Origin of the sequence: Mycobacterium simulans (genome assembly GCF_900232995.1) — a bacterium.
Lineage (GTDB): Bacteria > Actinomycetota > Actinomycetes > Mycobacteriales > Mycobacteriaceae > Mycobacterium > Mycobacterium simulans.
Genome location: NZ_OCVX01000003.1, coordinates 9186 through 103680, shown reverse-complemented (window position 1 = coordinate 103680; position 94495 = coordinate 9186). Strand labels below are relative to the sequence as shown.

The 94495-nt window shown below is 66.4% G+C and carries 86 protein-coding genes and 3 pseudogenes; 53 read left to right on the top strand and 36 right to left on the bottom strand.

Going from position 1 to position 94495, the window contains the following annotated elements; translation table 11 throughout:
* Together MSIMFI_RS01100 and MSIMFI_RS01095 are read right to left on the bottom strand one after the other, a co-directional pair.
* Positions 1-460, bottom strand: a 460-nt coding sequence (locus MSIMFI_RS01100; RefSeq protein ID WP_191495827.1) for a cutinase family protein, incomplete at its 3' end; no start/stop codon positions are given.
* Between the two features lie 31 nt (positions 461-491).
* The gene (locus tag MSIMFI_RS01095) at positions 492-1268 is read right to left on the bottom strand and encodes a cutinase family protein (RefSeq protein WP_191495826.1); all 777 of its coding nucleotides are present in this window, start codon (positions 1266-1268) and stop codon (positions 492-494) included.
* Between the two features lie 130 nt (positions 1269-1398).
* Here MSIMFI_RS01095 and eccB point away from each other — a divergent pair, with 130 nt between their 5' ends.
* On the top strand, positions 1399-2766 hold the full coding sequence (eccB, locus tag MSIMFI_RS01090; RefSeq protein WP_191495825.1) for a type VII secretion protein EccB: 1368 nt from the start codon (positions 1399-1401) through the stop codon (positions 2764-2766).
* On the opposite strand, the gene mycP is transcribed toward eccB, so the two are convergent.
* Together mycP and eccD are read right to left on the bottom strand one after the other, a co-directional pair.
* Positions 2737-4101, bottom strand: a complete 1365-nt coding sequence (gene mycP / locus MSIMFI_RS01085) for a type VII secretion-associated serine protease mycosin (RefSeq protein ID WP_191495824.1) — start codon at positions 4099-4101, stop codon at positions 2737-2739. The genes eccB and mycP overlap by 30 nt on opposite strands.
* Complete coding sequence (gene eccD / locus MSIMFI_RS01080) at positions 4098-5444, bottom strand: type VII secretion integral membrane protein EccD (RefSeq protein ID WP_191495823.1); 1347 nt, start codon at positions 5442-5444, stop codon at positions 4098-4100. Before eccD ends, mycP begins: the two co-directional genes overlap by 4 nt.
* Positions 5445-5539: 95 nt before the next feature.
* Between eccD and eccCb the strand changes: the two genes are divergently transcribed.
* From eccCb to MSIMFI_RS01035, 9 genes are all read left to right on the top strand, one after another.
* The gene (eccCb, locus tag MSIMFI_RS01075) at positions 5540-9067 is read left to right on the top strand and encodes a type VII secretion protein EccCb (RefSeq protein ID WP_191495822.1); all 3528 of its coding nucleotides are present in this window, start codon (positions 5540-5542) and stop codon (positions 9065-9067) included.
* Entirely contained in the window at positions 9064-10278 is a 1215-nt protein-coding gene (locus MSIMFI_RS01070) for a type VII secretion-associated protein (protein ID WP_191495821.1), read from the top strand. The genes eccCb and MSIMFI_RS01070 overlap by 4 nt, the downstream gene beginning before the upstream one ends.
* Before the next feature lie 50 nt (positions 10279-10328).
* Positions 10329-10637, top strand: coding sequence for a WXG100 family type VII secretion target (locus MSIMFI_RS01065; RefSeq protein ID WP_191495820.1), 309 nt, complete (start codon positions 10329-10331; stop codon positions 10635-10637).
* Between the two features lie 8 nt (positions 10638-10645).
* On the top strand, positions 10646-10948 hold the full coding sequence (locus MSIMFI_RS01060) for a WXG100 family type VII secretion target (RefSeq protein ID WP_191497960.1): 303 nt from the start codon (positions 10646-10648) through the stop codon (positions 10946-10948).
* A 233-nt stretch (positions 10949-11181) separates the two neighbouring features.
* Complete coding sequence (gene rplM / locus MSIMFI_RS01055; protein WP_085249883.1) at positions 11182-11625, top strand: 50S ribosomal protein L13; 444 nt, start codon at positions 11182-11184, stop codon at positions 11623-11625.
* A 49-nt stretch (positions 11626-11674) separates the two neighbouring features.
* Positions 11675-12142, top strand: coding sequence for a 30S ribosomal protein S9 (rpsI, locus tag MSIMFI_RS01050; protein ID WP_191495819.1), 468 nt, complete (start codon positions 11675-11677; stop codon positions 12140-12142).
* A gap of 136 nt (positions 12143-12278) precedes the next feature.
* Positions 12279-13616, top strand: coding sequence for a phosphoglucosamine mutase (glmM, locus tag MSIMFI_RS01045; protein ID WP_191495818.1), 1338 nt, complete (start codon positions 12279-12281; stop codon positions 13614-13616).
* A 48-nt stretch (positions 13617-13664) separates the two neighbouring features.
* Complete coding sequence (locus tag MSIMFI_RS01040; protein ID WP_186241772.1) at positions 13665-13967, top strand: type VII secretion target; 303 nt, start codon at positions 13665-13667, stop codon at positions 13965-13967.
* Between the two features lie 2 nt (positions 13968-13969).
* Positions 13970-15259, top strand: coding sequence for a hypothetical protein (locus tag MSIMFI_RS01035; RefSeq protein WP_191495817.1), 1290 nt, complete (start codon positions 13970-13972; stop codon positions 15257-15259).
* A gap of 10 nt (positions 15260-15269) precedes the next feature.
* Here MSIMFI_RS01035 and MSIMFI_RS01030 read toward each other — a convergent pair whose 3' ends face one another.
* From MSIMFI_RS01030 to MSIMFI_RS01015, 4 genes are read right to left on the bottom strand one after another with little or no spacing between them, the layout of a single operon-like run.
* Positions 15270-16685 (bottom strand): flavin monoamine oxidase family protein, encoded by a 1416-nt coding sequence (locus MSIMFI_RS01030; protein WP_191495816.1) that lies wholly within the window; start codon positions 16683-16685, stop codon positions 15270-15272.
* Entirely contained in the window at positions 16682-17722 is a 1041-nt protein-coding gene (locus MSIMFI_RS01025; RefSeq protein ID WP_191495815.1) for an LLM class F420-dependent oxidoreductase, read from the bottom strand. The genes MSIMFI_RS01030 and MSIMFI_RS01025 overlap by 4 nt, the downstream gene beginning before the upstream one ends.
* Positions 17722-18561 (bottom strand): dienelactone hydrolase family protein, encoded by an 840-nt coding sequence (locus MSIMFI_RS01020; protein ID WP_191495814.1) that lies wholly within the window; start codon positions 18559-18561, stop codon positions 17722-17724. The genes MSIMFI_RS01025 and MSIMFI_RS01020 overlap by 1 nt, the downstream gene beginning before the upstream one ends.
* Positions 18562-18570: 9 nt before the next feature.
* Complete coding sequence (locus MSIMFI_RS01015; RefSeq protein WP_224770027.1) at positions 18571-18960, bottom strand: DUF2510 domain-containing protein; 390 nt, start codon at positions 18958-18960, stop codon at positions 18571-18573.
* An 82-nt stretch (positions 18961-19042) separates the two neighbouring features.
* On the opposite strand from MSIMFI_RS01015, the gene glmS reads away from it, so the two are divergent.
* Genes glmS through MSIMFI_RS00995 form a run of 4 tightly spaced genes read left to right on the top strand, consistent with a single transcriptional unit; the run spans position 19043 to position 23180 of the window.
* Complete coding sequence (gene glmS, locus MSIMFI_RS01010; protein ID WP_191495813.1) at positions 19043-20911, top strand: glutamine--fructose-6-phosphate transaminase (isomerizing); 1869 nt, start codon at positions 19043-19045, stop codon at positions 20909-20911.
* Between the two features lie 18 nt (positions 20912-20929).
* Positions 20930-21766 (top strand): DUF4436 domain-containing protein, encoded by an 837-nt coding sequence (locus tag MSIMFI_RS01005; RefSeq protein WP_191495812.1) that lies wholly within the window; start codon positions 20930-20932, stop codon positions 21764-21766.
* A gap of 3 nt (positions 21767-21769) precedes the next feature.
* Positions 21770-22477 carry a rhomboid-like protein gene (locus tag MSIMFI_RS01000; protein WP_191495811.1) on the top strand — a complete coding sequence of 236 codons (708 nt, stop codon included), beginning with the start codon at positions 21770-21772 and terminating at the stop codon, positions 22475-22477.
* Positions 22478-22523: 46 nt separating this feature from the next.
* A complete protein-coding gene (locus MSIMFI_RS00995) occupies positions 22524-23180 on the top strand; it encodes a rhomboid-like protein (RefSeq protein ID WP_191495810.1) in 657 nt (218 codons plus the stop codon).
* Here MSIMFI_RS00995 and MSIMFI_RS00990 read toward each other — a convergent pair.
* Positions 23161-24084: a class I SAM-dependent methyltransferase gene (locus MSIMFI_RS00990; protein ID WP_191495809.1), complete on the bottom strand. Its 924-nt coding sequence runs from the start codon at positions 24082-24084 to the stop codon at positions 23161-23163. The two genes, MSIMFI_RS00995 and MSIMFI_RS00990, sit on opposite strands and share 20 nt — an antisense overlap.
* An 86-nt stretch (positions 24085-24170) precedes the next feature.
* On the opposite strand from MSIMFI_RS00990, the gene MSIMFI_RS00985 reads away from it, so the two are divergent.
* From MSIMFI_RS00985 to groL, 11 genes and pseudogenes are all read left to right on the top strand, one after another.
* Positions 24171-25601: an NAD(P)H-hydrate dehydratase gene (locus MSIMFI_RS00985; protein WP_191495808.1), complete on the top strand. Its 1431-nt coding sequence runs from the start codon at positions 24171-24173 to the stop codon at positions 25599-25601.
* Positions 25602-25616: 15 nt separating this feature from the next.
* Positions 25617-27002, top strand: a complete 1386-nt coding sequence (locus MSIMFI_RS00980) for a glutamate decarboxylase (protein WP_191495807.1) — start codon at positions 25617-25619, stop codon at positions 27000-27002.
* Between the two features lie 466 nt (positions 27003-27468).
* Positions 27469-28871: pseudogene (locus tag MSIMFI_RS29495) on the top strand (PE family protein).
* A 71-nt stretch (positions 28872-28942) separates the two neighbouring features.
* Positions 28943-30112, top strand: a complete 1170-nt coding sequence (alr, locus tag MSIMFI_RS00970; protein WP_191495805.1) for an alanine racemase — start codon at positions 28943-28945, stop codon at positions 30110-30112.
* A 53-nt stretch (positions 30113-30165) separates the two neighbouring features.
* A complete protein-coding gene (locus MSIMFI_RS00965) occupies positions 30166-31218 on the top strand; it encodes an alpha/beta fold hydrolase (RefSeq protein ID WP_191497958.1) in 1053 nt (350 codons plus the stop codon).
* A complete protein-coding gene (tsaE, locus tag MSIMFI_RS00960; RefSeq protein WP_191495804.1) occupies positions 31211-31669 on the top strand; it encodes a tRNA (adenosine(37)-N6)-threonylcarbamoyltransferase complex ATPase subunit type 1 TsaE in 459 nt (152 codons plus the stop codon). Before MSIMFI_RS00965 ends, tsaE begins: the two co-directional genes overlap by 8 nt.
* Positions 31666-32292, top strand: a complete 627-nt coding sequence (gene tsaB, locus MSIMFI_RS00955) for a tRNA (adenosine(37)-N6)-threonylcarbamoyltransferase complex dimerization subunit type 1 TsaB (RefSeq protein WP_191495803.1) — start codon at positions 31666-31668, stop codon at positions 32290-32292. The genes tsaE and tsaB overlap by 4 nt, the downstream gene beginning before the upstream one ends.
* A complete protein-coding gene (gene rimI, locus MSIMFI_RS00950) occupies positions 32289-32765 on the top strand; it encodes a ribosomal protein S18-alanine N-acetyltransferase (RefSeq protein WP_191495802.1) in 477 nt (158 codons plus the stop codon). The genes tsaB and rimI overlap by 4 nt, the downstream gene beginning before the upstream one ends.
* Positions 32762-33805, top strand: coding sequence for a tRNA (adenosine(37)-N6)-threonylcarbamoyltransferase complex transferase subunit TsaD (gene tsaD, locus MSIMFI_RS00945; protein ID WP_191495801.1), 1044 nt, complete (start codon positions 32762-32764; stop codon positions 33803-33805). Before rimI ends, tsaD begins: the two co-directional genes overlap by 4 nt.
* 279 nt (positions 33806-34084) lie before the next feature.
* A complete protein-coding gene (gene groES, locus MSIMFI_RS00940) occupies positions 34085-34387 on the top strand; it encodes a co-chaperone GroES (protein WP_011739140.1) in 303 nt (100 codons plus the stop codon).
* Between the two features lie 95 nt (positions 34388-34482).
* The gene (gene groL / locus MSIMFI_RS00935; protein WP_191495800.1) at positions 34483-36096 is read left to right on the top strand and encodes a chaperonin GroEL; all 1614 of its coding nucleotides are present in this window, start codon (positions 34483-34485) and stop codon (positions 36094-36096) included.
* A 79-nt stretch (positions 36097-36175) separates the two neighbouring features.
* On the opposite strand, the gene sodC is transcribed toward groL, so the two are convergent.
* The 3 genes from sodC to MSIMFI_RS00920 all read right to left on the bottom strand — a co-directional run bounded on the left by sodC (position 36176) and on the right by MSIMFI_RS00920 (position 39402).
* Complete coding sequence (gene sodC, locus MSIMFI_RS00930) at positions 36176-37000, bottom strand: superoxide dismutase[Cu-Zn] (protein ID WP_396820111.1); 825 nt, start codon at positions 36998-37000, stop codon at positions 36176-36178.
* Positions 37001-37353: 353 nt separating this feature from the next.
* Positions 37354-37662, bottom strand: a complete 309-nt coding sequence (locus tag MSIMFI_RS00925) for a WhiB family transcriptional regulator (RefSeq protein ID WP_186241805.1) — start codon at positions 37660-37662, stop codon at positions 37354-37356.
* A 453-nt stretch (positions 37663-38115) separates the two neighbouring features.
* Positions 38116-39402 carry a PPE family protein gene (locus tag MSIMFI_RS00920; RefSeq protein WP_191495798.1) on the bottom strand — a complete coding sequence of 429 codons (1287 nt, stop codon included), beginning with the start codon at positions 39400-39402 and terminating at the stop codon, positions 38116-38118.
* A 678-nt stretch (positions 39403-40080) separates the two neighbouring features.
* On the opposite strand from MSIMFI_RS00920, the gene MSIMFI_RS00915 reads away from it, so the two are divergent.
* The 3 genes from MSIMFI_RS00915 (at position 40081) to MSIMFI_RS00905 (ending at position 42456) form a co-directional block, all read left to right on the top strand.
* A complete protein-coding gene (locus MSIMFI_RS00915; protein WP_191495797.1) occupies positions 40081-40896 on the top strand; it encodes a hypothetical protein in 816 nt (271 codons plus the stop codon).
* A gap of 80 nt (positions 40897-40976) precedes the next feature.
* Entirely contained in the window at positions 40977-41552 is a 576-nt protein-coding gene (gene sigD, locus MSIMFI_RS00910; protein WP_191495796.1) for an ECF RNA polymerase sigma factor SigD, read from the top strand.
* A complete protein-coding gene (locus MSIMFI_RS00905; protein WP_191495795.1) occupies positions 41545-42456 on the top strand; it encodes an anti-sigma-D factor RsdA in 912 nt (303 codons plus the stop codon). The genes sigD and MSIMFI_RS00905 overlap by 8 nt, the downstream gene beginning before the upstream one ends.
* A gap of 6 nt (positions 42457-42462) precedes the next feature.
* Here MSIMFI_RS00905 and MSIMFI_RS00900 read toward each other — a convergent pair whose 3' ends face one another.
* Entirely contained in the window at positions 42463-42876 is a 414-nt protein-coding gene (locus MSIMFI_RS00900; protein WP_186241810.1) for a DUF5319 domain-containing protein, read from the bottom strand.
* A gap of 135 nt (positions 42877-43011) precedes the next feature.
* Between MSIMFI_RS00900 and guaB the strand changes: the two genes are divergently transcribed.
* From guaB to MSIMFI_RS00885, 3 genes are all read left to right on the top strand, one after another.
* Positions 43012-44622 (top strand): IMP dehydrogenase, encoded by a 1611-nt coding sequence (gene guaB / locus MSIMFI_RS00895; RefSeq protein ID WP_191495794.1) that lies wholly within the window; start codon positions 43012-43014, stop codon positions 44620-44622.
* Between the two features lie 8 nt (positions 44623-44630).
* Positions 44631-45758: a GuaB3 family IMP dehydrogenase-related protein gene (locus MSIMFI_RS00890; RefSeq protein ID WP_191497957.1), complete on the top strand. Its 1128-nt coding sequence runs from the start codon at positions 44631-44633 to the stop codon at positions 45756-45758.
* A gap of 89 nt (positions 45759-45847) precedes the next feature.
* Complete coding sequence (locus tag MSIMFI_RS00885; protein ID WP_191495793.1) at positions 45848-47593, top strand: GMC oxidoreductase; 1746 nt, start codon at positions 45848-45850, stop codon at positions 47591-47593.
* Here the strand turns inward: MSIMFI_RS00885 and MSIMFI_RS00880 are convergent, their stop codons facing one another.
* Positions 47594-48481 carry a TauD/TfdA dioxygenase family protein gene (locus MSIMFI_RS00880; protein ID WP_191495792.1) on the bottom strand — a complete coding sequence of 296 codons (888 nt, stop codon included), beginning with the start codon at positions 48479-48481 and terminating at the stop codon, positions 47594-47596.
* 61 nt (positions 48482-48542) lie between these two features.
* Between MSIMFI_RS00880 and MSIMFI_RS00875 the strand changes: the two genes are divergently transcribed.
* The 4 genes from MSIMFI_RS00875 to MSIMFI_RS00860 all read left to right on the top strand — a co-directional run bounded on the left by MSIMFI_RS00875 (position 48543) and on the right by MSIMFI_RS00860 (position 52499).
* Entirely contained in the window at positions 48543-49109 is a 567-nt protein-coding gene (locus MSIMFI_RS00875; protein ID WP_191495791.1) for a TetR/AcrR family transcriptional regulator, read from the top strand.
* A gap of 158 nt (positions 49110-49267) precedes the next feature.
* Positions 49268-49963: a dTDP-4-amino-4,6-dideoxyglucose formyltransferase gene (locus MSIMFI_RS00870; RefSeq protein ID WP_191497956.1), complete on the top strand. Its 696-nt coding sequence runs from the start codon at positions 49268-49270 to the stop codon at positions 49961-49963.
* Between the two features lie 152 nt (positions 49964-50115).
* Entirely contained in the window at positions 50116-51711 is a 1596-nt protein-coding gene (locus MSIMFI_RS00865) for an FAD/NAD(P)-binding protein (RefSeq protein WP_191495790.1), read from the top strand.
* Positions 51712-51821: 110 nt separating this feature from the next.
* Entirely contained in the window at positions 51822-52499 is a 678-nt protein-coding gene (locus MSIMFI_RS00860; RefSeq protein ID WP_191495789.1) for a class I SAM-dependent methyltransferase, read from the top strand.
* Here the strand turns inward: MSIMFI_RS00860 and MSIMFI_RS00855 are convergent.
* The 5 genes from MSIMFI_RS00855 to MSIMFI_RS00835 form a co-directional block, all read right to left on the bottom strand.
* Positions 52496-53497: a glycosyltransferase gene (locus MSIMFI_RS00855; RefSeq protein ID WP_191497955.1), complete on the bottom strand. Its 1002-nt coding sequence runs from the start codon at positions 53495-53497 to the stop codon at positions 52496-52498. The two genes, MSIMFI_RS00860 and MSIMFI_RS00855, sit on opposite strands and share 4 nt — an antisense overlap.
* Before the next feature lie 25 nt (positions 53498-53522).
* Positions 53523-54761, bottom strand: a complete 1239-nt coding sequence (locus MSIMFI_RS00850) for a DegT/DnrJ/EryC1/StrS family aminotransferase (protein ID WP_191495788.1) — start codon at positions 54759-54761, stop codon at positions 53523-53525.
* A gap of 219 nt (positions 54762-54980) precedes the next feature.
* Positions 54981-57374 carry a glycoside hydrolase family 65 protein gene (locus tag MSIMFI_RS00845; protein ID WP_191495787.1) on the bottom strand — a complete coding sequence of 798 codons (2394 nt, stop codon included), beginning with the start codon at positions 57372-57374 and terminating at the stop codon, positions 54981-54983.
* Positions 57371-58132, bottom strand: a complete 762-nt coding sequence (locus MSIMFI_RS00840) for a beta-phosphoglucomutase family hydrolase (protein WP_224770215.1) — start codon at positions 58130-58132, stop codon at positions 57371-57373. Before MSIMFI_RS00840 ends, MSIMFI_RS00845 begins: the two co-directional genes overlap by 4 nt.
* Complete coding sequence (locus MSIMFI_RS00835) at positions 58125-58541, bottom strand: cold shock domain-containing protein (protein WP_191495785.1); 417 nt, start codon at positions 58539-58541, stop codon at positions 58125-58127. The genes MSIMFI_RS00840 and MSIMFI_RS00835 overlap by 8 nt, the downstream gene beginning before the upstream one ends.
* Before the next feature lie 90 nt (positions 58542-58631).
* Here MSIMFI_RS00835 and guaA point away from each other — a divergent pair, with 90 nt between their 5' ends.
* Positions 58632-60215: a glutamine-hydrolyzing GMP synthase gene (gene guaA / locus MSIMFI_RS00830; protein ID WP_191495784.1), complete on the top strand. Its 1584-nt coding sequence runs from the start codon at positions 58632-58634 to the stop codon at positions 60213-60215.
* A 54-nt stretch (positions 60216-60269) separates the two neighbouring features.
* Here guaA and MSIMFI_RS00825 read toward each other — a convergent pair whose 3' ends face one another.
* Complete coding sequence (locus MSIMFI_RS00825) at positions 60270-61190, bottom strand: class I SAM-dependent methyltransferase (RefSeq protein ID WP_191495783.1); 921 nt, start codon at positions 61188-61190, stop codon at positions 60270-60272.
* 201 nt (positions 61191-61391) lie between these two features.
* Here MSIMFI_RS00825 and hpnD point away from each other — a divergent pair, with 201 nt between their 5' ends.
* Positions 61392-62285 (top strand): presqualene diphosphate synthase HpnD, encoded by an 894-nt coding sequence (gene hpnD, locus MSIMFI_RS00820; protein ID WP_191495782.1) that lies wholly within the window; start codon positions 61392-61394, stop codon positions 62283-62285.
* Positions 62286-62304: 19 nt separating this feature from the next.
* Here the strand turns inward: hpnD and MSIMFI_RS27650 are convergent, their stop codons facing one another.
* Positions 62305-62682: a hypothetical protein gene (locus MSIMFI_RS27650; protein ID WP_224770025.1), complete on the bottom strand. Its 378-nt coding sequence runs from the start codon at positions 62680-62682 to the stop codon at positions 62305-62307.
* 335 nt (positions 62683-63017) lie between these two features.
* Between MSIMFI_RS27650 and MSIMFI_RS00810 the strand changes: the two genes are divergently transcribed.
* Together MSIMFI_RS00810 and MSIMFI_RS00805 are read left to right on the top strand one after the other, a co-directional pair.
* Positions 63018-63620, top strand: coding sequence for a hypothetical protein (locus MSIMFI_RS00810; protein ID WP_191495781.1), 603 nt, complete (start codon positions 63018-63020; stop codon positions 63618-63620).
* A gap of 38 nt (positions 63621-63658) precedes the next feature.
* Complete coding sequence (locus MSIMFI_RS00805) at positions 63659-65209, top strand: DNA polymerase Y family protein (RefSeq protein ID WP_191497954.1); 1551 nt, start codon at positions 63659-63661, stop codon at positions 65207-65209.
* 12 nt (positions 65210-65221) lie between these two features.
* Here the strand turns inward: MSIMFI_RS00805 and MSIMFI_RS00800 are convergent, their stop codons facing one another.
* The 3 genes from MSIMFI_RS00800 to MSIMFI_RS00790 form a co-directional block, all read right to left on the bottom strand.
* Complete coding sequence (locus MSIMFI_RS00800; protein WP_191495780.1) at positions 65222-66160, bottom strand: esterase family protein; 939 nt, start codon at positions 66158-66160, stop codon at positions 65222-65224.
* 9 nt (positions 66161-66169) lie between these two features.
* Entirely contained in the window at positions 66170-66856 is a 687-nt protein-coding gene (locus MSIMFI_RS00795) for a phosphate signaling complex PhoU family protein (RefSeq protein ID WP_191495779.1), read from the bottom strand.
* Between the two features lie 265 nt (positions 66857-67121).
* Complete coding sequence (locus MSIMFI_RS00790; RefSeq protein ID WP_191495778.1) at positions 67122-68057, bottom strand: nucleoside hydrolase; 936 nt, start codon at positions 68055-68057, stop codon at positions 67122-67124.
* Between the two features lie 33 nt (positions 68058-68090).
* On the opposite strand from MSIMFI_RS00790, the gene cmaA1 reads away from it, so the two are divergent.
* Complete coding sequence (cmaA1, locus tag MSIMFI_RS00785) at positions 68091-68954, top strand: cyclopropane mycolic acid synthase CmaA1 (RefSeq protein WP_191495777.1); 864 nt, start codon at positions 68091-68093, stop codon at positions 68952-68954.
* On the opposite strand, the gene MSIMFI_RS00780 is transcribed toward cmaA1, so the two are convergent.
* Positions 68955-70889 (bottom strand): SDR family oxidoreductase, encoded by a 1935-nt coding sequence (locus MSIMFI_RS00780; RefSeq protein ID WP_191495776.1) that lies wholly within the window; start codon positions 70887-70889, stop codon positions 68955-68957. It lies immediately after the preceding gene.
* Positions 70890-70944: 55 nt separating this feature from the next.
* A complete protein-coding gene (locus MSIMFI_RS00775) occupies positions 70945-71658 on the bottom strand; it encodes a histidine phosphatase family protein (protein WP_191495775.1) in 714 nt (237 codons plus the stop codon).
* A gap of 94 nt (positions 71659-71752) precedes the next feature.
* Here MSIMFI_RS00775 and MSIMFI_RS00770 point away from each other — a divergent pair, with 94 nt between their 5' ends.
* The 3 genes from MSIMFI_RS00770 to MSIMFI_RS00760 all read left to right on the top strand — a co-directional run bounded on the left by MSIMFI_RS00770 (position 71753) and on the right by MSIMFI_RS00760 (position 73434).
* Positions 71753-72625, top strand: coding sequence for a MaoC family dehydratase (locus MSIMFI_RS00770; protein ID WP_191495774.1), 873 nt, complete (start codon positions 71753-71755; stop codon positions 72623-72625).
* Between the two features lie 141 nt (positions 72626-72766).
* Positions 72767-73042: a type II toxin-antitoxin system Phd/YefM family antitoxin gene (locus MSIMFI_RS00765; RefSeq protein WP_191495773.1), complete on the top strand. Its 276-nt coding sequence runs from the start codon at positions 72767-72769 to the stop codon at positions 73040-73042.
* Complete coding sequence (locus MSIMFI_RS00760) at positions 73042-73434, top strand: type II toxin-antitoxin system VapC family toxin (RefSeq protein WP_186241835.1); 393 nt, start codon at positions 73042-73044, stop codon at positions 73432-73434. The genes MSIMFI_RS00765 and MSIMFI_RS00760 overlap by 1 nt, the downstream gene beginning before the upstream one ends.
* A 105-nt stretch (positions 73435-73539) precedes the next feature.
* Here MSIMFI_RS00760 and MSIMFI_RS29175 read toward each other — a convergent pair whose 3' ends face one another.
* From MSIMFI_RS29175 to MSIMFI_RS00745, 3 genes are all read right to left on the bottom strand, one after another.
* Positions 73540-75684 (bottom strand): PE family protein, encoded by a 2145-nt coding sequence (locus MSIMFI_RS29175; protein ID WP_191495772.1) that lies wholly within the window; start codon positions 75682-75684, stop codon positions 73540-73542.
* Between the two features lie 135 nt (positions 75685-75819).
* Positions 75820-77031 (bottom strand): trehalose-phosphatase, encoded by a 1212-nt coding sequence (gene otsB, locus MSIMFI_RS00750; RefSeq protein ID WP_191495771.1) that lies wholly within the window; start codon positions 77029-77031, stop codon positions 75820-75822.
* Positions 77032-77071: 40 nt separating this feature from the next.
* On the bottom strand, positions 77072-78361 hold the full coding sequence (locus tag MSIMFI_RS00745) for a wax ester/triacylglycerol synthase domain-containing protein (RefSeq protein WP_191495770.1): 1290 nt from the start codon (positions 78359-78361) through the stop codon (positions 77072-77074).
* Positions 78362-78562: 201 nt separating this feature from the next.
* On the opposite strand from MSIMFI_RS00745, the gene MSIMFI_RS00740 reads away from it, so the two are divergent.
* Together MSIMFI_RS00740 and MSIMFI_RS00735 are read left to right on the top strand one after the other, a co-directional pair.
* Positions 78563-81868, top strand: coding sequence for an error-prone DNA polymerase (locus tag MSIMFI_RS00740; protein ID WP_191495769.1), 3306 nt, complete (start codon positions 78563-78565; stop codon positions 81866-81868).
* Between the two features lie 82 nt (positions 81869-81950).
* Positions 81951-82784, top strand: a complete 834-nt coding sequence (locus MSIMFI_RS00735; RefSeq protein ID WP_191495768.1) for an oxidoreductase — start codon at positions 81951-81953, stop codon at positions 82782-82784.
* Positions 82785-82857: 73 nt separating this feature from the next.
* Here MSIMFI_RS00735 and MSIMFI_RS00730 read toward each other — a convergent pair whose 3' ends face one another.
* The gene (locus MSIMFI_RS00730; RefSeq protein WP_191495767.1) at positions 82858-83268 is read right to left on the bottom strand and encodes a TIGR03667 family PPOX class F420-dependent oxidoreductase; all 411 of its coding nucleotides are present in this window, start codon (positions 83266-83268) and stop codon (positions 82858-82860) included.
* A 23-nt stretch (positions 83269-83291) separates the two neighbouring features.
* On the opposite strand from MSIMFI_RS00730, the gene MSIMFI_RS00725 reads away from it, so the two are divergent.
* A complete protein-coding gene (locus MSIMFI_RS00725; protein WP_191495766.1) occupies positions 83292-83936 on the top strand; it encodes a nitroreductase family protein in 645 nt (214 codons plus the stop codon).
* Here MSIMFI_RS00725 and MSIMFI_RS29940 read toward each other — a convergent pair.
* The 3 genes and pseudogenes from MSIMFI_RS29940 to MSIMFI_RS00710 all read right to left on the bottom strand — a co-directional run bounded on the left by MSIMFI_RS29940 (position 83861) and on the right by MSIMFI_RS00710 (position 86259).
* Entirely contained in the window at positions 83861-85648 is a 1788-nt protein-coding gene (locus tag MSIMFI_RS29940; protein ID WP_449870699.1) for a PGRS repeat-containing protein, read from the bottom strand. The two genes, MSIMFI_RS00725 and MSIMFI_RS29940, sit on opposite strands and share 76 nt — an antisense overlap.
* A gap of 15 nt (positions 85649-85663) precedes the next feature.
* Positions 85664-85885, bottom strand: a pseudogene (locus tag MSIMFI_RS29935) (PE family protein); the annotation flags it as partial.
* 149 nt (positions 85886-86034) lie between these two features.
* Positions 86035-86259: a hypothetical protein gene (locus tag MSIMFI_RS00710; protein ID WP_191495764.1), complete on the bottom strand. Its 225-nt coding sequence runs from the start codon at positions 86257-86259 to the stop codon at positions 86035-86037.
* 140 nt (positions 86260-86399) lie between these two features.
* Here MSIMFI_RS00710 and MSIMFI_RS00705 point away from each other — a divergent pair, with 140 nt between their 5' ends.
* On the top strand, positions 86400-86555 hold the full coding sequence (locus MSIMFI_RS00705) for a hypothetical protein (protein ID WP_224770024.1): 156 nt from the start codon (positions 86400-86402) through the stop codon (positions 86553-86555).
* Positions 86556-86565: 10 nt separating this feature from the next.
* Positions 86566-86757 carry a hypothetical protein gene (locus MSIMFI_RS00700; RefSeq protein WP_191495763.1) on the top strand — a complete coding sequence of 64 codons (192 nt, stop codon included), beginning with the start codon at positions 86566-86568 and terminating at the stop codon, positions 86755-86757.
* Here the strand turns inward: MSIMFI_RS00700 and MSIMFI_RS00695 are convergent.
* Positions 86754-87218, bottom strand: a complete 465-nt coding sequence (locus tag MSIMFI_RS00695) for a tRNA (cytidine(34)-2'-O)-methyltransferase (RefSeq protein WP_191495762.1) — start codon at positions 87216-87218, stop codon at positions 86754-86756. The genes MSIMFI_RS00700 and MSIMFI_RS00695 overlap by 4 nt on opposite strands.
* A 250-nt stretch (positions 87219-87468) precedes the next feature.
* Between MSIMFI_RS00695 and MSIMFI_RS00690 the strand changes: the two are divergent.
* The 5 genes and pseudogenes from MSIMFI_RS00690 to MSIMFI_RS00670 form a co-directional block, all read left to right on the top strand.
* Positions 87469-90066, top strand: a pseudogene (locus tag MSIMFI_RS00690) (ATP-binding protein); the annotation flags it as partial.
* Positions 90066-90458 (top strand): serine protease inhibitor, encoded by a 393-nt coding sequence (locus tag MSIMFI_RS00685; RefSeq protein ID WP_186241849.1) that lies wholly within the window; start codon positions 90066-90068, stop codon positions 90456-90458. The pseudogene MSIMFI_RS00690 and the gene MSIMFI_RS00685, both read left to right, overlap by 1 nt.
* Positions 90436-90807: a DUF742 domain-containing protein gene (locus tag MSIMFI_RS00680; RefSeq protein ID WP_224770023.1), complete on the top strand. Its 372-nt coding sequence runs from the start codon at positions 90436-90438 to the stop codon at positions 90805-90807. The genes MSIMFI_RS00685 and MSIMFI_RS00680 overlap by 23 nt, the downstream gene beginning before the upstream one ends.
* Positions 90788-91396, top strand: coding sequence for a GTP-binding protein (locus tag MSIMFI_RS00675; protein WP_186241851.1), 609 nt, complete (start codon positions 90788-90790; stop codon positions 91394-91396). Before MSIMFI_RS00680 ends, MSIMFI_RS00675 begins: the two co-directional genes overlap by 20 nt.
* Positions 91397-91401: 5 nt before the next feature.
* Complete coding sequence (locus MSIMFI_RS00670; RefSeq protein WP_191495759.1) at positions 91402-91950, top strand: pentapeptide repeat-containing protein; 549 nt, start codon at positions 91402-91404, stop codon at positions 91948-91950.
* Between the two features lie 21 nt (positions 91951-91971).
* Here the strand turns inward: MSIMFI_RS00670 and MSIMFI_RS00665 are convergent, their stop codons facing one another.
* Together MSIMFI_RS00665 and MSIMFI_RS00660 are read right to left on the bottom strand one after the other, a co-directional pair.
* Positions 91972-92310: an FHA domain-containing protein gene (locus MSIMFI_RS00665; RefSeq protein WP_191495758.1), complete on the bottom strand. Its 339-nt coding sequence runs from the start codon at positions 92308-92310 to the stop codon at positions 91972-91974.
* Positions 92311-92334: 24 nt separating this feature from the next.
* Positions 92335-94495: ATP-binding cassette domain-containing protein (locus MSIMFI_RS00660; RefSeq protein WP_224770022.1), on the bottom strand; the 2161-nt coding region annotated here is incomplete at its 5' end.

The following is a 94495-nucleotide window of genomic DNA, read 5'->3' as shown; positions in this document are numbered from 1 at the left end:
GCCCTGACGGATTGCCGAAAAGAGTTACCGCAGCGACGTGGTCGGCGGCTTCGGCCGGTAACGGCTGACTGAAGCCCAGACCGGGTAATGGTGCGGCAGTGACGATGTCGATCACCGCGGCCCCCTGCGAGTACCCGCCGAGCACCAGCTTGGTGTCAGGGCATGTGTTAGCCATTTGCTGAACATGGTCGCTGGCGTCGTTTGCGCCTTCCGTGGCGGCCAGGAAGTCGTCGTTCGCCGGGTAGTTCACCCCGTATGCCGCAATGGCTCTGCCCGTTTGTTGGTGCAGCGAGTTGACCAGGGCCTGGCCTACCCGACCGATGCCTGGCGGCTCACCGGTTCCCCGCGCGAAGACCACCTGGACGTCCGGGCAGGCCGCCGATGCCTTGGGCGCCAGTGGAGGTGCAAGCAATGCGGCCGCCGCGATTGCGGCGGCCGCGATAAGCCCGATTAGCCTCATGCGGCAATGTTACGGGCTTGTTGACACAGCGTCAGTGAATGGATCCGGGGCCGGGGACGGGCACCTGAGAGCTGGGCCCGGGCACCGGCTGGGGCCCGGGTGCCTGCGGGATCGAACCGGGTATTTGCATGACCGGGGACGACATCAGTTTCGTCGCAACGAAGCTCGCCGCCTGCGTGGTGTACACGGGGACATAGCCGTCGGTGTGCCCGCTCCATTCATTGCCCGGTCCGGCGTGACAAATCGGGTCGCTGGGGTTGCACAAGTCAATCGCCTTCGATCCCAACAATGCACTCTGCGTGGTCAGCGACCCGCCGCTGCGATTGGCCACGTTGCCGAATACCGCTACCGCCGCGATGTTGTCCACGTATTCGGCCGGTAGCGGGCTGCCGAAAGTGATGCCGCCCAAAGGAACTCCGGCCACGATGTCGATCACGTCCGCGCCCTGTGAGTAGCCCCCCAAAACCAGCTTGGTGTTGGGGCAGGACGAGGCCATCGACTTGATGTGTGCAATGGTGTCGTTGGCGCCGTCACCTCCGTGCAGTTGGAGGCGGCTGGCGGCATAGTTCACCGCGTAAACCCCGATGTTCTTGCCGGTCTGCTGGCGCAGCGAGTCGACGAAGGCTTCGCCGACGCGGCCGATACCGGGCGGCTCACTGGTGCCGCGGGCGAAGGTGACTTCGGCGTCCGGGCAGTTGTCGGCGGAAGCGACCGGGATGGTGTTGGCGCTACCAATGGTGGGCGCGACTGATAAAACGCCCGCGGCGGCAATGGTGAGGGCACCGCGGCGCAATCGGCGATTATTCACCCCGAAATTTTACCCGTGGCCGGGTGCGGTGAAACCTCGCAACCTGTGGATGAACGGCGCGAAGCGGTTGGCTGGCGGCCTACCGTAAGCCAGAACGATCGGGCTGTTGGGGGACGTTCGGGGGGTGAAGATGACTACTTGGCTAGATGTCAGTGGCCATCGATTTCTGGTGCGGCGTATCGAGTGCGCATTGCTGCGCAGGGATATCCGCACGGCCAACGAACCCCTGCGGAGACACCCGGCGTCATTGATGGTGGGGTGCTTACTGACGGCGATCGCCGTGGCGGGGTGCGCGTTCGTTGGTTTGCTGAGTCCGCAGGCCGGTCTCGGCGATGCGCGAATCGTGATGAGTCGGGAATCCGGAGCGCTTTACGTACGAGTCGGCGATACCTGGCACCCGGTACTGAACCTGGCGTCGGCGCGGCTGATCGCGGCGACGGACGCTAACCCGCGCCCGGTGCGCGAGTCCGAACTGCGCCGCACCAAGCGCGGTCCCCTGCTGGGCATTCCGGGCGCGCCGCAGTTCGTTGCGCCGCCGTTGTCCGGCGCCGAATCGATCTGGACGATCTGTGATTCCGACATGGGTGGGGCAACGACGGTCATCGTCGCGACCGCTGCGAACTCGTCGGTCCGCCCGCTGGCTGCTGACCAGACCGTCCTGGTTTCGCCCGGCCACGATTCGCCGGCCTACCTGCTCTACCGCGGACAACGGGCGATGGTGGATCTGTCTGACCCCGCGGTTCAGCGTGCGCTCAAGCTGGAGGGACGGGTGCCGCGGGTCGTCTCACCGTCTTTGCTCAACGCCGTGCCGGAGGCGCCGTCGATCGCGTCTCCCCGGATCGGGGGTGTGGGTGGGCCGGCGCCGGCAGGCCCACCCGGATTTGCGGTCGGCAGTGTGCTGAGGATCACACGCGCCGAGGGTGACGAGTATTACGTGGTGTTGCGCGGCGGGGTGCAACGAATCGGCCAGGTCGCGGCCGATCTGTTGCGGTTCAGCAACTCGCAGGGCACCGCCACCGTCATCGCGGTCGCGCCCGATGTGATCGGGACGACGCCGATCGTCAATAGCTTGCGGGTGTCCACCTTTCCAGACCGGGCACCGACGCCAGTGGACGGTGCCACGGTGTGCGCGACCTGGTCGTCCGCGCAATCGGGTCGTCCCGACATCACGTTCTCTGCTGGCAGCGGCGTGCCGGTGCCGGCCGGGCAGGTGCCGGTGCGGCTGGCGCAAGCCGATGGCCGCGGCCCCGCGCTGGATGCGGTTTACCTTCCGCCGGGCCGCAGCGCCTACGTGGCGGACAGCACGCGGGCTGGCACGCGCTATCTCGTCACCGACAGCGGCGTGCGGTTCGCGGTCCACGACGACGACGCGGCGCATGACCTCGGATTGCCGCCGGCAGCGGTTCCGGCCCCGTGGCCGGTGTTGGCAACACTGCCGTCGGGTCCGGAGCTGAGCAGACAGCGGGCGTCAGTCGCCCGCGACGCTATCGTGCCTTAGCCGAGCTCCCCGCCGTGACAGGGCACCGATGCCGAGCGCGGCCACCAGGCCAACCAGGCATATCGCGGCGCCACCAAATGCGGTGTCTCGGGCCCGGTTGTCCGAAGGCTCGCGCATCGGCGGCTGGGTAACCGGCGCAGCTACATCAGCGGGATTGGGCGATTGCGGGGTTGTGCCGGTGCTGACCGCGGTCAGCGCATCGACGGTGCCGTTGCCGACGAGCGGGTTCCATCCGGAGGGCGGGTGGTGCGCGGTCGCCTCGATGCGCGCCATTACCTGCCGGGCGCTCAATGACGGGAACCGGGCCCGTATCAGGGCGGCCAGCCCGCTGACCACGGGCGCGGCGTAACTGGTACCCGACACCAGCGCCGAACCATGCTGTCCGTCAATGCCATTCACGAGCCCGTCACCCACTGGGCTAAGCGAGGTCACGCCCTCGCCGGTCGCGGCGACATCCACCCACGGGCCGGCCAGAGTGAATGCCGACGGTTCCCCTTTGACGTTCACCGAACCTACGGTCAGTACGTAGTCGTCGTACCAGGCCGGGCTGACCGCGACCGTAACGGTGTCCCGGGTCGCATCGGAGCGCTGAGCCGGACACTGCGCGCCGCCGCCGGAGTTACCGGCAGCGGCCACGACGACGGTGTTCTTGACATCGACCGCGTAGGCCAGTGCGGCGCCCAGCGCGCGGTCGTCGAGCGCTTCCGCCGCGGGAACGCAGGCAACGGACGAAATGTTAATCACCGACGCGCCGAGATCGGCGGCCGTCCGGACGGCTTTTGCCATGGTGTCCACGTCGCCCACCCCCGAGCCGGACCGGTCGCCGACCGGAGCGAACTTGGCACTGGACTGGCGGATGCTGATCAGGGTGACGTCAGGCGCCATGCCGCTGAACCGGTCGGTGGTGGAACTGGGTGCAGCGGCGATGATTCCGGCCACCAACGTGCCGTGCGCATCGCAATCCTGGGTGCCGTCGCCGTTGGAGACGTAGTCGCCGCCGGCCACCAGATCGGGTAGTCGTCGGTGCCGTGACACGCCGGTGTCGATGACCGCCACCCGTTGGCCTGCACCGCGGGTGAGTTGCCAGATCTGTGCCAGGTCGAGATCGGCGAGCTGAGCGTCGACGTCAGGTCTATCCGATGCTGCCTTCACCACCGTACAGACTTCGCGTTGCACGGTGGGCTGTTGGGGTGCTGGCAATGCCGGTGCAGGCAGCCGCTTTTCGTCGATCGGCGGCGGCGAAACCGCGCGCGCCGGCGGTGCGGTGCACTGGGAAAGCACCGTCAGCGCCGCGATCACCAGCAGACGCATGAAGCGTGCCGTCTTCGTCCTCATATCAGGTCGACGCCGCGAACCGCGCTGAACACACCGCAAATCCAACAGGTCAGAGGCACCATCGTGACCAGCATCAGGCACTCCAGCACTTGGACGCTTCGGCGTGCCACCGGTGAGAGCGGCGTCGTGGGAGCCATGAAGCCCAGATACATGGCCACCGCTGCCAGGGTCGCGGCCAGCGCCGCTATCCATGGCCCGTGCCGCGGTGCGCCGGCCGCGGCGACAGCGAAGGTTGTTGTTGCGGTGGTAATTCCACTGATAACAAACACCAGCGTTCTTTTCCACACGACTGAACGTGCACGTAGCAGCAACAGCGCGGCAATGACCGCGGCCAACGGGACGGCTTTACGGGCGCTGATCGCGGCGGCGATGGCACCGATGGCGGCCGACGATGCGAAGGCGGCAAGCAGGCTAGTCAACCAGACGTCGGCGCGGATGGCCTTGGCGGCCACTAGATCTGCTGCCGGTAAGTCATCGTCTCTTGGCGACAGCCCGGCTAGCTGGATCGCAATCCGCGGAGATAGCTCCAGTAGCCCAAGCGAAGCCAGCGCAAGTGCCGAACCGATCGTGCACGGTGGGGCCGCGACGAGTACACCCGCCAGCGCAGCGATGGCGGTGACGACCGCACTGCACGCCACGGCAGTCAATGTGACTACACCACAACCCGTTACGCGCATCGCCAGCACCGCGGTGACAGCCGCCGCCATCGCGGCCAGCAGTACGCTTGCGGCACCGGGAACACCGGGCACCGCCAGCAGGCCGGCAACCGCGGCGAACATGATGGCGATCAGGCCAAGCGAGAGACCAGCACCCGGATCGCGATATGTCCGGTGTGCAATCGCCGCACAGAGCAGTGCGATCGCGGCGGCCCCCGCCGCCATAGCCGCCGTTGTGCCGGCATGCCGAGCGGCGGTGCTGTTGAGCGCGTTTCGCGCTAGAACCAGAGCGCCGGTAGCGGTCAGGCAGATCGCCGCGACCGCGCCAGTGAGCCGGGTCGCTTTCCGGGACCGCGGTCCGGTCGAGGAATCGAGCGTCGCCGAAACCGACTCGGCAACATCGTCACAACGTGTGACGGGCGGCTCGAGAGGGGACTGGCTCAAGACCAGTACCGTGCCGTCTCGGATATCGTTTTGCGCCAATGTCGTCGACCCCGGAAGCGCCGACGCGCCGACACGGGACAGCTGATAGCGCATCGCCGCCGAATCGGCGGTTCGGGTGCCGACCATGTCGATGATCGATGGAATGAGCGTGGCAACCGGCACTGCGGCAGGCAGTGACAGGTCGACGGTGGCGGTGCCGGCGTGCACAGCGACGCGGCGCAGGCCGGGATCGGATGCAGACATATCGCGGGACGCTAGCCAGTTCCGGGTGATCCGGTATTCGGTTGTGCACAGGCGACTTGCGGTCCAATGACTGCGCTGCCTAACGTCGCCCAACCGTGACCGCCGACATCGAGGTTGCCGCGCCACCCGAGGTGCCGCGAACTGCAGCGCCCGGCTTGCTGTTAAGGCTGTTGCCGGTGGTCATCTCCGTCGCTACCGTGGGCGTCGTTGCGGCGGCCTCGTTCTCGGGGGCGCCGCTGGTGCGCAACCCCACATTCGTGGCCTTCCCGATGATGATGCTGGTCTCGTTAGTGGTGACCACGGTAACCGGGCCTGGCCGTCGGCGGGGCGCCGAGATCGGTACTGCTCGCGTCGACTACCTCGGATATCTGAGCGGCTTGCGCAGTACTGTCGCCGAAACCGCTGCGGCACAACGTGTGGCACTGAACCGGGCACATCCTGATCCCGATGCCTTATGGACCTTGGTGGGCGGCTCGCGGATGTGGGAACGCCGGCCGGACGATCCCGAATTCTGCTGCGTTCGTGTTGGCCGTGGAAATCAGCCGCTCGCCCGGCGTCTGGTGGCCCCGCAGATTCCCTCCCCACCACGGTCGGATCCGGTAACCGTCACAGCGCTACGCCGCTTTCTGAGGGCGCACTCGACGATTGCGGATGTGCCCGTCGCGATCCAACTGCGTGGGGCTATCACGATCGACGGCGAGGCGACGCCGGTGCGTGCGTTGCTACGCGCGATGATCTGCCAGCTGGCAGTGCTGCATGCTCCGGACCAACTGTTGATCGCGGCAGTGGTCAGCGACCGCACGGCTGACGAGTGGGATTGGCTGAAATGGTTGCCGCACAGTCGGCATCCGAGTGATGTTGATGCGGCGGCGCCCGTCCGACTGGTGATGATTGTCGACACGGAGACGGGTGTCGACGGCGGCATTGCAGATGCGGTCACGCTGCGGGTGGGCAGTGACCGCGGCGACGGGTCTTTGGTGGTCACGTGCGGCGGCGAAGTGTCAACGTTAGTGTGCCCGGACCAGATGGATCCCGTTGACGCGGTGGTCTGCGCGCGCCGCCTGGCCGCCTGCCGGGTTGCGCGTCGTGGCGGTGGTTCGGACTGGCCCCGCCTGCTCGGCATCGGTGAGGTCGCGGGCCTCGACGCGACCACGTTGTGGCGCCGCCAAAGCCATGGTGACCGGCTCTGTGCACCGATCGGAGCCACACTCGATGGCGCAGCGGTGGAGTTGGACATCAAGGAGCCCGCGGAGGGGGGTATGGGTCCGCACGGGCTGTGTGTCGGCGCGACCGGGTCGGGCAAGTCGGAGCTGCTCCGCACCGTCGCATTGGGCATGATGGTACGAAACTCTCCCGAAGTGCTCAACTTGTTGCTGGTCGACTTCAAGGGTGGGGCAACATTTCTCGCCCTTGGGCGAGCGCCGCACGTGGCCGCCGTCCTCCCCAACCTCGCCGATGAAGCTCCGCTGGTTTCGCGGATGCGCGAAGCGTTGGCCGGCGAAATGAACCGCCGGCAGCAGCTGCTGCGCACGGCCGGGAACTTCGTCAGCATCGCGGCCTACGAACAAGCGCGCCGTGGCGGCGCGCGATTGATCGCGCTGCCAACGCTATTCGTCATCGTCGACGAGTTTTCCGAACTGCATAGTCAGCATCCCGATTTCGCGGAAACGTTCGTTGCGATTGGCCGGCTCGGCCGGTCGCTGGGTATGCACCTGTTGCTGGCCAGCCAGCGCCTCGACGAGGGCCGGCTGCGTGGACTGGAGGCTCATCTCTCCTATCGCGTGTGTTTGAAAACTCTGTCTGCCAGCGACTCACGGACTGTCCTGGGCACACTCGACGCCTATGAGTTGCCGAACACGCCCGGCGCGGGATTCCTGCGTACGCCCACCGGCGAGCTGACCAGGTTCCAGGCGGCCCTCGTTTCGGGACCGCTCGCGACGCGGCGTCCGGGGGGTGTCGGCACCGAAGTGCGGCCGTTCACCGCGCAAGCCATCGGGCCGGTCGCTCATGTCGGTGAAGAGCCCGTGGGTAGCGTCTTGCATGCGGTGTTGGACCGGCTGTCGGGTCTGGGACCGCCCGCGCACCAAGTCTGGCTGCCGCCATTGGAGGCGGCGCCGACGCTGGACACGTTGTTGGGCGAAGCTCGGGGTGAGCTAGTGGTGCCGATCGGTATCGTCGACCGACCGTTTGACCAGTCAAGAACGCCGCTGACGGTCGACTTGTCCGGAGCTGCAGGCAATGTCGCGGTTGTCGGGTCACCGCGATCGGGCAAGTCGACCGCACTGCGGACCCTGATCGCGGCCTTGGCCGCTACCCACAGTCCGGCCCAGGTGCAGTTCTACTGCCTGGATTTCGGCGGTGGGGCCCTGGCTTCGATGCGTGAATTGCCACATGTGGGCGACGTCGCCGGCAGAGCCGAGCCCGAGCTTGTCCGGCGCATGGTCGCCGAATTGGAGTCCATCCTGCGATCTCGGGAGGCCGCTCTTCGCGGCCGCAGCCTCGACTCGGTTGCGCATGTGTTTCTCGTCATCGATGGCTGGGCGAGCCTGCGCCATGAGTTCGAGGCGCTTGAGCAGTCGATCACTGCGATTGCGGCCCAAGGACTTTCGTTTGCGGTCCATGTGGTCTTGTCGGCGTCGCGCTGGGCGGAAATCAGACCTGCGCTGAAAGACCAGATCGGCACCCGCATCGAGTTGCGGCTGGGTGATCCCGTGGATTCCGAAGTGGACCGCAGGCAGGCGCAGCAGGTACCCCGCGACAAGGCGGGCCGTGGCCTGTGCCACGACGGGCTGCACATGGTAATCGCCCTGCCCAGGCTCGAACGCGTCGAGATGCAACGACACGGTGCAGCGGCGCCGCCGATACCCCTGCTGCCGGCATGCGTGGACTATGACACCGTTATCCAGCAAGCGGGCGACGACCCGGATGGGCGGATCCTGCTCGGCCTGGAGGAGCGCCGGCTGCGCCCGGTCGCAGTCGACTTCGAGCGTCACCCGCACCTGTTGGTTCTTGGCGACAACGAATGCGGTAAGACAGCCACACTGCGAACCCTGTGCCGCGGGATCGTTCGGGCCAAAACCGCCGGACAAGCCCGGCTGCTGATCGTCGACTTCCGGCGCGCGCTGCTCGACCTCATGGATCCGGAACATGTTGGCGGCTACGCGATGTCGCCCGCGGCGCTGGGCGAACTGCTGCCTCCGCTGGTGGACTTGCTGCGGGCGCGGATGCTTCCCTCCGAGGTGACTCCGGCACAGCTGCGAACCAGGTCTTGGTGGTCCGGGCCGGACATCTATGTTGTGGTAGACGATTACGACCTGGTCGCCACGTGCGCGGGCCACCCGTTGCTGGTCCTACTCGAATATCTGCCCCATGCAAGGGATCTCGGCTTGCACGTCATCGTGGCCCGGCGCAGCGGAGGCGCGGCGCGGGCCATGTTCGAGCCAATGCTCGCGGGCCTGCGCGACTTCGGTTGCATGGCACTGATAATGAGCGGACGACCGGACGAGGGCGCGCTGTTCGGGTCGTGCGTTCCGGTGCCGCTGCCGGCGGGCCGTGGCATCCTGATCACCCGTCCTGGCGACGAGCGGGTGGTGCAGGTGGCCTGGAGTCCACCGGCGCCGTGAGTCCACACCAGGCGGTCATCGAGGCCGGCCCCGGCGCGATCCGCCGATTGTGTTGCGCCGGAGGCGGTATCGCCGACGCGCAGTTGGTTGCGGCCGCGCTGGGTGCTATAGACGATTCGGTGGTGCTGGTGGACGATCGGCCGGTCGATGTCTCATCGGTCTGGTCCGGCGCACTGCGCTCCGTGCTGTGCAGTCATCCCGACGGCGTGATCGTCGTGCATCCATCGTGGTGGTCGGCAGCGCGGGTCGGCGTGGTGGCCGCGGCCACACAGACATTGGCCGATGAAGCGGTGGTGCGGCCGCGGTCCTGGCTGCTGGCGCGGGCGTCGGCCCAACCGGCGGTGGTGGTGGAGATCGCCGAACGGTTGGTCATGGTCGCTGCCGACGAGGTGGTCGGCGTGGCGCGCCGTAGCGATCCTCAGCCGGTTGCCGACGAGGTCGCGGGTGTTGTCGCCGATACGGCCCCCTACGCGACGGCGGCGGTGCTGATCGACGCACCGAATTCGGTCACAGGGGCGCCCCAGCTTGGGACGCTGATCGCCGGTGCATTGCGCCGTGCGGGGCGGGCGGCGGTGGAAATCGGTGATGCGCGGCTGGCGCGGCTGGCCGGGGACGCGCCACGTGAGCCGTCCCCGTGGCAACCGGGTGCCGCAGGCCGATCCCGGGTCCGGGCGGTTGTCTGGCTTGCGGTCGCCGGGGTCGTCCTGGCAGTGCCGACGCTGTCGGCGGTGCCCATCCCGTCGCAGCCGGGCCATCGCGGCGTATCGCCGGTACCGGTAGCGGCAACCACATCTCTGGTCGAGGGCCGGGTGGTGGTGACAATTCCGGCGACCTGGTCCACGCAGCGGGTGGTCGCCGGGCCGGGCTCGGCGCGGGTGCAGGTCACGTCGCCGTCAGATCCCGAGGTGGCGTTGCACGTGACGCAATCGCCGGTGGCCGGCGAGACGCTGACCGGCACCGCGCAGCGCCTAAAGCTGGCCATCGACGCGGAGCCCACCGGAGTGTTCGTCGACTTCAACCCCTCAGGCAGCAGCGCCGGCCGGCCCGCGGTGACATACCGCGAGGTGCGCGCCGGACATGACGTGCGATGGACGGTACTGCTCGACCGCGCGGTCCGGATCAGCATTGGATGTCAGAGCAGGCCGGGCGCGCCCGACGCCGTTCGCGATGCGTGCGAGCAGGCCGTGCGGTCGGCGCACGCGCTGGGGTGAGCCTGAAAATGGGTGGAACCTAACGGCACCGATCCGGCGTCGTATTCGGTATGAGCACATTGAGCACCGACTTTGATCTGATGCGCTCGGTCGCGAGCACCACCGACACCCGCAACGAGGAAATCCGGGTGATGTTGCAGTCATTCATCGGCCGGATGAGCACTGTGCCGGCATCGGTGTGGGGTGGGCCTGCCGCCGCCCGGTTCAAGGATGTGGTGGATCGGTGGAACGTCGAGTCGATGCGGCTGTACCACGTCCTGCATGCGATTGCCGAGACCATCCGACATAACGAGGCCGCGCTGCGGGAAGCCGGTCAGGACCATGCACACCACATCGCCGCGGCCGGCGGACACCTGTAATCGGAGGGATCAGCGTGGATCGAGTGTTGTCGTACAACTTTGATGCAATCGAATACTCCGTTCGCCAGGAGATCCACACCACGGCGGCCCGGCTCAACGCCGCACTCGACGAACTGAGGTCACAAATCGCGCCGCTGCAGCAGCTGTGGACCCGGCAAGCGGCCGCCGCCTACCAGGTTGAGCAGCTCAAATGGCACCAGGCGGCCACCGCGCTCAACGAAATCCTGGTCGACCTGGGAAATGCGGTTCGCGACGGCGCCGCCACCGTGGCCGACGCCGACCGCCGTGCGGCTGGCGTCTGGGCGCGATAGCTGCACCCCAGAAAGACTCTGTGTGGTCCCGACGGAAGGAGAGCCGTCGGGACCACACAGTCGTTTTGACCTGCGGGGATGCTCGTCGGTAAGCTGCTCGGTTGGCGTGCGGTACGCCGGGGCCTCGGGTCAATGTCGGTCGCCGAGAGCTAGCCCCCTTGGACCCACCCGGTCCACCTGACTGGCACCCGGTCCACGCCGGGATCCACCCGAGAGAAAGTGTGGTAAGCGCTGTGCCTACATACGCGCCCAAGGCGGGTGACACCACGAGGTCGTGGTACGTCATCGACGCCACGGACGTGGTGCTTGGCCGCCTTGCCGTCGCAGCGGCCAATCTGCTGCGCGGCAAGCACAAGCCGACGTTCGCGCCCAATGTCGATGGCGGTGACTTCGTCATCGTCATCAACGCCGACAAGGTCGCCATCAGCGGCGACAAACTGCGAAGCAAGATGGCTTACAGCCACTCGGGTTATCCCGGCGGCCTGCACAAGCGCACGATCGGCGAGCTGATGCAAAAGCACCCCGACCGTGTGGTGGAGAAGGCGATTGTCGGCATGTTGCCCAAGAACAAGCTCAGCCGCCAGATCCAGCGCAAGCTTCGCGTCTACGCCGGCCCGGAGCATCCACACACTGCCCAACAGCCGGTGCCGTTCGAGATCAAGCAGGTGGCGCAATGACCGCGTCGGCGACGATGCAGAGCGAAGCGATGAGGAGGAGCGGCGCCGAATGACCGAGATCCAAGAGACCCTGGAAACCCCTGCCGCCGCAGCAGCGCCGGCCGCGACACACAGCGAGTCGTTTGTGCTGGAGCGGCCAATCCAGACCGTCGGCCGCCGCAAGGAGGCCGTGGTGCGGGTGCGGTTGGTGCCGGGCACCGGCAAGTTCGACCTCAATGGCCGCAGCCTAGAGGACTACTTCCCCAACAAGGTGCACCAGCAGCTGATCAAGGCCCCGCTGGTTACCGTCGAGCGGACGGAAAGCTTCGACATCTTCGCTCACCTGCACGGTGGCGGGCCGTCGGGTCAGGCCGGCGCGTTGCGCCTGGGTATCGCCCGGGCGTTAATTCTGGCGCAGCCCGAGGACCGGCCCGCGCTGAAGAAGGCCGGCTTCCTCACCCGTGATCCGCGCGCCACCGAGCGCAAGAAGTATGGCCTGAAGAAGGCCCGCAAGGCGCCGCAGTACAGCAAGCGCTGATATCACTTTTGGGCCGCGAGCGTGCATATTTGTACGCGTTCATCGGCGTGTCGGCGAACAGACATGCACGCTCGCGGCTCAGAGTGGGCCAAAAGTGGGTATATCCACGGCCGTCAACTGTGAAAGGTTTGTCCGTATGGGTCGACTATTCGGCACCGACGGCGTTCGCGGGGTCGCCAATCGCGAGCTGACCGCAGAGTTGGCCCTGGCGCTGGGCGCCGCATCCGCGCGGCACCTGGCGGGTTCGGGCGGACCGGGGCGGCGAGTCGCCGTGATCGGTCGTGACCCGCGGGCCAGCGGCGAACTGCTGGAGGCCGCTGTGATCGCCGGCCTGACGAGTGAGGGCGTCGACGCGCTACGGGTCGGGGTGCTTCCGACACCCGCGGTTGCCTACCTGACCGGTGCCTACGACGCCGACTTCGGGGTAATGATCTCGGCTTCGCATAACCCGATGCCCGACAACGGCATCAAGATCTTTGGTCCCGGCGGCCACAAACTGGACGACGACACCGAGGACCAGATCGAGGACCTGGTCGCGGCGGGACCCGGCCTGCGTCCGGTCGGCGCGGGTATCGGCCGCGTCGTCGACGCCGAGGATGCGCCGGAGCGCTACCTGCGCCATGTGGGCAAGGCAAGCACCAATCGGCTTGAGGGCCTGACCGTGGTCGTCGACTGCGCGCACGGGGCAGCCTCGTCGGTAGCGCCGCGCGCCTACCGCGCGGCCGGTGCCCGGGTCATCGCGATTAACGCCGAACCCAATGGGCTCAACATCAACGACGGCTGCGGATCGACCCACCTGGACCCGCTTCGGGCGGCGGTCCTCGCCCACCGCGCCGACCTGGGTCTGGCCCATGACGGAGATGCCGATCGGTGCCTGGCCGTGGACGCCAACGGTGAACTCGTCGACGGCGACGCCATCATGGTGGTGCTGGCGCTTGCCATGCGCGACGCCGGGGAACTGACTTCCAACACGTTGGTGACCACCGTGATGAGCAACCTTGGGCTGCACCTGGCCATGCGCTCTGCTGGCATCGCGGTGCGCACCACCGACGTCGGCGACCGCTATGTCCTCGAAGAACTGCGGGCCGGTGACTACAGCCTCGGCGGCGAGCAATCCGGCCATGTCGTGATGCCGATGCTGGGCTCCACCGGCGACGGGATCGTCACCGGGCTGCGATTGATGATGCGCATGGTGCAAACCAATTCGTCGCTGGCCACCTTGGCGTCGGCGATGCGGACCTTGCCGCAGGTGCTGATCAACGTTGAGGTTGCCGACAAGGCCACCGCCGCCGTCGCGCCCGCGGTCCAGGCGGCGGTCGACGAGGCCCAGGCCGAGCTGGGAGACACCGGTCGAATCCTGTTGCGTCCCTCCGGAACTGAGCCGATGATTCGGGTGATGGTGGAGGCGGCCGACGAAGACGTCGCCCAGCGGCTGGCCACCAGTGTCGCGGACGTGGTGAGCGCTGCGGGCTGACCCGCGAAATACTGGAACCCCGACGCGGTGCGGGGAGTCGAACTATGTATGGGACTCGTTAGTGCCGGTATCGATGTCGAGATGGTGCATGCCGTTGCCGAGCGGTTCAGCGCTGCAGCCGAACTCATTGATAACGCCGTAACCGATCACCTCGCCACGCTGGCTTTCCACGGAGCCTGTGCCGGGCGGGCGCACACCGCCCGCGGTGACGCGTTGCGTGCCGGGCTGGACCGGTTGGCGATTGAGTTGTCGCAGTGGTCACGAGCGGCTGTTGAGGTCGCGGTCGCGCTGCGGACGACCGCCGACCGCTACGCCGACGCCGACCGGTATGCCGCGGCGCGGATCGCTTGATCGTGGCAGATCGATTGGACGTCGCCGGCCGGCTCGCTGAGGGCCGACCCGCCGTCGAGCACACGCGGAGCTACGTGCGCGCTTGCCAACAGGTGGGGTGCGCAAGTCCTGACCTGGAGATCCGCGACTACTACGACGGCGAGGACGGACTCGATCTGCACATCCTCGACGGCGACTGCGCGCAGCTGCGGGCAGCGGGTGTCGCGGTCACCGAAGCGCTGCGGATGCAGCGCGCTCAGATTAGCGAGCTGACCGCGGCGTGGACGGGATCGGGCGCGCAAGCCGCGGTTCGCTTTCTGCAGCGTCATTGCGACGCCGCAAACGAGGTGGTCACCGAAATCCGTGCGGCGGCCCAGCGGTGCGAGTCGCTGCGCGACAACTTGTGGCAGCTGGTCGACGCGAAGGTCGCGACGGCCATCGCCATCGACGACCGCACAGTGGCGCAGCGGCCGGTGTGGTTGGCCGCTGCCGATGCGGTGACAACCGGGGTAGGGGATCGGCCAACGGCTGAGCAATTGGTTCGCCAACAGATAACGCCCCACGTGGACAACGACATTCGCCACGACTGGCGCACCGCGATGCAGGCGACTCGGGCCGGGGTTGCGGCGGCCTACGACATGGTCACCGACCGGTTGGCCGCCGCTCCCCGAACGTACTTCGAGATTCCTGGTGATCTCGGGCCCCTACCCGATGCGACCACGCCGGCACCGCCGAACGTTGTGCCCGCGACGGTCGCGCCCGCCGCAACGTTGCCCGCCCGCCCGCCGGATGCCGCACCGGCCATGGCTCCGGTGAGCTCCATGCCCCCCGATCTGGGAGCTGGGATCGGCGATGGTCCAGCAATTCCCACAGTTAGTGGTGGTTTGGCTGATTTTGGGGGGCTTGGCGGGCTTGCCGGTCGGATCGTTCAGGCGATGGATGGCCTGCTGGGCTCGGCCGCCGATCAGCTTATCGGCTCATCCTTCGGCGAAGGCATGCCCGACGACGACGCCGACGACGTGCGTGACGCCGAGCTGGAAAAGCCGCAAACGGCGGAGCAGACCGACGAGATCCAAGAGCACGAGCAAACCGAAGAGGACGAGCAGCCCGGGGAACCACAACGCGGCGAGCAGATCGACGGCGTTGCAGCGAAGACCGCCACACCCGTGATCGCGCCACCGGTCGCGCCACCGGCCGCCGAACCGCCACCGGCCGCCGAACCGCCACCGGCCGCCGAACCGCCGCAACCGGCGTCGGCGGGATCGACACCCTGTGAGATCGCCGCGGACGAGCTTCCGAAGGCAGGGCGGTGACGGTCAAGCCTCAAGGCGACCTCATCGCGTCGAGAACCTCAGCGGCGGCCCGCCCACCCGCTTCCACCGCGCCGTTCATCCAACCTGCCCAGCGTCGAGCGGATTCGACACCCGCCCAATGGATCCCGCCGACGGGCGTCGCCATGGTCGTCCGCGCTGTCGTCAGCACGCCCGGTCGGAGTCCGCCTTCGCAGCCGCCTTGAAAAGGTACGTCAGCCCAGTTCGTCTCGTGATACGCCTCGAAATCGCGCGCCTGCGGTCCGAACTGTTGCTCCAGGGCGCTAAGAACGGCTTCCTTACGCGTTGTCGAATCGGTGTAGTAGGTCGGCTCGTTTCCGAGCGGTGTATCGGGCGGCGCCACGACCACATAGCTCGACAACACACCTTTGCCGTCGCCTGGTGATGTGTCGATCACGGCTGGCGCTGCGCGTAGGTCGGAAACGGCCCCGGCGAGCTTCTGGCGTCGCCAGAAGGGTTCCGCGTAGACGACGTTGATCTTCAGCGCGGAGACCGATTCCCAGCCGTCAAGCAAGAGCCTTCGCCCGTCGGGCAACTCCGGTCGGAATTCGATCGCGTTCCTCGGCGGTACCGCGACCACCACATGGTTTGCCCGGAATTCGTCGGTCTGCGTTTGAACGGAGTACCCCGTGTCAATTTCGGCAACGACCCGGACGGCCGAGCCCAACCGCACACGCTCGCCGAGCCGCTCCGCCAGTGCCAGCGAAAGCGATTGCGCACCACCATCAAATCGCAACGTGTTCGATTGCGCCGCGAACAACCCGACCAGACCGCCCCACGTATTGAGCACATGTAACGCGTAGAGCAGCGAAACGCATGCCGGCTTCGGCGAGAAGTAGCTGGCGAACAGGTACTCGAGCAGCTGCCTGCCCCGGCCCGCGGCGGTTTCCCGGTTGATCCACTCCTGCAGCGATTGGGCGTCGAGGTGCGTTGCGTCCGGGGCGAGCCAAGGTTCAAGTGGCGGAACGGTTCGGCGAAGGCGCTCGAGCTTCGTTACCGAGCCCACGATTTCCATGACAGGTGTCTGCCATCGGGTGAGTTTGGCTGCGCCGGACAACAATCTCATCCACGGTCCGGCGACCGCGGGCGTCGTTGCCCATTGCGGCACCCCGCGCATGATGCGTCGTTCGCCCTGCCAGAGGTAGACGTAGCGGTTGTGATGGGATCGAGTCATCCGGGTGCCGAGTTCATCCGCCAACGCCAGGATGTCTTGCTGGGTAGGGGAAATGATTGTGGCACCGGCGTCAAGGATGGTTCCGTTTACTTTGGTGGTGAGGGTCCGACCGCCCACGCGATCTTTTGCTTCGAGAACCACGATCTTGTCGATGCCGTTGCGTACCAGGCGATAGCCCGTCGTCAGCCCGGAAAGGCCCGCGCCGACGACGGCGACATCAACGTCGTAAGTCATGGCCGCAGATCCAGCAATTCCCTCACATAACGCACTGCCTCGCCGGGGTTTGCAGTCAGCGACCTTACCAATAGCGTGGTCACACCGGCATCGACGTAGGCGCCCAACCTTTCGCTAATGAACCCGCGGGGGCCCACCAGCGATATCCCGCGTACCAAATCATCGGGTACCGCGGCGATGGCCTCGGTCTTGCGCCCGGCCAGGTACAGCTCCTGAATCCGGTCCGCGACCTCGCCGAACCCGTAACGAGTCGCCAGGTTGTGGTAGAAGTTGCGGCCGATGGCGCCCATTCCGCCGATGTACAGGGCCAGTTGCGGTTTGGTCCATGCCAGCCGGTCATCGACGTCGTCGCCGATGGCTAGCGACGTTCCGACCATGATGTCCAGCGGGCCGAGCGCGGGATCGCGTTTGGCTGCGCCGGCCGCCAGCGCCTCACCCCAGACCAGCCCGGCCTTGTCCGGATAGAAGAAAGCCGGCTGCCAGCCCTCGGCGATCTCGGCGGTCAGCTCGACATTCTTCGGCCCTAGTGCCGCGATCGATATCGGAATACGTTCGCGCACAGGGTGATTGATGATTTTTAGTGGCTTACCCAAGCCCGTCCCGCGGCCCGGGGCCAGCGGGATCTGGTAGTGCTTGCCGGTGTAGTTAACACGTTCACGGCGCCACACCTGTCGGCAGATTTCCACGACTTCGCGGGTTCGGCCCAACGGGGCGTCGAACTCTACGCCGTGGAATCCCTCCATCACCTGCGGGCCGGATGTTCCGATTCCGAGGTTGAATCTTCCGTCGGAGACGAAATCCAGTCCCGCTGCGGTCATCGCCAGCAATGACGGCGTGCGGATATAAATCGGAAGCACCCCCGAGGCCAGTTCGACCGAGGTTGTCTTCGCGGCGAGGTACCCCAGCTGGCTGATGGCGTCATAGGAATAGGCCTCGGCCACGACGGCGACGTCGATACCGGACTTTTCGAGTTCGACGACGCGGTCGACCGCTTCGTGAAAGCCACCCGAATAGTCCAGCGCGATCCCGATTCGCATCACTTGAGCAGCGCGACGATCTTCTCTTCAGGCGTCACTGGCGGCGCTTCAGGGTCTATCGCATCCGTCTTGGGAAGCTGCACCTGCGGATCGGCGAAGTCGCGATAGGTCTTGTCGCCGCCGAGGGCGTAGAGGAGGTAGCCGGTCAACAGCGCCCGTACCGCGCGCTGTGTCTTGCGGTGCGGTCCGGGCAACCCAACCGCCCGTGTCAGTCGCCGGCCCTCCACCAGTCCACCGGCTTCGGCTTTGCTGACAATGCGCAGCGTGGCCGTATCCCAAGCGTGCGAGAGCCCAAGGGCATTGGATGTCAGCGTCTTCGGATCCTCCGGCGCGCTCAGGATCAGACCGGGCACGCTGAGGGTCGCGGCCGGATGCTCCGCCGGCGGCGTGGTCACCGTCGGGAAGATCGCTGCCACCGCCGACGGCTTGGCGGGCATACCGGCAGCAGCGAACACCGCGGCCGAGCCGCCGAACCCGTGACCCGCCAGCCCGAGTTTGGCGGGATGCACGCTGATATTGCCCGGCCCGAGGCGCACACCCGCCACGATGTCGAGGGCAACACCAAGATCGAACGCCAGGTGAAGCACCGAAGGTGCCAGCCCGCGTTGGGTGTCGGGAGCCCCGGCCACGATGCCCCACGACGCCAGGTGCTCGAGCAGACCCGCGTAACGGGCGGTGCCGGTGAGCCAGTCATGAGCAAAGGCGACGCCCGGAAGGTTTAGGCCGGCCTCCGGGGTGTACACCACCCCGGGTAAGCCGGCAAAGGCCAGGTCACCGCGCAGAACACGGTGTGGGCCACGGTGACTGAGAGCGGCGACGAGCTTGCGGATGCGGGCCACCCGTCGACGTTAGCGGGGATGCGTCCACTGCGTCCACGTGACACCGTCCCAATAGCGGTGCCCGGGTCCGGACGGGTCGTGATACCAGCCCGCGGGCGAGGGTGCCGGTAGGGCCGCTTCTGGCGGCTGCTGGGCCAAGGCGCGCAGCTTGCGGATTGCGCTCAAGTTTGAGAACAGGGCAATCCAGTTCATGACCAGAAGCGATGCCAGGCTCCACCAGCCGACGGCCAAGTTCTGGGTTTGCGCGCGGCGATACGCCGCTTCGCATTGCTCGATCGTCCCGGTGAACGTATAGGTGCGCTGATGCCAGAAAATCACTGCGCCGATGTGCTCGACCAGCCTCAGATGAAAGAGGTCTGGCTGTCTCGGATGTCCGGGCTGGTGAAACGGGTAGGACACGGCGGGCCTTTCGCGCAGGTGAGCAGCTAAACGATACCGTCGGACACGAACCTGAAGGGTCGGCTGCACTACCCTGGTCAGAATGTGCGGAATTGTCGGCTACGTCGGGCAGCGCCCTGCCTGCGACGTCGTCATGGACGCACTGCGCCGCATGGAGTACCGCGGCTACGACTCATCGGGCATCGCACTGGTCGACGGTGCCAACAATCTCACCGTGCGTCGCCGGGCCGGCCGGCTATCCAATCTGGAGGCGGCGGTGGCCGGCATGACGCTGTCGGAGCTGGCGGGCAGCACCGGGCTGGGCCATACCCGCTGGGCCACCCATGGGCGCCCCACCGATCGCAACGCGCACCCGCACCGCGACGCCGCCGGCAAGATCGCCGTCGTCCACAACGGCATCATCGAGAACTTCGCCGCGCTGCGCCACGAGCTGGAGATGGACGGCGTGGAGTTTGCCAGCGACACCGACACCGAGGTCGCGGTGCACCTGGTGGCCCGGGAGTACCGCGAAGGCGCGGGGGCGGGTGATTTCGCGGCCTCGGTGCTATCCGTGCTGCGCCGGCTCGAGGGCCATTTCACCCTGGTGTTCGCCAACGCCGACGAGCCCGGCACGATCGTCGCCGCCCGCCGCTCGACACCGCTGGTGGTGGGTATCGGCGACGGCGAGATGTTCGTCGGCTCCGACGTGGCCGCCTTCATTGAACACACCCGCGATGCGGTCGAACTGGGCCAAGATCAGGCGGTGGTGATCACCGCCGACAGTTACCGGATCACCGACTTCCACGGCAATGCTGACGCGGCAACTGCCCGCGAATTTCACATTGACTGGGACCTGGCCGCCGCCGAAAAGGGTGGCTACGAGTTCTTCATGCTCAAGGAGATCGCCGAACAGCCCACCGCGGTCGCCGACACGCTGCTCGGGCATTTCGTGGGCAACCGGATCGTGCTCGACGAACAGCGGCTGTCCGATCAGGAACTACGCGAGATCGACAAGGTCTTCGTGGTGGCCTGCGGTACCGCGTACCACTCTGGGCTGCTCGCCAAGTACGCGATCGAGCACTGGACAAGGTTGCCGGTGGAGGTAGAACTGGCGAGCGAGTTTCGTTATCGCGACCCGGTACTGGACCGCAGCACGCTGGTGGTGGCCATCTCCCAGTCCGGCGAAACCGCCGACACCCTGGAGGCGGTCCGGCACGCCAAAGAGCAGAAGGCCAAGGTGCTGGCAATCTGCAACACCAACGGCTCCCAGATCCCGCGCGAGTGCGATGCGGTGCTCTATACCCGCGCCGGCCCGGAGATTGGCGTGGCCTCGACGAAAACCTTTCTCGCGCAGATCGCCGCCAACTACCTCCTCGGCCTGGCGTTGGCGCAGGCCCGCGGCACCAAATACCCCGACGAGGTGCGGCGCGACTACCGCGAGCTGGAAGCGATGCCAGACCTGGTGGCCCGGGTCATCGCCGGGGTCAAGCCGGTTGCCGACCTTGCGTACCGGTTCGCTCAGTCGTCGACGGTGCTGTTCCTCGGTCGTCACGTCGGTTACCCGGTGGCGCTGGAAGGTGCGCTCAAACTCAAGGAATTGGCCTACATGCACGCCGAGGGGTTCGCGGCCGGCGAGCTCAAGCACGGCCCGATCGCGCTGATCGAAGACGACCTACCGGTCATCGTCGTGATGCCTTCCCCCAAGGGCTCGGCCACGCTGCACGCCAAGCTGCTGTCCAACATCCGCGAGATCCAGACCCGCGGCGCGGTGACCATCGTGATCGCCGAGGAGGGCGACGAAACGGTGCGCCCCTACGCCGATCATCTGATCGAAATCCCCGCGGTATCAACGCTTTTGCAGCCGTTGCTGTCGACAATCCCGCTGCAGGTGTTCGCCGCTTCGGTGGCCCGCGCCCGCGGTTACGACGTCGACAAGCCGCGCAATCTGGCCAAGTCCGTCACCGTCGAATAGCGGGGTATAGCGGGGCTGATGAGACTCGGCATCGTTGGTCTCTTGGTTTTCATTGCGGCATATGTCGGCTCGATTGTGCTCTACGTCGATAGCGGTATGGGCCACGCACACCAAATTTCTGACAGTCCCCCGGCGAGCGACGGGACCACGGTGACCGTCGATATCGAAGATATCCAGTCCAACAGTGGCGTGCTCATCGCAAACCTCACCGTCACGCCGGGACCCGCGCTGATCGACCCGCAAACCGGCAATCTCAAGGACGACCTCAGCATGCTGGCCACCTCGGTGGTACTGGCGAGCAAACGCACCTGGCCGAAGGGCACGTTGCCCGATGTTTTTCGGGCTTCGATCAGCCTGTCCGGTGACGTCGCGAACTGGCCCTTCGATCGCTACCAGTCGGGGCCGATCAACGTCCAACTCTTCTCCGGATCGTCGCAAATACCCCAACCCGCGACGGTGACATTGGTCGACCGTCTGCTCGGCTGGAAAATTGATGTGGCCCGCGTCAACAAAGCCGATCGCCACGCGCCCTACCGACTCGAGTTGTACCGATCGCAAAGCACCGCGGCGTTCGCCGTCCTCATCCTCGGTGTTCTCGTCACGCTCGCCGGCCTAGCATTTTTCGTTGCGATTCAGACGGTACGTGGCCGCCGAAAATTCCAGCCGCCGATGACAACGTGGTATGCGGCGATGCTGTTCGCGGTGATGCCGCTGCGAAATGCGCTGCCCGACTCGCCTCCATTCGGAAGCTGGATGGACGTCACGATCGTGCTCTGGGTGATCGTGGTGTTGGCGATCTCGCTGGTGCTCTACATCTCTTGCTGGTGGCGGCATCTGGCACCTGATAAAAGTTAGGTCGTGGCGGACGCATCGGTGCGGGCGCGGCTGCGAACCTGGGCGCTCGCGGTGTGGCATTTCGTCAGTAGCGCGCCGTTGACGTACACCTGGCTGCTCGCGCTGGTGGTCACAACGATCGTTCAGAACGTGCTGACCGGGAGACAGTTGCACGCGGTGCTCCTGCACCGGTTTACCAATATCCACGCACTGGCGACCGACCCGCTTGGCGTGCTGTTCTCCAGCCTGCTGTGGATCGACGGCAAGAGCCTGGAACCATACCTGCTGTTGTTCACCCTGTTTCTCGCGCCGGCCGAGCAATGGCTGGGCCAGCTGCGTTGGCTCACTGTGGGTTTGAGCTCCCATATCGTCGCCACATACATCAGTGAAGGTCTGCTTTACCTGGCGATCGAACTGCACGACGCGTCGGAAAGGTATGTGCGAGCTCACGATATCGGGGTCAGCTACTTTCTCGTCGGCGTGATGGCTGTCCTCGCGTATCACATCGCGCGGCCGTGGCGTTGGGGCTATCTTGCCGTGCTGCTCATCATTTTTGGATTTCCGGTGGCCACGATGGACCGTATCGAGCTGAGCTTCACCGCGATCGGCCATTTCGCTGCGCTCCTGATCGGTCTCGCTTTTTATCCGATGGCCCGAGAGCGCAAGGCCCCGTCGTTGAGTCCCGCGAAACTGAAAGCCGCATTCCGGCGATCATCCGACGCCTCGGCCTGAAGAGTCCTCCGCGCGGCACACTCGCATCCGTGCGATTGTGGACGCCGTGGGAAAGTCCCTCAGCTACGTACGTCCGAAGGCCTGGCCTAACGCGGTATGGCGATTCATCGCTAGCGCCCCGCTGACCTACCTGTGGGTGACGGTCCTACTGATCACTACGATCATCGCCCGCCACCTGACCAGGCGGCAGTACCACACCGTCGTCGTCGACGGTTCCACCAACATCTACGAATTGAGCACCGATCCGCTCGACGTGCTGTTCTACAGCTTGCTCTGGATCGACGGCAGATACTGGACACCCTATCTTGTGCTGTTCACTCTGTTTCTTGCGCCCGCCGAGCGTTGGCTGGGCCAAGCGCGTTGGCTCACAGTGGGATTGACCGCCCACATCGCTGCTACCTACATCAGCGAAGGGCTGCTGTATTTGGCGATCCTGCATCATTTGGAACCGCAACGGCTGGTCCATGCCCGCGATATCGGAGTCAGCTACTTCCTCGTCGGCGTGACGGCTGTGCTCGCCTACCGCGTGGCGCCGCCCTGGCGGTGGGTTTACCTCGCCGTACTGATCACGATCTTTGCCGTCCCGCTGATTGGCAATCTGAACTTCACTGGCATCGGTCACTTCTCGGCGATATTCATCGGGCTGTGCTTCTTTCCGTTAACCCGAGATCGCCCGCCGGCGCCTAGCTCCGGGTTGCGGTGACGTAGCCCAACGAGGCGAACGTAGCCTCCGTATCGTCAACAGTCTGGATCGAAATACCGTGAGCGGCAAGCAATTCCGTAACTTCGATGGACGTTGCCAGCCAGCCGTGGGTGTTCAGATAATCGACGACGTCGTTGCGGTCGCCGGCGTACCACAGGTCGGTCATCTCCACATCGAATCCGTGTTCGCGCCAGCGGTCGGCGGCCTCGCGGATCCGGTCGGCCATCATCGGCACCGACCGGCTTGCGTCCGGCAGGTTCTCGGTGGCCAGCCGACTGCCCGCTGCACTGAGTTCGGAGATGTTTTCCAGCAGTGCATCCTGGGCGTCCGGAGGCAGGAAAGGTAGCAATCCCTCTGCGCTCCAAGCGGTGGGTTGGTTAGGGTCCAGGCCGGCCGCGCGCAACCCACCCACCCAGTCGTGGCGTAGATCTACGGCCACCGTCTTGCGTTCGGCGGTGGGGATGGCGCCCAGCTCGGCCAGCGTCGCGGTCTTGAATTCGATGACCTGGGGCTGGTCGATCTCGTAGACGGTGGTCCCGGCCGGCCATGGCAACCGATAGGCGCGGGCATCCAGGCCGGACGCCAGAATCACCGCCTGCCGGATTCCGGCGTTGGCGGCCTCGACGAAAAAGTCGTCGAAGAAGCGGGTGCGCACGCCCATCATGTCTCGCATCCGAGCCATGCCGAATTCGGAGCCGCCGTCGACGTCAGCGGGATCCAACTCGCCGCTGGCGAGTCGGGTGAAGAAGTCCACGCCCACCGCGCGAACCAGCGGCTCGGCGAATGGGTCGTTAATCAGCGGGTCGGGTCCCCGGCTTGCCAGCGCACGCCCCACCGCGACGCCGGTGGCGGTGGCGCCCACGCTGGTCGCCAGGTCCCAGGTGTCGTTATCGGTGCGTGCCATCGCCGCCGACTGTACGCCTCGATCGGGACACGTAATGTTGGTGAACGCGGGCAGGTTCGACTGCGAGCGAAGGGGTATGCGGGCTCATGCGCCACTACTACTCGGCCGAGGCGATCCGCGAGGCCGAGGCGCCGCTGCTGGCCAGCCTGCCCGACGGCGCATTGATGAGGCGAGCAGCCTTTGGTCTGGCGACCGAGCTCATTGGTGAGCTGACGGCCCGAACGGGCGGCGTTGCCGGCCGCCGGGTGTGCGCGGTCGTCGGCTCGGGTGACAACGGCGGCGACGCGCTGTGGGCGGCCACCTTCCTGCGCCGCCGCGGCGCGGCGGCCGACGCGATCCTGCTCAAACCGGAGCGGACCCATGCCAAGGGGCTGACCGCCTTCCGGAAGGCCGGTGGCCGCATTGTCGAAAAGGTTTCTGCGACAACCGATCTCGTTATCGATGGGGTGGTGGGTATTTCCGGCTCCGGACCGTTGCGGCCGGCGGCTGCCGAGGTGTTCGCCGCCGTCGATGACGCGGGAATTCCGGTAGCCGCCGTGGACATCCCCAGCGGCATTGACGCGGCGACCGGGGCGATCACCGGCCCCGCGGTGCGCGCCGCGGTGACCGTCACCTTCGGCGGGCTCAAGCCGGTGCACGCGCTGGCCGACTGCGGGCGGGTCAAGCTGGTCGATATCGGGCTCGACCTACCGGACACCGACATGCTGGGTTTGGAGGCGGCCGATGTGGCCGCGCGCTGGCCGGTGCCCGGTGCGCGCGACGACAAGTACACCCAGGGTGTGACCGGCATTCTGGCCGGCTCGGCGACGTACCCGGGCGCCGCGGTGTTGTGCACGGGCGCCGCCGTTACGGCCACCTCGGGCATGGTCCGCTACGCCGGCAGCGCCCATGCCGAGGTCCTGTCGCATTGGCCGGAAGTGATCGCCTCGCCTACCCCGGCTGCGGCCGGGCGGGTGCAGGCCTGGGTCGTCGGCCCGGGGCTAGGTACCGGGGACGCTGAAGCAACCGGGGCGGCCGCATTGTGGTTCGCGTTGGAAACCGATCTGCCCGTGCTGGTTGACGCCGACGGGCTGACCATGCTGGCGGCCCACCCTGACCTGGTGGCCAACCGCAACGCCCCGACGGTGCTGACGCCGCACGCCGGCGAGTTCGCCCGGCTGGCCGGGGAGCCGCCCGGCGACGATCGCGTCGGCGCCGCGCGCAAGCTCGCCGACGCGTTCGGCGCCACCGTGCTGCTCAAAGGCAACGTCACGATCGTCGCCGACCCCGGTGGGCCGGTCTACCTGAGTCCCGCCGGGCAATCGTGGGCGGCGACCGCCGGCTCCGGTGATGTGCTCTCCGGGATGATCGGCGCGCTCCTAGCATCCGGGTTGCCGGCCGGCGAGGCCGCGGCGACTGCCGCCTTCGTGCACGCGCGCGCCGCGGCGCTGTCGGCCGCGGATCCGGGACCCGGTGAGGCGCCGACGTCGGCGTCGCGAATCTTGCACCACATCCGGGCCGCCCTGGCCGCCATATAGCTGAGAGGATCCGTTGTGCCGCAACATCATCCGTCGGTGCCCGCGCATTCGATCGCGCCCGCCTACACCGGTCGCCTATTCACCGCGCCGGTGCCGGCGTTGCGGCTGCCCGAGGAGTCGATGGATCCGGAGGCCGCTTACCGCTTCATCCACGACGAGCTGATGCTCGACGGCAGCTCACGGCTGAACCTGGCCACGTTCGTCACCACCTGGATGGATCCCGAGGCCGGGCGGTTGATGGCCGAGACGTTCGACAAGAACATGATCGACAAGGACGAATACCCAGCGACCGCGGCCATCGAGCAGCGCTGCGTGTGCATGGTGGCCGATCTCTTCCACGCCGAAAACCTGCGCGACGACGACCCAGCCAGTGCCATCGGCGTATCGACTATCGGCTCGAGCGAGGCGGTCATGCTTGGTGGGCTGGCGCTCAAATGGCGGTGGCGGCAGAAGGTCGGTACGGGCTGGGAGAAGCGCACCCCCAACCTGGTGATGGGCTCCAACGTCCAGGTTGTCTGGGAGAAGTTCTGCCGCTACTTCGACGTCGAACCCCGTTACCTCCCAATGGAAGAGGGCCGTTACGTCATTACCCCCGAGCAGGTGGTGGACGCCGTTGACGAGAACACCATCGGCGTGGTGGCGATCCTTGGCACCACGTACACCGGTGAACTCGAACCCATCGCCGAGATTTGCGCGGCGTTGGACAAACTGGCGGCCGGTGGGGGTGTGGACGTCCCCGTGCATGTCGATGCCGCCAGCGGGGGGTTCGTGGTGCCGTTCTTGCACCCCGAGCTGGTGTGGGATTTCCGGCTGCCTCGGGTGGTGTCGATCAATGTCAGCGGCCACAAGTATGGGCTGACCTACCCGGGCGTTGGGTTCGTCGTGTGGCGCAGCGCCGAGCATCTGCCTGAGGAGCTGGTCTTCCGGGTCAACTATCTGGGCGGCGATATGCCAACGTTCACGTTGAACTTCTCGCGCCCGGGCAATCAGGTCGTGGGCCAGTACTACAACTTCCTCCGGCTGGGCCGCGACGGCTACACCAAGGTCATGCAGGCCCTGTCGCAAACAGCGCGCTGGTTGGGTGAACAGTTGCGCACCGGTGAGCATTGCCAACTGATTTCGGACGGTTCGGCGATCCCGGTGGTCAGCTTCCGGCTTGCCAAAGACCGGGGATACACCGAGTTCGACGTCTCCCACGAACTGCGGACCTTCGGCTGGCAAGTCCCCGCCTACACCATGCCCGACAACGCCACCCACGTCTCGGTGCTGCGCATCGTGGTGCGCGAAGGGTTGTCCGCCGACCTGGCCCGGGCATTGCACGACGACGCCGTCACCGCGCTGGCCGCGCTGGACAAGGTCAAGCCGGGTGGGCATTACGAAGCCCAGCACTTCGCTCACTAACGCCGCAGCCCGAGTTCACGCAAAGCCGCAACACCGCGCGCCCTAATGGTGATACTTGTCACTATTCACACCTTGACGCCCACGCTGGCCGAGTCGGGAGGCAGCGATGTCGTACGTACTGGCGGATCTCGACATGTTGGCCGCCGTCACCTGCCAGGAACCGGGGCCTCGCACCCGTGAGGATCTAGCCCCGGGTTTCTTGTTCGTTGTGTACGCATCGATAGCGTCGGGGTGCGGGCCGCGCGGCAGTTACGCCGATATCGCTGAGCCAAGGCGCGCTTACCGCCTTGCACATTCCGTCGCCGACGAAGCGATCCGGCTCGGGCGGGCGTTACGACGCGCAACATTTTCGCACCGGGATCTGGGCGCCGGAGTTTGGTCAAAACCGCAAATTGTGTGACCACGTCGTGATACTCATGACCATCTTCACAATTTGACACCAGTCAAACCGAACCTGGGAGACCACATGTCGTTCGTACTGGCAGATCTGGAGATGTTGGCGGCCGCTGCGGGTGATGTGGCTGGTGTGGCCTCGTCGGTGAGTGCGGCCAATGCGGCAGCCGCGGCCTCGACCACGGGGCTAGTGGCGGCCGCGGGTGATGAGGTGTCGGCGGCCATTGCCGCGCTGTTTTCCAGCCATGGTCAGCAGTATCAAACGCTCAGTGCCGAGGCGGCGGCATTTCATGCTCGGTTCGTGCAGGCATTGGCCAACGCTGGCGGCTCGTATGCGGCCGCCGAGGCGGCGAACCTCTCGCCGTTGCAAACCCTCATCGACGAGGTGCTGGCGGTGATCAATGCGCCCACCAATCTGTTGTTGGGGCGCCCGCTGATCGGTGACGGCACCAAAGGGGCGGAGGGGACCGGCGCGGCCGGTGGCGCGGGGGGGATTTTGTGGGGCAATGGCGGGAATGGGGGGTCGGGGGGGGCCGGGCGGGGGGGCGGGGGCGGGGGGGGGGCGCCGCCGCCGCGGGCAGTGGCGGGGCGGGCGCCTCGGGCGCGCGGTGGGGGGGGAGGGGGGGGGCCGGGGGTAAGGCGTCCCCCCGGGGACCCGGAATCGTCACCGCCGGTGACGGGGGCGCGGGCGGCGCCGGCGCCGGCGGCAGTGGCGGCAGGGGCGGCGCGGGCGGCTCGGCGGGCGCCGACAATGACGTCTATGCCCATGACATTGTCGGCGGCAAAGGCGGAGCGGGCGGCACCGGCATCGACGACGTTGATCCCCTGAACGGGAACGGCGGTGCCGGCGGTGCCGGCGGTTACGCGTCCCTGACCGCCACGGGATCGACTTCTAACGCCTTCGGCGGCGCCGGCGGTGCCGGCGGCACCGCCACCGGCACCGCCGGCAGCGGCGGCGCTGGCGGGCAGGCGATTAACTGGGGCACCGGAAATGCCACCGGCGGCGCCGCCGGAGACGGCGGCGACGGCTTTGCTGGCGGTGACGGCGGCCAAGGCGGCGCTTCCTACACCCACCAATGGGGAACCGCCACCGGTGGCAGTGGCGGCGCCGGTGGCGACGGCTCCCAGGTAGGCGGAACCGGCGGCACCGGCGGTGAGGCCCACACGATTTACCGCGGAAACGCCATTGGCGGGCACGCTGGGGCTGGCGGCGACGGCGGCACCGGCGGGAGTGGTGGCCAAGGCGGCGCTTCCTACGCCCACGAAAGGGGAACCGCCACCGGCGGCGGTGGTGGCGCTGGTGGCGACAGCTCCCAGGAGGGCATCAACGGCGGTGACGGCGGCACCGGCGGCGACGCCTACGCATTTGTTTATCCGGATAACGCCGTCGCCGGGTCCGGCGGTTCCGGTGGGTCCGGCGGACCCGGCGCTTCGACCGGTGCCACCGGTGCAGGCGGTACCACCGGGCCCATGTAGTGGCGGGCACCTGAGACCGAGGCACGCCCGTCTCCGAACGGTTCTGGGGCCACTCTGGGACAATGGCGGCCGTGACCGCTACGCCCACATCGTTGACGCCGGGCGTCCTTGCCGAGGCCGTGGTTGACCTGGGTGCTATTGAGCACAACGTGCGGGTGCTGCGGGAGCACGCCGGCAGCGCACAGGTTATGGCCGTCGTCAAGGCCGACGGTTATGGCCATGGCGCGATCCGGGTCGCCCGCGCCGCACTGGGTGCGGGTGCGGCCGAACTCGGTGTCGCCACCGTCGACGAGGCGCTCGCATTGCGCGCCGACGGCATCACCGCCCCAGTGCTGGCCTGGCTGCATCCACCCGGCATCGACTTCGGCCCCGCGCTGCTGCGCGATGTGGAGCTCGCCGTGTCCTCGGTGCGCCAGCTCGACGAGCTGCTGGACGCGGTGCGGCGCACCGGCCGGACGGCCACCGTGACCGTCAAGGTCGATACCGGGCTCAACCGCAACGGCGTTAGCCCGGCAGAGTATCCGGCGATGCTGACCGCGTTGCGCCGGGCGGTCGCCGAGGAAGCGATCCGGCTGCGGGGGCTGATGTCGCACATGGTTTACGCCGACGCGCCGGACCAGTCCATCAATGACGTTCAAGGCGGGCGGTTCCGCGACATGCTGGCCCAAGCCCGCGACCAAGGGGTGCGGTTCGAGGTGGCGCACCTGTCGAACTCGTCGGCAACCATGGCTCGTCCCGACCTCACCTTTGACCTGGTGCGCCCCGGGATTGCGGTGTACGGGCTGAGCCCAGTCCCCAAGCTGGGCGACATGGGCCTGGTGCCGGCAATGACCGTCAAATGCGCTGTTGCGCTGGTGAAGTCGATTCGTGCGGGGGAAAGCGTGTCGTATGGACACACGTGGACCGCGCCGCGTGACACCAACTTGGCGCTCATGCCGATCGGCTACGCCGACGGCGTGTTCCGCGCGCTGGGCGGTCGCCTGGACGTGCTGATCAACGGCCGACGGCGGCCCGGCGTCGGCCGCATCTGCATGGACCAGTTCGTCGTCGATCTGGGGCCCGCGCCCGTCGACGTGGCCGAAGGTGACGAGGCGATCCTCTTCGGGCCCGGTACCCGCGGTGAGCCCACCGCGCAGGACTGGGCCGATCTGATCGGTACGATCCACTACGAAGTGGTCACCAGCCCGCGAGGACGCGTCACCCGAACCTATCGCGAGGCTGAAGGGCCCGAGCGATCTTGAGCGACAACGAGATCCGCAAGCGTCAAAAGGCCTGGCTTGCGGGCGGTGCGGGACTGACCGCGGTCGCCACGATGGTCGGAGCCTCGGCCCGGCGGTCGATGGCCGAACGCGCCATCATGCTTGACGACCCCTGGGCCGACGAGGATTTCGAGCGTCTGGACAGCGACCGAAGCCGGCTGGTGACCACGCCCGACGGTGTCTTGTTGGCGGTGCGCGAGGCCGGGCCGGTCGACGCCCCGCTGACCGTCGTCTTCGCCCACGGATTCTGTCTACGCATGGGCGCCTTCCACTTTCAGCGAAAATGGCTCGGCGAGCATTGGGGTCCGAGCGTGCGGATGGTCTTCTACGACCAGCGCGGGCACGGTCAGTCCGGTGAAGGCGAGCCCGAGTCCTACACGCTGACCCAGCTAGGCCAGGACTTGGAAACCGTCTTGCGGGCGACCGCGCCGAGTGGGCCGATCGTGTTGGTCGGCCACTCGATGGGCGGCATGACTGTGCTGTCGCATGCCCGGCAATTCCCCGAGCTGTATGGCCGCAGGATCATTGGCGCCGCGCTGATTTCCTCAGCCGCGGAAGGCGTTACGCGCTCACCGCTGGGTGAGTTCCTGAAAAACCCGGCACTAGACGCCGTCCGGTTTGCTGCCAGGTCCGCGCCCAAGCTGGTGCACCGTGGCCGCAACGTATCCCGGTCACTGATCGGCCCGATCCTGCGGGCCGCGTCCTACAGCGACCTAGAGGTCAGCCGAAGCCTGGACGCGTTCTCCCAGCGGATGATGAACGCCACCCCGATCGCGACCCTGCTGGGCTTCCTGAGCGCACTGGAAAACCACGACGAAACCGCCGGGCTGTGGACGCTGCTGCGGATCCCGACCCTGATCGCCTGCGGCAACCACGACCTGCTCACTCCCGACGAATACTCCAGAAAGATGGCCGCGTCGCTGCCGCTGTCCGAATTGGTGATCGTCGAGGGGGCCAGTCACCTTGCGCTGCTGGACAAGCCCGAGGCCATCAACGACGGGCTGATCCGGCTCGTCGAGCGGGCTCTTCCGGGCAAGATGACGCTGCGATACCGGCGATTCCGGGAACGGTTCCGGCGCCGTGGGTAAGGGAGGCAGCGCGACTCTCGAACGCGTCGAGGACACCGTGGCGCTGGGGTCCCGGCTGGGTGAGCAATTGCGCGCCGGCGATGTGGTGGTGCTCTCCGGCCCGCTCGGCGCCGGAAAAACGGTGCTGGCCAAGGGAATTGCCGCAGCGATGGATGTCGATGGCCCGGTCACATCGCCAACGTACGTGCTGGCGCGGGTGCATCCGCCGCGCCGGCCGGGCTCCCCGGCGATGATTCACGTCGACGTCTACCGACTCTTGGACCATCAACGAGCCGATCTGCTCGGCGAGCTGGATTCGCTGGACCTCGACACGGATCTGCAAGACGCGGTCGTCGTGGTGGAGTGGGGCGAGGGGTTAGCCGAACGCCTCTCCGAGCGGCACCTCGACATCCGACTAGAGCGAATCAGCCACTCCGACACCAGGATCGCCAGCTGGGAGTGGGGCACATGAGCGTGCGCATTGTTCTGGCCCTCGACACCTCGACTCCGGCAGTCACGGCCGGCATCGTTGGTGATGATCTCGACGTACTGGCGCAGCGCGTCACCATCGACGCCCGAGCACATGCCGAAAGGCTGACACCCAATGTGCTTGCCGCGCTTGCCGATGCCGACTTGGAGATGGCCGACCTAGCCGCGGTCGTGGTGGGCTGCGGCCCTGGCCCGTTCACCGGTCTGCGGGCCGGCATGGCTACCGCCGCAGCGTACGGGCATGCATTGGGCATCCCGGTGTACGGCGTCTGCAGCCTGGACGCCATCGGTGGGCAAACCTCAGGTGACACGCTGGTGGTCACCGACGCGCGCCGGCGTGAGATCTATTGGGCGCGTTACCGCGACGGTGTCCGCACCGACGGGCCGGCGGTCAATGCCCCGGGCGACGTCGACCCCGGCCCGGCGCGAGCGGTTGCCGGTTCCCCCGAGCACGCGGCGCTGTTCGACCTGCCGCACATCGAGCCGGTTTACCCGACACCAGGCGGCTTGGTAGCCGCGGTCTCGGACTGGTCTGAGGAGCCGGCGCCACTGGTGGCGCTGTATCTGCGTCGGCCCGATGCCAAGCCATTGGCGGCTCGCGCATGACCGCCCATACCGAACCGGGCACCATCGGCGCCTTGACGCGCGCGGACGCCGACCGGTGTGCCCAGCTGGAGGCCCAGCTGTTCGACGGCGACGACCCGTGGCCCGCGGTCGCGTTCAAACGCGAGTTGGCCAGCGCCCGCAACCACTACGTGGGCGCACGCTGCGCCGGTCAGCTCGTCGGCTACGCCGGCATCTCGCGACTGGGCCGCACGCCGCCGTTCGAGTACGAGGTGCACACCATTGGCGTCGACGCGGAATACCAGGGCCAGGGCATCGGGCGCCGGCTGCTCACCGAACTGTTGGACTTCGCCGACGGCGGTGCCGTCTTTCTGGAGGTCCGCACCGACAACGAAGCCGCGATCGCGCTGTACCGCAGCATGGGATTCGAGCAAATAGGCCTGCGCAAGCGCTACTACCGGATCAGCGGCGCCGACGCCTACACCATGCGACGGGATCCGGGGGGCGCGACATGACGACCATCCTGGCCATCGAAACCTCTTGCGACGAAACGGGAGTCGGCATCGCGCGCCTGGACGGCACCGGTGTCGGGGCCACGGTGACATTGTTGGCGGACGAGGTGGCGTCCAGCGTCGACGAACATACGCGGTTCGGCGGTGTGGTGCCCGAGATAGCCTCCCGGGCGCATCTGGAGGCGCTGGGCCCCGCGATGCGGCGTGCGCTCGCGGCGGCCGGCCTGCAGCGGCCCGACGTTGTCGCGGCCACTATCGGGCCTGGGCTTGCCGGCGCCCTGCTGGTGGGAGTGGCTGCGGCCAAGGCGTATTCGGCCGCCTGGGGGGTGCCGTTCTACGCCGTCAACCACTTGGGTGGCCATCTGGCCGCCGACGTGTACGAACACGGACCGCTGCCCGAGTGTGTGGCGCTATTGGTGTCGGGCGGGCACACGCATCTGCTACACGTACGTTCGCTCGGCGAGCCGATCGTGGAGCTGGGCAGCACCGTTGACGACGCCGCCGGCGAGGCCTACGACAAGGTGGCGCGGCTGCTGGGCCTGGGCTACCCCGGCGGCAAGGTGCTCGACGACCTGGCCCGCACCTGCGGCCGGGAGGCCGCAGAGATCCCAGTGTTTCCGCGCGGCATGACCGGTCCGGCCGATGACCCCTATGCCTTCAGCTTCTCGGGCCTGAAGACCGCCGTCGCGCGCTATGTGGAAAGTCATCCGGACTTCCGGCCTTCCGATGTCGCGGCCGGGTTCCAGGAGGCCGTCGCCGACGTGTTGACCATGAAGGCGGTGCGCGCGGCCACCGCACTCGGGGTGTCAACCCTGCTGATCGCGGGGGGAGTGGCCGCCAACTCGCGGCTGCGCGAACTGGCAACCCAACGGTGCGCCGCGGCCGGCCTAACGCTGCGCATTCCCCGGCCCCGGCTCTGCACCGACAACGGGGCGATGATCGCCGCATTCGCCGCACATCTGGTGGCCGCAGCGGCGCCGCCGTCTCCGTTGGACGTGCCCAGCGACCCGGGCCTGCCGGTGGTGCAGGGGCAGGTCGGGTAGCTCCACCCACCGCCGCGAGCGTGCGTGTCTGCGCGCGACACGCCGCAACTATGCGTGCAACTGTGCACATTCGCGGAAGCAGCACGGGAAGCAGCGGGGTGCCCTTGAGTGCTAGCACTCTCATGTATAGAGTGCTAGGTGGCAATCGGACGACCCTTGTGTCGGCACCCGCGACGACGGCGCGAGGGCACGGAAGAATGCCGAATCACCTGGTAATTCGGACGGTTCGGGGCAAGCCCCGGACCGACCGCCAACTCTAACTAGTGGAGGCTCCAAATCGTGGCGAAGGTGAACATCAAGCCACTCGAGGACAAGATTCTCGTGCAGGCCAACGAGGCCGAGACCACGACCGCGTCCGGTCTGGTCATTCCTGACACCGCCAAGGAGAAGCCCCAGGAGGGCACCGTCGTCGCAGTCGGCCCCGGCCGGTGGGACGAGGACGGCGAGAAGCGGATCCCGCTGGACGTGGCCGAGGGTGACACCGTCATCTACAGCAAGTACGGCGGCACCGAGATCAAGTACGGCGGTGAGGAATACCTGATCCTGTCGGCACGCGACGTGCTGGCTGTCGTTTCCAAGTAACCCGTGTTCCGCCCCGGCGATCCCCGCGTTTCACCGCGGGTGATTTCCGGGGCGGCTCGCGTTTATACCCGGGCTGGCCCGGTTGGAGGAGCCTGATGAGCAAACTTATTGAGTACGACGAAACCGCGCGTCGCGCCATGGAGGCGGGCATGGACAAGCTCGCCGACACGGTGCGAGTGACGCTGGGGCCGCGCGGTCGGCATGTGGTGCTGGCCAAGTCGTTCGGCGGGCCCACGGTGACCAACGACGGCGTCACCGTCGCTCGGGAGATTGACCTGGAAGACCCGTTTGAGAACCTGGGTGCCCAGCTGGTGAAATCGGTGGCCACCAAGACCAACGACGTCGCCGGTGACGGCACCACCACCGCGACCGTACTGGCGCAAGCGCTGGTCAAGGGCGGTCTGCGCCTGTTGGCTGCCGGCGCCAATCCCATCGCGCTCGGCTCGGGGATCGGCAAGGCCGCCGACGCCGTGTCCGAGGCGCTGCTGGCCTCGGCCACACCGGTGTCCGGCAAGGAAGCCATCGCGCAGGTGGCGACGGTATCTTCGCGCGACGAGCAGATCGGCGAGCTCGTCGGCGAGGCGATGAGCAAGGTCGGCCACGATGGCGTGGTCAGCGTCGAAGAGTCCTCGACGCTGAGCACGGAGCTGGAGTTCACCGAGGGCGTCGGCTTCGACAAGGGGTTCCTGTCGGCATATTTCGTGACCGATTTCGACTCCCAGGAAGCCGTCCTCGAGGATCCGTTGATCCTGTTGCATCAAGACAAGATCAGCTCACTGCCGGACCTGCTGCCCTTGCTCGAGAAGGTCGCCGAAGCGGGCAAGCCGTTGGTGATCATCGCCGAAGACGTCGAGGGCGAGGCGCTGGCGACGCTGGTCGTCAACTCCATCCGCAAGACGCTGAAAGCGGTCGCGGTCAAGTCGCCGTACTTCGGCGACCGGCGCAAGGCATTCCTTCAGGACCTGGCGGTGGTCACCGGCGGCGAGGTGGTCAGTCCCGACGCCGGTCACCTGCTGCGGGAGGTCGGCCTTGAGGTCATGGGATCGGCCCGGCGCGTGGTGGTCACCAAGGACGACACCATCATCGTCGACGGTGGCGGCCCCGCGGATGCCGTCGCCAACCGCATCAAGCACCTGCGGGCCGAGATCGAGGCTAGCGACTCGGACTGGGATCGCGAAAAGCTCGGCGAACGGCTGGCCAAGCTCGCCGGCGGGGTAGCCGTAATCAAGGTGGGCGCGGCCACCGAGACCGCGCTGAAAGAGCGCAAGGAAAGCGTCGAGGATGCCGTGGCTGCCGCCAAGGCCGCGGTCGAGGAGGGCATCGTCGCCGGCGGTGGATCCGCGCTGATCCAGGCCCGCAAGGTGCTCAAGGACCTGCGTGGGTCGCTGACGGGTGACGAGGCGCTCGGGGTCGACGTCTTCGTCGACGCCCTGGCCGCGCCGCTGTACTGGATCGCTGTCAACGCGGGGCTGGACGGATCGGTCGTGGTCAACAAGGTCAGCGAGCTACCCGCCGGTCACGGCCTGAACGCGAGCAGCTTGAGGTACGGCGACTTGGCCGCCGACGGTATCGTCGACCCGGTCAAGGTGACCAGGTCAGCGGTGCTCAACGCCTCGTCGGTGGCGCGTATGGTTCTCACCACCGAGACGGCCGTTGTCGACAAGCCCGCCAAGGCAGAAGACGATCACCACCACGGGCACGCTCACTAGCTGGTTGGCGCGAGCAGCTGCTAAAGCCCCCGAAATCGGCAGATTTCGGGGGCTTTAGCAGCTCCTGCCGAGGCAGGCGTCAGCTGCCGGGCGGAAGGCTGGGCGTCGTTACGGTCTTGGTCGGCGTGGTCGTCGTGGTCGGGACGCTGGTGACCGTGACGGTGCTCGTGCTCGTGCTCGTGGACGGCGGTGGCACGGCGGTCGTTGTGGTGATCGTGGTGCCGGTGGGTGTCTCAGTGGTGGGCGAGGTCGTCGTCGTGGTCGCCGCGGCAATCACACCGCAGGCCATCCGCTTACCCGAATCACCAGTGGCTAGCGTCTCTTCATCCGGTCCCGGTGCGCCGTTCTTTTGGGTGTAGCGGGCGGTGGGTATGTTGCCGAAGTTATCCGGGTCCTGGTGAATGATCAGTGCGGTACCCGAGCTATTTCTCAGGTCCGCGGCGGTGAACGAGTTTGTCGTAGTGACGAGTTTCGCCGAGCCGTCGGAACGCACTTCCAATGAAGTCAGGTCGCCACTGGATGGATAGCCAGTGTGACCCGGCACCTGGAAATGGCCTCCGGCGGAGTTGAAGTCCCCGGCCGTGCCTCCTGTCGGGGCAACCGAATTGGCCTCGCATTTGCCCACCGAGTGGATATGGAGCCCGTGGAAACCGGGGGTCAGGATCTGGTTGGGGACCGTTTCCAAGGTCAGCGTCGCGTAGCCGTTCGCGAAATCGATGGTGGCGTTGGCGACTAGGGTCCCGTTGGCGCTCTTCAACTGCGTGGTCATCCTCTCCGTGCCGGGCGGGGCTCCGGCGGCGGGTGGTGACGTGGCGGGCTGACTGCTGCGCTGGTTTGTGCATGCGGCTAATGGCGAGACGGTCACGATAAGTGCCGCCACCGCAAAGGCTAATTCCCTTTTCAAGCCCTTTTCCATGGGCTGGGCCTACCCTAATTGGCCAATGTCAAACGAGCGGAACGCGCATCCGTCGGACTGGGCCAGTTAAGGCGAGGCGACACGCGGCCGCACTTCGACGCCAAAGCCGCGTAATGGTTCGGTATTGGGTCGTCGACGCCGATGAGCCTGCGTGAAGCCGTCCTGTCACATCGGCCTCATTGGCGTCGCCGCCGGCATGGATGTTCGTTGACTGACCGAAAAATGCCCGCCTACGCGCGACAACATGAGTTTGTAGGGCTGGGTGTCGCCAAGTTGTCCGCGAAGGTGGGCAATTTGCGTGGCTGCCAGGAGAGGGGCCTATGTGACTGATGGTGCGCCACCTAAGCCGAGCGAGGGATACCCCGGGTGCGGCCGATGCTGCCCTTCAGTAGCAAGTCGCGCTCGGATTCGGACAGGCCACCCCACACGCCGTACGGCTCGGCGACGTCCAGCGCGTGGGAACGGCACGCGTCGATCACCGGGCAGCGGCGGCACATCTCCTTGGCGCGCTGTTCGCGTTGCATGCGGGCGCGGCCGCGTTCACCGTCGGGATGGAAGAACATCGATGAGTCGACGCCGCGGCACAGGCCCTGCAATTGCCAGTTCCAGATATCGGCGTTGGGGCCAGGCAGCTGCTCCGGCTGTGGCATTGCTGATTCCCTCTCTACGCGGCACACCCAAGTGGAGGTCAAGCTCGCGAACGCGCGAGTGGTGCTACTGAAATGGAGTGGGGTCACCGATGACTACCCGTCAACGGTAGACGCTAGGGCCGACGCCGAATTTCCGTCAATAGGCGTCAGATCGAGCAAACTACAGGACCGTTGTTTGAGAATTAACTCTGCGTTCATCTGTCGCGCATTTGACGAACGCAAAACATGCTAGCGGGAGCGGTTCCTTATCGAGTTTTCCCAGCTCAGGTCGGTACTGTGAAGAACTTGTAATTTGCACACAGATGGCTGTGAGTAATATTCCGGTAACGCAGAAACCACAAAGTTTTTACTACCTTAGGCGCAGCTATCACCGTGATTGAAACTCGTCACACGTGCGGCCGATCCCGCAGGATCTGGCAGATTGAAGTTCCCAGGAAGGGAGACTACCCGGCGTTAGGCCGCCGGGACGATCCCAAGCTGGTCCGCCAATTGCGTTGCCATATCCACCAACTGGGCCGCCAACGCCGGGTTGCTGGCCTGCAGCTGAGCGAACACCGCGATCAACTGGGCCGCCAGCGCCGGATTGTTCTGCACCTGCGCCACCAGGCTGGTCACCAACTGCGGATTGCTGGCCAACAACCCAAACAAGCTGGTCGCCAGGGCGGGATTGCTCGCCAACACCGGCACGACGCTGCTCAGCAGCGCGGGATTGTTCAAAGCCGCTGAGCCCGCGCCGTTCAACACCCCCGGATTGCCCGCTACCGCCGCAACCTGTTGGGCCAGCGCGGCAGTCTGAACCGCATCTAGGGTGGCGCCCACCTGGGCGGTCGCAGCCGTGGCCACCTGCTGAACGGTTGCGGCCGCGCTATCGGCCGCTCCGCTCACCGCGGCTACAACCTGGTTGGCCACGGGTGCGATGGCCGCGGTCGCGGCGGCCACGATTGGGGTTTCCGCAATAGCGTTGACCACAGGCGCAACGGCGGCCGCCGCGCTCGCAATCGCCTGAGCCACAGGCGCAAGGACGGCGGGCACGGCGGTAAACGTCGCGCCCATCTCGGTGGCCATAGGCCCAACGGTAGCTATGACGCCCACCGGCAGCATGGCCGCGATCAGGCCGTACTCAATCGCCGTGGCCGCCGGGTTGGGCATAGCCGCGGCCGGCGCCGGTAGGGCTCCCGCCGGGCTGGCCCCGACCGCGGCAGCAACCTGGCCGGGCAGGGCGCGCAGCGCCTGGCCCCAGGGCATTAGCTGCTCGGCCACCGCCGACGCCCCGCCGTGATAGCCCAGCATCGCTGCCACATCTTGGGCCCACATTTCCTCGTATTCGGCTTCGTTGACCGCGATCGCCGGAGCGTTAAACCCGAACAGATTTGAGATCACCAGCGACACCAGCCGAGTCCGGTTGGAGGCGATTGCTAACGGATGCACCACTGCGGCCCGCGCCGCGTCAAAGACGGCTGCCACCGCTTTGGCCCCAACCGCCGCGCCTCCCGCCTGGGTCGCCGCCGCTTCGAGCCATTGTGCGTACGGGGCGGCCACGGCCACCATCGCCGCCGACGCCGGACCTTGCCACGCGGAAGTCACCAAGCCGTTGACCATCGATGAAAATGAGCTCGCCGCCGACCCCAGCTCGTCGGCCAAACCCTCCCAAGCCGCCGCGGCCGCCAACATCGGCGCCGAGCCCGCACCGGCATACATCTGCGCCGAAACGACCTCCGGCGCCGACACCAAGAAACTCATCACAGCCACCTTCCTGCCGGCTTCCCGGCCCGACTGCCGCCACAATGACGGCCTCGAGGATTACCTACACAAACCCCCGTTCACGCCGATCCACCGCACGAATTTCACCCAAAGCGGGCGCGTCACACGATGCCGACTATTCATCGGTAGCCGCCCCCTCGATCGGCGCGGAATGCCAAGCAGGACCGCGGCGCGCACCAACGGCCGCCGCCATTAGTGCTCGCGTTGCTACCACCACGCACCACGCCCTTTCCATCGAAGCGTTCGGCGATCGACCGGTCACTCAAGAACCGTGACGGTAGAGAACTTTATGGTTATTCGCGACCAACTGGTGGTCGTTTTCACTAAATCCCTGTCAGTAAATTTCCGGTGCTCAACACCGCGATCCGGTGGGCGTAATCCGCAGTGCGCAAACCAGGTGACTACGGCGTGGCGAAAGGCCAGGTCGCGATCGCGCATGCGTGGTGGTCACCTTGATCCTGGGGATCAGCCCGCGGCGGGGCGCCCTGGCATCGGTATTCGCCGCACCGTGCCATAATCGCGCTTAAGGAGTGCCCTTTCCTCGGAATTGTCGAAACATCAGCAACCCCGGCAATTCCGTGGTAAAAGGGCGCTCCTGTCGCTACGACGCACGCGGCAATTGCAACAGCGGAATCAGGCTAGAACGCAGCTATCACTGTGGGTGAAACTCGAAACACTGTGGCCCTCGAGACACGTTTAGCGGATGCCGCCTTCGGCAACCAACCAGGCACCTGGCCGCTGCCCGCCGCCGCCACGTCACACCAGCTGTGGCTGCGGGCCGTGGCCGCTGGCGGGCAGGGTCGTTATGGCTGCGCGTACAGCGATCTGGCGTTGTTGCGACGTCGCGTTGCGGCCGGCCCGTTGGCCTCGCTAGCGCACAGCACGCAAGGATCGTTCCTGCGCCAGCTCGGTTGGCACACGCTGGCGCGGGGCTGGGACGGTCGTGCACTGGCGTTGGCCGGGGCCGATCCCGAGGCACGCGCCGATGCCCTGATCGGGCTGGCGGCCGACGCGCTTGGCGTCGGCCGCCTCGCGGCAGCAAGCACATTGCTGACTAGCGCGGAGCCCCTGCCGGTGTCCGAGCGGTTGGCGGTGCGCAGGCGCTGGGTGGCCGCGGAGCTGGCGATGGCCGCCGGCGACGGGGCAACCGCCGTGCGCCACGCCGAGAAGGCGGTCGAGCTGACCGGCGCCATGACCGTCGCGTCGGTGCGACATCAGGTGAAGAGTCACGTCGTGCTGGCCGCCGCGCTGTGCAGCGCCGGGGTCATCGCGCGGGCCCGCGCCGTGGGCCACGAAGCGCTGGACGCCACCGGCCAATTCGGGCTGATACCGCTGCGTTGGGCGGTGGCTTGCTTGCTGATCGATACCGGAAGCATCACGGTTGAGGCAAAACAGGTGCGCGAACACACCGAAATTCGGGATATTTGCGCAGGCCAGGTGCGGCGCGCCGGTGGAACCTGGCGTACCGCTTGAAACGCACAGCCGCCGTTATTGTCTAGCTGTGTCTTAGCCCGGGATGTGTCCGGACCGTAACGTTGGAGAGACCGCCGTCGATGACAATTGAAGGGGAACGTCTCGACGCTGTGGTTGCGGAAGCCGTGGCTGGGGACCGGAACGCGCTTCGGGAGGTGCTGGAGACCATCCGCCCAATTGTCGTGCGATATTGCCGAGCCCGAGTCGGCACGGTCGAGCGGAGTGGCCTGTCAGCAGATGACGTGGCACAGGAGGTGTGCTTGGCCACCATAACGGCGTTGCCGCGCTACCGGGACCGAGGACGCCCATTCCTGGCCTTCCTGTACGGCATTGCAGCACACAAGGTCGCCGACGCCCATCGCGCCGCCGGCCGTGACCTTGCCTATCCCGCCGAGTCGGTTCCCGAGCGCCGTTCGGCCGACGCTGGCCCGGAACAGATGGCCATCGAGGCCGACTCGGTCACCAGGATGAACGAACTGCTCGAGATCTTGCCGGCCAAGCAGCGCGAGATCCTCATCCTGCGCGTCGTCGTCGGCCTGTCCGCCGAGGAGACCGCGGCCGCCGTCGGCAGCACCACGGGGGCGGTCCGGGTGGCGCAACACCGCGCACTTCAGCGACTCAAAGACGAACTCGTTGCGGCAGGTGACTATGCGTGAATTTGGTTATGCCTTCGGCGATCAGCCGGGTTTGGACGATGTGACCCGCACTGATCTGCTCCTCGACGCGCTCGCGAAGCGTGACGACTTTGATCTCGACAATGCACACGACCTGCATGATCACGCGCTGGCCGCGCTGCTAGGGGAGTGGCGCGATGACTTGCGGTGGCCGCCAGCCAGCGCGCTGGTATCCCAGGACGAGGCGGTCGAGGCGCTGATCGCCGGCATCGACGAGCGCCGACGTGCTCGTCGCGCACTGGCCGCCGTCGGGTCGGTGGCTGCGACACTCTTGGCGCTGAGCGGATTTGGGGCCCTGGTGGCCGACGCCCGCCCGGGAGACGCGTTGTATGGCCTGCACGCGATGATCTTCAACGAACCCCGGGTCAATGATGACCAGATTCTGTTGTCCGCCAAGGCCGATCTGGCGAAGGTCGAGCAGATGATCGCCCAAGGCCAGTGGGTCCAGGCTCAGACGCAGTTAGCCGAGGTCAGCAGCACCCTGCAGGCCGTGAACGACGGCAATCGCCGGCAGAACCTGCTGGCAGAGGTGAATCAGCTGAACACGAAGGTGGAGAAGCGCGATCCCAACGCGACTCTGCCCCCCAGCTCGCCACCGCAATCGGGGCTGGTAGCTCCGGCCAATTCCCCGGCGAACTCGGTGACCCCGATGGCTCCCGAAACCGAGTCGCCGACGGCGCCGTCTCCGTCGGTATCCGACTCGCCTACCGCATCGGTTGCGCCGGAATCGACATCGCCCACGGTCAGTCCGAGCGCGACCTCTCCGGCGCCAACCACCGGATCGCCAGAACCGAAGCCGGGGCGGGCACCTGGTCCCTCATCTACTCCGTCAACGGGAGTGTCGGCGGAGGCGACGTCGCCGACAACGACCAGTCCTACCGCGTAAATCGCGTCAGAGGTGGCGGCGGAATCCGTCCGCGTCTGATGTCGCTTCGTTCAGCGACGCGTCGGCGTAACCCCGGCAGTAATCCCACGTGACGTAGGAGTCCGGCTCGGGGTCGTAGGCCGGCTCATGCGGGCGGACGGTGCCGTCGATCAGCAGTTGCAGCAGGTTGGCACGCAACATGTCCCAATCGTGATAGTGGTCTTGCTGGCACTCGTCGCAGCACACCACGAGCCCGCGAATTCCCTTGTGCGCCAAAAGGGACTCGTAGACGGCAAGATCGGCTAGATCGGCTTCGACGGCCATCCGCTCTTGCTGATCTAGGGGTTGGCCCGGTTCGACGGCCTCCAACGCCGCCGACGGGTCACAGGGGTCGTCGGCGAACGGATCGGGCGGCAAACCCGGCGGGAGGTGGTCGCGCACGCCTCTACACTACGCAAGCGGGCATGGATAATGCCAGAAATTGAGATCCCGCCCCGTGCCGAGTTTCATGCCCGCGATGGGTGAGCCGATAGGATGGGGTTTCTCACTGACGCATGCGTATGGAGGGCTTCACCGATGTCCCGTGGCATGTCCCGCCTGGAAGACAGCTCCGACTTGGTCGGCAGCCCGTACGTGCATGACTCCCCTATTTCCGGCCTCACGGGTGACCCGGTGCCGACCGGCGGCGACGATCCGCACAAGATCGCGATGCTCGGGCTGACGTTCGACGACGTGCTGTTGTTGCCCGCCGCTTCCGACGTGGTGCCGGCGAGTGCGGACACCTCTAGCCAGCTCACCAAGAAGATCCGGCTCAAGGTGCCGTTGGTCAGCTCGGCGATGGACACCGTCACCGAATCGCGGATGGCCATCGCGATGGCCCGCGCCGGCGGTATGGGGGTGCTGCACCGCAACCTGCCCGTTGCCGAACAAGCCGGCCAGGTCGAGATGGTGAAGCGATCCGAGGCCGGCATGGTCACCGATCCGGTCACGTGCCGTCCGGACAACACCCTGGCGCAGGTCGATGCGCTGTGCGCCCGGTTCCGGATCTCCGGTCTGCCCGTCGTCGACGACGACGGCGCGCTGGTGGGCATCATCACCAACCGCGACATGCGATTCGAGGTCGACCAGTCCAAGCAGGTCTCCGAGGTGATGACCAAAGCCCCGCTGATCACCGCCCAGGAGGGGGTCAGCGCGTCGGCGGCGCTGGGCCTGTTGCGCCGCAACAAGATCGAGAAGCTGCCCGTCGTCGACGGCCGGGGCCGGCTGACCGGGCTGATCACCGTCAAAGACTTCGTCAAGACCGAACAACACCCATTGGCCACCAAGGACAGCGACGGTCGGCTGTTGGTGGGTGCGGCCGTCGGCGTCGGCGGTGACGCCTGGGTCCGCGCGATGATGCTGGTCGATGCCGGGGTTGACGTGCTGGTCGTCGACACCGCGCACGCACACAACCGACTGGTGCTCGACATGGTCAACAAGCTCAAGCTCGAAGTCGGCGACCGGGTCGAGGTGGTCGGCGGCAACGTCGCTACCAGGTCCGCGGCCGCCGCCCTGGTCGATGCAGGGGCCGACGCCGTGAAGGTCGGCGTGGGGCCGGGGTCGATCTGCACTACCCGGGTGGTGGCCGGCGTCGGCGCGCCGCAGATCACCGCGATCTTGGAAGCTGTAGCGGTGTGTGGGCCCGCGGGCGTGCCGGTGATTGCCGACGGGGGACTGCAGTACTCCGGTGACATCGCCAAGGCGCTGGCCGCCGGTGCGTCGACCACCATGCTGGGCTCGCTGCTGGCCGGCACCGCCGAGGCGCCCGGCGACCTGATCTTCGTCAACGGCAAGCAGTACAAGAGCTATCGCGGCATGGGATCGCTGGGCGCGATGCAGGGCCGGGGTGGTTCTGGAGGCGCGGGAAAGTCGTACTCCAAGGACCGCTACTTCGCCGACGACGCGCTCTCCGAAGACAAGTTGGTCCCCGAGGGCATCGAGGGCCGGGTGCCGTTCCGGGGTCCGCTTTCGTCGGTGATCCACCAACTGACGGGTGGCCTGCGTGCGGCGATGGGTTACACGGGCTCGCCCACCATTGAAGTGCTGCAGCAGGCGCAGTTTGTCCGGATCACGCCGGCGGGCCTCAAAGAGAGTCACCCGCACGACGTAGCGATGACCGTCGAAGCGCCCAACTACTACGCGCGCTGACGATGACCATGGTCGAGATCGGCATGGGCCGCAGCGCCCGTCGCACCTACGAACTCAGCGAAATCAATATCGTGCCGTCGCGGCGCACCCGCTCCTCGAAGGACGTGTCCACCGCGTGGCAGCTTGACGCTTACCGGTTCGAGATCCCGGTGCTGGCACACCCGACCGACGCGCTGGTGTCCCCGGAGTTCGCCATCGAGCTCGGCCGGCTCGGCGGGCTGGCGGTGCTCAACGGCGAAGGCCTGATCGGCCGGCATGCCGACGTGCAGGCCAAGATAGCCCAACTGGTCGAGGCAGCCGAGAAGGAGCCCGAGCCGTCGGCGGCCATCCGGCTGCTGCAGGAGCTGCACGCCGCGCCGCTGAATCCCGACCTGCTGGGTGCCGCGGTGGCACGCATCCGCGAGGCCGGCGTGACCACCGCGGTGCGGGTCAGCCCGCAAAACACCCAGGCGCTGACGCCGGTGCTGCTGCAGGCCGGCATCGACCTGCTCGTCATCCAGGGCACCATCGTCTCGGCCGAGCGCGTGGCCAGCGATGGCGAACCGCTCAACCTGAAAACCTTCATCGCCGAGCTCGACGTTCCGGTGGTGGCGGGCGGGGCGCTCGACCATCGGACGGCGCTGCACCTGATGCGCACCGGCGCCGCCGGGGTAATCGTCGGCTATGGCTCTACCCGGGGGGTGACCACCACCGACGAAGTGCTGGGCATCAGCGTGCCGATGGCTACCGCGATCGCCGACGCCGCCGCGGCGCGACGCGAATACCTCGACGAGACGGGCGGCCGTTACGTGCATGTGCTGGCCGACGGCGATATCCATACCTCCGGCGAGCTGGCCAAGGCCATTGCTTGCGGCGCCGACGCGGTGGTGCTGGGCACGCCGCTGGCCGAGGCCGCCGAGGCGCTCGGCGACGGGTGGTTCTGGCCAGCCGCGGCGGCGCACCCGTCGCTGCCGCGCGGGGCGCTGCTGCAGATCGCCGTTGGCGAGCGGCCGCCGCTGGAGCGTGTCCTCAACGGGCCCTCCGACGACCCGTTCGGCGCCCTAAATCTGGTCGGTGGTCTGCGCCGATCGATGGCCAAGGCGGGTTACTGCGATCTCAAGGAGTTCCAGAAGGTCGGCCTGACCGTAGGTGGCTAATTTTCCCTCGCGAGCAGACACAAAATCGCATTGCCGCGACGCGATTTGTGCGATTTTGCGTCTGCTGGGCCGGCAACGATACTGGTCGGGTGAAACCGGATTACGACGTCCTGATTATCGGTTCGGGTTTCGGGGGCAGCGTCAGCGCACTGCGGTTGACCGAAAAGGGCTACCGGGTAGGCGTGTTGGAGGCCGGCCGCCGGTACGCCGACGAGGATTTTGCCAAGACGTCCTGGGATCTGCGCAAGTTCCTGTGGGCCCCGAAGCTGGGCTGCTACGGCATCCAACGGATCCACCCACTGCGCAACGTGATGATCCTCGCCGGCGCCGGAGTTGGCGGCGGCTCGCTGAACTACGCCAACACCTTGTACATCCCGCCGGATCCGTTCTTTGCCGACCAACAATGGCAGCACATCACCGACTGGCGTTCGGAGCTGATGCCGCACTACGAGCAGGCGAAACGAATGCTGGGCGTGGTGTACAACCCGACCTTCACCGACGCCGACCGGATCGTCAAAGAAGTCGCCGACGAGATGGGGTTTGGCGACACGTTCGTGCCGACTCCGGTCGGGGTGTTCTTCGGGCCCGACGGCACCAAGACGCCGGGTAAGACCGTGCCCGACCCGTTCTTCGGCGGCGCCGGGCCGGCGCGCACCGGCTGCCTGGAATGCGGCTGCTGTATGACGGGCTGCCGCCACGGCGCCAAGAACACCCTGCTGAAAAACTACCTTGGCCTCGCGGAATCAGCTGGCGCACAAGTGATTCCGATGACGACGGTGAAGGGGTTCGCGCAGCGGGCCGACGGGTTGTGGGAGGTCCGCACGGTGCGTACCGGCAGCTGGGTGCGCCGGGACCGGCGTACGTTTACCGCCAGCAATCTGATTCTGGCCGCGGGCACCTGGGGAACCCAGCACCTGCTTTTCAGGATGCGAGATGCCGGCAAGCTGCCCAGACTGTCCAAGCGATTGGGCGTGTTGACGCGGACCAACTCCGAGTCGATCGTCGGCGCGGCCCGACTGACGGTCTCGCCGGAGCTGGACCTGACCCACGGGGTGGCCATCACGTCGTCGATTCACCCGACGTCGGACACCCACATCGAACCGGTCCGGTACGGCAAGGGCTCCAACGCGATGGGGTTGTTGCAGACCTTGATGACCGACGGCCCAGGGCCCGAGGGGCCCAATGAGACCTACGTGCCGCGGTGGAAGCAGTTGGTGAACCAGGCCCGCGAGAATCCGCGCCACCTGCTGCGGCTGCTCAACCCCAGCCAGTGGAGCGAGCGCACCATGATCGCCCTGGTCATGCAGCACCTGGACAACTCGATCACCACGTTCACCAAGCGCGGCAAGCTGGGCATCCGCTGGTACTCCAGCAAGCAGGGGCACGGCGAGCCGAACCCGACGTGGATCCCGATCGGCAACGAGGTGACCCGCCGGATCGCCGAAAAGATCGACGGCGTGGCCGGCGGCACCTGGGGTGAGCTGTTCAACATCCCGCTGACCGCGCACTTCCTCGGCGGCGCGGTGATCGGCGACAGTCCCGAGCACGGGGTGATCGACCCCTATCACCGCGTCTACGGCTATCCGACGATGTTCGTGGTGGACGGCGCCGCGATCTCGGCGAACCTGGGCGTCAACCCCTCGTTGTCTATTGCCGCTCAGGCCGAGCGGGCCGCCTCGTTGTGGCCGAACAAGGGCGAAAACGACCAGCGGCCGTTGCAGGGCGACGCGTACCGGCGGATGGACCCGATCGAACCCGAGCACCCGGTGGTGCCTGCCGACGCTCCGGGTGCGCTGCGGTGGCTGCCGGTCGATCCGGTCAGCAACGCGGGTTAGTCAGCTTGCGATCGCCAGTGGTGCGCCGCTGATCATGCGGCTGCGCTGTCCGTGCACGTTGACCGGCACGTCGCCCATCAGGGTGACCCGGTGCATGAGCCGGTACTGGTCGTCATAGTCGTCGATGGCCCGGTGCTGGGTCGCGCGGTTGTCCCAGATGGCGACATCGCCCGGCTCCCAGTTCCAGCGAACGGTGTTCTCGGGCGTCGTGATTCGCCGTTGTAGCAACTCGAGCAGCACGCTTGACTCGTGGCTGTCAAGGCCGACGAAGCCTTGCACGAAAGCACCCGCCAGCAGCGCGCACTCACCGGTCTCGGGGTGCACCCGCACCACGGGGTGCTCGGTCTGGAAGGCGAGATCCTCAATCGCGTGTCGATACGTCTGTTGCGCGTCGGTCAATGATTCGGTGGGCACGTAGTCGAAACGGCTGGTATGAACCGCCCACAAGTTCTTGGTGAGGCACATGAGCGGTTCAGGCAGGTCCGCATAGGCTGCCGCGGTGTTGGCCCACAGCGTCGACCCGCCATAACTGGGCAGGGCGACCGCGCGCAGTACCGATGCCGCGGGGTAATTGGTGGCGAACGTGACGTCGGCGTGCCAGCGCGTCGCCTTGCCGTGTTCGGAATCGATCGGCGTAATGATCGGCGTGTCCGGCACGGCCGCGATCGCGGCGGGGTGGCTGATCGGGGTACCCAGTAACCCGGCGAACGCAAGCTGCTTGTCGTTGTCGAGGTGGTGTTGGCCGCGGAAGAAGATCACCTTGTGGGCCAGTAACGCCACACGAATCTCGTCGACCGCGTCCGGGTCAAGATCCCCTCCGAGGCGCACCCCCCTGATTTCGGCCCCGATACGGCTACCCAGCTTCTTAACGGCTATCAAATGCGGCATTGCTGTCGTCCTTTGGAGAAAGGTGGTGTAGTCAACTGACTACATCGGCTAGCGTAGTCATGTGACTACACGCGCGTCAACGGTGTACCGGGAGATGCCTACGGGCCGCGAAGAGGTCGCGGCGGCGATATTGGAGGCCGCCGCCGACCTGATCGCCGAACGGGGTCCCGCGGCGACGTCGATCCGCGACATCGCCGCGCGATCGAAGGTCAATCACGGACTGGTGTTTCGGCACTTCGGCACCAAAGACCAGCTAGTTGGCGCCCTGCTCGACTATCTGGGCGAGAAGTTGGCCGGTCTACTGCACAGCGGGGCCTCGCCTGAAGTCATCGAACGATCCCTGGACCGCCACATGCGGGTTATGGCCAGGTCACTGCTCGACGGCTATCCGGCTGGTCAGCTGCAAAAGCGCTTTCCCAACGTCGCGGAGATGCTCGACGAGGTGCGCCCACGCCACGACAGTGACTCCAGCGCTCGGCTAGCGGTCGCCAATGCCCTTGCGCTGCAATTCGGTTGGCGGTTGTTTGCGCCCATCCTGCGCTCAGCGACCGGCCTTGACGAGCTGCCGGACGACGAACTGAAAGCGTCGGTACGGGCAGAACTGGCCCGAATCGTCGAACCGCACTGATTGTTATGCCCGTGTGCCTTCGCGTGACCGTCCAGTGTGCGGTCGGTCCTGAAGTAGGGTGAGCGCGTGCGCCGGATTGCCAGCAGACGAACGGCTGATGCTCGCCGTAGCAGGCCGTTCATGGCGCCGGGCAGTGCGCGGGCTGGCGGGGCAGACACATCAAAGTACTGATCCTGACCGACAACTTCCATGCCCATGCCCTGGCGATCGAACTGCAGGCCAGGTATGGCGATATCGACGTCTATCAGTCCCCGATCGGCCAGCTGCCCGACGTCCCGCGATTTGACGTCAAGGAGCACGTCGCGGAAATCGTTTCGCGGTATGATCTCGTCTTTTCCCTCCACTGCAAACAGAAGTTTCCGGCCGCTTTAATCGATGGCGTCAGATGTGTGAATGTTCATCCGGGTTTCAATCCGTACAACCGCGGCTGGTTTCCACAGGTCTTCTCGATCATCGACGGGCAAAAAGTCGGGGTGACGATCCATGAGATCGACGACCAATTGGACCACGGCCCGATCATCGCTCAGCAGGAATGTGCGATCGAATCTTGGGATTCCTCGGGAAGTGTTTATGCCAGGCTGATGGATATCGAGCGCGAGTTGGTGCTCGAACATTTCGCCGCGATCCGCGACGGCAGCTACACGACTAGATCGCCGGCCATCGAGGGCAATCTCAACCTGAAAAAGGATTTCGAACAACTCCGCCAGCTGGACCTCAACGAGCAAGGGACGTTTGGGCATTTCTTGAATCGCCTACGCGCGTTGACGCACGATGATTTCCGCAATGCCTGGTTCGTCGATGCGTCCGGCCGCAAGGTATTTGTCCGCGTCGTGCTCGAACCGGAAAAGACTTGAAGCCCGTAACGAGACCGACCCAACCACGCCGCTAGATTATGTTAGCCTTCGCTAACTTGATGGCTCTTGCCGCTGTCAGGCGACAGAAGCGTGACCCGATCCAGGTGCCGAGAGAGGGAGTGGATGCCGGTCGACGGACAAGCGGGTTCGCCATGACCGCTCCACCCGCCTTCGACATTGCGTTCATCGGTAGCGGGGTCGCGTGCTCCATGACGCTGCTGGAAATGGCCGATGCTTTGCTGAGCGGCCCAACGGCGCCGCCCAAGCTGCGCATCGCGGTTGTGGAGCGGGACGAGCAGTTCTGGTGCGGAATCGCCTATGGCCGACGCTCCAGCATCGAATCGCTCGCCATTCAGAAGCTCGACGATTTCGCCGACGAGCCCGAAAAGTCCGCCTACAGCGCCTGGCTGGAGCGCAACAAGCAGCGCTGGCTGGCTTTCTTGCAGGAGGCCGGGGGCGACGCCGCGGTGCGCTGGATCTACGACAACCGCGAAGCGCTGGACGGCAACCAGTGGGGCGAGCTCTACCTGCCGCGCTTTCTCTTCGGTGCGTTTATCTCGGAGCAGGTGAATGCCGCGATCCTCGCGCTGGGCATGCGCGACCTGGCCGAAATCGTGACTATCCGCGCCGACGCCGTTAGCGCCCATTCCGCGGACGGTGGGGACGGTGGCTACGTGATCGGACTGAGCCCGTCCGGAGACGGCCCAACGGCGATCGCCGCAGGCAAAGTGGTTGTTTCCATCGGCAGCCCCCCGACCAAAGCGATCGTTGCGGGCGATTCCGAACCCGCGTTCACGTATATCAACGATCTCTATGCCCCTGGTGGGGAGAGCAACCTGGAGCGGCTGCGCCAGTCGCTCGACCGGGTCGAGCCGCGCGAGAAGCGCAACGTGCTGGTCGTGGGTTCCAACGCCACCTCCCTCGAAGCGCTCTACCTGATGCGTCACGACGCGCGCATCCGCGAACGAGTCCACTCCATCACCGTCATCTCACGGTCCGGCATCCTGCCTTACCAGATCTGCGACGAGCCAACGGAATTCGAATTTCCGCGGCTGCGCACGTTGCTCTCCGCGGAAGCGGAAGCGGAAGCGGTAGCGGCAGCGGATCTGATGTCTGCGATCCGCGACGATCTCGCCACGGCCAAAGCACGCTCGTTGAACCTGGCCGATTTGTACGACTCCGTTGGCGCCCTGCTGAGGCAGGCGTTGCACAAGATGGATCTGGCGCAGCAGGAAGAGTTCTTCTGCGTGCACGGCATGAACTTCACGAAGTTGGTGCGGCGCGCGGGACGCGATTGCCGCCAGGCATCGCAGGAGTTGGCCGCGAACGGCACGCTGCGCCTGCTCGCCGGGGAAGTATTGCGCCTGGATGCCTGCGCGTCCGGCCAGCCGTTCGCCACCATGACCTACCGAGCCGCGGGCGCCGAGCATAGCCACCCCGTCCCCTTCGCGGCGGTGCTGAACTGTGGCGGTTTCGAAGAGCTAGATGCGTGTTCGTCGCCGTTCCTCGTCGCCGCAATGCAGAACGGGCTTTGCCGCCCCAACCGCACCAACCGTGGCCTCCTGGTGAACGACGATTTCGAAGCCAGCCCGAATTTTTGCGTCATCGGGCCCCTGGTGGGCGGGAATTTCAATCCCAAGATCCGCTTTTGGCACGTCGAGAGCGCGCCCCGGATCCGCTCGCTGGCGAAATCGCTGGCCGCCAGCCTGCTCGCATCGCTGAAGCCCGCGACCGCGGTCTGTTGCTGAGCCGGATGCAGCTCGTGGATGCCGGTCGCTTCATCCGACGCCTGTGTTACGTGGGACCAGGTCAATGCAACCTGTGCGGGAGTCGGGTCCGATTCAGGAGCGTCAGTCGCATGCTGGGCCGCACGCTGGCCAAGCACAATTTTCCTTACTCCCTCGACGACTTCGAGACCTTGAACCATCGCCGATACCTTTGTCCGGTGTGCGGTTCCACGGATCGGGACCGGCTCTACAAGCTATATATCGACCGCTTCCTGGAGCCCGATGGGCCGCGACGGGTGGTCGATTTTGCCCCTACGGCAGCCCTAGCGGCATCCTTGCGGATCCGCGGCGACCTCCAATACCGAACCGCAGACCTGATGATGCCCGGTGTGGATGACGTCGTCGACATCACGGACATGCCGAACTATGCGGACGGTGCGTTCGACTTCTTCATCTGCTCCCACGTTCTCGAGCACGTCTCGGATGACGGCCGCGCGCTGAACGAGCTCTACCGGATACTGGCGCCCGGTGGGCGCGGCATCGTCATGACCCCGGTGACGCCGAACGGTAGCTTCGACGAGGATCCCGCGGTGACCGACGAAGGGGAGCGGTGGCGCCGTTTTGCCCAGGGCGACCATCTGCGGCTCTACGATCGCGCCACTCTCTGCTCGCGAATCCGACAGCACGGGTTTGAGCTTTTCACGGTTGACCAACTCACCTTCAGCCAAGAGGCGTTCCCTCGGCACGGTATTGCACCCGGTTCGGTTCTTTACGTCGTCCAGAAGCCGGAGGCGGACAGCGCGCCCTAGTGGTCGAACGCGCGGCGCCGAGCCGCAGTCATCGGGCGCCTGACCCGGGCGGAGTAAGTGCGCGCATTCTTGCGCCAAGTCTTCAGATTGGTGGAGAGCCTGTGCTCAAGTCGCCGCCAGGGCGTTTGCGTCCACCGGTGCTGAAGGGACAGCATTGTCATCCGCGGATGGGCGGCGATGGATTCCAGCAGGACAGCGCGACCCTTGGGGCCCGGCACCTTTGCCATCTCGCCGAGGAACATGTCGGACACCCGACCGATGATCTTCTCGCGGGCATGGTCGCCGGGAAACAGGTCCAGCATCGCCTCGAGCATCGCCGTCACCCCGTGGCCGTGCACCTCCCAGAACTTCTGGCGGTCGCGATCGGAGTCATACCAAATGCCTTGCGGGTGGCGGCGGTAGACCGCCATTGTCTCGGGCAGCATGGCTATCCCGCCGTTTACCGCATGCCGAACATGCAGGTACCAATCGATCGGCATGATGTTGGGCGGGATGTCGTCGTAGCTTTGCTGGCGGCGGTAAACGACCGAGTTGGTCTGGATGAAGTTCCGCGCAATGAGGGCATCCAAGCTCATGTCGCGGCGCCACGCGATCGGCGGGAACTCTACGGCAGGTGTCCCGTCGTCATGAATCACTCGCACGGGATGGAAGCACACGGCTGTTTCGGGGTGCTGGTCCAAGAATTCCACCTGCTTGGCCAGCTTCAGCGGATCGGTCCAGTAATCGTCTCCCTCGCACAGCGCTACGTACTCGCCTCGAGCGGTCGACAGGGTGTCCACGAAATTCGCGTAAACGCCAATATTCTTGGGCCGAAGGATCGGCCGAAACAGGTGGGGGTGGCGATCGGCGTACTCCCGGATAATCGCCGGCGTACCGTCAGTGGAGGCATCGTCGGCGACGATCATCTCCACGGGGAAATCGGTCTTCTGAGCGACGAAGCTGTCCAGAGCGTCGCGGATGAACGCCTCGTGGTTGTAAGTGATCGAAACCACACTCACTTTGGGTGAGTGGCCAGCAAATGTCTCAGTCACCGCGAACCGCCCCGCCCTGCACGGCGGCAACGACCCGGGCGACGTCAACCGAGGCCATGTGGTCGTGGACCGGCAGCGACACGATTCGCGAGCAAATGTCGGTTGTGACGGGTAGATCGGTCGACTCTGCCAACTCAGGGTTCGTCACAAAGTACGGATGCAGGTGTTGTGGTGGGTTGTAGTAGTCACGCGCTTCGATCGCGTGCATTTGCAGGCTAGCCATAATCGCGGCTTTGTGGTCAGCGGACTGGCAGCAAGCGCTCGCGAAGCAGAGCGACGAAGCGCCGGCATTGTTCTGGAAACGCACACCCACGCCCGCGAGCCCGGCGCGATAGTACTCGAGGACCTTGCGGCGACTTGCCAGTCGGCGATCGAGCCCGGCCAGCTGGCGCAGGCCGATAGCGGCGCTGATCTCCTGCAGCTTCCCGTTCATCCCGAGCTGGATGGCCTCACGCGTCTTCACCAAGCCGAAGTTCTGGAATTTGTACGCCTGCTCGATGAGCCGTGGGTCGCGAGAAACCAAAGCGCCGCCCTCGCCGACCGCGAACGGCTTGGTCGCATGGAAGGAAAAGACCTCGCAAGCGCCACGTCCACCAAGGCGCTCGCCGTCGGCGTACGCGGAACCGAAGCCAGCCGCCGAGTCGAGCACAATCGGCAGCTCCCATTCGGCGGCTAGATCCTCCCAAGCACGGATCTGGGGGTTGCCGACGCCGAACACGTTGGCAAGCCGGATGCCTGCAATCCGGTCGCGGCTGCGTTCGAGGACGGCGCGGGCGGAGAGGGCGCATGGCTGCCAGGTGTCGGCGTCGATGTCGATAAACCACGGGCGGTACCCCGTCCAGAGCGCGGCTTGGGCAACGCCGACGAAGGTGAACGAGGGCATCAGCAGATAGCGGTCCCGCATTCCGGGACCATAAGTAACCTGGAGCGCCGCGATAAGTGCCATGGTGCCGTTCGCAAGGGTGGCAACGTGCCGATCCGGTCCCAGGTAGTCGCCCAGGGCGCGGGCGAACTTCCGCTCCTTGGGACCGAAGTTCGTGTACCAGTTGGCATGAGTGATCTCGGCGAAGTCCTCAGCCAGCTCGGCGGGCCCGGGAAAACTCGGGCGGATGAACGGGATCTTAGAGATCAACGCGCCAGGCGTCTGGGATCTGGACCCGGAGTCGGCGGGTGCCGCGTGTGCCACGGACAGCGGCCGCAGCGCCGAGCCGTCAAGCGTTCGAGTGTTCATATATGCAGGGGTCAACGTCTGTCTACTCGGGTGTCGGGGCGGTTGTCGCAAAGCAGGTCGTCGCACCACCATTTGAACCGGCGCCCCGACCTAGCTACCGCGAGAACAGCATGAGGGGTGCGCATAAGGTTAGCCTTACCTCTTGGCAAATGTCACGCCGGGCGCGGTGGCGCGTGTCAAGCGTTGATTGTGCGGCAGTGGCAGGCGGTCGGTGGGAAGTTACCTCTGGTGCGCAGGCGATGCCGTGACGGCGGACTTGGCCATGGCCCGCCGGTGAAACGGCTCCCGGCCGGGCGGCTGTGGCGGGGCCGGCAGCAGCGGGTCCCGGGGCCGTACGGTAAGCGTTGTCGGCGAATCGGTATCCAGCGTGAGATCTTTGCCGGCGTGCCGGATGGGCAACTTGCCGCCCGGCCCGTCGCGCAGGGTGTAGGTCACGTCGGCGTGTTTGACGTCGACGGTCAGCCGGTACCCTTGCCAGCGCAGCCGGAACCGCAGGCATGAGATCCCGTCGGGGAGTTGCGGATCGATCGACAGGATGCCCTCGTCGTCACGCAGGCCACCGAAGCCGGCAACCAGCGCCGTCCAGGCACCGGCCAGCGAAGCCATGTGCAAGCCGTCGCGGGTGTTCTGGTGCAGATCGCGCAGGTCGATCAGCGCGGCCTCGTAGGCGTAGTCATGGGCCAGCTCCAGGTGGCCGACGTCGGCGCACATCACCGCTTGGGTGCAGGCCGACAGCGATGAGTCGCGCACCATGCGCCGCTCGTAGTAGTCGACGTTGCGCGCCTTCTGTTCGGGGGTGAAGGCGTGGCTCTGCCACTGCATCGCCAGCACCAGATCGGCCTGCTTGATCACCTGCGTGGGGTACAGCCGCACGTAGGCCTCGTGCAACAGCAACGGGTAGGTGGTGTTGGTTTCGAAGTCCCACTCCGCGAACGTGGTGAATCCTTCGCATTGCTGATGCACACCCAGCTCCTCGTCGTAGGGGATGTGGGTGGCTGCGGCCGCGTCACGCCAGGCGGCCATTTCCTCTGTGGTGACACCGAATTCAGCTGCCTTGTCGGGGTGACGGGTGCTGGCGTCGGCGGCGGTGAGCAGATTGTGGGCGGCCATCAAGTTGGTGAACACGTTGTCGCGGACGATCGCCGTGTACTCGTCGGGACCGGTGACACCGTCGAGGTGCCAGACGCCGTGCCGATCGTGGTGGCCCAGCGACATCCACAACCGAGCGGTCTCGATGAGTACCTCAAGGCCACACTCGGCTTCCAGCGAGTGGTCACCGGTGACGGTGCGGTAGCGCTCGAACGCCATCGCGATGTCGGCGTTGATGTGCCAGGCCGCGGTGCCCGCCGGCCAGTAGGCCGAGCACTCCTGGCCGCGAATCGTTCGCCAGGGGAATGCGGCGCCGTTGAGGCCGAGTTCGGCCGCTCTTTCCCGGGCCAGGTTCAAGGTTGATGCCCGCCAGCGCAGGGCATCGGCGACCGCGTGCGGCAATGTGTAGGTCAGCACCGGCAGCACGAAACCCTCGGTGTCCCAAAAGGCGTGGCCGTCATAGCCGGTGCCGGTGAGGCCCTTGCTGGGGATGGCACGGCGTTCGGCGCGCGCGCTGGCCTGCAACAGGTGGAAGAGCCCGAATCGCACCGCCTGCTGGGATTCCGGGTCACCTTCGACCTCCACGTCCGCGGAGTCCCAGAAGTCGTCGAGGTAGGCCCGCTGCCCGTCGACCAGTCCCTGCCATCCGCTGTAGCGGGCGCTGTGCAGCGCCGCAGCGGCCTGGTCACGCAGCGCGGGACGCGAGCGCAGGCTGGACCACCCGTATGCCAGGTATTTGACGATGCGCAGCTTCTGTCCCGGGCGCAGCCCGCAGATCACGGTGGTGCGGGCCAAGTCCGCCCGTGCGTCGGTGGCGATCTCGACCCGCCCCGGGACTTCTACCTCATGATCCATCGTGGCGGCCATCATCAAGGCGCTGGCCCGAGTCCGGTGCATGAGAAGCGCTCCGCTGCCGCTGCTTTCGTGCTCGACGGCCTCGAGCGGGTGTTCCAGAATGGCCGAAACCCGTGGGTCGTCGGAGGTCTCCGGTTGGTCTTCGTTGGTGACCAATTCGGACTGCACGGTTACTCGGGCGAATTCGCCGACGGCTTCCACCACGTACTCGATGGCCGCGACGCTGCGCTGGACCAGCGACACCATCCTGGTGGACACCACTTTGACCTGCTTGCCGGTGGGGGAGCACCAGTGTGCGCGGCGGGTCATCGTTCCCGCGCGCAGGTCGAGAATCCGCTCGTGGTCAATCAATTCGCCGTAGCGGACGTCGAACGGCTCGTCGTCGACCATCAGGCGAATGATCTTGCCGTTGGTGACGTCGACGACGGTTTGGCCGGCCTCCGGATAGCCATATCCGGCCTCTGCGTATGGCAGCGGCCGGATTTCGTAAAAGGAGTTCAAATAGGTGCCCGGCAGGCCGTAGGGTTCGCCTTCGTCGAGGTTGCCGCGCAACCCGATGTGCCCGTTGGACAACGCGAATAGCGACTCGGACTGGGCCAACAGGTTCAGGTTCAGCCGGGTCTCCCGGACCTGCCACGGCTCTACCGGAAATGCTTCTTCGGTGATCATGACTGCAGCAGTTCGCCGAGATCGGTAACAACTAGGTCAGCGCCACTGCGGCGCAATTCCTCGGCCTGGCCCACTCTGTCGACGCCCACTACGAAACCGAAGCTACCGGCACGGCCGGCGGCCACGCCGGACAGAGCGTCCTCGAAAACGGCCGCGGCGTCGGGCGCGACGTCGAGCAACTGTGCTCCGCGCAGGAACGAGTCGGGGGCGGGCTTGCCGGCGATGTGTTCTTCGCGCAGCGTGACGCCGTCAACCCGCTGCTGGACGAACCGGTCCAAACCGGTGATTTTCAGCACGTCGCGGGTGTTGGCGCTGGAGGACACCACGGCGATACCCAGACCCGCGTCCGAGGCCGCCTCTAGATAGCGTCGCGACCCGTCGAACACTTCGACGCCATCTTCCCGCAGGACCTTCTGGAACATTTCATTCTTGCGGTTGCCCAGGCCGTGCACTGTCTCGGCGTCGCCGGGGTCGTCGGGATTGCCTTCGGGCACTTCGATTTTGCGACTGCTCAGAAATGACCGGACCCCGTCTTCGCGTTTCTTGCCGTCCACGTATTGCCGATAGTCGGAGGCCGGATCGAACGGAACGAACGCATCGCCGGTGCGTTCGGCGCGTTGCGATAAGTACGCGTCGAACATGGCCTTCCACGCCTTCGTGTGCACGCTCGCGGTATCGGTGAGCACACCATCGAGGTCGAACAGGCAGGCGCGCACATTCTCTGGCAGACCCAGCACGGGGAACCTCACATTACGAATCGATCAGACCTTGTTGCCGGGCAAGCTGCTCAAAGCTACTGCGCACGGCCAGAATCTGCTGGGCAGTCAGTGGCGGAGTTATTTGTAACAGTTTTTCGGTTACGACGTGACGGAATTCTTCGGACGAAAGTACGTCGAAGTAATCGTCGTTCGCCGCGTTCAGGTCCTCGACATCGGAGACCGGGGCGCGTACCGGCGCAACGTCGGTTGACATGCGGACCTCCGTCGCAAACTTGCCCCGGTCACCTTCTTCGATTTCAAAGGAGACCCGAGCGCCCCGGGTCGCGAGGCGCTTTTCCATTTCGAGGTCGTTGACGTGTAGAAAGACATCGTCCCCGCCAATATCTGGCGTAATGAAGCCGTATCCGCGCATCTCGTCAAAACGAACAATTTTCCCTGTAACCCGCACCCTAGAACCCCTTCAGCCCTTAACCCAACAAACGGCGATCGTACCGGACCGGTCTGCGTAAGCGTGCGGTGTTCGCACCAGCCACTAGACTTGCTGCCCGTGGATTCAGCGTCGCCGCGGCCCGTGTTGGTGGTCGACTTCGGTGCCCAGTATGCGCAGTTGATCGCCCGCCGGGTCCGAGAAGCCCGGGTTTTCTCGGAGGTTATCCCGCACTCTGCCTCGATCGAGGAGATCAGGGCCCGTGACCCGCTGGCGCTGGTGCTTTCCGGCGGACCGGCCAGTGTGTACGCCGAGGGTGCTCCGCAGCTCGATCCGGCGCTGTTCGACTTGGGCGTCCCGGTGTTCGGCATCTGCTACGGGTTTCAGGCTATGGCCCGCGCGCTCGGTGGGACCGTCGCCCACACCGGCACCAGTGAGTACGGCCGGACAGAACTGAAAGTCCTTGGCGGCGAACTGCATTCGAATCTACCCGGGGTCCAGCCGGTGTGGATGAGTCACGGTGACGCGGTCACGGTCGCGCCGGAGGGCTTCGACGTGGTGGCCAGCAGCCCGGGAACCCCGGTGGCCGCGTTCGAGTCTCGGGCCCGGCGCCTGGCGGGGGTGCAGTATCACCCTGAGGTGCTGCACACCCCGCACGGGCAACAGGTGCTCAGCCGGTTTCTGCACGACTTCGCCGGGCTCGCTGCGGATTGGACGCCCGCCCACATCGCCAATGCGCTGATCGAGCGGGTGCGGCGACAGATCGGCGACGGCCACGCGATCTGCGGGCTGTCCGGCGGGGTGGATTCGGCGGTGGCCGCGGCGCTGGTGCAGCGCGCCATCGGCGACCGGCTGACGTGTGTCTTCGTCGACCACGGGCTGTTGCGAGCGGGCGAGCGTGAACAGGTGCAGCGCGATTTCGTGGCCGCAACCGGGGCCAACCTGGTTACCGTCGACGCGGCGCAGACCTTCCTCGAGGCGCTGTCGGGTGTGAGCAACCCAGAGGGCAAGCGCAAGATCATCGGCCGCCAGTTCATCCGGGCCTTCGAAGGAGCGGTGCGCGATGTTATAGGCGGGCCTAGCCGGCCTAGCCCCGGAAAAGACATTGAGTTTCTGGTGCAGGGCACGCTGTATCCGGACGTGGTGGAATCCGGTGGCGGCAGCGGCACCGCGAACATCAAGAGCCATCACAATGTTGGCGGTCTGCCGGGCGACCTGAAGTTCAAACTCGTCGAGCCGCTGCGGCTGCTGTTCAAAGACGAGGTGCGCGCGGTGGGACGGGAGTTGGGCCTGCCGGAGGAAATCGTTGCGCGCCAGCCGTTTCCGGGACCGGGTCTAGGTATCCGGATCGTCGGCGAAGTCACGGTTAAGCGGCTGGACACGTTACGGCGCGCCGACTCGATCGCGCGCGAGGAGCTTACCGCGGCCGGCCTGGACAACCAGATCTGGCAGTGTCCGATTGTGCTGCTGGCCGACGTCCGCTCGGTCGGGGTGCAGGGCGACAACCGCACCTACGGGCACCCGATCGTGCTGCGTCCGGTGTCCAGTGAAGACGCCATGACGGCCGACTGGACTCGGGTGCCTTACGAAGTGCTAGAACGCATCTCGACTCGCATCACCAACGAGGTCGCCGAGGTCAACCGTGTGGTGCTGGACATCACCAGCAAGCCTCCCGGCACCATCGAGTGGGAGTAGCTCGGCGACGCTTCGTCAGCTGCCACATTGCTAGCTGTGGGACGGGAGGGGGTCCTATTGCAACGTGGCGCTGATGTAATGGCGGCCGGCGAACCGGCTCGTGTCGTCGTCGTCGAAGGGCGGCAGCCCGTGGGCCGCAAAGAGTTCCTGTGTGGTGCTGCCCGTGACCTGCCAGCCGTGGCTGACGAGGTAGCTGTGGGCGTCGTTGCGTTCATCGAAGTAGATCAGCTCGGTCAGGTCGAGATCGAAGCCGCGCGAACGCCACGTTTCGGCGGCGCTTTGCATACGCTTCTGCTTCCTTTGCTCGTCAACCGGGTCGAGCACGAGCGCGCTTTGAGTGGCCAGGCGGCCGCCGGGGGCGCTCAGCGCGGTGATCGTGTCGAGCAAGCGGTCCTGCGCTTGCGGTGACAGATAACTGAGCAACCCCTCGGCGCTCCAGGCCGTCGGCCTGGTCGGGTCGAAGCCGGCATCCTTCAAGGCGGTCGGCCAGTCGTGGCGCAGGTCGATGGCCACGGCGCGCCGTTCTGCGGTAGGTTCCGCGTCCAGGTCGGCCAGGGCGTGTGTCTTGAACTCGATGACCCCGGGCTGATCGATCTCGTAGACCAGTGTGCCCGCGGGCCAGGGCAATCGGTAGGCGCGGGTGTCAAGGCCGGACGCCAGAATCACCGCTTGCCGAATACCGGCCGTCATAGCGTCACGGAAAAAGTCGTCGTAGAACTTGGTCCGGACCACGATATTGTCGATCATCCACTTACCACCGGTTGCGTGTTCGCCCAGATCCTCCAGCCGCAACTCACCACTGGCCAGCTGAACGAGCAGATCGATTCCGACTGCGCGCACCAGGGGCTCGGCGAACGGATCGTTGATCAACGGACTCTTGGCGTTGGTGGCCATCGCCCGGGCCACGGCGATCATGGTGGCGGTCGCACCAACGCTCGAAGCCAGATCCCAGGTGTCGTTGTCGATGCGTGTCATCTGTTCTTTCCCTGTCAGGGCAGTCCTGCTTCACCGTGAAGGCACTTTGGCTAGGTAGCCAGGCTTATCGACCGGTCGCGGCGTGGCCAGGGCAATGTGCATAGACCGTGCGCGCTTGTTGGTCGATTTGCCCTTGGGCCGCCCCTGCGGCATCGCTAGATTCCCGCGCGTGGTCCGGATTGACGACGAATCGGCGAGCCGATGACAACGGTCGAACAGGCATACCGGATCGCCGAGGGCATCACCCGCGCGGAAGCCAGGAACTTCTATTACGGCATCCGACTCCTGCCGCGGGAAAAGCGGACGGCGATGTGCGCGGTCTATGCGCTCGGCCGGCGGATCGACGATGTCGCCGACGGCGAACTGGCGCCCGCGACCAAGGTCGCCGAGCTGACATCGATCAGGAAATCGCTTGAGAGTATGGATAATTCATCGGATCCCGTGCTGGTCGCGCTGGCCGACGCCGCTCGCCGCTTTCCTATCCCGATTGCGACGTTCGGCGAGCTGATCGACGGCGCCCACATGGATGTCGACGGCGCCGAATACCGCGACTTCGACGAGCTGGTCGCCTACTGCCGCACAGGCGCCGGGGCGACCGGAAGGTTGTGTCTTTCCATCTTCGGACCCGTCAGCCCGACGACGTCGCAATACGCCGACCAGTTGGGAATCGCGTTGCAGCAGACCAATATTCTGCGCGACGTCCGTGAGGACTTTCTAAATGGGCGGATCTATCTGCCGAGCGGCGAACTGGAGCGGTTCGGTGTGCGCCTTCGCCTGGATGACGCGGGGGCGCTGGACGACCCCGACGGTCGACTGGCGGCACTGCTACGGTTCAGTGCCGACCGTGCCGCGGACTGGTATTCGCTGGGACTGCGGCTGATTCCACACCTTGACCGCCGCAGCGCCGCCTGCTGCGCGACCATGTCCACCATCTATCGGCATCAGCTGGCCCTTATCAGAGCGTCGCCGGCGATCGTCTACGACCGGCGGATCTCCCTATCGGGACTCAAGAAGGCCCGGTTGGCGGCCGCAGCGCTGGCGTTTTCTGTAACAGGTGTGGGCCGAGCGTGTCTACCGGTCCAGAGACTGCTGTGACAATTGCGACCAGTGCGACTCAGGCCGAGTTGACGAATTCGCGCCTGCCGTAGTCAAGGGTGGCCGTGCTCCAGGAGCCGCCGGCCTCCTCGACCAGCCGATGGGCGATGTCTATATCACCAATGGCGGCAATCAGGATCAAGGTGTGTTCGGGTGTGGTGATCGATCCGCCCAGCAGCCGTTGGTGTGCGGTCGAATCGGCCACGAAGACCTCGCGGAAGTGCGCAATGTCCGCGATGTCCATGTCGGGCACGGTGATCATGACTGCGTTCGCCTCGGGCAGGTAGTCGAAGGTCAGCACGGCTTCTTGGTTGAACTGGCGGCGTAACGCCTCGGCGACATTGTGCAACGTTGGGCTCGTCGGCAACGCACAGATGAAATTCGCGCGAGCGCTCATAGGTGATCTGCTGCAGCTCATTCGACCAGAACATCCCGTCGACCTGGGTCGATCCCATCACCACGGCGCCGTTGAGGGCGATCGTCACGGCGGCTTGTAGCTCGAACAGCGGCGACTCGTCGTCGGCGGTGGCGAATAGCTCCGCCGGCTGGCAGGCCGGACCGTCGCCGCTGGCCGATGGGACCGCCGCTGGCCGCACCACACCAAGAGCCACACCAGTATCAGGGTGGTTCTACGCGACCGCACGAGGCAGCGTCTCACGCGTCTTGACGGGTTCCAAGGCCCGGTGTTTACTCGAACATATATTCGAATGATGTCGAAAAGGGAGGCTGGTCATGACTGCCGCTGTTGCCTCTGACCAGCTCGAATCGCTACGTCGACGGATGTCTGAGCTATCCGGGGGTTCCGGTCGTTGGGACGACATGTTGCCCGCGGGGCCGGCACGGTTGCCGCGCGGAACGGTGGCGGTGCTTTCGGGAGCTCGGTCGCTGTTGTTACGCATGGTGGCCGAGGTGACGGCGGCCGGGGGTAATGCCGCTATCGTCGGCCAACCGGATATCGGGCTGCTGGCCGCTGTGGAAATGGGTGCGGATCTGAGCCGGCTCGCGGTGATACCGGATCCCGGAACCGATCCGGTTGAGGTGGCCGCCGTGCTCATCGACGGCATGGATCTGGTGGTGCTCGGTCTGGGTGGGCGTCGGGTGACGCGGACGCGGGCACGGGCAGTGGTGGCCCGTGCCCGCCATAAGGGTTGCACCCTGCTGGTGACCGACGGCGATTGGGAAGGGGCGCCGACGCGGCTTCAGGCCCGGGTCTGCGGCTATGAGATCACCCCTTCTTCCCGGGGGGTGCCCGCCCCCGGGTTCGGCCGGATCAGTGGGGTGCGGCTACAGATCAGCGGGTGTGGACGGACGATTGGCCGAGCGCGTACGGGGTGAATCGGGTGGTCACTTCTCGAGTGCTGGCGATCTGGTGTATGGACTGGCCAGCGGTCGCGGCGGCCGCGGCCGCGGGCCAGCCCGCGACGGCTCCGGTCGCGGTCACGTTGGCAAACCGTGTGATCGCCTGCTCGGCGTCCGCGCGGGCGGTCGGAGTGCGGCGTGGGCTTCGCCGCCGGGAGGCCGCGGCGCGTTGTCCACAATTGCACGTCGCGACCGCCGACGCTGACCGCGACGCCCGGTTCTTTGAAGGGGTGATCGCGGCGGTGGACGATTTGGTCCCCCGCGCGGAGGTGTTGCGGCCCGGGCTCTTGGTATTGCCGGTGGGTGGGGCTGCCCGCTTTTTCGGGTCCGAGGAGCAGGCGGCCGAGCGGCTGATCGACGCGGTGGCCGCGGCCGGCGCCGAGTGTCAGGTCGGGATCGCCGACCAGTTGTCCACCGCGGTTTTCGCCGCGCGCGCCGGCCGCGTCATCGAGCCGGGGCAAGACGCGCGGTTTCTGTCATTGTTGTCTATCCGGCAGCTTGCCACCGAACCGAGCCTGTGTGGTCCGGGGCGCGATGAGCTGACGGATCTGTTGTGGCGGATGGGGATTCGCACCATCGGGCAGTTTGCCGCGCTGTCTCGCACCGACGTGGCTTCCAGGTTTGGCGCCGACGCGGTGGCCGCACACCGGTTCGCCCACGGCGAGCCGGAACGAGCACCCGCCGGGCGTGAGCCGCCGCCGGAACTCGACGCCGTGCTGCACTGTGATCCGCCGATCGACCGGGTCGACGCCGCGGCATTCGCCGGACGCTCGCTGGCCGCCACGCTGCATCAGGCGCTGATGGCCGCCGGAGTGGGATGTACCCGGTTGGCCATTCACGCCGTCACCGCCAATGACGAAGAGCTGAGCAGGGTGTGGCGGTGCGCCGAGCCGTTGACCGAGGACGCCACCGCCGACCGGGTGCGCTGGCAACTGGACGGGTGGTTGAGCAATCGGACCACCCAGGACCGGCCCACGGCAGCGGTGACCCTGTTACGGCTGCAGGCGATAGAGGTGGTGTCCGCCGGGGCGCTGCAGTTGCCGTTATGGGGTGGTCTGGGGGAGGAGGACAGGCTTCGGGCCCGCCGGGCGCTGGTGCGGGTCCAGGGCTTACTCGGCCCGGAAGCGGTGCAGGTGCCGGTGCTGTCCGGCGGTCGCGGGCCGGCCGAACGGATTACGTTGATTCCGCTGGGCCTAGTAGCCACTGAGCCAGTGCCGCAGGCCGACCCGGGTCAGCCCTGGCCCGGCCAACTGCCCGAGCCGTCGCCTGCGGTGCTGCTCGATGATCCAGTGGAATTGCTTGATGCTCAAGGAAATCCGGTACGAGTGACCAGCCGGGGGATGTTCTCCACCGATCCGGCGCGACTGACCCTCCGCGGTCGAGACGACCGGCTGCGCTGGTGGGCCGGACCGTGGCCGGTCGACGAGCGATGGTGGGACGACCGGCCCGGGGCCGGTCAAGGGGGTGGCCGCACCGCGCGCGCCCAGGTCTTGCTGGAGAGTGAACGCGCGCTACTGCTGTGTTACCGCCAAAGGCGGTGGTACCTGGAGGGGGCCTATGAATAGCCGGGCGTAACCTCAGGCGCTGCCCCCGCCTGCGCCAAGTGTCGCCTGGATGTCCGGCTTCATCGCCACCAGCTGTGCATTCCAATAGCCCCAACTATGCACGCCGTTGCTATCGAGATTGAATGTCGCATTATGGCCGCCGGCAGCGGTGTAGGCGTCCCTGAAGGCACCGTTGCTTTCCAAGATGATCTGCTCGATGACTTGGCCGGGCAGGCTGCCCTGGCCGATTTCCGATGGTGTGCCGTTGCCGCTGTAGATCCACAGGCGGGTGTTGTTGGCGGCCAGCCTTCCGGCTTGCACCGTTGGATCGTGGCGCTGCCACCCGGCACCGCCGTCGGGTCCCCACATGTCCGCGGGATTGAAGCCGCCCTCATCGCCCATCGAAAGCCTGAGCAGCATGGGTCCGTTTCCGCTGGAGGGAGTCATATAAGCCGACAGCGCGCCGGCATAGGCGAACTGCTGGGGATGATAGGCGGCCAAAATCAATGCCGACGATCCCGACATTGAGACCCCAACTACGGCATTGCGGGTCGAACGCACCCCCCGGCCCGAAAGGTAGCTCGGCAGTTCGCTGGTCAGAAAGGTTTCCCACTTGTAGGTTTGGCCATTCGCCGAGCCGTACCAGTCGGAGTAAAAGCTGGACCGGCCGCCCACCGGCGCCACCACCGAAAGCCCCGAACCGGCATACTCGTCGAACGCGGGAGTTTCGATGTCCCAGCCGCTGCGGTCGTCGCGGGCGCGCAGGCCGTCGAGCAAGTAGACCGCCGCGGCGCCTCCGCTCTGAAATTCCACGGTGATGTTGTGGCCCATCGACGCCGATGGCACTTGCAAGAATTCGGGTGCAGCGGCCCGCGCGGGCGCGGCGCCCCCAAACACACCAACCAGCCCCGGCAGTGTGGCCGCCGCAATTCCGGTGACCATGAGACGACGCGTCCAGCAATCCTTGACCATTGTTTTCCTTTACTTCGTAGTTGCGGCTCGTGTTGTGCTCAGGTGTTGGGCCAGGCGAGGCCGATGGCCGTTGGTTTGGAAGGCGAAGCGCTGCGCGATGTGGAGAGCGTGATCAACGAAACCTTCATAGAGCCGGCATATTCGGGCCACGTCAACGCCGGCAGCGACGCCGTGTGTCCATCCCGAATCGATCAGTTTGGCCAGCAGCTGTCGGTGTAGATCGTCGGCTGCGCTGCCGTCGCTGCAAAGACTCGCTACTAGTCGCGGTTCTCGCGACACCAGCACTTCTTGAACAGCGCGGGCCAGTCCAATTGCCAATGCGCTCAGTTCGGCCACGCGTCCGCTAACTTCGGTAGGCACCGCATGCTGGGGATGGTGGCGGCGGGCGATTTCAGCGACTTGCACCGCAAGTTCGCCCATCCTTTCCGCATCCCCGGCGATCCGGATGGCGTTGACGATCTGGCGCAGATTTGCGGCCGACGGCGAGTGCAACGCGAGCAACAAAAACGTGGTTTCGTCGGCGCTCGATCCCATCGCCGCGGTGTGCTCGTGTAGAGCGGTGACGGCTTCGGCCGCCTCAAGGTCGGCCTGCAGCAAAGCCTGCGTGGCATAGTCCATTGCCTGACTGGCCATAGCGCACATCTCGGCGAGCTGGAACGTGAGCGCCGCGAGCCCGTCTCCGATTGCGCTCGTCATGTCCGCGAATCGTCTGCGCTCTCCGAACTAAACCTGCCTCCGGCATTCGTTATCGAATCGCGACCTAATCGTTTTGCTTCTGCGATTGGATCCGACCGGAACCGACAGTCAGTACCGGGTTGCCTGCGTGCGATGCGCACATGGTGCTTCACTCTTTAGCCGATTCAATACGCCTTCGGCCGCCGCGATCTGTCGAAGTGTTCGCCGGATTCCTCGGCACGCCAGCTAACAGCCGAAGCCTTTGGACGTAACGGGTGGATGGCGCTCATTTTCGGCGCGCGAAGGGGCCGACCCGATCGATGAACCGGTCGAAGAACACCGTCGGATCCCAGGTAGGCGGGGCAATGCCGATCTGCGCGTTGGGTTCTCGGCCCCCCGACCAATCGGCGACCGTCGCACCCGTCGGCTCGATATGCACCGTCGCCGCTCGGGTCGTTATGAGTTCCGGGTCCAGCGCCACCGCGGCGGCCAACGGGTCGTGTAGGTAAGCCAGATACCCATGTCCACGAGCCTGGTGTGACTCGAAGTAGAACCGCAGCGCGTCCTCGATCACCCGCATCATCGGCGACGGGCCCGAGACGGACGCCAGCCGGGCGAGAATGTCCGGTGTCATCACGACCTGCCGGGTGAGGTTCAAACCGCACACGATCGGAAGTTGTCGTTGCCCAGTCCATGCCGCGAACACCTCGCCGGCCGCTTCGGGGTCCACGCGGATGTTCCATTCGGCCATGACGCCGCCGTCGAACACGCCGCCCATGATCACCAGCCTGCGCAGCAGTGTCGGAAGCGCGGGTTCGGCGCGCAGCGCCAGCGCGAGGTTGGTCAGTGGGCCGGTGACCAGGCCGATCAACTCACCGGGAAAGGTGTGTGCGGCACGGACCCAAGCCGCGGTGGCGTCGTAGCCGGTGAGGACGCGATCGGTGGGTGGCAGCTCGGCATGGCCTAAACCCTTGGGGCCGTGCATGTTTGAGTGTTCGGGCCATCGCCCGCTCAGTGGCTCGCGGGCACCTTTGGATACGGGTATGTCGGCGGCCCGGCACAATTCGAGCAAACCGAGGTTGTTCGCGCACACCTGGTCGACCGAAATGTTTCCACCGGTCGAGGCGATGCCGACCAGCTCGGCGTCGTCACTGGCCAGCAGATATACCAACGCGACCGCGTCATCGATGCCGGTATCGACGTCGGCGAAAACCGCGCTCACCGCCGCCACGATACGCGCGACTACGCTGTCCCAATGCCCGACGACTTAACACCGCATTTCGAGGACGTACAGGCGCACTACGACCTCTCCGACGACTTCTTCCGATTGTTTCTCGATCCCACCCAGACCTATAGCTGCGCCTACTTCGAGCGTGAGGACATGACGCTGGAGGAGGCGCAGATCGCCAAGATCGACCTCGCGCTGGGCAAACTCGGCCTACAACCGGGCATGACACTGCTCGACGTCGGCTGCGGCTGGGGCGCCACCATGATGCGCGCGGCGGAAAAACACGACGTCAACGTCATCGGCCTGACATTGAGCAAGAACCAGGCCCGTCACGTCGAGCAACTGATTGCCAAATCGGACAGCCCACGCTCCAAGCGGGTTCTGCTGCAAGGCTGGGAGCAGTTCGACGAGCCCGTCGACCGGATCGTCAGCATCGGCGCCTTCGAGCATTTCGGGCATGAGCGCTACGACGCATTCTTCACCCTGGCGCACCGGTTGCTGCCCGAAGACGGGATCATGCTGCTGCACACCATCACCGGGCTGCACCCGAAAGAGATCCACGAACGCGGCTTGCCCATGTCGTTTACCTTCGCCAGATTCCTTAAATTCATTGTGACCGAGATCTTTCCGGGTGGGCGGCTGCCGTCGATACCTATGGTCGCCGAGCGCGCCAGCGCAAACGGCTTCACCGTGACCCGCGTGCAGTCGTTGCAGCCCCACTACGCGAAAACCCTCGACATCTGGTCCGCGGCACTGGAAGCCCACAAGGATCAGGCCATCGCGCTGCAATCCGAGGAAATGTACGAGCGCTACATGAAATACCTGACCGGCTGCGCCGAGATGTTCCGCATCGGGTACATCGACGTCAACCAGTTTACGTGCGAAAAGTGACTACCAATGCAGGCCCGGCACCAGCCTCCCTAAGCGTCTGACCGGTCGCGGGACTCCCACACGAGCAGGCCGCCGGCGCCGGCGCGGATCGCGATTCACCTCCGGAGGCGAAATACCCTGCGCCGCAGCCGAATCAGGGTAGCCCAGATAGAGCTGATGCAGAATGCGTCGCGACAACTTGGGCGCGAAGTTGTTGCCGACCTCGGCGAGCGTGCCCAGCGGGGTGTCGATACGCGCGGGTTTCTCGACGAGGCCGCGCACCACCATGGCCGCGGCGTGCTCGGCGCTGATAGCCGGCACCGGGTTGAGCCGGTGTGACGGCACGATCATCGGCGTCCTGACCAGCGGCATGTGGATGTTGGTGAATGTGATGTGGTCGGACAGCGTCTCGGAGGCGACCACGTCGGCGAACGCGTCCAACGCAGCCTTGCTAGGTAGATACGAGCTGTACTTGGGATTTCGGGCTTGCACGCCGGCGCTGGAAACGTTGACGACGTGGCCGAACCGGCGCTCGCGCCAGTGCGGCAACAGTGCCAACACCATCCGTACCGCGCCGAAGTAATTGACGGCCATCACCCGTTCGTAGTCATGAAGGCGGTCGGTGGAATTGACCACAGAGCGCCGGATCGAGCGGCCGGCATTGTTCACCAAATAGTCGACGTGATCGAAGCGGCCCAAGATGTCTTTGATGGTGTGCTCCACCGACGTGGAATCGGTGACGTCACAGGTAAAGGCGTGGGCCTGGCCGCCGTTGGCGCGGATCTCGGCGACCAGCTTGTCGAGTGCGTCGGCGCTGCGGGCCAGTGCGAACACCGTTGCGCCGCGCTCGGCGACCGCGATCGCCGCAGCCCGGCCGATACCGCTGGATGCGCCGGTGATGATGACGTGCCGGCCGTTCAAGGGATCGGTGCGACGGGCGCGATCGGGGTCGAGGTGCTCGGCCCAGTACCGCCACAGCTCGGGTGCATATTCCTTGAACTCAGATACTTCAATCCCGCTGCTGCGCAACGCTTGTCGTGTTTCGTCAGAGACAAAGGTGGTCGCGCATTCGACGGCGTCGAAAATCTCAGCGGGAATTCCCAGCTGGGCGGCGGCCATGTTGCGTAGCACCTTGGCGCGGCCACTCGCCTTCAACACCGGTGTGGCCACCGAGCGGGGCAGCGAGCCTCGTACCGGGGGCAGCCCGGCCGCGTTGGCGATCGCGGGGTAAATGCCGCGCAGCCCAATGGTTTTCGGCGCGGTCAGGTGGAACGTCTGCCCATCGGGGACCTCGGCGTGCATGAGCGCCACCAGCGCATCGGCCACGTAGTCCACCGGGACGATGTTGGTGCGTCCGACGTCGGGCAGCAGCAGCGGAGTGAACGATGGCAATACCGCCAGCTTCGCCAACACGCCGAAGAAGTAATACGGCCCGTCGATGTTGTCCATCTCACCGGTGCGCGAATCACCGACCACCACCCCGGGGCGGTAGATGCGGTACCGCAGGCCCGGGGTGGAGCGGACCAGGGATTCGGCTTCGAACGTCGTCTGGTGATACGGGGTCGGCAGTTTCTGGCCGACGTCGAAGTCGGCCTCGGTGTACTCGCCGGCGAAGTCGCCGGCAACCGCGATCGACGACACGTGGTGCAAGGTGGCGTTCAGCCGTTGTGCCAGTGCGACCGCGGCGTAGGTGCCGTCGACGGTGACCGCCGCGCAGTGCACCAGATGGTCGACCTCGCCCAGTTCGGCGATCGCCTCCTCGGTCGATTCCAGCTCGGTCAGGTCAGCGACTAGCGGCGTTACTCGTTCATCCCATTGGCTGGCGAGGCGCTCGAAGCGGCCCAGCGACTCGCGGCGAACCAGCACCCACACACGTGCATCGGGTCGGTTCTCTAGCAGGCGGGATAGGACGCGGCGCCCAATAAACCCGGTACCGCCGGTAACGACATACCGCATTCAGCCATGGTGGCGGGTTGCGGCAGCGCGCGTCAACCGGGCTGGCCAGCCGGCATCAGGTAAAGCTGCGAATGCCGTCCCATTCCACCAGCGTCCAGCCGGTTAGCGGGTTGCCGCTGATCACCACGCGGCCGATGTTCGGTAGCGGATGGCTGGTCAGCAGGCTTTCCTTGGGGTTTTTGACGTTCATCAGCGTCCACACCATGATCGCCGCGCCCTGGGAGAACACGACCGGTTTGTTGTGGCCGCTGTCGTAGATCTTCCGGACCGCTGCGGTGAATTGTGAGTTGAACTCGTTGCCGCTGACCGAGCCCGGGATGCCGTTGTCCACGTCGCCGCGAATCCATTGCACCGGCGCCAGCATGTAGGTCGAGTTGGCCATCGAGTCTGGTTTGCCGTTGTACCAGCCTGCATTGAGGGATTGCAGGCCGGGAATGATCTCGACTTGTCGGCCGATTTCGCTGGCCAGCGGCGCGGCGGTCTGCTGGTCGGCCGCCATGGAAGAGGCGTAGATGCTGTCGAACTGGTTGCGCGAGACTTGGTGGGCGAGCTGTTGGGCCTGGCCTTTGCCGTCGGCGCGGAGGCCGGGACCGGGTACGGGGGTGTCGATGATCCCGTCGGCATTGGCCTGGGACTGTGCATTGCGAACGAAGGTCAAGGGGATGGTTCGTGCTTGGGGGGCGCCCCCGCCGCAGGCGCCGACGAACACTGCCGTGGCGAGCACGGCGAGGACTTTGTGGGCCTTCCAGATCATGCTGCGCTTCGCCATGGCGATAGCCTGCCCTGCCGACAGCGTCGGAGGGAAGGGTTTGCGAAGGTTAGGTGCAGAAAAGGCTGGAATCTGGGATCGAGAGGAGACTCGCATGGCGATTGACCCGAATGCCATTGGCGCGGTAACCGAGCCGATGCTGTTCGAGTGGACTGATCGGGACACGCTGCTTTATGCGCTCGGCGTGGGAGCCGGCACCGAGGATCTGTCCTTCACCACCGAGAACAGCCACGGCATCGCTCAACAGGTGCTACCGACCTACGCGGTGATCTGCTGCCCGGCGTTCGGCGCTGCGGGCAAAATCGGAACGTTCAACTGGGCCATGCTCCTGCACGGCTCGCAGGCCATTCGGCTGCATGCGCCGCTGCCGGCGGCCGGGAAGCTGTCGGTTGTCTCTGAGGTTGTCGACCTCCAAGACAAGGGCGAGGGCAAGAACGCCATCGTCGTATTGCGCGGCCGCGGCACCGACCCGGAAACCGACACGCTGGTCGCCGAGACGCTCACCACGCTGGTTCTCCGGGGCGAGGGCGGGTTCGGGGGAGCGCGCGGTGAGCGGACGGCCGTGCCGGAATTTCCCGACCGCGAGCCCGACGCCCGTATCGATCTGCCCACCCGTGAGGATCAGACGTTGATCTACCGGCTCTCGGGGGACCGTAACCCGCTGCATAGTGATCCGTGGTTTGCCCGGGAGCTGGCCGGGTTTCCCAAGCCGATCCTGCACGGACTGTGCACCTATGGTGTGTCGGGTCGGGCGTTGGTGGCCGAGCTGGGCGGTGGTGTGGCCGCCAACATCACTTCGATTGCGGCGCGGTTTGTCTCACCGGTGTTTCCTGGGGAGACGTTGAGCACGTTGATCTGGCGGACGGAGCCGGGTCGGGCGGTGTATCGCACCGAGGTCGCTGGTTCCGACGGCGCAGACGCCCGGGTGGTTCTCGACGACGGCGCGGTGGAGTATGTGGTGACGTAGATCCTGCTCGCGGGGCAGAAGGCTGTTGAGCAGATCAAAGTCGGGCAGGGCACTGGTGGATTCTCGATGACGGCGCGGTGGAATACGCTAGCGGTCCTGCTGGGGCCGGTTCGTTAAACAGCCATGTGCTACAGTTAGCACATGGCTACGGTGGGGGTGCGTGAGCTGCGGCAGCGGGCCAGCGAACTCCTCCGTCGCGTCGAGGCCGGCGAGACGATCGAGATCACCGACCGCGGTCGGCCGGTCGCCCTTCTGTCGCCGATGCCGCAGGGCGGTCCGTACGAGCAGATGCTGGCCAGCGGTGAGATCGAGCGTGCGACGCTCGCCTGGGACGACCTGCCCGAACCGGTCGCACTCGAAGCGGGCGTCGAGCTGCCGTCGGTGACGCTTGCGCGCCTGCGTGAGCACGAACGTTGATGGCGGCCATCTACCTGGACTCGTCTGCGATCGTCAAGCTTGCCGTCCGTGAGCCGGAGTCAGACGCGCTGCGTCGTTACCTTCATGCTCGCCGTCCGCGGGTGTCGAGTGCTCTTGCGCGGACGGAGGTCATGCGCGCTCTGCTCCATAAGGGTGAATCAGCGCGGACAGCGGGACGCCGGGCGCTGGCCAGCCTAGATCTGCTTCGCATCGACAACCGGCTGCTCAATCTGGCTGGTGGACTGGCGCCCATCGGGCTACGCACCCTCGATGCGATTCACTTGGCGACGGCCCAGCGGCTCGGCGCAAATCTTGGCCGACTGTGCACCTACGACGATCGCATACGCGACGCCGCGCAGGCGCTCGGCATGGCCGTGATCGCCCCGTCCTGACCGGGCCGAACGGGCGGCGTATCGGGCAGCGGTCCCGGTTCTGACGGCGCAATTCCCGCAGGCCTAGCGTCTAGAAGCCGTCGCGGCCGTTCCCGCTAGCGGGTGTCAGGCGCTCTGGCCGGGTCTGCCGTTGGCATTAGTGCCGGCCAAGTCCGTGGCCAGGCCCGGGGCGCCGCCTATGCCGATGGCGCCGCCGTTGCCCCCGTCGTTGCCGAGGCTGTTGAGGGGGTTGCCCCCGTCCCCGCCCGTGCCGCCTGTGCTGCCGGTGCCGTTGTTGCCGGGGAAACTCTGCTGGAAGCCGTTGGAAAGGCCTCCGCCCCCACCCCCAGCGCCGGTGCCGTTGCTGGCCGTCCCGGGGGTGCCGCCGGGGTACGGGGTGGTATCCGCTCCGGTACCGCCAGCACCGCCGGTGCCGCCAGTGCTGGCGGCGGAAGCGGCGCCGCCTCCGCCGCCGCCACCACCACCGACATACGTCCCGATGAATGTATAGGCGCCGCCGCCGCCCCCACCGCCGGCGCCGGCCGCTCCGCCGGTAGCTCCAGAGGCCGCGTCCCCGGCGCCGCCGCCGCCCCCCTGGCCGCCGGTTCCGCTGAAGACGGAGGAGTCGCCTTCGATGTACGCGTCGCCCCCGTTGCCGCCAGTCCCCCCGCTGCCGCCTTTGCCGCCGGTGCCGGCGTGGCCGGCACCAATGCCGGCGTTACCACCCGTGCCGCCGGCACCGCCACCGCCACCGCCACCGCCGATCATTGTGGGATTGAAGGGAGTCTCATTAACCGACACGGCGTCGGCGCCGTTGCCGCCGGTACCGCCATCGGCGCCGGAACCGCCGTCGCCGTTGGTGCCCGTGACGGAGTTGCCGCCGGCGCCGCCGGCCCCGCCTCGACCTCCGTCGCCGCCCTGACCCCCAGACATGATGCCCTGGCCGTCGTCGGGCCCAACGCCGCCACCACCACCGTTGCCTGCGGTGCCTCCGGTTCCACCTAGCCCGCCGTTGCCGCTGTTGGAGTTGCCGCCGGCGCCGCCGGCCCCGCCTTGGCCTCCGTTGCCGCCGTTGCCCCCGGACTGGTTGCCGTCACCGACGCTGGGCGTAGCGCCGCCCTTGCCGCCGTTGCCTGCGGTGCCGCCGGTCCCACCTTGCCCACCGTTGCCGCTGTCGGAGTTACCGCCGGCACCGCCGGCCCCGCCTTGACCTCCGTTGCCACCCTGGCCACCGGACGTGTTGTTGACGCTGGAGTTGCTGGGCGCCTTGCCGCCCTCACCGCCGATGCCTGCGGTGCCGCCGATTCCACCTTGCCCGCCGTTACCGCCGTCGGAGCCGGCGCCGCCCTGGCCGCCGCTGCCGCCGTTGCCGCCGTTGCCGCCGTTGCCGCCGGTGGCATTGGTCACAGCGTCGGCGCCGGTGCCGCCGGCGCCGCCTTGGCCGCCTTGGCCACCTTGGCCGCCTTGGCCTCCGCCGACGCCGCCGATGCCGGCTCCTCCGGCGCCGCCGTTGCCGCCCGCGGCACCGTCGCCGCCCTGACCGGCGTTGCCGCCGTCGCCGGTGCCGTCGGCGCCCTGGGCGCCGTTGCCGCCTTGGCCGCCGTCGCCGCCGGTGCCGCCGCTGCCTGCGGTGCCGGCGCTGCCGCCGGTGCCGCCGGTGCCGACCAGTCCGGCGCCGCCGGCGGCTCCGCCCTTGCCGCCGTCGCCGCCGGCGGTGGCGGCCTCGGTGCTGCTGGTGGCGGTGAACCCGGCCCCCGTCCCGTATACACATACGACCCCACCGTTACCGATCAACCCAGCAGACCCGCCCGTGCCCCCGGCCGCCCCGATGGTCGTTTGGGAATAGCCGTTGCCGCCGTTGCCGTACAACAGGCCACCGTCGCCGCCGTTCGGGCTGGCGGCCGTCCCGTCGGCGCCGTTGCCGATCAGCGGGCGGTCCAGCAGCGTCTGGGTGGGCGCATTGATCGCATCGAGCACGGTCTGCTGGACGTTCGCGGCCTCGGCGCTGGCGTACGCGCCGCCAGCGCTGCTCAAGGCATGAACGAATTGGGCGTGAAACGCACTGGCTCGGGCGCTGAGGGCCTGATATGCCTGGCCGTGGCTGGAGAACAGCGCCGAGATGGCCGCCGACACCTCATCACTGGCGGCAGCCAACACCGTGGTGGTCGAGGCGGCCGCCGCCGCGTTGGCTGCGCCGAGTGACGAGCCGATACCGGCCATATCACCTGCGGCGGCGGCCAACATCTCCAGATCTGCCAGTACGTACGACATCGGTGCCTCCTAGGCATTGTTTGACGCATGTCTTGACGAATGTCAACTTGGATCATGGATATCACGACGAGGTTGCGGGATGCGGCATTTTGACCAAACTGCGACCGTGCGCCCTGGCGGACGGTGGCTGCTCGACTAGCGGCCGAGATCCCCTTCGCGACCGCTGCCGAGCTGACGAGCCAGCCGGTCGGTGAACTCGACGGCCCGTGCGGGACTGTCAAGCGCGAACAGGGCGGCGGTGGCGCGGTCGCCATCATCGGTGTGCCGCACCACAATTGGAACACCTTGAACGTCATAATTGCGGACGGCGTCAAACGCGTCCTCGTCGGTGATGTCGTCGCCCAGATAGATCGGCACCAGCGGAGCAGGGCCTTCCCCGGGGGCACTGTGCAGGTTATCGATTACCCAGCGAAGCGTTTTGCCCTTGTCCCAGTCGATATCCGGACGCAGCTCGATGACTTCACGGCCCGTCGTCACCCGCAGCCCATGGCGTTGCCCCGCCGCACGGACCGCCGCAACCGCCTCTCCGATCCTGTCGCGCGCCGCGTTGCGATAGTGGACGGCGACACCAAAGCGCTTGTGCTCCACCACAACACCGGGAATTGACCCGAGCTGTTCGCGTAGCTCCCCGGCCGCCCGTTCCAGCACCGGTATGGCGGCCGCCGCGGCGTCGTTTTGATGGTGCGTGCCATCGGGTGCCGTCAGCTCGAATCCATGGCTGCCGGCGTACCAAATGCCGGGCAGGCCCACCCGCCGGGACACATCGGCGAGATCCCGGCCAGACAGAACCGCGACCGGGCAACGCGTGGCTAACTTCTGGAGCGCTTCGGCCGCACCGGGCGCGGGCCTGGCCGAGTCGGGATCGTTGACGATGTCCGACAGCGTGCCGTCGAAGTCGAAGAACACCGCGGGCTGCCGGGCGGTGAGGCCGTCGGCCCGGCCGAGGGCCTGCAATGCATCGGGAAGCTCAGACATTCGCCGGTCCCCGGTTCGGACGCTGACCTCACCGAGGTCGGCGACTATCGTGTCGGCGCCGTCGCCGCGGAGCGCATCGCGGTGTCCGGTTGGGTCTACACCGATTACCAACGCGAACCCTGCGTCGCGCGCGGCAGCCACACTGGCCGCGTCGGTGGCGATGACCACGGATCGGCCCGGCCGGGCGGACAGCCGATCGGCCGCCTCAACCAATGCGCCACCGGCTGACGCGAAGACGCCGGTGCCGACGCCGACTTCGCGTAGGCGCACGGCCAGCGACGCCCTGCTATCCGGGGGGACGTCCAACGCGGCGTCGAACAGCACCGCGTCGTGGCGGCGCGGGTCGATGGTGACCGGCCCCAGTTTGCGCACGACCCACCTTCTCACGGTGGTCAACGCGGGGAATGCGGGGTCAGCGTCGCGCGCCCGCGGGCGGCGCAAACGTCCGCCGTTGTGCGCCGCTGGCCGCGGGGCGGGATGAACGCCTGCGGCCGTCCCTACTGAACAGCAGGACGGAGTCTTGGCTATGTGCCACTAGACGCGCCATGCCCAGCTCGATCCCGGCGGCAAGCTGCTCCAGGTCGAGCGCGGCGTTGTAGTCGGCGGTGAGGCCGAACACCAGCTCGTCGCCGTAGCTCAGTACCGCGACCCCGGTGCTCAGCTGCAGGGCCGTCGGCGGGATCGGCAGCAACTGGTCCATCCTTTGGCCCATGAGCCGTAACCGTTGGCGAGGGCCGGCTGTGTTGGTCGCCAGCGCCACGCCGCCACGCTGCGGTAGTCGAGTCAGTGTCTGAAACACCTTGGCGCACAATGTAAATGGCATGTACGCCGATAGATCGCCGAATTGGCGCTGGTCATTGCGATTAAGCCGGTTGTGCACAGTCCGCAATTGTGTGACGGGGTCGTCATGTTCGACGGGAAGATAGGGAAGCATTGCCGAGATGGTGCGCAGTGAGTCCGCACGTGGTTGTTCGCCGCGCCGCAGCAGAACGGTCCGGAAGCCCTCGGTAATGGCAGCCAGAGCAACGTCATTGGCGGTCACGCCGAACTTGCGACTCACCGCGTCGACGGCGGCGCGAGGAATTCGCACAGTGCGGTAGCGCCGCCTGGTTGTGGCCGGACTCGTCGGCGCTATCCATGCCAATGGCCAGGTAACGGCCTGCGCTGCCGCCTTGAAGATGGTTGCGGGGGTTCGTAACAGGGCGTCGGTCCAGCTCGGCGTATCTACGCTTGATCGCGGAACATGTTGAACAGCAGGGTGATTGGCGAACGCTTCGGTATCGACATCGTCGCAGAGCAGGGTGAGCAGCTGGGCCGCCGAAATGCTGTTGGCCATGCTGTGGTGGATCTTCATCAAGATCGCCCACCGATTGTCGTTGAGACCCTCGATGATCCAGCACTCCCACAGCGGGCGGTCCATGTCGATGGGACGTTCCAGTGCATGAGCGATAGCCCGGAACAGTTCCCCTTCGTCGCCTGGTCGGGGGAGTGCCACCCGTTGTATGTGTTGGGCTAGATCGAACCGAGGTACCTGTGCATACCGTGGTACGGACTTAATCCGTTCTGCCAGAAGGCTTTTGAAATCATCAAAGTGGGGGGCTGTGCCGTTGACGATGGCGACCGCGCTGATCGCCATGCTCGCGTGCCGATCCGGATCATTAGCGCCGAGGAGGCCAGCATCCAATGTCGTCAGTTTTGCCATGACAAGTCCCCACCGTCAATTTTTGAATGCGTACCAGTATCCGTCCCAACCCGGGGAAACGGTACACCTGCAAAGTAAACAATGTGTTTAGTGGTTGAAGATGTGTTTAACGGCGCCTTTAGAGTCGCCTGGACGTGCTGCGCATCCACAACCCCTCGGCAATCCCTCGGCAATCGAACAAACTTTCGATAGACTGGGGGTGTGGGCTGGGGTAACGGGCCGCCGAGCTGGGCGGAGATGGAGCGGCTTCTCGACGGCAAGCCGCGCCATGCCGGTGCACCGGTTGCCGCCGAGCCGGCGCTAGACGAGGGCCCGTTGTCGCGCAAGCGCGGGACGTATCAGCCTCCCGGGCAGGACCGGAAGGTCGGCTCGTCCATCCCATATGCCGAGTTGCATGCGCATTCGGCGTACAGCTTTCTCGATGGGGCCAGCACACCGGAGGAGCTGATCGAAGAGGCCGCCCGGCTGGATCTGCGCGCCCTGGCGCTGACCGATCACAACGGCCTGTACGGCGCGGTGCGGTTCGCCGAAGCGGCCGCGGAGCTCGGCGTGCGTACCATATTCGGCGCTGAGCTGTCGCTGGAATCCGAGGCTCGGACCGAGCAGCCGGATCCACCTGGCCCCCACCTGCTGGTGCTGGCCCGCGGTCCGGAAGGCTACCGACGGTTGTCGCGGCAGCTGGCCGCGGCGCATCTTGCCGGCGGCGAGAAGGGCAAGCTGCGGTACGACTACGACGCGCTGACCGAGGCGGCCGGCGGGCACTGGCACATTCTGACGGGCTGCCGGAAAGGTCATGTGCGGCGGGCGTTTTCCGAGGGTGGCCCGGACGCGGCGCGGCGGGCGCTGGCCGATCTTGTGGACCGGTTCGGCGCCAGCCGGGTCAGCATCGAGTTGACCCATCATGGTCAACCGCTCGACGACGAACACAACGCGGTGCTGGCCGAGCTGGCGCCGTGCTTCGGTGTCGGGGTCGTCGCCACTACCGGAGCGCATTTCGCCCATCCGTCGCGCCGTCGGCGGGCCATGGCGATGGGTGCCATCCGGGCCCGACAGTCCCTGGACTCTGCCGCAGGGTGGCTGGCTCCGCTGGGCGGCTCGCACCTGCGCTCCGGGGAGGAGATGGCCCGGCTGTTCGCGCAGCGCCCCGAGGTGGTGACCGCCGCCGCCGACCTTGGCGAGCAGTGCGCATTCGGGCTGGCGCTCATCGCGCCGCAGCTGCCGCCGTTCGACGTGCCCGATGGGCACACCGAGGACAGCTGGCTGCGGTCGTTGGTCCTGGCGGGCGCCCGGGATCGCTACGGGCCGCCGGAGCGGGCATCGAAAGCGTACGCTCAAATCGATCATGAGCTGAAAGTCATTGCGCAACTGAGGTTCCCGGGCTATTTCCTGGTGGTGCACGACATCACGCGGTTCTGCCGGGAGAACAACATCTTGTGTCAGGGCAGGGGATCGGCGGCCAACTCCGCGGTCTGTTTTGCCCTCGGCGTCACCGCTGTCGATCCGATAGCCAACGAGCTGCTGTTCGAGCGCTTCCTCTCGCCGGCCCGCGACGGGCCACCCGACATCGACATCGACATCGAGTCGGATGAGCGGGAAAAGGTCATCCAGTACGTCTACGATAAATATGGCCGGGACTACGCCGCCCAGGTCGCCAATGTCATCACCTACCGGGGGCGCAGCGCCGTGCGCGACATGGCCCGCGCCCTTGGCTTCTCGCAGGGTCAGCAGGATGCGTGGAGCAAGCAGATCAGTCACTGGAAGGGGCTTGGCTCAGATTCGAATGGCCAGTCTCCCGATATCGAGGACATACCCGAGCAGGTGATCGACCTGGCGACCCAGATCCGGAATCTGCCGCGGCATATGGGTATTCATTCCGGCGGCATGGTGATCTGTGACCGTCCGATCGCCGACGTGTGCCCGGTGGAGTGGGCCCGCATGGAGAATCGCAGCGTCCTGCAATGGGACAAAGACGACTGTGCGGCAATCGGTTTGGTGAAGTTCGACCTGCTGGGGCTGGGCATGCTCTCGGCGCTGCATTATGCGATAGACCTGGTGGCCGAGCACAAGGGCATCGAGGTGGATCTGGCCCGCCTCGACCTCTCCGAACCGGCGGTGTACGAGATGCTGGCCCGCGCCGATTCCGTCGGCGTGTTCCAGGTGGAGTCGCGGGCGCAGATGGCCACGCTGCCGCGGCTTAAGCCGCGGGAGTTCTACGACCTGGTGGTGGAGGGTGCGCTGGTTCGTCCCGGGCCCATCCAGGGCGGGTCGGTGCACCCGTACATCCGGCGCCGCAACGGCATCGACCCGGTCGTCTACGAACACCCGTCCATGGCATCGGCATTGCGAAAGACCCTGGGAGTGCCACTGTTTCAGGAGCAGCTGATGCAGCTGGCGGTCGACTGCGCCGGCTTCTCCGCCGCCGAGGCCGACCAACTGAGGCGCGCCATGGGGTCCAAGCGCTCCGCCGAACGCATGCGACGGCTGCGCGGCCGGTTCTACGACGGCATGCGCAGGCTGCACGGCGCCGATGACGAGCTGATCGACCGGATCTACGAAAAGCTGGAGGCATTCGCCAATTTCGGTTTCCCCGAGAGCCATGCGCTGTCCTTCGCCTCGCTGGTGTTCTACTCGTCGTGGTTCAAGCTGCACCACCCGGCGGCGTTCTGTGCGGCGCTGCTGCGCGCCCAGCCGATGGGTTTCTATTCACCGCAGTCGCTGGTGGCCGACGCGCGCCGGCACGGCGTGGTGGTGCGCGGAGCCGACGTCAACGCCAGCCTGGCGCACGCCACCCTCGAGAACGTTGGGACGGAAGTCCGTCTCGGTCTGGCCGCCGTCCGCCATATCGGCCAGGATCTCGCCGAGAAGCTGGCCGACGAACGAAAAGCCAACGGCCCGCTCACCTCTCTGCTGGACCTGACGTCCCGGGTGCAGTTGAGCGTGCCGCAGACCGAAGCGTTGGCGACGGCCGGAGCGCTGGGCTGCTTTGGCATGTCGCGGCGGGAGGCGCTGTGGGCTGCCGGGGCTGCGGCCACCCAACGGCCGGACCGGTTACCTGGGGTGGCCTCGTCGTCGCACATCCCGGTGTTGCCGGGCATGAGCGAACTGGAGTTGGCCGCTGCCGACGTGTGGGCCACCGGCATTTCCCCGGACAGTTATCCGACGCAGTTCCTGCGGGCAGACCTGGACGCGAGGGGGGTGCTGCCCGCCGATGCGCTGCTAGGCGTGCCCGACGGTGACCGGGTGCTGATCGCTGGGGCGGTGACCCATCGGCAGAGACCCGGGACGGCGCAAGGGGTGACGTTCATCAACCTCGAGGACGAAACCGGGATGGTCAACGTGCTGTGCACGCCGGGGGTGTGGGCGCGGCACCGCAAGCTGGCGAACACAGCGGCGGCGCTGTTGATCCGCGGTCAGGTCCAAAACGCCAGCGGCGCGGTCACCGTCGTGGCTGAGCGGATGGGTCGCATCAGCCTGACGGTGGGGTCCAAGTCGCGCGATTTCCGCTGAACACCCCGCGCGAAGGTGCGCACAATGCCAGCAACTGTCGGCGTGCCGCGTACAAACACGCACGCTCACCTAGCATGGCGAGGTGTCCAAGGTTTGGTTTCTCACCGGCGCCTCGCGTGGGTTCGGGCTCGAGATCGCACGCGCGATCCTGAGCCAGGGCGATCGGGTGGTCGCGACCGCGCGGCACGCCGACCAGATCCGCACCCAGCTTCCCGACGCCGGGGACGCACTACTCCCCGTCGACCTCGACGTCACCAACGCCGACCAAGTGACCCAGGCGGTAAAAGCCGCCATCGACAACTTCGGCGGCATCGACGTGCTGGTCAACAACGCCGGGCGCGGGCTGCTTGGTGCGGTTGAGGAGGCTTCTGACGCCGCCGTGCGCGCTGTCTACGAGGTCAACGTATTCGGCGCCCTGACCGTCCAGCGCGCCGTGCTTCCGGTCATGCGCCGTCAACGTTCCGGCCACATCATCAACATCAGCTCGGTCGGCGGACTGCTCGGCTCACCCGGCTGGGGCATCTACAACTCCACCAAGTTCGCCCTCGAAGGATTCAGCGAAGCGCTCGCCAAGGAGGTCAAGCCGCTAGGCATCCACGTCACCATCGTCGAACCGGGCTACTTCCGTACCGATTTCCTCGACGCATCCAGCCTCGGAACCGAACAGACCGTGATCGCGGACTACGAATCCACCGCCGGGGCGATGCGTGCCCACGCCCTTGATGTCAACCACGCCCAGCCCGGCGACCCGGTCAAGGCGGCCTCGGCCATCGTCGACATAGCTTCCGCGCCCGAGCCGCCGGTGCACCTGCTGCTGGGCACCGACTGTGTCCAAGCGGTCGAGCAAAAGATCAAGGAGCTGAAAGCCGACATCGCTGCGTGGCGGACCGTCTCGCTATCGACCGACCACGACTAGCCCGCGCCGAGCCTGAACTCAGCGCGAAATTCCGGTCAATTTTTCGCGGTGAGCGCAGGTTCGGCGACAGCGCCTAGCCCGTTGGCCCAGTCCACACCCGGGTCGGAGTGATCTTCAGCCGGGTGCTGTAGCTGGCTATCGCCTCGGTCAGACCGAATTTCGCGGCGTCCTCGCGGTACTTGGCCCAGTACGGCCCGTCTTCGCGGCAGTCGACATCGGTGGCCACCACCGCGGCGGTCCCGCCCACGACGACGATCCCGCCGCCATTGCCATCCGAGTCCAGGTTCAGGCTGACCTCGGGATGCGCTTTGACGTGGGCGACCTTGGCCGCTTGCGGCATGGTGTACACCGTCAGGTCGGACCCATCGAAGTAGAACCACACCAGCCGCGGTACGGGTTGTCCCGATTTCGTCACGGTGGTCAGCCACCCGTAGTGGTCCGACGTGAGCCTGCTGGAAACCTCTTGTGTCAGTTCGACGCTCATATGGCCGAATGTAGCCTCGCCACATGACCCTCAATTTGTCCGTCGACGAAGTCCTGCGCACCACCCGCTCGGTCCGTAAACGCCTGGATTTCGATAAGCCGGTGCCGCGCGAGGTGCTGATGGACTGCCTTGACTTAGCGCTGCAGGCGCCCACCGGCTCCAACGCGCAAGGCTGGCAATGGGTTTTCGTCGAGGATGCCGACAAGAAGAAGGCGATCGCCGACGTCTATCTCGCCAACGCCCGTGGCTACCTAAGCTCGCCCGCGCCCAGCTACACCGAAGGCGACACACGCGGCGAACGCATGGGCCGTGTTCGTGACTCGGCGACCTATCTCGCCGAGCACATGCAGGAGGCGCCGGTCCTGATGGTCCCGTGCCTGCAAGGCCGCGAAAACAACTCACCGTTGGGTGGTGTGTCATTTTGGGCCTCGCTGTTCCCCGCGGTCTGGAGCTTCTGCTTGGCGCTGCGCTCCCGCGGCTTGGGCTCGTGCTGGACGACCCTGCATCTGCTCGACAACGGCGAGCGCAAGGTGGCCGAGGTGCTCGGCATTCCCTACGACGAATACAGCCAGGGCGGGCTGTTTCCGATTGCCTATACCAAAGGCACCGACTTCCGGCCGGCTAAGCGGTTGCCCGCCGAGAGCCTGACGCACTGGGACAGCTGGTAATTAGCCCGGCGTGCCGTCACTGCCGCGGGTGCCATTGAAGGCGTCGCCGCCGAGGCCGTCGGCACCGAGATCGCCGTTTGTACTGGTAAAGTCGCCGGTGCCGATGCCGCCCGCTTGTCCGCTGCCGGGGGTGCCATGGGCGCCGCCGGCGCCGCCGGCGCCGCCCCCGCCGCCATTGCCGGAGTTGCCCTGCAGACCGGCCAGCAACCCGCCGCGTCCGCCGGTGCCGGCCTGCCCGCCGTCACCCCCGTCGCCGCCGGCTCCGCCATGACCGGCGTCGCCACCGGCGCCGCCATTACCGCCGTGGGCCCCGAGAATCGGGCTAAATGCGTTGCCGCCGACGGCGCCGTCGCCGCCCACGCCACCTCCGCCGCCCACACCACCCACCGGGGGCCCCCCGGGGCACGCGCGGCCCCCCGGGCGCCGCGGGGCCGGGGGGGCCCCCCTGGCCCCCGGGGCCCGCGGATGTTCCTCCCGGGCCCGCGCCGGCCAAGGCCTTGCCCGCCGTGGTTGCCGTGGAGGCCGGGGTGGGCGCCCCCCCCCCCCCCCCCCCCACCCCCCCCGCCCCCGACCCCCCCGTTGCCGCCGTTGCCGCCTGTACCGATCAGCCAGCCGCCGGCGCCGCCCGCACCGCCGGAGCCGCCCGCGCCTCCGTGCCCGCCGGTACCGCCGCTACCGCCGTTGCCGCCGTTGCCGCCATCGCCTCCGAATGCCTGGGTGCCTGCGGCGTTGTTACCATTCTGGTTGGCGGTGGTGAAGCCACCGGCACCCCCGTTACCGCCCATGTCGCCGTTTCCGCCGGCGGCGCCGTTGCCGCCGTTGCCGCCGTTGCCGCCGCTGCCGACCAGCCACCCGCCGCGACCGCCGGCACCTCCGGCGCCGCCAGCACCGCCGGCCTGGCCGTTCGTGCCGGTACCGCCAGCACCGCCGGTACCGCCGTCACCGCCGAAGGAGGCGCCGGAGGATGCGGCCCGCCCGCCGGTGCCGCCCGCGCCGCCGTTGGCACCGCCATCACCGCCGGTGGCGCCGTGTCCGCCGTTACCTGCCTGGGCAATCGACGTGTTGTTCGCGTTGAGATTGGCGTCGCCGCCAGGGCCGCCAGCGCCGCCATTGACACCGATCCCCCCTGCCGTGCCGTCGCCGCCGTTCTCTCCTGTGACACTGGTTCCGTTCTGGGAAAGTATATTGCTGTCGCCGTTGGCGCCATTGAGCGCTGGGTTTGTGACGGGAGTGGGGTTGGCGCCGTCGTTGCCGGTCAGGCCGTTGCCGCCCTGGCCGCCACTGCCCCCGCTGCCCCACAACCCGGCGGCGCCGCCAGCGCCCCCGTTGCCGCCGGCACCGCCCGCGATGATCGCATTCCCGCCGATGCCGCCGCTTCCGCCGCTGCCATACAACCAGCCGCCGTTACCGCCGGCGCCACCGGCCGCGCCGGCTCCGCCGGCCCCACCAGCTCCGCCGTTGCCGATCAATCCGGCGTTGCCGCCGTTGCCGCCGGCCATTGCGGGGGTGGCGCTGCCGTTGTAGCCGGCGCCCCCGTTGCCGAACAGCAGACCGCCATCTTGTCCGTTGGGGTTGGTTGCGGTGCCGGCCGCACCGTCGCCGATCAGTGGGCGGCCGAGCAGCGCCTGGGTGGGCGCGTTGACCGCGTTGAGCAGGTTCTGCTGAACGTTGGCGACCTCGGTGAGGGCATACGAGCCGCCAGCGCCGGTCAACGCCTGGACAAACTGATCGTGAAATGCCGTCGCCTGTGCGGCCACCTGCTGATAGCTCACAGCGTGACCGGAAAACAGCGACGCCACGGCGGCAGAGACCTCATCGGCACCGGCGGCCAGCAGCCCCGTCGTGCCGGCGGCTGCCGCCGCATTCGCGGCACTTAGCGCAGAACCGATGTTCGCCACGTCCGACGCGGCCGCCGCCAGCGCCTCTGGAACTGCCACCACGAACGACATCGCAACCCACCCCCAGCTGCCATCGCATGCCCCGCGAGATCCAACACTTGGACGCTATCGCAATGTGGGCCAACAGATCTGAGGTTTGCGGCAGATTCATAGACAGCAACCCGTTCGCCGCGCGCCTGCGGCGAGGCGACGCTGACGGCTCAGCTGGGCTTGCCGTTGTTGCCGTTGAAGGTGTCACCGCCGGAGCCGTCATGTCCGGGGATGCCAGGTTCCCCCGTTTGATTACCGGTGCCGCCTGGTTGTCGGGTGCCAGGGGTGCCGTGGGTGGCGCCGTGGCCAGCTGCGCCGTGCCCACCGCTCAGTAGCCCGGCCCGTCCGCCGCGACCATCGCCAGATACCTGGCCTGCCTTTGGGGTTGACGACATCGTTTCGTAGGTCGGCGATGAAGGGCTGACGTCGACGAACTTCGGCTGCGCACACCCGCTGGCAGGGTATTGGGACCCGTTTGTCCCCTATTCGTACGACACGAGATTTCTTCGAGGAACCCCCAACCGGTGGACAGCGATTGCACGTCGCGTCGGGCAACGTTGTTGCGGACATGTTGGGCAGCCGTGCCCCGTGTGCTGATGAGGAGGAGATTCCCGTGAACCACGAGATCCTGTTCCAAGAGGTGGAGACCGCGTACGCCTATCCCGTCTTTGGGGTTGACGACATCGTTTAGAAAGAACCAAGTGCGGTCTTTCGTCGACCATCGGCGAGCCCTGACATGGAAGGGCCTCGGCGCCGGCGCGGATCGCTTCACCGCAGCCGAACTCGCCGACGAACTCAAGCATGTCGAGCTGCAACTGAACCCCAGCGGACCAGAGACGGCGGAATGGCTGTTGGCAAGCCCCATCCATGCGCCAAAGTCGCCAAAGTCTTAGACCGCCCCGGAATACCCCTGCTGTCGCCAGGCCTCGTAGACGGCGACGGCGGCGGCGTTGGACAGATTAAGTGAGCGCCGGCCCGCCAGCATGGGAATGCGCACCTGCCCCGTGATGTGGTCGTCGGCCAGGGTCGCGGCGTCCAGCCCGGTGGGCTCCGGCCCGAACATCAACACATCGCCGGCCCGGTAGCCGACGTCGGTAAATATCGTGGTCGCACCTGTGCTGAACGCGAACACCCGTGCGGGCAGCAGCGCGTTCCATGCATCATCGAGCGACGCATGAACGGTGACCGAGGCCAGGTCGTGATAGTCCAGGCCGGCCCGCCGCAGCTTGGGTTCGGACAAATCGAAACCCAGCGGCTCCACCAGATGCAGTTCGCAGCCGGTCGCGGCCGCGGTCCGGATGGCGTTGCCCGTGTTGGGGGCGATGCGCGGGGAGTAGAACAGCAGCCGGAACATGTGCCGATCATGACAAAGTTCGGCTGACTTGCTTGTCGGTGTCCGTACGGCCCTGGCGGGTTCTCTCTGCTCGGTAACAATTGTGGAGACCTTGGCTTAACCTCAGGGGGGCCTGTCATACTCGTCGGATTGCCAGGCGTTTACCGTTCGTGCGCCCTTGGGTTTGGCGGAATATTGCAGGAAGTTTCATGAGCCTCTCGTTTGTTCGAGCGCTGCAAATGGGTGCGGCCGGTAGTACGGCCGCAGTGCCATGACCATGTTCGCCCGCCCGACCAGCCCGGTCGCGGCGGGTCCCCCCGGCATATCGGCTGTCCCCGCCCACGAGCCGGCGCCGCCCAAACGTCAGAAACGGCCGCCGGCCTGGTCGCTGCGCAACTGGCCGGTGCGGTGGAAGGTCTTCGCGATTGCGCTCGTGCCGCTCATCCTTGCGACGGCTTTCGGAGCGCTGCGTGTCGAGGGCGCGTGGGCCAGCTCGGGTGAGCTGCGGCTGATCGCGGCCCGTGCCGACGTGATACCGGCGATCACGAAATACATGTCGGCACTGGACGTCGCGTTGCTGGCGAGCTCCACCGGACACGATGTAGAGGGGGCAAAAAAGAACTTCGCGGCCCGCAAGTATGAGCTACAGACACGGCTGGCCAACACCGACGTGATCCCCGATGTGCGGTCGGGAGTCAACACGCTACTCAATGGCGGGCAGGCGCTACTGGACAAGGTGCTGGCCAACAGCATCGGGCTGCGCGATCGGGTGACCACCTACGCGCCGCTGTTGTTGACGGCCGAGGACGCGATCAACGCGTCGGTGCGCGTCGACAGCGAGCAGATCCGGGCCCAGGTCCAGGGCCTGAGCCGGGCCGTGGGTGCCCGCGGGCAGATGACGTTGCAGGAGATCCTGGTAACGCGCGGCGCCGATCTGCCCGAGCCGCAGTTGCGTACCTCGATGATCACCCTGGCCGGCACCGAACCGTCGACGCTGTTCGGCATGAGCGCGGTGCTCGGTGTCGGCTCGCCGGAAGCCAAGAATCTGCAGCAGCAAATGGTTGCGCGGATGGCGGTCATGTCGGACCCGGCCAGCTCGCTGGTCGACAACCCCGAGCTACTGCGCTCGATCGGGATCACTCAAGGCATCGCCGAACAGATCATCAACGACGCCACCACGTCGGTGACGAAGGCGGTGCAGAACCAGGCCACCGCGCGGCGCGACGCCGCCATCCGCGACGCCGTGTTGGTTTTGGCCGCCATCGCGGTCGCGCTGGTCATCGTGCTGTTGGTGGCGCGCGCGCTGGTCGGGCCGCTGCGGGTACTGCGCGACGGCGCACTCAAAGTCGCCCACACCGATCTCGACGGTGAGATCGCCCAGGTCCGGGCCGGCGCCGAGCCGGTCCCCGAGCCGCTCGCGGTGTACACCACCGAGGAAATCGGCCAGGTCGCCCACGCGGTCGACGAACTGCACACCCAGGCCCTGCTGCTCGCCGGTGACGAGGCGCGGTTGCGGCTCCTGATCAACGACATGTTCGAAACCATGTCGCGGCGCAGCCGTTCCCTGGTGGACCAACAGCTAAAGCTGATCGATCAGCTGGAACGCAACGAGGAGGATCCCCAGCGCCTCGACAGTCTGTTCCGGCTGGATCACCTGGCCGCCCGGCTGCGCCGCAATAGTGCCAACCTGCTGGTGCTTGCGGGTGCGCAGATTTCGCGCGACCATCGCGAGCCGGTGCCGCTGTCGACGGTGATCAGCGCGGCCGTGTCCGAGGTCGAGGACTATCGCCGTGTCGAGATCGGTGGGGTGGCCGACAGCACGGTGATCGGTGCCGCCGCCGGCGGGGTCATCCATCTCCTTGCCGAATTGATCGACAACGCGCTGAGCTACTCGCCTCCCGACACATCGGTTCGGGTTTCGGCTGTCCGTGGCAGCGAAGGTGGTGTTTTGTTGCGGATCGCCGACGCCGGGTTGGGCATGACCGACGCCGACCGACGTATCGCCAACATGCGGTTGCAGTCCGGCGGTGAGGTCAGTCCCGAGAATGCCCGGCACATGGGTCTTTTCGTGGTTGGCCGGCTGGCCGCCCGCCACGGCCTCCGGGTGGGATTGCGCGGTCCGGCCGCCGGCGAATCGGGGACCGGCACCACCGCCGAGGTATACCTGCCGCTGCCAGTGCTCGTCAAAAGCCATGAAGGCCATGAAGGCCAGGCGGTCCAGGCCCCCAAGCCTCGAGGCGGGGTTTTCATCATCTCGCCCCCGAAGACCAAGCCCGCGCAGCCGGCGGGCGCACCGGCCGCTCCAGTTGACACATCAGACCAGAACGGGTCGCAGGGCTCTGGACCTCCCGTCACGTTGTTGCCGCGCCGCAATCCGGGATCCAGCGGCATCACCGACGTTCCCGCCCAGCCGGTCGAGCCGCGGAAGCGACCCAAGCGCGAGCTGAAAACGCCGTGGTGGGAGAACGGGTTTCAGCAAGAGCCCAAGCCAGCCAAAGCGGCGACGGACACCTCGGCGTTTTTTGCGCGGCGCCCGTCGGCCCCGGCTCAGCCCGCGCCGCATGCCAAGCCTGCATCGCCTGCTCAGCCCGCGCCGTCTGCCGGGCCCGCGCCAAAACCATCGGGGCCCGCCGATGACGACGTGATCTACCAGCGCATGCTTTCGGAGATGATGGGCGATCCGCACGAGCTGGCCCAAATCGCCGATCTGGATTGGAAATCGGTGTGGGACCGCGGGTGGACGGCGGCCGCCGAGGCCGAGGACAAGCCCGTGGAAGCCCGCACGGACCATGGCCTGCCGGTGCGCACACCCGGAGCCCGGCTAGTGCCCGGCGCCCCCCAGTCCGCACGTGGGGAACCCGATCGGCAATGAACGCACGGTCGTCGGACAGCCCACTGGACTGGCTGGTATCGAAGTTCGCTCGTGAGGTGCCGGGTGTGGCGCACGCCTTGTTGGTGTCGGTCGACGGGCTGCCGGTCGCGGCCAGCGAGTATCTTCCACGCGAACGCGCCGATCAGTTGGCCGCGGTGGCTTCCGGATTGGCCAGCCTCGCCTCCGGCGCCGCGCAGCTGTTCGAGGGTGGGCCGGTGCTGCAGTCGGTGGTCGAGATGCAGAACGGCTTTCTGCTACTGATGCGCGTCGGCGACGGCTCGAATCTGGCGACGCTGGCGGTAAGCGGATGCGATATCGGCCAGATCGGTTACGAGATGGCCCTTCTTGTCGAACGGGTGGGCGGCGTTGTCCAGTCTTCCCGGCGCTAGCGACCAGCCGGCGACCTTGGTCCGCCCGTACACGCTGACGGCGGGACGGACCGACACCAACATCGACCTGCCGCTGGAAGCTCCGGTCCAGACACTGCAGTCGGGGTCGGCTCACCAGTGGCCGCCAAACGATGTGCGGGACAGCATCATCCAGCGGTGCGTCGACAGCCCCTCGGTCGCCGAAATCGCGGCCCAGTTGGATTTGCCGGTGGGCGTTGCGCGCGTCCTGGTCGGCGATCTGGTCAGCTCCGGCTACCTTCGGGTGCACAGGACCTTGACCGACCGTTCCAGCCGCGACGAGCGCCGCGAACTCATAGGAAGGACCCTGCGTGGCCTCCAAGCACTCTGAGCCGCACTCCGAGCCGCATTCTGAGGCGCACGACACCGCGTCCCATGCCTCCACGAAGATCGTCATCGCGGGCGGGTTCGGTGTCGGCAAGACCACGTTCGTCGGCGCAGTCTCGGAAATCATGCCGCTACGCACGGAGGCGATGGTCACCGACGCCTCGGTCGGCGTCGACATGCTCGAGGCCACCCCGGACAAGCGGACCACGACGGTCGCGATGGACTTCGGCCGCATCACCCTGGCCGACGATCTGGTGCTCTATCTGTTTGGTACCCCGGGTCAGCGCCGGTTCTGGTTCATGTGGGATGACCTGGTACGTGGTGCAATCGGGGCGATCATCCTGGTCGACTGTAGGCGCCTGCAGGACAGCTTCGCAGCAGTCGACTTCTTCGAACACCGCAACCTGCCGTTCCTGATCGCGGTTAACGAATTCGACGGCGCGCCAAGGTATCCCGTTGACGAAGTGCGCAAGGCGCTGACGCTGCCCGCCGACATTCCGGTGCTCAGCATTGATGCCCGCAATCGCAGGTCCGCCACCGATGCACTGATCGCGGTGAGTGAATACGCGCTGGCTAGCCTGAGCCCCAACTGACCGCGTTGGACGAATGGACTGATCGCGAGTTCACCGGTCGGGATTTTCGCGACGAGGATCTGAGTCGGCTCTGCACCGAACGAGTGGTGTTCAGCGAATGCGATTTCAGCGGTGTCAACCTGGCCGAATCGCAGCACCGCGGATCGGCGTTTAGAAACTGTACCTTCAAGCGAACAACGCTGTGGCACAGCACCTTTGCCCAATGCAGCATGCTGGGCTCGGTGTTCGAGCACTGCCGGCTTCGGCCGGTGACCTTCGACGAGGTGGATTTCACGCTGGCCGTGCTCGGCGGCAACGACCTGCGCGGTGTCGACCTGAGCGGCTGCCGGCTGCGTGAGACCAGCCTGGTAGAGACCGACCTGCGCACGTGCGTGCTGCGCGGCGCCGACCTGCGCGGTGCGCGGACCACTGGTACCCGGCTGGACCAAGCCGACCTGCGGGGCGCGACCGTGGACCCATCGTTGTGGAGAACCGCGTCGCTGGTGGGCGCGCGCGTCGACGTGCCGCAAGCCCTGGCCTTTGCGCTGGCGCACGGGCTTCGTCTGGACGCGTAGCGCTGGGCGGCGCCACCCCGGTCAGTGCGGCAGCAGACCGACGATGCCTTGGTGATGTGCCACCTCGAAGGTGACATGCGGTCCGTCGGGTCGCCCGAGGTTGATGGCCAGGCCGTCATGGATGTCAACCTGGGGCACCCGGCGGCCGTCGACGAAGATCCCGTTCGAAGAATTGTTGTCGATTGCGATCCAGCCGCCCTGCTCGAAACGCAGCAGCAGGTGCGCGCGGTCGATCAATGGGTGCGCGACACGCAGGTCGGCCCGCAGGTCGCTCCCGACTATCACGTCCGAGCCCGCCGCGAAGCTGCCCTGTGACCGCTCAGATCGAACCGTCAGCAGGGGCCGCCGAGCTGGGATCATCACCCCACATTAGTCGCGTGTGCACTAGCGCCGCCTGAGTCGGATCTTCCACCACACGATCGTGCTATAGGCGATGCACAACACCCCGAGCATTGCCATGTCGAAAAGCCATGCGCTTGGCTTGTGCACCCAATGCTGGTCCTTCGGCTTGACCGGGCCAGGTACCAGCTTCTCGATGTCGACGGTCGAACACGATGCCGCGTAGCCCCACCGCGCGGGCGTTGCCCACGACAGCTGGTCGAGCAAGAACCGGTCGGTCACCCAGATCATTCCGCCGGAGAACACCAGTTGCGACATGATCGCCAACACCAGCATGGGCATGATCTGGTCTTGCGACTGGGCCAGCGCCGACAGGGCCAAGCCGAGAATTGCCGAGGCCACACAGGTCGCGGCGATCGTCACGAACAGTTCGAAGCCGACACTGCCTAGCATCACAGCGTCGGTGGGAGGATAGCCCCAGCCAATGATCGTGATGATCGTCGCGATCGCGGCCTGGATGATCGCAAACCCGCTGAACACAACGATCTTGGCGCCCAGATAGGCCCCCGTCGATAGGCCGACCGCCTGTTCGCGCCGGAAAATGGCACGCTCGCCGACCAGGTCACGAATCGTGAGCGCGCAGCCCATGAAAACGCCGCCGACGTTGAGCATCACCAGGATCTGTCCCGGTTGGTCGGGGTTGCTGCTTACCGCCTCGGCAACGCCGAACCCGGTCTTGCCGCGAACGGTCATGGCGAGGACACCGATCAAGAACGGCAAGACCGCCAGGAAGACCGTGTACCCGCGGTCGGACACCACCAGCCGAATCTGGCGGCGGGCGATTGTGGAGAACTGGCGGAAAACACTCGTATGTACCGGTTCGCCCAGGTCAGCTGGGCTGGTTTCAGCCGGAGCAAGTGACGGCGGCTTGTTTTCGGCGAGGAAGCGCCGGTTGGCCTCGTCGGGATCGGCTCCCACGTTGGCGAAGATGTCGGCCCAGTTCGTGGTGCCCATCGCGGCACCGATCTGGCCGGGTGGGCCCAGGAACGCCGTCTTGCCGCCGGGTGCGATCAGCAACAGCTGATCGCACACATCGAGGTAGGACACCGAGTGTGTGACGACCAACACCACGCGGCCGGCGTCAGCCAGTTGACGCAGCATCATCATCACCTGACGGTCCAGCGCTGGATCCAACCCCGTGGTCGGCTCGTCGAGGATCAGCAGTGACGGCCCGGTGAGCAGTTCGAGCGCCACCGATGCGCGCTTGCGCTGTCCACCGGACAGCTTGTCGACGCGGGTGTCGGCGTGCTTTGTCAGCTCGAGTTCCTCGAGAACCTGGGCAACCACCTGGGCCCGGTCGGCTTTGCTGGTGTCTGGCGGCAGCCGCAACTCGGCGGCATAGCCGAGCGCCTGGTTGACGGTTAACTGCCGGTGTACGACGTCGTCCTGAGGCACCATGCCGATCCTGCTGCGCATGGACGCGTACTCGGCATGGATGTTGTGGCCCTCGAAGGTCACCGTGCCGGACGTGGGGCTGGTATACCCGGCGACCAACCTGGACAGCGTTGTCTTACCGGCGCCGGATCCGCCGATGATGGCGGTCAGCGTGCCGGGCCGGGCGGTCAGTGAGATGTGGTCGAGCAGTTGCTTTCCGTCCACGCTGAAGCAAACACCCTTGACCTCGAGGCCGCCGGTGCGCGTCGCGGCTTCGGTGCGGCGTATCAGGGTGCCGCGGGTGAAGACCAGGTCGACGTTGCCGATGGTGACCACGTCGCCGTCGCTCAAGATCGCGGACCCGACCCGGACCCCGTTGACGAATGTCCCGTTCACGCTGTGGGCGTCGCGGATTTCGGGACCCAGCGGCGTCTGGGTCAAGAATGCGTGGTGGCGTGACGCCAGGACGTCCTGGATGACGATGTCGTTGTCGGTGGCGCGGCCGATCGTGACGGAGTCGACGGGCCTTTCGGGCGCCCCGGCCCGCGGCAGCAGGGCCTGAAACACTTTCGTCGCCAGGTTCGCCACCTCGGGCGGCTTGGTGATGTGTCGCCGCATCTGGCCGGGTGGCCCGGGATGCGGTGGCGCGGCGACGTTCGACGGCGGGCCAGGCGGGCTAGGCGGATGCCCGGGTTGCCAGGGCGCCGAGCTGCTCGGATACATGGGTTGGCCGGGTGCACCCGGCCAACCCATGTATCCGAGCAGCTCGGCG

Bases quoted from the DNA above. Each gene is read 5' to 3' on its own strand.
- MSIMFI_RS00800 (WP_191495780.1), bottom strand. From the start codon at position 66,160: ATGGTCAAGGATTGCTGGACGCGTCGTCTCATGGTCACCGGAATTGCG.
- MSIMFI_RS01025 (WP_191495815.1), bottom strand. From the start codon at position 17,722: ATGCGAATCGGGATCGCGCTGGACTATTCGGGTGGCTTTCACGAAGCG.
- glmM (WP_191495818.1), top strand. From the start codon at position 12,279: ATGGGTCGACTATTCGGCACCGACGGCGTTCGCGGGGTCGCCAATCGC.
- groL (WP_191495800.1), top strand. From the start codon at position 34,483: ATGAGCAAACTTATTGAGTACGACGAAACCGCGCGTCGCGCCATGGAG.
- MSIMFI_RS00795 (WP_191495779.1), bottom strand. From the start codon at position 66,856: ATGACGAGCGCAATCGGAGACGGGCTCGCGGCGCTCACGTTCCAGCTC.
- MSIMFI_RS00990 (WP_191495809.1), bottom strand. From the start codon at position 24,084: ATGGCACGCACCGATAACGACACCTGGGACCTGGCGACCAGCGTGGGC.
- MSIMFI_RS00865 (WP_191495790.1), top strand. From the start codon at position 50,116: ATGACCGCTCCACCCGCCTTCGACATTGCGTTCATCGGTAGCGGGGTC.
- glmS (WP_191495813.1), top strand. From the start codon at position 19,043: ATGTGCGGAATTGTCGGCTACGTCGGGCAGCGCCCTGCCTGCGACGTC.
- rimI (WP_191495802.1), top strand. From the start codon at position 32,289: ATGACCGCCCATACCGAACCGGGCACCATCGGCGCCTTGACGCGCGCG.
- eccD (WP_191495823.1), bottom strand. From the start codon at position 5,444: ATGTCTGCATCCGATCCCGGCCTGCGCCGCGTCGCTGTGCACGCCGGC.
- MSIMFI_RS27650 (WP_224770025.1), bottom strand. From the start codon at position 62,682: ATGAGCGCTCGCGCGAATTTCATCTGTGCGTTGCCGACGAGCCCAACG.
- MSIMFI_RS00805 (WP_191497954.1), top strand. From the start codon at position 63,659: ATGGACTGGCCAGCGGTCGCGGCGGCCGCGGCCGCGGGCCAGCCCGCG.
- MSIMFI_RS00810 (WP_191495781.1), top strand. From the start codon at position 63,018: ATGACTGCCGCTGTTGCCTCTGACCAGCTCGAATCGCTACGTCGACGG.
- MSIMFI_RS00685 (WP_186241849.1), top strand. From the start codon at position 90,066: ATGAACGCACGGTCGTCGGACAGCCCACTGGACTGGCTGGTATCGAAG.
- MSIMFI_RS00725 (WP_191495766.1), top strand. From the start codon at position 83,292: ATGACCCTCAATTTGTCCGTCGACGAAGTCCTGCGCACCACCCGCTCG.
- hpnD (WP_191495782.1), top strand. From the start codon at position 61,392: ATGACAACGGTCGAACAGGCATACCGGATCGCCGAGGGCATCACCCGC.
- cmaA1 (WP_191495777.1), top strand. From the start codon at position 68,091: ATGCCCGACGACTTAACACCGCATTTCGAGGACGTACAGGCGCACTAC.
- MSIMFI_RS01065 (WP_191495820.1), top strand. From the start codon at position 10,329: ATGAGCACATTGAGCACCGACTTTGATCTGATGCGCTCGGTCGCGAGC.
- MSIMFI_RS00905 (WP_191495795.1), top strand. From the start codon at position 41,545: ATGCGTGAATTTGGTTATGCCTTCGGCGATCAGCCGGGTTTGGACGAT.
- MSIMFI_RS00860 (WP_191495789.1), top strand. From the start codon at position 51,822: ATGCTGGGCCGCACGCTGGCCAAGCACAATTTTCCTTACTCCCTCGAC.
- MSIMFI_RS00890 (WP_191497957.1), top strand. From the start codon at position 44,631: ATGGTCGAGATCGGCATGGGCCGCAGCGCCCGTCGCACCTACGAACTC.
- MSIMFI_RS01030 (WP_191495816.1), bottom strand. From the start codon at position 16,685: ATGACTTACGACGTTGATGTCGCCGTCGTCGGCGCGGGCCTTTCCGGG.
- MSIMFI_RS00925 (WP_186241805.1), bottom strand. From the start codon at position 37,662: ATGCCACAGCCGGAGCAGCTGCCTGGCCCCAACGCCGATATCTGGAAC.
- MSIMFI_RS00760 (WP_186241835.1), top strand. From the start codon at position 73,042: ATGGCGGCCATCTACCTGGACTCGTCTGCGATCGTCAAGCTTGCCGTC.
- MSIMFI_RS00765 (WP_191495773.1), top strand. From the start codon at position 72,767: ATGGCTACGGTGGGGGTGCGTGAGCTGCGGCAGCGGGCCAGCGAACTC.
- MSIMFI_RS00745 (WP_191495770.1), bottom strand. From the start codon at position 78,361: ATGGCAAAACTGACGACATTGGATGCTGGCCTCCTCGGCGCTAATGAT.
- rpsI (WP_191495819.1), top strand. From the start codon at position 11,675: ATGACCGAGATCCAAGAGACCCTGGAAACCCCTGCCGCCGCAGCAGCG.
- MSIMFI_RS00770 (WP_191495774.1), top strand. From the start codon at position 71,753: ATGGCGATTGACCCGAATGCCATTGGCGCGGTAACCGAGCCGATGCTG.
- MSIMFI_RS00780 (WP_191495776.1), bottom strand. From the start codon at position 70,889: ATGCGGTATGTCGTTACCGGCGGTACCGGGTTTATTGGGCGCCGCGTC.
- MSIMFI_RS01040 (WP_186241772.1), top strand. From the start codon at position 13,665: ATGGGACTCGTTAGTGCCGGTATCGATGTCGAGATGGTGCATGCCGTT.
- tsaD (WP_191495801.1), top strand. From the start codon at position 32,762: ATGACGACCATCCTGGCCATCGAAACCTCTTGCGACGAAACGGGAGTC.
- guaB (WP_191495794.1), top strand. From the start codon at position 43,012: ATGTCCCGTGGCATGTCCCGCCTGGAAGACAGCTCCGACTTGGTCGGC.
- mycP (WP_191495824.1), bottom strand. From the start codon at position 4,101: ATGAGGACGAAGACGGCACGCTTCATGCGTCTGCTGGTGATCGCGGCG.
- MSIMFI_RS00710 (WP_191495764.1), bottom strand. From the start codon at position 86,259: ATGTCGTCAACCCCAAAGGCAGGCCAGGTATCTGGCGATGGTCGCGGC.
- MSIMFI_RS00880 (WP_191495792.1), bottom strand. From the start codon at position 48,481: ATGCCGCATTTGATAGCCGTTAAGAAGCTGGGTAGCCGTATCGGGGCC.
- MSIMFI_RS01005 (WP_191495812.1), top strand. From the start codon at position 20,930: ATGAGACTCGGCATCGTTGGTCTCTTGGTTTTCATTGCGGCATATGTC.
- MSIMFI_RS00825 (WP_191495783.1), bottom strand. From the start codon at position 61,190: ATGACACGCATCGACAACGACACCTGGGATCTGGCTTCGAGCGTTGGT.
- eccB (WP_191495825.1), top strand. From the start codon at position 1,399: ATGACTACTTGGCTAGATGTCAGTGGCCATCGATTTCTGGTGCGGCGT.
- MSIMFI_RS00850 (WP_191495788.1), bottom strand. From the start codon at position 54,761: ATGAACACTCGAACGCTTGACGGCTCGGCGCTGCGGCCGCTGTCCGTG.
- MSIMFI_RS29175 (WP_191495772.1), bottom strand. From the start codon at position 75,684: ATGTCGTACGTACTGGCAGATCTGGAGATGTTGGCCGCCGCCGCAGGT.
- MSIMFI_RS00985 (WP_191495808.1), top strand. From the start codon at position 24,171: ATGCGCCACTACTACTCGGCCGAGGCGATCCGCGAGGCCGAGGCGCCG.
- MSIMFI_RS00920 (WP_191495798.1), bottom strand. From the start codon at position 39,402: ATGAGTTTCTTGGTGTCGGCGCCGGAGGTCGTTTCGGCGCAGATGTAT.
- sigD (WP_191495796.1), top strand. From the start codon at position 40,977: ATGACAATTGAAGGGGAACGTCTCGACGCTGTGGTTGCGGAAGCCGTG.
- tsaB (WP_191495803.1), top strand. From the start codon at position 31,666: ATGAGCGTGCGCATTGTTCTGGCCCTCGACACCTCGACTCCGGCAGTC.
- MSIMFI_RS00665 (WP_191495758.1), bottom strand. From the start codon at position 92,310: ATGATCCCAGCTCGGCGGCCCCTGCTGACGGTTCGATCTGAGCGGTCA.
- MSIMFI_RS00730 (WP_191495767.1), bottom strand. From the start codon at position 83,268: ATGAGCGTCGAACTGACACAAGAGGTTTCCAGCAGGCTCACGTCGGAC.
- MSIMFI_RS00845 (WP_191495787.1), bottom strand. From the start codon at position 57,374: ATGATCACCGAAGAAGCATTTCCGGTAGAGCCGTGGCAGGTCCGGGAG.
- MSIMFI_RS00775 (WP_191495775.1), bottom strand. From the start codon at position 71,658: ATGGCGAAGCGCAGCATGATCTGGAAGGCCCACAAAGTCCTCGCCGTG.
- MSIMFI_RS00695 (WP_191495762.1), bottom strand. From the start codon at position 87,218: ATGTTCCGGCTGCTGTTCTACTCCCCGCGCATCGCCCCCAACACGGGC.